Annotated in this window: 91 protein-coding genes, 2 tRNA genes and 1 rRNA gene; 59 read left to right on the top strand and 35 right to left on the bottom strand. The window is 63.8% G+C overall.

Annotated elements, in window-relative coordinates:
- The coding region (locus BLQ76_RS19085; protein ID WP_090676632.1) for a right-handed parallel beta-helix repeat-containing protein at positions 1-975 on the bottom strand (975 nt) is incomplete at its 3' end.
- Between the two features lie 423 nt (positions 976-1,398).
- Positions 1,399-1,474: transfer RNA gene (locus tag BLQ76_RS19090), tRNA-Val, on the bottom strand.
- 377 nt (positions 1,475-1,851) lie between these two features.
- On the opposite strand from BLQ76_RS19090, the gene BLQ76_RS19095 reads away from it, so the two are divergent.
- The 22 genes from BLQ76_RS19095 to bla all read left to right on the top strand — a co-directional run bounded on the left by BLQ76_RS19095 (position 1,852) and on the right by bla (position 25,236).
- A tRNA-Asp gene (locus BLQ76_RS19095) sits at positions 1,852-1,928 on the top strand.
- A gap of 341 nt (positions 1,929-2,269) precedes the next feature.
- On the top strand, positions 2,270-2,635 hold the full coding sequence (locus tag BLQ76_RS19100) for an NADH-quinone oxidoreductase subunit A (protein ID WP_090676633.1): 366 nt from the start codon (positions 2,270-2,272) through the stop codon (positions 2,633-2,635).
- Positions 2,626-3,186: a NuoB/complex I 20 kDa subunit family protein gene (locus BLQ76_RS19105; RefSeq protein WP_425285179.1), complete on the top strand. Its 561-nt coding sequence runs from the start codon at positions 2,626-2,628 to the stop codon at positions 3,184-3,186. Before BLQ76_RS19100 ends, BLQ76_RS19105 begins: the two co-directional genes overlap by 10 nt.
- The gene (locus BLQ76_RS19110; protein ID WP_425285180.1) at positions 3,183-3,788 is read left to right on the top strand and encodes an NADH-quinone oxidoreductase subunit C; all 606 of its coding nucleotides are present in this window, start codon (positions 3,183-3,185) and stop codon (positions 3,786-3,788) included. Before BLQ76_RS19105 ends, BLQ76_RS19110 begins: the two co-directional genes overlap by 4 nt.
- 103 nt (positions 3,789-3,891) lie before the next feature.
- Positions 3,892-5,085, top strand: coding sequence for an NADH-quinone oxidoreductase subunit D (locus BLQ76_RS19115; protein ID WP_090676637.1), 1,194 nt, complete (start codon positions 3,892-3,894; stop codon positions 5,083-5,085).
- 178 nt (positions 5,086-5,263) lie between these two features.
- Positions 5,264-6,475 carry an NADH-quinone oxidoreductase subunit NuoE gene (gene nuoE, locus BLQ76_RS19120; protein ID WP_090676639.1) on the top strand — a complete coding sequence of 404 codons (1,212 nt, stop codon included), beginning with the start codon at positions 5,264-5,266 and terminating at the stop codon, positions 6,473-6,475.
- Positions 6,476-6,486: 11 nt separating this feature from the next.
- Positions 6,487-7,794, top strand: a complete 1,308-nt coding sequence (gene nuoF / locus BLQ76_RS19125; protein ID WP_090676640.1) for an NADH-quinone oxidoreductase subunit NuoF — start codon at positions 6,487-6,489, stop codon at positions 7,792-7,794.
- Positions 7,795-7,869: 75 nt separating this feature from the next.
- Positions 7,870-9,945, top strand: a complete 2,076-nt coding sequence (gene nuoG / locus BLQ76_RS19130) for an NADH-quinone oxidoreductase subunit NuoG (RefSeq protein ID WP_090676642.1) — start codon at positions 7,870-7,872, stop codon at positions 9,943-9,945.
- Positions 9,946-9,956: 11 nt separating this feature from the next.
- Positions 9,957-11,012, top strand: a complete 1,056-nt coding sequence (gene nuoH, locus BLQ76_RS19135) for an NADH-quinone oxidoreductase subunit NuoH (RefSeq protein ID WP_090676643.1) — start codon at positions 9,957-9,959, stop codon at positions 11,010-11,012.
- 125 nt (positions 11,013-11,137) lie between these two features.
- A complete protein-coding gene (gene nuoI / locus BLQ76_RS19140) occupies positions 11,138-11,629 on the top strand; it encodes an NADH-quinone oxidoreductase subunit NuoI (RefSeq protein WP_062016009.1) in 492 nt (163 codons plus the stop codon).
- Between the two features lie 126 nt (positions 11,630-11,755).
- Positions 11,756-12,373 (top strand): NADH-quinone oxidoreductase subunit J, encoded by a 618-nt coding sequence (locus BLQ76_RS19145; RefSeq protein WP_090676645.1) that lies wholly within the window; start codon positions 11,756-11,758, stop codon positions 12,371-12,373.
- A 25-nt stretch (positions 12,374-12,398) separates the two neighbouring features.
- Positions 12,399-12,707, top strand: coding sequence for an NADH-quinone oxidoreductase subunit NuoK (nuoK, locus tag BLQ76_RS19150; protein WP_090676647.1), 309 nt, complete (start codon positions 12,399-12,401; stop codon positions 12,705-12,707).
- Positions 12,708-12,715: 8 nt separating this feature from the next.
- A complete protein-coding gene (gene nuoL, locus BLQ76_RS19155; protein ID WP_090676648.1) occupies positions 12,716-14,704 on the top strand; it encodes an NADH-quinone oxidoreductase subunit L in 1,989 nt (662 codons plus the stop codon).
- Positions 14,704-16,212, top strand: a complete 1,509-nt coding sequence (locus BLQ76_RS19160; RefSeq protein WP_090676651.1) for an NADH-quinone oxidoreductase subunit M — start codon at positions 14,704-14,706, stop codon at positions 16,210-16,212. The genes nuoL and BLQ76_RS19160 overlap by 1 nt, the downstream gene beginning before the upstream one ends.
- Positions 16,213-16,230: 18 nt before the next feature.
- On the top strand, positions 16,231-17,676 hold the full coding sequence (nuoN, locus tag BLQ76_RS19165) for an NADH-quinone oxidoreductase subunit NuoN (RefSeq protein ID WP_090676653.1): 1,446 nt from the start codon (positions 16,231-16,233) through the stop codon (positions 17,674-17,676).
- Between the two features lie 23 nt (positions 17,677-17,699).
- Complete coding sequence (locus tag BLQ76_RS19170) at positions 17,700-18,470, top strand: biotin--[acetyl-CoA-carboxylase] ligase (protein ID WP_280140083.1); 771 nt, start codon at positions 17,700-17,702, stop codon at positions 18,468-18,470.
- A gap of 112 nt (positions 18,471-18,582) precedes the next feature.
- On the top strand, positions 18,583-20,193 hold the full coding sequence (locus BLQ76_RS19175) for a ribonuclease J (RefSeq protein ID WP_090676757.1): 1,611 nt from the start codon (positions 18,583-18,585) through the stop codon (positions 20,191-20,193).
- A gap of 83 nt (positions 20,194-20,276) precedes the next feature.
- A complete protein-coding gene (locus BLQ76_RS19180; RefSeq protein ID WP_090676655.1) occupies positions 20,277-20,543 on the top strand; it encodes a DUF1467 family protein in 267 nt (88 codons plus the stop codon).
- 421 nt (positions 20,544-20,964) lie between these two features.
- Positions 20,965-22,290, top strand: coding sequence for a proline--tRNA ligase (gene proS, locus BLQ76_RS19185; RefSeq protein ID WP_090676657.1), 1,326 nt, complete (start codon positions 20,965-20,967; stop codon positions 22,288-22,290).
- Positions 22,287-23,597 carry a lipoprotein-releasing ABC transporter permease subunit gene (locus tag BLQ76_RS19190; protein ID WP_090676658.1) on the top strand — a complete coding sequence of 437 codons (1,311 nt, stop codon included), beginning with the start codon at positions 22,287-22,289 and terminating at the stop codon, positions 23,595-23,597. Before proS ends, BLQ76_RS19190 begins: the two co-directional genes overlap by 4 nt.
- The gene (locus BLQ76_RS19195; protein ID WP_090676660.1) at positions 23,594-24,307 is read left to right on the top strand and encodes an ABC transporter ATP-binding protein; all 714 of its coding nucleotides are present in this window, start codon (positions 23,594-23,596) and stop codon (positions 24,305-24,307) included. Before BLQ76_RS19190 ends, BLQ76_RS19195 begins: the two co-directional genes overlap by 4 nt.
- 53 nt (positions 24,308-24,360) lie before the next feature.
- A complete protein-coding gene (gene bla, locus BLQ76_RS19200; RefSeq protein WP_090676661.1) occupies positions 24,361-25,236 on the top strand; it encodes a class A beta-lactamase in 876 nt (291 codons plus the stop codon).
- Between the two features lie 102 nt (positions 25,237-25,338).
- On the opposite strand, the gene BLQ76_RS19205 is transcribed toward bla, so the two are convergent.
- Positions 25,339-25,767 carry an organic hydroperoxide resistance protein gene (locus BLQ76_RS19205; RefSeq protein ID WP_090676663.1) on the bottom strand — a complete coding sequence of 143 codons (429 nt, stop codon included), beginning with the start codon at positions 25,765-25,767 and terminating at the stop codon, positions 25,339-25,341.
- Between the two features lie 506 nt (positions 25,768-26,273).
- Here BLQ76_RS19205 and dnaE point away from each other — a divergent pair.
- A complete protein-coding gene (dnaE, locus tag BLQ76_RS19210; RefSeq protein WP_170842677.1) occupies positions 26,274-29,738 on the top strand; it encodes a DNA polymerase III subunit alpha in 3,465 nt (1,154 codons plus the stop codon).
- A 154-nt stretch (positions 29,739-29,892) separates the two neighbouring features.
- On the opposite strand, the gene BLQ76_RS19215 is transcribed toward dnaE, so the two are convergent.
- Complete coding sequence (locus BLQ76_RS19215; RefSeq protein ID WP_090676665.1) at positions 29,893-30,579, bottom strand: hypothetical protein; 687 nt, start codon at positions 30,577-30,579, stop codon at positions 29,893-29,895.
- Positions 30,576-30,887, bottom strand: a complete 312-nt coding sequence (locus tag BLQ76_RS22275; RefSeq protein WP_170842678.1) for a DUF3572 domain-containing protein — start codon at positions 30,885-30,887, stop codon at positions 30,576-30,578. The genes BLQ76_RS19215 and BLQ76_RS22275 overlap by 4 nt, the downstream gene beginning before the upstream one ends.
- A 117-nt stretch (positions 30,888-31,004) precedes the next feature.
- Between BLQ76_RS22275 and BLQ76_RS19225 the strand changes: the two genes are divergently transcribed.
- Both BLQ76_RS19225 and BLQ76_RS19230 read left to right on the top strand, forming a co-directional pair.
- The gene (locus tag BLQ76_RS19225; protein ID WP_090676666.1) at positions 31,005-31,376 is read left to right on the top strand and encodes a response regulator; all 372 of its coding nucleotides are present in this window, start codon (positions 31,005-31,007) and stop codon (positions 31,374-31,376) included.
- Between the two features lie 6 nt (positions 31,377-31,382).
- Positions 31,383-32,741, top strand: a complete 1,359-nt coding sequence (locus tag BLQ76_RS19230; RefSeq protein WP_090676668.1) for a PleD family two-component system response regulator — start codon at positions 31,383-31,385, stop codon at positions 32,739-32,741.
- A 340-nt stretch (positions 32,742-33,081) separates the two neighbouring features.
- Here BLQ76_RS19230 and rpmG read toward each other — a convergent pair whose 3' ends face one another.
- The 8 genes from rpmG to BLQ76_RS19270 all read right to left on the bottom strand — a co-directional run bounded on the left by rpmG (position 33,082) and on the right by BLQ76_RS19270 (position 42,978).
- Complete coding sequence (rpmG, locus tag BLQ76_RS19235; protein WP_015915679.1) at positions 33,082-33,249, bottom strand: 50S ribosomal protein L33; 168 nt, start codon at positions 33,247-33,249, stop codon at positions 33,082-33,084.
- Between the two features lie 203 nt (positions 33,250-33,452).
- Complete coding sequence (locus tag BLQ76_RS19240) at positions 33,453-33,890, bottom strand: DUF983 domain-containing protein (protein ID WP_090676763.1); 438 nt, start codon at positions 33,888-33,890, stop codon at positions 33,453-33,455.
- Positions 33,891-33,892: 2 nt separating this feature from the next.
- Entirely contained in the window at positions 33,893-36,154 is a 2,262-nt protein-coding gene (rnr, locus tag BLQ76_RS19245) for a ribonuclease R (RefSeq protein WP_090676669.1), read from the bottom strand.
- 2 nt (positions 36,155-36,156) lie between these two features.
- Positions 36,157-38,880, bottom strand: a complete 2,724-nt coding sequence (gene topA, locus BLQ76_RS19250; RefSeq protein ID WP_090676671.1) for a type I DNA topoisomerase — start codon at positions 38,878-38,880, stop codon at positions 36,157-36,159.
- Positions 38,881-38,991: 111 nt separating this feature from the next.
- Positions 38,992-40,104: a DNA-processing protein DprA gene (gene dprA / locus BLQ76_RS19255; protein WP_090676672.1), complete on the bottom strand. Its 1,113-nt coding sequence runs from the start codon at positions 40,102-40,104 to the stop codon at positions 38,992-38,994.
- Positions 40,101-40,715: a glycerol-3-phosphate 1-O-acyltransferase PlsY gene (gene plsY / locus BLQ76_RS19260; protein ID WP_090676674.1), complete on the bottom strand. Its 615-nt coding sequence runs from the start codon at positions 40,713-40,715 to the stop codon at positions 40,101-40,103. The genes dprA and plsY overlap by 4 nt, the downstream gene beginning before the upstream one ends.
- Complete coding sequence (locus tag BLQ76_RS19265) at positions 40,712-42,013, bottom strand: dihydroorotase (protein ID WP_244519738.1); 1,302 nt, start codon at positions 42,011-42,013, stop codon at positions 40,712-40,714. Before BLQ76_RS19265 ends, plsY begins: the two co-directional genes overlap by 4 nt.
- Positions 42,014-42,018: 5 nt before the next feature.
- On the bottom strand, positions 42,019-42,978 hold the full coding sequence (locus tag BLQ76_RS19270; RefSeq protein WP_090676676.1) for an aspartate carbamoyltransferase catalytic subunit: 960 nt from the start codon (positions 42,976-42,978) through the stop codon (positions 42,019-42,021).
- Positions 42,979-43,135: 157 nt separating this feature from the next.
- On the opposite strand from BLQ76_RS19270, the gene BLQ76_RS19275 reads away from it, so the two are divergent.
- Both BLQ76_RS19275 and BLQ76_RS19280 read left to right on the top strand, forming a co-directional pair.
- Positions 43,136-43,657, top strand: a complete 522-nt coding sequence (locus BLQ76_RS19275) for a hypothetical protein (RefSeq protein WP_090676678.1) — start codon at positions 43,136-43,138, stop codon at positions 43,655-43,657.
- Positions 43,657-43,980, top strand: coding sequence for a DUF6105 family protein (locus BLQ76_RS19280; protein WP_090676679.1), 324 nt, complete (start codon positions 43,657-43,659; stop codon positions 43,978-43,980). The genes BLQ76_RS19275 and BLQ76_RS19280 overlap by 1 nt, the downstream gene beginning before the upstream one ends.
- On the opposite strand, the gene ruvX is transcribed toward BLQ76_RS19280, so the two are convergent.
- Positions 43,929-44,411, bottom strand: a complete 483-nt coding sequence (ruvX, locus tag BLQ76_RS19285) for a Holliday junction resolvase RuvX (protein WP_244519739.1) — start codon at positions 44,409-44,411, stop codon at positions 43,929-43,931. The genes BLQ76_RS19280 and ruvX overlap by 52 nt on opposite strands.
- 97 nt (positions 44,412-44,508) lie before the next feature.
- Between ruvX and BLQ76_RS19290 the strand changes: the two genes are divergently transcribed.
- The 9 genes from BLQ76_RS19290 to BLQ76_RS19330 all read left to right on the top strand — a co-directional run bounded on the left by BLQ76_RS19290 (position 44,509) and on the right by BLQ76_RS19330 (position 50,730).
- Positions 44,509-45,210, top strand: coding sequence for a metal-dependent hydrolase (locus BLQ76_RS19290; protein WP_090676682.1), 702 nt, complete (start codon positions 44,509-44,511; stop codon positions 45,208-45,210).
- 99 nt (positions 45,211-45,309) lie between these two features.
- Positions 45,310-45,597 carry an Asp-tRNA(Asn)/Glu-tRNA(Gln) amidotransferase subunit GatC gene (gatC, locus tag BLQ76_RS19295; protein WP_090676684.1) on the top strand — a complete coding sequence of 96 codons (288 nt, stop codon included), beginning with the start codon at positions 45,310-45,312 and terminating at the stop codon, positions 45,595-45,597.
- 1 nt (position 45,598) lies between these two features.
- On the top strand, positions 45,599-46,075 hold the full coding sequence (locus BLQ76_RS19300; protein ID WP_090676685.1) for a GNAT family N-acetyltransferase: 477 nt from the start codon (positions 45,599-45,601) through the stop codon (positions 46,073-46,075).
- Positions 46,072-47,553: an Asp-tRNA(Asn)/Glu-tRNA(Gln) amidotransferase subunit GatA gene (gatA, locus tag BLQ76_RS19305; RefSeq protein WP_090676687.1), complete on the top strand. Its 1,482-nt coding sequence runs from the start codon at positions 46,072-46,074 to the stop codon at positions 47,551-47,553. The genes BLQ76_RS19300 and gatA overlap by 4 nt, the downstream gene beginning before the upstream one ends.
- Complete coding sequence (locus BLQ76_RS19310) at positions 47,550-47,789, top strand: hypothetical protein (RefSeq protein ID WP_210184195.1); 240 nt, start codon at positions 47,550-47,552, stop codon at positions 47,787-47,789. The genes gatA and BLQ76_RS19310 overlap by 4 nt, the downstream gene beginning before the upstream one ends.
- Positions 47,790-47,877: 88 nt before the next feature.
- Complete coding sequence (gene gatB / locus BLQ76_RS19315; protein WP_090676692.1) at positions 47,878-49,374, top strand: Asp-tRNA(Asn)/Glu-tRNA(Gln) amidotransferase subunit GatB; 1,497 nt, start codon at positions 47,878-47,880, stop codon at positions 49,372-49,374.
- Positions 49,371-49,868: a GNAT family N-acetyltransferase gene (locus BLQ76_RS19320; RefSeq protein WP_244519733.1), complete on the top strand. Its 498-nt coding sequence runs from the start codon at positions 49,371-49,373 to the stop codon at positions 49,866-49,868. The genes gatB and BLQ76_RS19320 overlap by 4 nt, the downstream gene beginning before the upstream one ends.
- An 86-nt stretch (positions 49,869-49,954) precedes the next feature.
- A complete protein-coding gene (locus BLQ76_RS19325; protein WP_090676764.1) occupies positions 49,955-50,332 on the top strand; it encodes an NADH:ubiquinone oxidoreductase subunit NDUFA12 in 378 nt (125 codons plus the stop codon).
- Between the two features lie 2 nt (positions 50,333-50,334).
- Positions 50,335-50,730, top strand: coding sequence for a DUF2155 domain-containing protein (locus BLQ76_RS19330; RefSeq protein WP_170842682.1), 396 nt, complete (start codon positions 50,335-50,337; stop codon positions 50,728-50,730).
- On the opposite strand, the gene aat is transcribed toward BLQ76_RS19330, so the two are convergent.
- The 5 genes from aat to BLQ76_RS19355 form a co-directional block, all read right to left on the bottom strand.
- Positions 50,670-51,335: a leucyl/phenylalanyl-tRNA--protein transferase gene (gene aat / locus BLQ76_RS19335; RefSeq protein WP_090676695.1), complete on the bottom strand. Its 666-nt coding sequence runs from the start codon at positions 51,333-51,335 to the stop codon at positions 50,670-50,672. The two genes, BLQ76_RS19330 and aat, sit on opposite strands and share 61 nt — an antisense overlap.
- A gap of 2 nt (positions 51,336-51,337) precedes the next feature.
- Positions 51,338-52,690, bottom strand: coding sequence for an acetyl-CoA carboxylase biotin carboxylase subunit (gene accC, locus BLQ76_RS19340; RefSeq protein WP_090676767.1), 1,353 nt, complete (start codon positions 52,688-52,690; stop codon positions 51,338-51,340).
- Between the two features lie 57 nt (positions 52,691-52,747).
- Positions 52,748-53,230, bottom strand: a complete 483-nt coding sequence (gene accB, locus BLQ76_RS19345; RefSeq protein WP_090676697.1) for an acetyl-CoA carboxylase biotin carboxyl carrier protein — start codon at positions 53,228-53,230, stop codon at positions 52,748-52,750.
- Positions 53,231-53,405: 175 nt separating this feature from the next.
- Complete coding sequence (locus BLQ76_RS19350) at positions 53,406-54,152, bottom strand: DsbA family protein (RefSeq protein ID WP_090676698.1); 747 nt, start codon at positions 54,150-54,152, stop codon at positions 53,406-53,408.
- Entirely contained in the window at positions 54,149-55,540 is a 1,392-nt protein-coding gene (locus BLQ76_RS19355) for a M48 family metalloprotease (protein WP_090676700.1), read from the bottom strand. The genes BLQ76_RS19350 and BLQ76_RS19355 overlap by 4 nt, the downstream gene beginning before the upstream one ends.
- Positions 55,541-55,708: 168 nt before the next feature.
- Between BLQ76_RS19355 and BLQ76_RS19360 the strand changes: the two genes are divergently transcribed.
- Positions 55,709-56,812: a pyridoxal phosphate-dependent aminotransferase gene (locus BLQ76_RS19360; protein WP_244519734.1), complete on the top strand. Its 1,104-nt coding sequence runs from the start codon at positions 55,709-55,711 to the stop codon at positions 56,810-56,812.
- A 38-nt stretch (positions 56,813-56,850) separates the two neighbouring features.
- On the opposite strand, the gene BLQ76_RS19365 is transcribed toward BLQ76_RS19360, so the two are convergent.
- Positions 56,851-59,823, bottom strand: coding sequence for an Rne/Rng family ribonuclease (locus tag BLQ76_RS19365; protein ID WP_090676703.1), 2,973 nt, complete (start codon positions 59,821-59,823; stop codon positions 56,851-56,853).
- A 68-nt stretch (positions 59,824-59,891) separates the two neighbouring features.
- On the opposite strand from BLQ76_RS19365, the gene BLQ76_RS19370 reads away from it, so the two are divergent.
- The 3 genes from BLQ76_RS19370 to prfB all read left to right on the top strand — a co-directional run bounded on the left by BLQ76_RS19370 (position 59,892) and on the right by prfB (position 65,325).
- Positions 59,892-61,493 (top strand): N-acetylmuramoyl-L-alanine amidase, encoded by a 1,602-nt coding sequence (locus BLQ76_RS19370; protein ID WP_244519735.1) that lies wholly within the window; start codon positions 59,892-59,894, stop codon positions 61,491-61,493.
- Positions 61,494-61,659: 166 nt separating this feature from the next.
- On the top strand, positions 61,660-64,095 hold the full coding sequence (locus BLQ76_RS19375; protein ID WP_090676706.1) for a penicillin-binding protein 1A: 2,436 nt from the start codon (positions 61,660-61,662) through the stop codon (positions 64,093-64,095).
- 101 nt (positions 64,096-64,196) lie between these two features.
- Positions 64,197-65,325, top strand: a protein-coding gene (gene prfB, locus BLQ76_RS19385; protein WP_139184071.1) for a peptide chain release factor 2 whose coding sequence is annotated in 2 segments (ribosomal slippage) — positions 64,197-64,265 and positions 64,267-65,325 — 1,128 coding nt in all. Because the reading frame shifts where the segments join, the coding sequence is not laid out codon by codon here.
- Positions 65,326-65,355: 30 nt separating this feature from the next.
- Here the strand turns inward: prfB and BLQ76_RS19390 are convergent.
- The 4 genes from BLQ76_RS19390 to BLQ76_RS22280 all read right to left on the bottom strand — a co-directional run bounded on the left by BLQ76_RS19390 (position 65,356) and on the right by BLQ76_RS22280 (position 68,859).
- Positions 65,356-66,576, bottom strand: coding sequence for a M23 family metallopeptidase (locus BLQ76_RS19390; protein WP_090676710.1), 1,221 nt, complete (start codon positions 66,574-66,576; stop codon positions 65,356-65,358).
- 95 nt (positions 66,577-66,671) lie between these two features.
- Positions 66,672-67,493, bottom strand: a complete 822-nt coding sequence (locus BLQ76_RS19395) for a ferritin-like domain-containing protein (protein WP_090676712.1) — start codon at positions 67,491-67,493, stop codon at positions 66,672-66,674.
- Positions 67,486-67,968 carry a peroxiredoxin gene (locus BLQ76_RS19400; RefSeq protein WP_090676713.1) on the bottom strand — a complete coding sequence of 161 codons (483 nt, stop codon included), beginning with the start codon at positions 67,966-67,968 and terminating at the stop codon, positions 67,486-67,488. Before BLQ76_RS19400 ends, BLQ76_RS19395 begins: the two co-directional genes overlap by 8 nt.
- A gap of 681 nt (positions 67,969-68,649) precedes the next feature.
- Complete coding sequence (locus BLQ76_RS22280) at positions 68,650-68,859, bottom strand: hypothetical protein (protein ID WP_170842679.1); 210 nt, start codon at positions 68,857-68,859, stop codon at positions 68,650-68,652.
- Between the two features lie 780 nt (positions 68,860-69,639).
- On the opposite strand from BLQ76_RS22280, the gene BLQ76_RS22285 reads away from it, so the two are divergent.
- Positions 69,640-71,490 carry an AsmA-like C-terminal region-containing protein gene (locus BLQ76_RS22285; protein WP_170842680.1) on the top strand — a complete coding sequence of 617 codons (1,851 nt, stop codon included), beginning with the start codon at positions 69,640-69,642 and terminating at the stop codon, positions 71,488-71,490.
- A gap of 25 nt (positions 71,491-71,515) precedes the next feature.
- Here the strand turns inward: BLQ76_RS22285 and tyrS are convergent, their stop codons facing one another.
- Together tyrS and BLQ76_RS19415 are read right to left on the bottom strand one after the other, a co-directional pair.
- Positions 71,516-72,766, bottom strand: a complete 1,251-nt coding sequence (tyrS, locus tag BLQ76_RS19410) for a tyrosine--tRNA ligase (RefSeq protein WP_090676716.1) — start codon at positions 72,764-72,766, stop codon at positions 71,516-71,518.
- 46 nt (positions 72,767-72,812) lie between these two features.
- Positions 72,813-73,487: an alpha/beta hydrolase gene (locus BLQ76_RS19415; RefSeq protein WP_090676718.1), complete on the bottom strand. Its 675-nt coding sequence runs from the start codon at positions 73,485-73,487 to the stop codon at positions 72,813-72,815.
- 198 nt (positions 73,488-73,685) lie between these two features.
- Between BLQ76_RS19415 and BLQ76_RS19420 the strand changes: the two genes are divergently transcribed.
- The 8 genes from BLQ76_RS19420 (at position 73,686) to BLQ76_RS19455 (ending at position 81,199) form a co-directional block, all read left to right on the top strand.
- On the top strand, positions 73,686-74,858 hold the full coding sequence (locus BLQ76_RS19420; RefSeq protein WP_090676719.1) for a cysteine desulfurase family protein: 1,173 nt from the start codon (positions 73,686-73,688) through the stop codon (positions 74,856-74,858).
- 143 nt (positions 74,859-75,001) lie between these two features.
- Positions 75,002-76,540, top strand: a complete 1,539-nt coding sequence (sufB, locus tag BLQ76_RS19425; RefSeq protein ID WP_090676721.1) for a Fe-S cluster assembly protein SufB — start codon at positions 75,002-75,004, stop codon at positions 76,538-76,540.
- A gap of 50 nt (positions 76,541-76,590) precedes the next feature.
- Entirely contained in the window at positions 76,591-77,346 is a 756-nt protein-coding gene (gene sufC / locus BLQ76_RS19430; protein ID WP_090676723.1) for a Fe-S cluster assembly ATPase SufC, read from the top strand.
- Positions 77,346-78,590 (top strand): Fe-S cluster assembly protein SufD, encoded by a 1,245-nt coding sequence (sufD, locus tag BLQ76_RS19435; protein ID WP_090676724.1) that lies wholly within the window; start codon positions 77,346-77,348, stop codon positions 78,588-78,590. The genes sufC and sufD overlap by 1 nt, the downstream gene beginning before the upstream one ends.
- 111 nt (positions 78,591-78,701) lie before the next feature.
- A complete protein-coding gene (locus BLQ76_RS19440; RefSeq protein ID WP_090676726.1) occupies positions 78,702-79,949 on the top strand; it encodes a cysteine desulfurase in 1,248 nt (415 codons plus the stop codon).
- Between the two features lie 92 nt (positions 79,950-80,041).
- The gene (locus tag BLQ76_RS19445) at positions 80,042-80,395 is read left to right on the top strand and encodes an SUF system Fe-S cluster assembly protein (protein WP_090676769.1); all 354 of its coding nucleotides are present in this window, start codon (positions 80,042-80,044) and stop codon (positions 80,393-80,395) included.
- 63 nt (positions 80,396-80,458) lie between these two features.
- Complete coding sequence (sufA, locus tag BLQ76_RS19450) at positions 80,459-80,839, top strand: Fe-S cluster assembly scaffold SufA (RefSeq protein ID WP_090676728.1); 381 nt, start codon at positions 80,459-80,461, stop codon at positions 80,837-80,839.
- 6 nt (positions 80,840-80,845) lie between these two features.
- Complete coding sequence (locus BLQ76_RS19455) at positions 80,846-81,199, top strand: TfoX/Sxy family protein (protein ID WP_090676729.1); 354 nt, start codon at positions 80,846-80,848, stop codon at positions 81,197-81,199.
- Here the strand turns inward: BLQ76_RS19455 and BLQ76_RS19460 are convergent.
- From BLQ76_RS19460 to parE, 3 genes are all read right to left on the bottom strand, one after another.
- Positions 81,174-82,649 carry a DEAD/DEAH box helicase gene (locus BLQ76_RS19460; protein WP_090676731.1) on the bottom strand — a complete coding sequence of 492 codons (1,476 nt, stop codon included), beginning with the start codon at positions 82,647-82,649 and terminating at the stop codon, positions 81,174-81,176. The two genes, BLQ76_RS19455 and BLQ76_RS19460, sit on opposite strands and share 26 nt — an antisense overlap.
- A gap of 199 nt (positions 82,650-82,848) precedes the next feature.
- Positions 82,849-83,421: a hypothetical protein gene (locus tag BLQ76_RS19465; protein ID WP_139184073.1), complete on the bottom strand. Its 573-nt coding sequence runs from the start codon at positions 83,419-83,421 to the stop codon at positions 82,849-82,851.
- Positions 83,422-83,494: 73 nt separating this feature from the next.
- A complete protein-coding gene (parE, locus tag BLQ76_RS19470; RefSeq protein ID WP_090676734.1) occupies positions 83,495-85,531 on the bottom strand; it encodes a DNA topoisomerase IV subunit B in 2,037 nt (678 codons plus the stop codon).
- 211 nt (positions 85,532-85,742) lie between these two features.
- On the opposite strand from parE, the gene BLQ76_RS19475 reads away from it, so the two are divergent.
- Positions 85,743-86,627: an alpha/beta hydrolase family protein gene (locus BLQ76_RS19475; RefSeq protein WP_170842681.1), complete on the top strand. Its 885-nt coding sequence runs from the start codon at positions 85,743-85,745 to the stop codon at positions 86,625-86,627.
- A 57-nt stretch (positions 86,628-86,684) separates the two neighbouring features.
- Here BLQ76_RS19475 and glnA read toward each other — a convergent pair whose 3' ends face one another.
- Both glnA and BLQ76_RS19485 read right to left on the bottom strand, forming a co-directional pair.
- Positions 86,685-88,094: a type I glutamate--ammonia ligase gene (gene glnA, locus BLQ76_RS19480; protein WP_090676737.1), complete on the bottom strand. Its 1,410-nt coding sequence runs from the start codon at positions 88,092-88,094 to the stop codon at positions 86,685-86,687.
- A 47-nt stretch (positions 88,095-88,141) separates the two neighbouring features.
- On the bottom strand, positions 88,142-88,480 hold the full coding sequence (locus BLQ76_RS19485; protein ID WP_062015898.1) for a P-II family nitrogen regulator: 339 nt from the start codon (positions 88,478-88,480) through the stop codon (positions 88,142-88,144).
- 187 nt (positions 88,481-88,667) lie between these two features.
- Here BLQ76_RS19485 and BLQ76_RS19490 point away from each other — a divergent pair, with 187 nt between their 5' ends.
- Positions 88,668-90,131, top strand: coding sequence for an NAD(P)H-hydrate dehydratase (locus tag BLQ76_RS19490; RefSeq protein WP_090676738.1), 1,464 nt, complete (start codon positions 88,668-88,670; stop codon positions 90,129-90,131).
- Positions 90,132-90,166: 35 nt separating this feature from the next.
- Here the strand turns inward: BLQ76_RS19490 and uvrA are convergent, their stop codons facing one another.
- Positions 90,167-93,079 (bottom strand): excinuclease ABC subunit UvrA, encoded by a 2,913-nt coding sequence (uvrA, locus tag BLQ76_RS19495; RefSeq protein WP_425285181.1) that lies wholly within the window; start codon positions 93,077-93,079, stop codon positions 90,167-90,169.
- Between the two features lie 206 nt (positions 93,080-93,285).
- Here uvrA and ssb point away from each other — a divergent pair, with 206 nt between their 5' ends.
- On the top strand, positions 93,286-93,828 hold the full coding sequence (gene ssb / locus BLQ76_RS19500) for a single-stranded DNA-binding protein (RefSeq protein WP_090676741.1): 543 nt from the start codon (positions 93,286-93,288) through the stop codon (positions 93,826-93,828).
- On the opposite strand, the gene BLQ76_RS19505 is transcribed toward ssb, so the two are convergent.
- A complete protein-coding gene (locus BLQ76_RS19505; protein WP_090676743.1) occupies positions 93,825-94,496 on the bottom strand; it encodes a MarC family protein in 672 nt (223 codons plus the stop codon). The two genes, ssb and BLQ76_RS19505, sit on opposite strands and share 4 nt — an antisense overlap.
- Positions 94,497-94,717: 221 nt before the next feature.
- On the opposite strand from BLQ76_RS19505, the gene gyrA reads away from it, so the two are divergent.
- Positions 94,718-97,480: a DNA gyrase subunit A gene (gene gyrA, locus BLQ76_RS19510; protein ID WP_090676744.1), complete on the top strand. Its 2,763-nt coding sequence runs from the start codon at positions 94,718-94,720 to the stop codon at positions 97,478-97,480.
- A 54-nt stretch (positions 97,481-97,534) separates the two neighbouring features.
- Here the strand turns inward: gyrA and BLQ76_RS22710 are convergent, their stop codons facing one another.
- Complete coding sequence (locus tag BLQ76_RS22710) at positions 97,535-97,663, bottom strand: hypothetical protein (protein ID WP_280140084.1); 129 nt, start codon at positions 97,661-97,663, stop codon at positions 97,535-97,537.
- 158 nt (positions 97,664-97,821) lie between these two features.
- Between BLQ76_RS22710 and coaD the strand changes: the two genes are divergently transcribed.
- The 5 genes from coaD (at position 97,822) to tgt (ending at position 101,681) form a co-directional block, all read left to right on the top strand.
- Positions 97,822-98,301 carry a pantetheine-phosphate adenylyltransferase gene (gene coaD, locus BLQ76_RS19515; protein ID WP_090676746.1) on the top strand — a complete coding sequence of 160 codons (480 nt, stop codon included), beginning with the start codon at positions 97,822-97,824 and terminating at the stop codon, positions 98,299-98,301.
- A gap of 19 nt (positions 98,302-98,320) precedes the next feature.
- Positions 98,321-98,872 (top strand): peptidylprolyl isomerase, encoded by a 552-nt coding sequence (locus BLQ76_RS19520; RefSeq protein ID WP_090676747.1) that lies wholly within the window; start codon positions 98,321-98,323, stop codon positions 98,870-98,872.
- A gap of 116 nt (positions 98,873-98,988) precedes the next feature.
- On the top strand, positions 98,989-99,459 hold the full coding sequence (locus BLQ76_RS19525) for a peptidylprolyl isomerase (protein ID WP_090676749.1): 471 nt from the start codon (positions 98,989-98,991) through the stop codon (positions 99,457-99,459).
- A gap of 18 nt (positions 99,460-99,477) precedes the next feature.
- A complete protein-coding gene (gene queA, locus BLQ76_RS19530) occupies positions 99,478-100,536 on the top strand; it encodes a tRNA preQ1(34) S-adenosylmethionine ribosyltransferase-isomerase QueA (RefSeq protein WP_090676770.1) in 1,059 nt (352 codons plus the stop codon).
- Positions 100,533-101,681 (top strand): tRNA guanosine(34) transglycosylase Tgt, encoded by a 1,149-nt coding sequence (gene tgt, locus BLQ76_RS19535; protein ID WP_090676750.1) that lies wholly within the window; start codon positions 100,533-100,535, stop codon positions 101,679-101,681. The genes queA and tgt overlap by 4 nt, the downstream gene beginning before the upstream one ends.
- Positions 101,682-101,694: 13 nt before the next feature.
- Here the strand turns inward: tgt and BLQ76_RS19540 are convergent, their stop codons facing one another.
- Positions 101,695-102,090, bottom strand: a complete 396-nt coding sequence (locus tag BLQ76_RS19540; RefSeq protein ID WP_244519736.1) for a DUF4864 domain-containing protein — start codon at positions 102,088-102,090, stop codon at positions 101,695-101,697.
- Positions 102,091-102,795: 705 nt separating this feature from the next.
- Here BLQ76_RS19540 and BLQ76_RS19545 point away from each other — a divergent pair.
- Positions 102,796-102,861 (top strand): 16S ribosomal RNA (locus tag BLQ76_RS19545); the annotation flags it as partial.

The raw sequence follows: 102,861 nt of genomic DNA on the forward strand, positions 1-102,861 counted from the left end.
GGGGGACTCGACCAGGATGCGCTCGGCCACGTTGCCGCTGACCGAGACGTTGGCCGAGCCGGGCTTGACCATGATGTAGATGCCGTCGTTGCGCACCTCGCCCATCGCGGTCTCGGTGTTGCGCAGCACCGTGTTGTTGCGGATCGTCAGCCCCTCGGCCTTGTCCACCGTGATGCCGTGGAAGGTGTTGTTGTAGACGGTGTTGTTCTCGATCAGGACGTTCTTGTAGCGCATGGCGTTGCTCGCGCCCGCGTTCACCGCCTCGTTGCCGAAGAAGATGGCCTGGGTCCAGTGGCCCTGTCCGCTGTCCAGGACGTTGTTGCGCACCACCACGTTCTGCGAGGGCGAGGTGGTGCCGCTGGTGAAGAACTGGATCATGTCGTTGTGGTTGATCGACCAGGCCGATCCCAGGAAGTCGTGCAGGTGGTTGCCGTCCACCACGACGTCGTCGACGTCCGAGAACTGCATGCCGTCGGCCTGCATGTGGTGCAGGTCGTTGTTCTGGATGCTGACGCGGTCCGAACCCGTCACCTGGATGCCGAAGTTGTAGTGCGACACCTCGTTGTTCGTGAACGTGAAACCATCCGTCCCCTTGATCCGGACCGCATTGTCGCCAAGCTTGACGTGCCCGTTATTGAACGAGGCGGCGTCGCCGGTGAGTGTCGAGTTGGACACGACGATGTTGCGCGAATCTTCGACGAAGACATCGCTCCGCCATGGCAGCCTCGACGTGCTGTGGATCGTCACGTCGTCGACCCTGAGGTTTGCGACCCCGTCGAGCTTCACCGACGACAGGACGGCTTGGTCCTGCGAGTCGAGGGAGCGGATCGTGACGGTCGACGCAAAGGTCTTGTCCGCAAGCGAAACGGAGTAGCGAGCATCGCCCTTCAGGAGGATCGTCTCGCCGCCGGAGGCCTCTCGCAGCGCGGTTGCCAACTCCTGTGAACTGGAGACGACGATTGTCTCGTTTGACATGTCTGTTTCCAATCCTGCGAGGCGCACAGTGCACGCTGATGGGAGCCTAGACAGGTAAGGCTGCCCCAAACTGACCTATGGGGAAGTTATGCGACGCAGGTATGTCGGGTGGTCGAAGAAGAGCCAAGTGAATGATCGAGGACGCGCATATTAAAATTCGGTAAAATCTGCGCGTCCAGCGTTTATCTCGCCATCTGATGCGGGGCGCCGGCCAATCGAAGCCGGCGGAGCGCAGCCGATGTGCGCAGAATGCGCAGTTTTACATCGTAATGCTCATGAACCGAGCGGCGGACCCGGGTCCATGTCAACGCTGTAGGCGCGCGATAGGGAAACCGCGCCTATTCGTCCCAGTATCTCTTCCGAATACGGGGACATGCGTCGCCATTCGTTGCGGCGACATCCCTACGGTTGGCCGGAACGGGATGGTGGGCGATGACGGACTCGAACCGCCGACATCCTCGGTGTAAACGAGGCGCTCTACCAACTGAGCTAATCGCCCCTCAGTCTTGTGGAGGTTTCGGATATAACCTCTGCGAGATGCTCGCAAGGTGTTTGTCCGGCGACTGGTTTCGTATCGGCTATGTCCATCCGGAAACGGAGCGTGCGCCGTGGTCGGAGGCCTATTCCCTCGATTCGCTTCGGAGGCCGCCAAGAACCCGATCCTAACCGCTCGTCCTACAACGAGACAGTCGGACGATGTTGTAGCAGTCGGCTGCAAACGACGTAGCTCCGGACGGTCATCGCGGCGGTCTCCGATGGCATTCGAAAGAATCTGCGCGACGAGGGGCATGAACCGACGAAGCCCTGTTGACAGGGCAGGGCGGCTTCCGTAAACCGCCGCTCATGCCGCTGACGAACACGCCAGCGGCACCAAGCGCGGGTGTAGCTCAGTCGGTTAGAGTGCCGGCCTGTCACGCCGGAGGTCGCGGGTTCGAGCCCCGTCACTCGCGCCATTTTGTCTCGTTCATACCCCGAATGACGAGGACGATCCAGCTGGGATCGTCGGCTCGAGGTTGGCTTTCCGCTTGCAGTAGCCTTCGCGGTCTTCCGCGACTTGCAACTCTCCTTTTCAGGCTCTGAAATTCGGTCAGGGCATCGCGTCGCGCTGCCTTGCGCCTAGTTTGGGAAGGGTCTAAGCGTCGCTGCAGATGCGAAGGGTCGGCCGTGGCCGTTGGACGCATTGTGGCAGCCCTTCCGATGCTTACCTGACTTGTACGATCCGAATGCGTGTCGCACCGGGTCGTCCGGGTGCAGGCGAACGCCGTTTGGGCGAGTCGAACGAGGTCTGCGAGCGGTGAATCAGCTTCTGGGATCGTATCTTCCGATCGTAATATTCGTGAGCGTTGCGCTCTTCATAGGGCTCGCGTTGCTCGTCTCGCCGTTCCTTCTGGCCTTCAAGGCGCCGGACGACGAGAAGCTGTCGGCCTACGAATGTGGCTTCGACGCGTTTGACGACTCCCGCATGAAGTTCGACGTCCGCTTCTATCTCGTGTCGATCCTGTTCATCATCTTCGATCTCGAGGTCGCCTTCCTCTTCCCCTGGGCAGCTTCGTTCGGCGAGCTGGGCTGGGCCGGTCTCTGGTCGATGATGGTGTTTCTGGGCGTGCTCACGGTCGGCTTCGTCTATGAATGGAAGAAAGGTGCCCTCGAATGGGATTGAACCCCGCTTCCGCGCCGTTCGCCGCGCGTTCCGACCTGCAAAAGGTGTCGCCTGCGGCTGATCCGTTTGTCGCCGATGTCGACAACGAGCTCGCCGACAAGGGCTTTATCGTCACCTCGACCGAGGACCTGATCCAGTGGGCGCGTACGGGCTCGCTGATGTGGATGACGTTCGGCCTCGCGTGCTGCGCAGTCGAGATGATGCAGATGTCGATGCCGCGGTATGATGCCGAGCGCTTCGGGTTCGCGCCGCGCGCGAGTCCGCGCCAGTCCGACGTCATGATCGTTGCCGGCACGTTGACCAACAAGATGGCGCCCGCCTTACGCAAGGTCTACGACCAGATGCCTGAGCCGCGCTACGTCATCTCCATGGGCTCCTGCGCCAACGGCGGCGGCTACTATCACTACAGCTACTCCGTGGTCCGGGGCTGCGACCGTGTGGTTCCGGTCGACATCTACGTCCCGGGATGCCCGCCGACGGCGGAGGCTCTGCTCTACGGCGTTCTGCTTCTTCAGAAGAAGATTCGTCGCATCGGAACGATCGAGCGTTGATGATGGCCCTCGCTGAACTCTCCGACCATCTTGCCGTGCGCTTCGGCGACAAGCTCCTGGCCCGTGAGATCGCCTTCGGCGACCTTACGGTCACGGTTGCGCCGAGCGATCTTCCCGAGATTGTCACCTTCCTGCGCGACGATGCGCGCTGCCTTTTCACATGCTTCATCGATCTGTGCGGCGTCGACTATCCCAATCGCTTGGAGCGCTTCGAGGTGGTGACCCACCTTCTGTCGCCGCGTCACAACACCCGCATTCGAGTGAAGGTGTCGACCGAAGAGGATGAGCCGGTTCCCTCGATCACCGCCATCTACGCGGGCGCGGACTGGTTCGAGCGCGAAGCCTACGACCTCTACGGCATCCTCTTCACCGGTCATCCGGATCTGCGTCGCATCCTCACCGATTATGGCTTCGAGGGGCATCCGCTGCGCAAGGACTTCCCGATGACGGGCTTCGTCGAGGTTCACTACGACGAACATCTGAAGCAGGTCGTCTACGAACCGGTCGAACTGCGTCAGGAAATGCGCTCATTCGACTTCCTCTCTCCCTGGGAAGGCACGGACTACGTGCTGCCGGGCGACGAGAAGGCGAAGGCGAATTGACAAGAAAAGGGCGCGGCGCACGACGCGCCCGCCGTTGCTTGAGACTGCCGATGTTGGCGCGGATGGCCGCGACGATATCCGCGCTCTGACCAGAGGTGCCGCCATGGCCGAGATGATCGACGTCCGGAACTTCAACATCAACTTCGGACCGCAACACCCCGCGGCCCATGGCGTTCTGCGTCTCGTTCTCGAGCTGGACGGGGAGAACGTCGAGCGCGTCGACCCGCATATTGGTCTGCTGCACCGTGGTACCGAAAAGCTGATCGAGCAGAAGACCTATCTTCAGGCGATTCCGTACTTCGACCGGCTCGACTACGTGTCGCCGATGAATCAAGAGCATGCGTTCTGCCTCGCAGTCGAGCGCTTGGCGGGCGTCGAGGTGCCGATCAAGGCGCAGCTCATTCGAGTGCTGTATTGCGAGATCGGGCGTATCCTCTCGCATCTTCTCAACGTCACGACGCAGGCGATGGACGTTGGCGCCCTGACCCCGCCGCTGTGGGGTTTCGAGGAGCGCGAGAAGCTGATGGGCTTTTACGAGCGCGCGAGCGGCGCGCGCCTCCACGCAGCCTATTTCCGGCCAGGTGGCGTCCATCAGGATCTCGACCCCAAGCTCGTCGAGGACATCGGCGAGTGGTGCGATCCGTTCTTGAAGGCGGTCGCCGATATCGACGAACTGCTGACCGGCAACCGCATCTTCAAGCAGCGCAACGTCGACATCGGTGTCGTGTCGCTCGACGATGCGTTCGCGCTTGGCTTTTCCGGCGTCATGGTTCGCGGCTCTGGCGCCGCATGGGACCTGCGTAAGTCGCAGCCCTACGAGTGCTACGATCAGATGGAATTCGATATCCCGATCGGGAAGAACGGTGACTGCTACGACCGCTACCTCATCCGCATGGAGGAGATGCGCCAGTCGACCTACATCATGAAGCAGTGCATCGAGCGTTTGGCAGGCCGTGATCGCGCTGGTCCGATCGCGTCGACCGAAGGCAAGGTCGTGCCGCCCAAGCGGTCGACGATGAAGCGGTCGATGGAAGCGCTGATTCACCACTTCAAGCTCTATACCGAAGGCTTCCACGTGCCGGAAGGTGAGATCTACGCGGCGGTCGAGGCGCCGAAGGGCGAGTTCGGCGTCTATCTCGTGGCGGACGGCACCAACAAGCCCTACCGCTGCAAGATCCGGGCCCCGGGCTTCGCCCATCTCCAGGCCATGGACTTCCTGTGCCGTGACCACATGCTCGCGGACGTGTCCGCGATTCTCGGGTCGTGCGACATCGTCTTCGGCGAGGTTGACCGCTGAACTTGCATGGTTGAGCGTTCGAGAGGCGGCGCGCTGTCGTAGCGCTGCCGCAGAGCTCTGCGCGACAGGCCGTCGCGATCCAGCTGCCGGGGCTCCGGCGGCTGGCCTTTTGTTGATACTGTGTTAGAACGCGCCGCACACTGAGCGTGTCTTGGAACCGTTCTGAAATCGAGGTCCAATGTCCGTCCGACGTCTTGCGGAAGAGGCCGCACAACCCCAGACCTTCGCCTTCTCCAGCGACAACGAGGCCTGGGTCGAGACGCTGATCCGCCGCTATCCGGAGGGACGCCAGCAGTCCGCCGTGATCCCCATGCTGATGCGGGCCCAGGATCAGGACGGTTGGGTGACGAAGGCGGCGATCGAGCATGTAGCCGATAGGCTGAGCATGCCGATGATCCGCGTTCTCGAGGTCGCTACCTTTTATACGCAGTTCCAGCTCAAGCCGGTCGGCACACGCGCCCACGTGCAGGTCTGCGGAACGACGCCGTGCATGTTGCGCGGATCCGACGATTTGAAGCGGGTATGCCGCGAGAAGATTCATCCCGAGCCGCTTCATCCGAACGCGTCCGGCACCCTGTCCTGGGAAGAGGTCGAGTGCCTGGGCGCCTGCGTGAATGCGCCCATGGTCATGATCTTCAAGGACACCTACGAGGATCTGACCGGCGAACGACTGGCTGAGATCATCGACGAGTTTGAAGCTGGGCGCGGCGAGAGCGTCCGCAAGGGACCGCAGATCGATCGCCACCTTTCGGTGCCGGTGGGTGGGCTGACGACGCTGACGTCGTTCCGTGACGAGGACGAGGGCGCCTCTGTCTCGGCCCAGCGTCCGTCTGCTGCCAACGATGCGCCTCCGCAGGGTCCGGGCGCCGGATATGCCGTGTCCGACGAGTCTCAAGCGGCGCGTGCCGACACCCACGCTGCGGAGACCGACAGCTCGATGAAGGGACCGAGCCCCGAAGCGGCTGCGGCAGCGGACAACCGCGCCGACGATGTAGCGAGCATCGATCCGTCGAAGGGCGCGCAAAACCCGGGAACAGGTCGCGAGGCCGGAACACGCCAGGGACCGACCGGACAGGTCGAACGCGATGCCGCAGAGTTCGGCGAGACCGCGGGCAACAGCGATGGGGAACCCCGTGCCGACGGTCCGCTGAAGGCCAAGGGTGCGGCAGCGGAGGATCGCCTCGTCCAGGACTTCAAGCGTGTTCCCGGCGATGCCCCTCGCGCATCGAGTGCGACCGAGGATCTCGGCAACAAGGATGCCAGCGCGTCCGGCGTCTTCGAGGAGCAGCGGCGGAATACGAGCGATACGCAGGGCAATCCCGCTGCCGTGTCGCCATCGGGTGCCGAGAACCGCTCTCAACCCAAGACCGACCGCGATACGAAGGACTGAGGAGGCGAGCGATGCTGCAGGATCAGGACCGTATCTTCACGAATATCTACGGCCTTCGCGACAAGAGCCTGAAGGGCGCGATGAAGCGCGGGCACTTCGACGGCACCGCCGATATCATCGGCAAGGGTCGCGACTGGATCATCAACGAGATGAAGGCCTCCGGCCTGCGCGGACGAGGCGGAGCAGGCTTCCCGACCGGTCTGAAGTGGTCCTTCATGCCGAAGGAGGTCGGTGAGCGGCCTCATTATCTCGTGGTCAACGCGGACGAGTCCGAACCCGGCACCTGCAAGGACCGGGAAATCATGCGCAACGACCCTTTCACGCTGGTGGAGGGGTGCGTCATCGCCGGTTTTGCGATGGGCGCACATGCCGCCTACATCTATGTCCGTGGCGAGTACATTCGCGAGCGCGAAGCGCTGCAGCGCGCGATCGACGAATGCTACGAGGATGGTCTCCTGGGTCGCGACAACAAGTGCGGCTGGGACATGGACATCTTCGTCCATCATGGCGCCGGAGCCTACATCTGCGGTGAAGAGACGGCGCTCCTCGAAAGTCTCGAGGGCAAGAAGGGCCAGCCGCGTCTGAAGCCGCCGTTCCCGGCCAACATGGGCCTCTACGGCTGCCCGACGACGGTCAACAACGTCGAGTCGATCGCGGTCGCGCCGACCATCTTGCGACGTGGCGGTGCTTGGTTCGCCGGTATCGGCCGTCCCAACAACACGGGTACCAAGCTGTTCTCGATCTCGGGTCACGTCAACAAGCCGTGCACCGTCGAGGAGGCTATGGGCATTCCGTTCCGTGAGCTCATCGACAAGCACTGCGGTGGCGTGCGCGGCGGCTACGACAACCTCCTCGCCGTCATTCCCGGCGGTTCGTCCTGCCCGCTCGTTCCGGGCGAGCAGATCCTCGACGCACCAATGGACTTTGACGGCATGCGCGAGGTGAAGTCCTCGTTCGGTACGGCTGCGGTGATCGTCATGGACAAGTCCACCGACATCGTGCGCTCGATCGCTCGGCTTGCCTACTTCTACAAGCACGAGAGCTGCGGCCAGTGCACGCCCTGCCGCGAGGGCACCGGCTGGATGTGGCGCGTCATGGAGCGGATGGTCGTCGGCAACGCCCAAAAGCGCGAGATCGACATGCTTCTCGACGTGACCAAGCAGGTCGAGGGTCACACGATCTGCGCCCTTGGTGACGCGGCAGCCTGGCCGATCCAGGGTCTCGTCCGCCACTTCCGGGCTGAGATCGAGCGTCGCATCGACGAGTTCTCGCGCAACGCAGACCATGATCGTCGTCCTGTTCTTCAGGCGGCTGAGTAGGTTTTTCTCGCACGCGCACATCTCGTCTCGACGGGATGAGCGGTTCGCTGGTGCGCCCAGACTGAGACGAAGAAGATGGCAAAGATCAAAGTCGACGGCCGCGAGATCGAGGTTCCCGATCACTACACGCTGCTGCAGGCCGCGGAGGAGGCGGGTGCCGAAATCCCGCGCTTCTGCTTCCACGAGCGTTTGTCCGTTGCGGGTAACTGCCGCATGTGCCTCGTTGAAGTGAAGGGTGGACCGCCCAAGCCCGCTGCGTCCTGCGCGATGGGCGTTCGCGACTTGCGTCCGGGCCCGAACGGCGAGGCGCCCGAGATCTTCACCAACACGCCGATGGTGAAGAAGGCCCGCGAGGGGGTGATGGAGTTTCTCCTCATCAACCACCCGCTGGATTGCCCGATCTGCGACCAGGGCGGCGAGTGCGATCTGCAGGACCAGGCCATGGCCTTCGGCGTCGACTCCTCGCGCTATACCGAGAACAAGCGCGCGGTCGAGGACAAGTACATCGGTCCGCTCGTGAAGACGATCATGACGCGCTGCATCCATTGCACGCGCTGCGTTCGCTTCACGACCGAAGTCGCCGGCATCTCCGAGCTCGGTCTGGTCGGCCGTGGTGAGGACGCCGAGATCACGACCTACCTCGAGCAGGCGATGACGTCGGAGCTCCAGGGCAACGTCATCGACCTCTGCCCGGTCGGTGCGCTGACGTCGCGCCCCTATGCCTTCCAAGCGCGGTCCTGGGAGCTTACCAAGACCGAGTCCGTCGACGTCATGGACGCCGTCGGATCGTCGATCCGCGTCGACACGCGTGGCCGTGAGGTCATGCGCATTCTGCCGCGCACCAACGACCTTGTGAACGAGGAGTGGATCTCCGACAAGACTCGCTTCGTCTGGGATGGGCTGCGCACGCAGCGTCTCGACCGGCCGTATCTGCGGCGCGATGGGCGCCTGCAGCCGGTTTCGTGGCCGGAAGCGTTCGAAGCCATCCGGCAGAAGCTTCAGGGCGTTCCTGGCGAACGCATCGGCGCGATCGCAGGCGATCTGTCGGCGGTCGAGGACATGTGGGCCGCCAAGGGGCTCCTGTCCGCGCTCGGCTCATCCAATATCGACTGCCGCCAGGACGGTGCAAAGCTCGATCCCGCCGACGGCCGCGCCTCCTACCTCTTCAACACGACGATCGCAGGGATCGAGGATGCGGACGCGCTTCTGATCATCGGCGCGAACCCGCGCTTCGAGGCTCCGGTTCTGAATGCCCGTATCCGTAAGCGCTGGCGTCGCGGTGGCTTCCCGGTCGCCATGATCGGCGAGAACGTCGATCTGCGCTATGCCTACACCTATCTCGGTGCGGGTCCTCAGACGCTGGCCGACATCGAGGGCGCCAACCGCGAGTTCTTCGACGCGCTTCGCGGCGCAGCCAAGCCGATGATCATTTTGGGGCAGGGGCCTTTGGCCGGCGCCAATGGCGGCGACATCCTGGCGGCCGTCGCGGCGCTCGCACGCGAGGTCGGCGCGGTCAAGGATGGCTGGAACGGGTTCAACGTCCTGCACACGGCGGCGAGCCGCGTCGGTGGTCTCGACATCGGCTTCGTGCCGGGCGAGGGCGGCAAGACGGCGCACGAGATGGCAGCCGGCGGTGTCGACGTCCTGTTCAATCTCGGCGCGGACGAGATCGAGATCGCGCCGGGACCGTTCGTCGTCTATCTCGGCACGCACGGCGACCGGGGTGCGCACCGCGCCGACGTCATCTTGCCCGGCGCCGCCTATACCGAGAAGTCGGGTACCTGGGTGAACACCGAGGGCCGCGTCCAGGTTGGCAGCCGAGCGGCATTCCCGCCGGGCGAGGCGCGAGAGGAGTGGGCGATCTTCCGAGCCCTTTCCGCCGTTCTCGGACGCCAGCTTCCCTACGACTCGCTCGGCGCATTGCGCCGCGAACTGGTCGGAGCGGTTGCTGCTATCCGTCCCGGCGATCCGGTCGCCTCCGATGCCGGCGTCATCACGACTCTGGCGGATCGCGCCGGCACGCCGACGGGCGACGTTTTTGCCTCGCGGATCGGCGACTTCTACCTGACCAACCCGATCGCCCGCGCCTCGAAGGTGATGGCGGAATGCTCGCGCCTGGCGCGAGCCGAGCATCTCGAAGCCGCTGAGTAGGACCGACGTTCATGGAAGCCTTCTCGACCTACGTCTGGCCGGCGCTGGTAATCATCGGCCAGAGCCTGCTCTTCCTTGTCGTCCTTCTCGTGCTGATCGCCTACATCCTTCTGGCGGACCGCAAGATCTGGGCCGCCGTGCAGATGCGGCGCGGCCCGAACGTCGTCGGGCCCTTCGGGCTGTTCCAGTCCTTTGCGGATCTCCTGAAGTTCGTCCTGAAGGAGCCGATGATCCCCGCCTCGGCCGACAAGCCGGTCTTCCTGCTGGCGCCGCTCGTCGCCGTGACCCTGGCGCTCGCGACCTTCGCGGTCGTGCCGGTAGCCGATGGCTGGGTGATCGCCGACATCAACATCGGCATCTTGTACATCTTCGCCATCTCCTCGCTCGAGGTCTATGGCGTGATCATGGGCGGCTGGGCGTCGAACTCGAAGTACGCCTTCCTCGGTGCGCTCCGTTCGGCGGCGCAGATGGTGTCCTACGAGGTCTCGATCGGCTTCGTGATCGTGACAGTTCTCCTCTGCGTCGGCTCGCTCAACCTGACCGACATCGTCATGGCACAGATGACGGGTCCCGGCACCATGGTCGGCCTGCCGGCGAGCTTCCTCGACTGGCACTGGCTCGCGCTCTTCCCGATGTTCGTGATCTTCTTCATCTCGGCCTTGGCCGAGACGAACCGGCCGCCTTTCGATCTTCCGGAAGCCGAGTCCGAACTCGTCGCGGGTTTCATGGTCGAGTACGGCTCGACCCCGTACATGATGTTCATGCTCGGTGAGTACGCGGCGATTACGCTGATGTGCTGCCTGATGACGATCCTGTTCCTCGGAGGTTGGCTGCCGCCGTTCGGTTTCGCACCGTTCACCTGGGTTCCCGGTGTGATCTGGTTCCTTGCGAAGGTGGCGTTCTGCTTCTTCCTGTTCGCGATGGTGAAGGCCTTCGTGCCGCGCTACCGCTACGACCAGTTGATGCGCCTGGGCTGGAAGGTGTTCCTTCCGATCTCGCTTGCGATGGTCGTAATCGTCGCCTTCGTGCTGCAGATCATGGGTTGGGGAGCGGCCGCCGCTTCCTGACGCCGCGAGGCCTGACCTGTCGTTCGGCTGCCGGTCGAACGAACCGATTGAAGATTGATCGGGCGCGCTGCCTACACCGCGCCCACCCTGTTCTGGCTCTGGAAACGGAGACGAGAGGCCACCCGATGACCGCGCTGACGCAGACCATCCGTTCCCTGTTCTTGATTGAATTCGTGAAAGCCTTCGGGCTCTCGATGCGCTACTTCTTCGCGCCCAAGGCAACGGTAAACTACCCGTTCGAGAAGAACCCCGTCAGTCCGCGCTTCCGCGGAGAGCATGCGTTGCGCCGCTATCCGAACGGCCAGGAGCGCTGCATCGCCTGCAAGCTCTGCGAGGCGGTCTGCCCGGCGCAGGCGATCACCATCGAGGCCGGCCCGCGTCGCAACGACGGCACGCGCCGTACGGTGCGCTACGACATCGATATGGTGAAGTGCATCTACTGCGGCTTCTGCCAGGAGGCCTGCCCGGTCGATGCGATCGTCGAGGGGCCGAACTTCGAGTTCTCCACCGAGACCCGTGAGGAACTCTACTACGATAAGGAAAAGCTCCTCGCGAACGGCGATCGCTGGGAGCGGGAGATCGCGCGCAACATTGCGCTCGACGCGCCTTACCGCTAATCGGTCGCCCTTGGGGGCCGGGCCGCATGAGTCCCGACCCAGTCTCGATCGCATCGATACGCGCGGCCACCGACCTCGAGGGGAGTTCGGTGGCTCGACGTTGAACCCAGATCAGGGGAGCCCGGCATGTTGGGGCTGCAGGCCTTTTTCTTCTACCTTTTCGCGCTGGTCGCGGTTGGCTCCGGCCTGATGGTCGTCCTGGCCCGCAATCCGGTCCACTCGGTGCTCTTCCTGATCCTGACCTTCGTGGCCTCCGCCGGGTTGTTCCTCCTGACCGGCGCCGAGTTTCTCGCGTTGATCCTGATCGTCGTCTATGTCGGCGCGGTGGCGATCCTCTTCCTGTTCGTCGTCATGATGCTGGACCTCGACTTCGGTCGCATCAAGCAAGGGGCACTCCAATACGCTCCCTACGGCGCGATCGTCGGCGTGATCCTGCTCGCGCAGCTCGTGATTGCGTTCTCGGGCAACACGTTCCAGCCGAGCATTCCCGGCGGGACCGTCATGCCCATTCCGCCGCTGGAGCAGATGTCGAACATCGAAGCGCTCGGTATGGTGCTCTACACGCGCTACGTCTTCTTCTTCCAGATGGCTGGCCTCATTCTGTTTGTTGCCATGGTCGGTGCGATCGTCCTGACCCTGCGCCGCAGCCATAACCCGAAGCGCCAGTCCATTCCCGCCCAGGTCGCACGCGATCCCGCCACCGCCATCGAGATCCGCAAGGTCGAGACCGGCAAGGGCATCTGAGGAAACGGTTCAAGGAACGAAAGCCATGGCCGTCGGCCTCGGACATTATCTCACGGTTGCCGCCATCCTGTTCGTCACAGGCGTGTTCGGCATCTTCATGAACCGCAAGAACATCATCACCATCCTGATGTCGGTGGAGTTGATCCTGCTCTCGGTGAACCTCAACCTCGTCTCGTTCTCCCATTTCCTGAACGACCTCGCGGGCCAGGTCTTTGCGTTGTTCATCCTGACCGTTGCGGCGGCGGAAGCCGCGATTGGTCTCGCGATTTTGGTGGTCTTCTTCCGCAACCGCGGGTCCATTGCGGTTGACGACGTCAACACGATGAAAGGCTGAGCGCGGCGATGTACACGCTGATCGTCCTTCTCCCGCTCATTGGCTTCCTGGTTGCCGGCCTTTTCGGCAACGCGATCGGCGCCAAGAATTCGGAATACGTCACCTCCGGCCTCCTGATCGTCGCCGCTGTTCTGTCCTGGATCGCCTTCCTGATCGGCGTCGACGGCGTCGAGAGCATCAAGGTCCTTCAGTGGATCAAGGCCGGTACCCTGGATGTCTCTTGGTCGCTTCGGATCGACCGGCTAACGCTCGTTATGCTGGTGGTGGTCAACACGGTCTCGGCACTCGTCCACGTGTACTCGATCGGGTACATGCACCACGACGACTCGCGTCCGCGCTTCTTCGCGTATCTCTCGCTCTTCACCTTCGCGATGCTCACGCTGGTGACGGCGGACAACCTCGTCCAGATGTTCTTCGGCTGGGAAGGCGTTGGCCTCGCGTCCTATCTTCTGATTGGATTCTGGTACCAGAAGCCCTCGGCTAACGCGGCGGCGATGAAGGCCTTCGTCGTCAACCGGGTTGGCGACTTTGGCTTCGCTCTTGGCATCTTTGGCCTTTTCGTCGTCTTCGGTTCGGTGAACCTCACCGACATCTTCGCAGGCGCCGGCCAGATGGTTGCGCAGCTCGGTGGCGAACATGGGGCGGCGGCAGGCGAAGCCGCTCACACGGCGCAGCCCATCCTCCAGTTCGCGGGCTACTCGCTTTCGGCGAGCGGCGCGATGACGGCGATCTGTCTCCTTCTCTTCATGGGTGCTATGGGCAAGTCAGCCCAGATCGGTCTCCATACCTGGCTTCCCGATGCCATGGAGGGCCCCACGCCCGTCTCGGCGCTGATCCATGCGGCGACGATGGTCACCGCTGGCGTCTTTATGCTGGCACGCATGTCGCCTGTCTTCGAGCTGAGCCATTCCGCGTTGACGTTCGTGACCTTCATCGGTGCCACGACCGCCTTCTTCGCGGCGACGGTCGGGCTCGTGCAGAACGACATCAAGCGCGTCATCGCCTATTCCACCTGCTCGCAGCTCGGCTACATGTTCGTGGCGCTCGGCGTCGGTGCCTACGGGGCGGCTGTGTTCCACCTCTTCACGCACGCCTTCTTCAAGGCACTTCTGTTCCTCGGTGCTGGCTCGGTCATTCACGCCGTGGACGGCGAGCAGGACATGCGGCACATGGGTGGCCTTCGGAAGCACATCCCGGTCACCTACTGGACGATGATGATCGGCACGCTGGCGCTGACAGGCTTCCCCTTTACGGCCGGCTACTATTCGAAGGACGCCATCATCGAAAGTGCGTTCGCCGGCGAGAACGCTTTCGCAATGTACGGCTACATCATGACCGTGATCGCGGCCGCGCTGACCAGCTTCTACTCCTGGCGCCTCGTGTTCCTGACGTTCCACGGCAAGCCGCGTGCGAGCCACGAGGTCATGCACCACGTCCACGAGTCGCCCCAGGTCATGCTCGTGCCGCTCTATATCTTGTCGGCGGGTGCGCTTCTGGCCGGCATCGTCTTCTACCCGTTCTTCCTGGGTGGCTCCTACGATACGTTCTGGAACGGGGCGCTGTTCTCGGGACCGCAAAACCACATCCTGCATGAGTCGCACGAGGTGCCGGGACTGGTCGTCTGGTCACCGACGATCGCGATGGCTCTTGGCTTTATCGTCGCGTACATCTTCTACGTCCGCTCGCCTGAGAAACCCGCTCAACTTGCAGCGCGCAACTCGGGACTGTACCAGTTCCTGCTCAACAAGTGGTACTTCGACGAGTTGTACGACTTCTTGTTCGTGCGCTCCGCGAAGTGGCTCGGACGCTTCCTCTGGAAGAAGGGCGATGGCGCGGTCATCGACCGGCTTGGCCCGGACGGCGTGTCCGCGCGCGTTCTCGACGTGACCAATCGCGTCGTGCAACTGCAGACCGGCTATCTCTACCACTATGCCTTCGTCATGCTGATCGGCGTCGCGGCGCTCGTCACCTTCATGATGTTCGGGGGAATGCGCTGATGTCCGGCTGGCCGATCCTATCGACCATCACCTTCCTTCCGCTGGTCGGCGCGATCCTGATCCTCTTCGCGAACGAAGAGGCGCCCGGTGGTCGGGACAATATCCGTCGCATTGCGCTCTGGACGTCGGGCTTCACCTTCGTCCTGTCGCTTTTCATCTGGATCGGGTTCGACGAGGGCGTCGCCGGCTTCCAGTTCGTCGAGGAAGTGGAGTGGCTCTCGGGCGGCATCGCCTATCGGATGGGCGTCGACGGCATCTCGATGCTCTTCGTCATCCTGACGACCTTCCTTCTGCCGATCTGCATCCTCGCAAGCCGCGAGGCGATCCAGACGCGCGTGAAGTCCTACATGATCGCCTTCCTCGTGCTGGAGACGCTGGTCGTCGGCGTCTTCTGCGCGCTCGACATCGTGCTTTTCTACGTCTTCTTCGAAGGCTCCCTGATCCCGATGTTCCTGATCATCGGCGTCTGGGGTGGCAAGCGGCGCATCTACGCCTCCTACAAGTTCTTCCTCTACACCTTCCTCGGCTCGGTGCTGATGCTGGTGGCCATCATGTCGATGTACGCGGTTGCGGGCACGACCTCGATCCCGGAGCTTCTGCGCTACCAGTTCCCGGCGTCGATGCAGACCTGGCTGTGGCTCGCGTTCTTCGCGTCCTTCGCCGTCAAGATGCCGATGTGGCCTGTTCATACCTGGCTGCCGGACGCGCACGTCGAAGCCCCGACTGCCGGATCCGTCATTCTGGCCGGTATCCTCCTGAAGCTCGGCGGCTACGGTTTCATCCGGTTCTCGTTGCCGATGTTCCCGTTGGCATCGGCCGAGTTCGCGCCGTTCGTGTTCACGCTTTCCGTTGTCGCGATCATCTATACGTCGCTGGTCGCGTTGATGCAGGAGGACATCAAGAAGCTCATCGCCTACTCGTCGGTGGCGCATATGGGCTTCGTGACAATGGGTATCTTCGCAGCCAACGAGCAGGGACTTCAGGGCGCGATCTTCCAGATGCTGAGCCACGGCCTGATCTCGGGAGCGCTCTTCCTATGCGTCGGTGTCGTCTATGACCGGATGCACACGCGCGACATCGCCGCCTATGGCGGTCTCGTGAACCGCATGCCGGCCTATGCCGCGATGATGCTCCTGTTCACGATGGGCAACGTCGGCCTGCCCGGGACGTCGGGTTTCGTGGGCGAGTTCCTCACGCTGATGGGAGCGTTTCGCGCCAACTCCTGGGTCGCCATCTTTGCGACAACCGGCATCATCCTGTCGGCGGCCTACGCTCTGTGGCTCTTCCGCCGCGTCATTCTGGGAGCGCTGACCAAGGAGAACCTGCGGACCATTCTCGACCTTTCGCCACGCGAGAAACTCCTGCTCTATCCGCTGGCCGTCCTCACCGTGTTCTTCGGGGTCTACCCGATGCCCGTCTTCGACGTCACGACCGCGTCGGTGGACAACATCCTGAGCAGCTACACGGCCGCTCTCGAAGCGGCCAGCAGCGTCGCTTCCGCTCAATAAGAACGGCAGGAGATACCCATGTTCTCGCAATTCGTCGCGGACAGCCTGCCGATCGTCGGGCCCGAACTTATCATGGCCGTCGGCGCGATGGGCCTTCTGATGGTGGGGACGTTCCTGGGTGAGCGCTCCGGGCGCACGGTCCTGTCGCTTGCAGTCGGTTTGATCCTGTTCGCTGCGGTCTGGCTCATGTTCGTCGCGCCGACCGGTGTCGCCTTCGGCGGATCGGTCATTCTCGACCCCTTCGCCCGTTTTATGAAGACGCTCGTTCTGATCGGCTCGGCGGCCGCGCTGCTGATGTCGGTCAATATCGCAAGCGCACAGCACTTCGACCGCTTCGAGTTCCCGGTGCTGGTCGTCCTGTCGACGATCGGCATGATGTTGATGGTGTCGGCCGGGGATCTGATCGCTCTCTACATGGGCCTCGAACTCCAGTCGCTGGCGATCTACGTTATCGCGGCGATCGCGCGCGACCACGTGAAATCGACCGAGGCGGGCCTGAAGTACTTCGTGCTCGGGGCGCTGTCGTCCGGCATGCTGCTGTACGGTGCATCGCTCGTGTACGGGTTCACCGGTCAGATCGAATTCTCGGCCATCGCGACACACGTCGCGCAGGAGGGCGCGCGTTCCACCGGACTGCTGATCGGTCTGGTTTTCGTGCTGGCTGGCCTTGCGTTCAAGATGTCGGCGGTGCCCTTCCATATGTGGACGCCCGACGTCTATGAGGGGGCGCCGACTCCGGTGACGGCGCTGCTGGCAGGTGCACCCAAGGTCGCGGCCATCGCTCTTCTCACGCGCTTCACGGTGCAGGGCTTCGGACCGTTGACGCCTGACTGGCAGCAGGTTCTCGTTTTCATCTCGATCGCATCGATGGTCTTCGGGTCCTTCGCGGCGATCGGACAACGAAACCTCAAGCGTCTGATGGCCTATTCCTCTATCGGCCACATGGGCTACGTGCTGGTCGGTCTCGCGGCCGGAACGGAGCAGGGGGTTCAAGGCGTCCTGATCTATATGGTGACCTATGTCGCCATGACGCTGGGGACGTTTGCGGTCATTCTCGCGATGCGCCGCACGGATGGCATGGTCGAAGAGGTCTCCGACCTTTCCGGTCTATCCCGCACCCATCCGATCCTCGCGATCGCGCTGTCGGCCCTCATGCTTTCGCTGGCAGGGCTGCCGCCGTTGCTCGGCTTCTGGGGCAAGTATTACGTCTTCGTCGCCGCGGTTCAGGCAGGCCTGGTGCCGCTGGCGGTGATCGGCGTCATCGCGTCGACGATCGGCCTGTTCTACTATCTGCGCATCGTGAAGGTGATGTGGTTCGACGAACCGGTCGCCGGCTTCGAACCTATGGGCGCGGAACTGAAGGTGGTGATGGGGGCGGCGACCTTGTTCGTCTTCCCGGCCTACATCGTCCTGGCCGGTCCCATCTTCGCCGCAGCGGCTTCGGCAGCGCAGTCGTTCTTCTGAACCGTCCGTCGGCCCGATCTGCCTTGGCGGTTCGCCGTCTGTCGCTCGACGAGGTCGGGTCGACGAACAGTGTCGCCATGGAGGCGGCTCGGTCCGGCGATCCTGGCCCCCTCTGGGTCACGGCCGAATGCCAATCGGCCGGTCGTGGTCGTCGCGGCCGGCAATGGGTGTCGGAGCGGGGCAATCTGTACGCGACCCTCCTGTTGATTGACCCTGCGCCGGTCGCGGCGCTCGGGAACCTGCCGCTCGTCGCGGCGCTCGGCATTCGGGACGCCTTGGCCAGTTTACCGGGGCTTGTCTCCCGGGACGTCGAGATCAAGTGGCCTAACGACGTTCTCGTGCGGGGTGCCAAAGCGGTCGGAATCCTCCTCGAGAGTGAGCGCCTGTCCAACGGTCGCCAAGCCGTCGTGATAGGCTGCGGCGTCAACGTCGCTTACGCGCCGGAAGGCGTGCCCTACGAGGTCACGACGCTGCGCGCCTGCGGCGTCGATGCCTCGTTGGATGTGGTGTTCGAAGTGCTCGCTGCCGCGACGGCGCAGGCTCTAGACATTTGGGACCGTGGACGCCACTTCGCAGCCATCCGCGAACGCTGGCTCGCCCATGCCCGTGGGGTTGGTGGTCCGTGTCGCGTCAACCTGCCGGACGGATCGACCGTCGACGGTCGCTTCCGCGATCTGGACGCCGCCGGCCGATTGCTTCTGGAATTGCCGAACGGCGAATTGCGCTCGTTTTCCGCGGGCGACCTTTTCCTACTGCCTGGCGCGCCGCAAGGCCGCGACGGCTCATCGAGATGACACGGGGCTATGGCCCAAACGAAATTGGACGAGCCCGGACGGGCGAAGCAGAAGAGAGACAAGAGTGAACGAATTGGTATTTGTGCCGCTCGGCGGCATCGGCGAGATCGGTATGAACCTCGCCCTTTACGGCTATGGTCCGGCCGACAAGCGGGAGTGGATTGCCGTTGATTGCGGCGTCTCCTTCGCCGGGCCTGAGTTTCCGGGTGTCGACCTGGTTCTTCCGGATATCTCCTTTCTGGAGGCGCGCAAGGGCCAACTGAAGGGCCTCGTCATCACGCATGCTCACGAGGATCACTACGGCGCGGTCCTCGACCTGTGGCCGCGCCTCAAGGTTCCCGTCTACGCGACCGCCTTCACGGCCGCGCTTCTCGCAGCGAAGCGGGAGGGCGAACCGGGCGCAGCGAAGGTGCCCGTCACGCTGTTCAAGGCCGGTGATCGCTTCGATCTCGGACCGTTTTCCATCGAAGCGGTCAACGTGACCCACTCCATTCCGGAACCCGTCGCGCTTGCCATTCGCACGCCGGCCGGAACCGTGCTCCACACGGGGGACTGGAAGATCGACCCAACTCCGGCGCTTGGCGATCCGACCGACGAAGCACGGTTGCGGCAGATCGGCGACGAGGGTGTGCTGGCGATCGTATGCGACTCCACCAACGCGATGCGGGAGGGCGTGTCGCCCTCCGAGCGCGACGTCAATCAGTCGTTGACCGAGATCATCCGCGAGGCGGAAGGCCGGGTCGCGATCACGACCTTCTCATCCAACGTCGGCCGTATCCGATCGATCGCCGAGGCCGCGCGCGATGCGGACCGTCAGGTTCTTCTAATGGGCCGTTCCATGAAGCGCGTCGCCGATGTCGCGAACGAGCTCGGCTATCTCGACGGTATCCCACCCTTCTTGAGTGAACAGGACTTCGGTTACATCCCGCGGGAGAAGGCCGTCATTATCCTGACCGGCAGCCAGGGTGAGCCGCGCGCGGCGCTGGCTCGCCTGTCGCGGGACGAGCATCCGTCCGTCGCGCTGTCACGCGGCGATACCGTCATCTTCTCGTCCCGGTCGATCCCAGGCAACGAGAAGGCCATTCTCGAGATCAAGAACGACCTGATCGAACGCGGGATCAAGGTCGTCGAAGACCATGATCGATTGGTACACGTGTCAGGACATCCACGTCGCTCCGAGCTGCGGCAGATGTACGAGTGGATCCGCCCGAAGATCGCGGTGCCGGCGCACGGCGAGGCACAGCACCTTCGCGCGCATGCGGAATTGGCACGCGAGCTTGGCGTCGGCGAGATCGTGTCGTTGCGTGACGGTAAGATGGTTCGCCTCGCGCCAGGACCGGCCGAGATCATCGACGAGGTTCCCTTCGGTCGCTGGTACAAGGACGGCTATCTGATCGGTACGGCCGAACAGATGGGAATTGGCGAGCGTCGCCGCTTGGCTCTGGCGGGGCATGTCTCGGTTCTGGTCGAGGTGGATCAGAAGTTGGAGCTCGTCGACGACCCGCAGGTCGTTGCCATGGGACTGCCGGAAAAGGACGAGGAAGGCGAAAGCATCGTCGAAGCTCTGATCGATGCGGCCGGCGGCGCGGTGGAGTCGATTCCCCGCGGTCGTCGCAAGGATCTCGAGACGGTTCGCGAGGCGGTTCGTCGCGCCGTGCGGGCGGAAGCCAACGATGCCTGGGGCAAGAAGCCGGCGGTGACGGTCTTCGTGTCTCGCTCCTGAGGCGCCCCGTTTCCGTCGGATTACGCCGCTAGCACCTTGCCAGAAGCTCGCGCACGCGTTGCGCGAGCCCGGAGGAAGCCCGCATGGGTATCGTCACGCTGCTCGCCCTGTATTTCGTGATCTGGTGGACGGTGCTGTTCGCGATCCTACCCATCGGAATGCGCTCGCAGATCGACGAGGACGACGTCATTCTCGGCACGGCGCACAGCGCGCCGGCCCGCTTCTCGTTCGCTCGGAAGGCGTTGTGGACGACGCTCGTGTCGGCGATCGTGCTGGGCTTGTTCTACCTCGTGACCGAGGTCTGGGGCGTCGGTCCGGGCAGCTTCCCGCATATCATACCGGGGACTTGAACTTCGCCGAGCGGGCGTCAGGGCAAAAAAAATGCGAGGCTTTCGCCTCGCATTCAGAATGGCCGGTCTGGATCTTCTGCCGGCGACGTTGGCCGGGGCAGCATGTCCATGCGCCGAAGATCGCGTCCTCCCAAACGAGACCGGCGGTGGTGGTGCGTCTTTGCGACGCTGCCTTTCACAAAACCAACATACTCCGCGTCTGATCGCTCTGTCGATATGGTCTGACGCAAGTTTCGGCATTTTTTGCACCAGCTCGCGCAAGTTTTGCGCACAGCCGTCTCCGTTCTCGCGAAAGCTTGGGACGATAGCCCTTTCGAAGGACTGTGGCTCGCGCTTTGCCAAGGGGAAGGCGAGCCGGTAGAACGCCGCTGCGGCCAGGCACGCTGGCTCATACCAACACCGTTTCCTCCCGCGAGTCGTCATGCGTCTGTCCCGCTATTTCCTGCCCATCCTCAAGGAGACGCCGAAGGAGGCCGAGATCGTCTCGCATCGCCTGATGTTGCGGGCGGGCATGGTCCGGCAACAGGCTGCCGGCATCTATGCCTGGCTTCCGCTCGGCAAGCGCGTCTTGGACAAGGTTTGCGACGTCATCCGCGAGGAGCAGAATCGCTCCGGCGCGATCGAGATGATGATGCCCACGATCCAGTCGGCGGACCTATGGCGCGAGTCCGGACGGTACGACGACTACGGCAAGGAGATGCTGCGCATTCAAGATCGCCACGAGCGCGATCTGCTGTTCGGGCCGACCAACGAGGAGATGATCACGGACATCTTCCGCTCGTATGTCCGATCCTACAAGGATCTGCCTCTCAACCTCTATCACATCCAGTGGAAGTTCCGCGACGAGGTGCGTCCGCGTTTCGGCGTCATGCGCTCGCGTGAGTTCCTGATGAAGGATGCCTACTCCTTCGATCTCGACTACGAGGCGGCGAAGGTCGCCTATGACCGCATGTTCGTCGCCTACCTCCGGACCTTCCAGCGGCTCGGTCTGAAGGCGATCCCGATGCGCGCCGATACGGGGCCGATCGGGGGGGAGTTGAGCCACGAGTTCATCATCCTCGCTTCGACGGGCGAGAGCGAAGTGTTCTGCCACCGCGATTTCCTGGACATGACCGTGCCCGGCGAAGGCGTCGATTTCGGCGACGGTGCGGGTCTTGCGGATATCGTGCGGGCCTGGACCACACCCTATGCGGCTACCGAAGAGATGCATGATACCGCGGCCTTCGACGCAATACCGGAAGGCGACCGGGTCGCGGCGCGCGGCATCGAGGTTGGTCACATCTTCCACTTCGGCACGAAGTACTCGGAACCCATGGGCGCTTCGGTGACCGGACCGGATGGACGTGAGACGCCGGTCTTCATGGGGTCCTACGGTATCGGGCCGAGCCGTCTGATCGCCGCGATCATCGAGGCGAGCCATGACGAGAACGGCATCCGCTGGCCGGCCTCGATCGCGCCGTTCCGCGTCGGCCTCGTCAACATGAAGCCGGGCGATGCCGACTGCGATGCGGTTTGCGAGCGGCTCTACGCTGAACTCGAGGCGGCTGGCCTCGATACGCTCTATGACGACGAGGACACGAGAGCCGGCGCGAAGTTCGCGACCATGGACCTGATCGGTCTGCCGACGCAGGTGATCATCGGTCCGCGTGGGGCCAAGAGCGGTGAGGCAGAGATCAAGGACCGCATGACCGGCGAACGGCAGACCATGCCGATCGATGATGTCGTACGTCTGTTGAGCGCCGCATGACCACCGTCGCCGACCTGGGCGCTCACAGCGCGTCGGCGCGCGCGACCGGCGGGACGCGGCCGTTCTCGCGGTTCGAGTGGATGATCGCGGGTCGTTACCTGCGGTCCCGCCGCCGCGATGCCGGCGTCTCGGTCATCGCGGGGTTCTCGTTCGTCGGCATCATGCTGGGTGTGGCAGCGCTCATCATCGTCATGTCGGTGATGAACGGTTTCCGTGCGGAACTGCTGACGCGCATTCTGGGCGTCAATGGTCACGTCATTCTCCAGCCGATGGATCGGCCGCTCACGGATTTCGAGGACGTCGCCGCGAAGATCGAGACCGTACCCGGCGTCGCTTACACGATGCCGCTGGTGCAGGGGCAGGTGCTCGCCAGCGGAGCGAATGGGACCAGCACCGGCGCTCTCGTCAAGGGTGTCCGCGGCGACGACTTGGCAAAGCTTGCGCCAATCGCGTCCAACGTCCGCCAGGGTACGCTCGCGAACTTCGACACGAGCCAGGGCGTTGCAATCGGCCAGCGGCTCGCCGACAATCTCGGTCTGCGGTTGGGCGACTCGATCACGCTTGTATCGCCCGACGGCGATGTCACGCCACTCGGCACGACGCCCCGCGTCAAAGCCTATCCGATCGTTGCGATCTACGAGATCGGACTGTCGGAGTATGACGCAGCTTACGTCTACATGCCGCTCGTCGAAGCGCAGCTGTTCTTCAATGCCGAGAACCAGGCGCAATCGATCGAGATCTTCGTCCAGGACCCGGACAGGGTCATGGATCTTCAGGGTGCTATCGAGCAGGCGGCGGGCCGTCCGGCCTACACGGTGACCTGGCAGACGCAAAACCAGAGCTTCTTCTCTGCGCTCGAGGTCGAGCGGAACGTCATGTTCATCATCCTGACGTTGATCGTCCTAGTGGCCGCGCTGAATATCATCTCGGGCCTGTTCATGCTTGTGAAGGACAAGGGCCGCGATATCGCCATCATGCGCACGATGGGCGCGACCAGCGGCTCGATCATGCGAGTGTTTCTGATCACGGGGGCATCGATTGGCGTGGCGGGAACCATCGCAGGCTTCGTCCTTGGCACGCTGTTCTGCCTGAATATCGAGAACCTCCGGCAGTTCTTCTCATGGGTCTCAGGGACCACGCTGTTCAATCCGGAGTTCTATTTCCTGAGCCGGTTGCCCGCTGAAATCGATCCGAGCGAAGTCGTCACCGTGGTTCTCATGGCCGTTGGCCTGTCGTTTTTGGCGACGCTCTTCCCGTCGTGGCGAGCGTCGAAGCTCGATCCGGTCGAGGCGCTTCGCTACGAATGACCCAGTCCTCCGCAACGACCGACCCTCATCCGGCCCTCCGGCTCGATCGAGTCGAACGCCGCTTCCATCAGGGCGAGACGGCGCTGACCATCCTCGACGGAGCCGACATGGTTCTGCGGGCAGGGGAGATGGTGGCTCTCGTGGCGCCATCGGGGGCCGGCAAGTCGACGCTCCTTCATATCGCCGGACTCCTGGAGCGACCGGACGGCGGCGACGTGGTGGTGAACGGCGTATCCTGCGGGCAGATGGACGACGCTGCGCGCACGCAGATGCGCCGAGGCACGATCGGCTTCGTCTACCAGTTCCATCATCTGCTGCCGGAGTTCTCCGCGCTCGAAAACGTCATGTTGCCCCAGATGATCCGCGGTCTGTCGCGCGGCATGGCGGCGGAACGGTCCAAGGAGCTTCTCGACTATATGCGGCTAGGCGCCAGGGCCAGCCATCGTCCCGCCGAGCTGTCGGGCGGCGAGCAACAGCGGGTTGCCATCGCGCGGGCTGTCGCCAACAACCCCTACGTTCTCCTGGCCGACGAGCCGACGGGCAATCTCGATCCGGTCACCTCGACCTATGTCTTCGACGCCTTGACGGCACTTGTACGCCAGGCAGGCGTCGCGGCCCTGATCGCCACGCACAATCACGATCTAGCGCGCCGCATGGATCGGGCGGTTACCCTGAGGGATGGTCATATCGTGGACCTCGTTCTCGATTAGATCGACGGCCCGGCCGTTGATCGGTCCCGTCGAATCGATTCGGAATACGCATTATGCTGATACTTGACCGCCGCCGCTTCGCGACGCTTGCCGGCGGCTTCGCCCTCTTGGCTTCCCGCTCCGCGCGGGCCGACGATCGTCTCGATGACGTTATCCGCCGTGAGGAGTCGGCGATCGGTGCGCGGCTTGGCGTCGCAATCCATGATACGCATGACGACGTGTGGTGGCGGCATCGCGCCGACGAGCGCTTTCCGATGTGTTCGACGTTCAAGGTACTGGCCGGCGCTGCAACGCTTAAGCGCGTCGAGCGAGGCGAGGAAGATCTGACGCGTCGCATCTCGATCGCGCCGGACGACATCGTGACCTACTCACCTGTCACGGAAAAGCGCGTCGGCGAGAACACGATGATCATGGCCGAAGTGTTGCAGGCGGCCCTTACCATGAGCGACAATACCGCCGCCAACATCCTGATCGATACGCTCGGTGGCCCTCAGAGTGTGACCGCCTTCATCCGCGCCATTGGCGACAACACGACCCGGCTCGACCGCCGCGAGACGGAGCTCAATGAGGCGACGCCGGGTGATCCGCGCGACACGACGACGCCGGAAGCGATGACCCGATCGCTCGAAAGCCTGTTGTTGGGTAACGCGCTTCAACCGACGACCCGACTGATGCTCGAGGGGTGGATGGTTGCCAACACGACGGGAGGCGCCAAGCTTCGTGCGGGCTTGCCTGCGTCGTGGCGCGTCGGCGACCGCACAGGTGGCGGCGCGTATGGAACGATGGGCGACGTCGCCGTGATCTGGCCGATCGATCGCAAGCCAGTCGTAGCAAGCGTCTACATCACGGAAACGGAAGCGAGTTTCGATCGCCGCAATGAAGCCATCGCGGCGATCGGAAAAGCGCTGGCCGGTGAACTCGGCCGCTAGGAGCGCGTCCGGAAGATCGGTGTGATTGACACGGGCGTCATGTCCGCATGCGGCCTGGCAACGCCTTCCGGCGGTCCCGTCGCCGCCGGACATGACACGCCATCAAACGATGATCAGGCCGACGTCCAGGTTGTTGCGCGTCGCGTTGGAGTAGGGGCAGATCTCGTGCGCGGCGGCCACGAGCTTCTCGGCCTCCGCACGGTCGAGCCCCGGCAGGTCGATCGTCAGATCCGCGGTGATGCCGTAGCCACCCTCGGAACGGGGCCCGAAGCCGATTTCGGCCTGAACCGTCGTGCCGTCAGGCACCTTGACTCCAACCTTTGGCGAAATGCCACGCAGGGCGCCCAGGAAACACGCTGAGTAGCCAGCAGCGAACAGCTTCTCGGGGTTTGCACCCTCTCCCCCGGGACCGCCCATCTCCTTGGGAACGACGAGGTTCACGTCGACCGAGCCATCGTCCGAGCGAGCGTGGCCGTTTCGGCCACCGCCAGTCGCTTGGGCGGTGGTCTTGTAGATAACATTCACGGCCATCACAGCCTCCAGGATCGTGCTCGTCGCAGACAAGACAACTTTTGATGCTAAGATAATTTTTGTCGCGATAAAGATATAGGACGGACGGACGGTCTTGTCTAGGGTCGTCTCCGAAATCGTATCCGCCCAGCTTCGTTCTCCATGTGTTCACGATACGTACTGTTTTCGATTGACGGTTCGCTCGATTTCGAACAAAAAGGGAACACAGAAGGAGGGCATCATGGTTGTCATGCGCGAACTGGCTTCGTTGAGTGCGGTCACATTGTTCGTCGCAGCGGCGGCCATGTTGGCACACCTGATGTGATCGCATGCGAATGAACGGTGGATGACGGGTTGGCTCCCCCGGAAGCACCAAATCTCAGGATGGACTCCTGGTCGTGGATTGGAACACTGCGGAATCTTCCGCCGATGGGTTGGACTTCGATTCGCCGACAGGCGACGACGAGGCGAACCTGCGGCTTCATCCCGGCATCGATGATGCGTGGGACGAAAGCGAGGATTTCGTCTTGGTCGACGCTCCAGCGGGTCCTGCCCCGGATCTCAAGTTCATCCATCTGCGCGTCCACAGCGCCTACTCGCTTCTCGAAGGCGCGCTCCGCGTCGAGCAGATCGTCAAGTTCGCAAAAAGCGAGGGCGTGCCGGCTATCGGCATAGCGGATACGAACAATCTCTTCGGAGCGCTGGAGTTCTCCGAAAAGGCCGCCAAGACCGGCGTTCAGCCGATCATCGGATGTCAGCTGGAAGTCGACTTTCGCGATGTGGAGGTCAATCCGCGCGACCGTTCGGGTTTTGGGCCGGCCGCGCCTCTGGTCTTCATCGCGGCGACCGACAAGGGCTACGAGAACCTCGTAGAGCTTGTGTCGCTGTCTTACCTTGCGCATGACGGCAACCAGCGGCCGCATATTCTGGCCGATTGGCTGGAGGGACGCACGGACGGTGTGATCCTTCTGACGGGCGGTCCCCTCGGGCCGATTGGAACCGCAATCGCCGTCGGTCAGGGCTCGCTGGCCAAATCGCGTCTCGAGCGCCTCAAGGCCCTGTTCGGTGATCGCTGCTACGTCGAGTTGCAGCGCCACGAGAACCGGGGCCGTCGCACGGAATTCGAAACGCTGGCGCTCGCCTACGAGCTGGAGCTGCCGCTCGTTGCGACGAACGAGCCGTTCTTCTTTTGCGACGAGGACTTCGATGCGCACGACGCGCTGATCGCCGTCGCTTCGAACCGTCTTGTCAGCCACGAGGATCGCCGGCGCCTTACGCGCGACCACTGCCTCAAGTCGCAGGACGCGATGGCGGAACTTTTCGCCGATCTGCCCGAAGCTCTGGAGAACACGATCGAGATCGCACGGCGATGCTCGACGCGCGTGCGCACGCGCAAGCCGATTCTTCCGCGCTTCGCCGGTGCCGATGCCGTGGCGGAGGAAGCCGAGCGAGCGGAAGCCGGCGAGCTGCGCCGACAGGCGGAGGAGGGGCTCGAGCGGCGTCTGGCCGCGCATGGTCCCGCGCCGGGCCAGACGGTCGAGATCTATCGCGAACGGCTGGAGTTCGAGCTTTCCGTCATCGAGCGGATGAAGTTCCCCGGCTACTTCCTGATCGTGTCGGACTTCATCAAGTGGGCGAAGGCCAATGGAATCCCCGTCGGGCCCGGCCGCGGGTCTGGCGCTGGATCGCTCGTCGCCTACTCGTTGACCGTCACCGACCTCGATCCCCTGCGCTTCGCCCTTCTGTTCGAGCGCTTCCTCAACCCCGACCGCGTGTCGATGCCGGACTTCGACATCGACTTCTGTCAGGACCGGCGCGAGGAGGTGATCCGTTACGTCCAGCAGAAGTACGGACGCGAGCAGGTCGCGCAGATCATCACCTTCGGGTCGATGCAGGCGCGCGCCGTTCTGCGCGACGTCGGCCGCGTTCTCGAAATGAGCTACGGCCATGTCGACAAGCTTTGCAAGATGGTGCCGGCCAACCCAGCCAATCCTGTAACACTGGCGCAGGCGCTCGAGGGTGAGCCGCGGCTACAGGAAGCGCGCGAGAAGGAAGAGGTCGTGGATCGCCTCCTCACGATCTCGCTCAAGCTCGAGGGTCTCTACCGCCACGCCTCGACGCATGCCGCCGGCATCGTGATCGGCGACCGGCCGCTGTCGCGCCTCGTCCCAATGTATCGCGATCCGCGCTCCGACATGCCGGTCACCCAGTTCAACATGAAGTGGGTCGAGCAGGCGGGACTGGTGAAGTTCGACTTCCTCGGGCTGAAGACGCTGACAACGCTGAAGACCGCCGTCGATCTGATCGCGCGTCGCGGCATCAGTATCGACCTCGGGGCCCTGCCGCTCGACGACAGGCCGACCTACGATCTTCTGACACGCGGCGAGACCGTTGGCGTGTTCCAGGTGGAGTCGGTCGGCATGCGCAAGGCGCTGATCGGCATGCGTCCGGATTGCTTCGAGGACATCATCGCCCTCGTCGCCCTCTATCGCCCCGGCCCGATGGAGAACATCCCGGTCTACAACGCGCGTAAGCACGGCGAGGAAGAGGTCGAGATCATCCACGACAAGATCGAGCCCATCCTGCGCGAGACGCAGGGCGTGATCGTCTATCAGGAGCAGGTGATGCAGATCGCCCAGGTCCTGTCGGGCTACACGCTGGGTGAGGCCGATCTTCTGCGCCGTGCGATGGGCAAGAAGATCCGTGCCGAGATGGACGTCCAGCGCGTCCGCTTCGTGGAAGGCTGCGAGCGCGGCGGTATCAAGAAGGCGCAAGCCAACACGATCTTCGACCTTCTGGCGAAGTTCGCGGACTACGGCTTCAACAAGAGCCATGCGGCCGCCTACGCGCTCGTTTCCTACCAGACCGCCTATCTGAAGGCGAACTATCCGGTCGAGTTCCTGGCGGGGTCGATGACCCTCGATATGGGCAACACCGACAAGCTGAACGACTTCCGCCTCGACGCCCGGCGCCTCGGCATCGAGGTCGTGCCGCCCTCGGTTAATGTCTCGCATCGCGCCTTCGAGGTTGAGGACGGCAAGATTCTCTACGCGCTGGCGGCGATCAAGGGCGTCGGCCAGCAGGCCGTAGACCACATCGTCGAGCAGCGCGTTTCGGGAGGTCTCTTCAAGAGCCTCGAGGATTTCTGCGCCCGCATTGATCCGAAGATCGTGAACAAGCGGACGCTGGAACACTTGATCTCCGCAGGCGCGCTCGATGGTTTCGGCCATGACCGCGCACGACTCGTCGGGAACCTCGATAAGCTGGCTGCCTACGCGGCACTTGCCGCAGGGGGGCGCACCTCGGGACAACACGACATGTTCGGCGGGGGCTCCGAACCCGAGCCCTTGCGTTTGGCCGTCGTGGACGGATGGACCACGGCTGATAAGCTGCTGCGAGAATTCCAGGCGATCGGCTTCTATCTCTCCGCCCATCCCCTCGACGAATATGCGGCGACGCTCAAGCGCATGAAGGTCCAGTCCTACGCGGACGTCGTGGCGGGCGTGCGCAAGGGACAGTCAGCCGGGCGTCTGGCCGGCACCGTCACCTCGCGGCAGGAACGTAAGACACGAACCGGCGGAAAGATCGGCATCGTGCAACTGTCCGACCCCACGGGACAGTACGAAGTCGTTCTCTTTACCGAGACCCTGGTCGCCTTCCGTGACATGCTGGAACCTGGCGCGTCGGTGATCGTGACGGTGGCTGCCGAAGATCGTCCGGAAGGCATCTCTCTTCGGGCCGCTTCCGTTCAGTCGCTGGAAAGCGAGGCCGAACGCATGCAGCGCGGACTGCGCATCTTTCTTCGCGATGCCAAGCCCTTCGAGCGGGTGCGAACGCAGTTGCGCGACGGCGGAGAAAGCGAAGTCTCTCTGATCCTGCTGCGCGACGAGGGCGAAGTGGAGATCGCGCTGCCGGGCAAGTTCCGCGTTTCCCCGCAGATGGCGAGTGCGATCCGGGCGGCGCCGGGTGTTGTCGATGTCGAGCTCGTTTAGCGATTGAGGTCACGCCAAGAGACGCGACGATGGGGAGCCGGACGGCGGTCGGCTTCCCATACGGTCTGTTCTCGAACGTCGATGCCGATCGTGGCGGGGAGGGCGATCCGCGCACCATTGTGGAAGCGCTATCTTCCCACCGTCGTACGTGCGGTCAAACGTCCGCCGTGCGTGTCTCCCTCAGGGTGATGATGTCCCTCAGAATGCGTTCGGCCTCGACCCAGTCCGAGGCCTCGGATGTGTTCGTTGGCAACGGCGGAAGGTGTGGTCGAAAGTTCTGATCGGCCATGAGGTGGAGAAGGTGCACGTCCGGAACCGACCGTCGTACGCCATCCAGATTGGATGGGAGATCGTCCACGAACGCGATCGGTCCGCTCCATCGCTGTCTCATCTCCGCAATCAGGGCGCCTTTGGAACGGAGCGTCGCGATCATCGGGCGGTCCGCAAGACCCTCTCGGTCCAGCAACCGACGTCGTGGCTCGTAGTGCTGCGGCGGCATCGCCGTCAGGAAGACCACGTCGCAGATCGTGCTTAACCGGTGAATGGCATCGCGGGCGCCGGCCACCAGCGTTTGGCGCCGTTCCTGTTCGCGGAAGAGCTGCTCGGTCGAGCGATCGAGCTCATGGCCGGTAAGGGCCGCACCCGTCGACTGCGAACGCACATTGCCAGTCATCTTGAAGCTGTCGAAGTGAAGGCGGGCGCCGAAACTCGCGAGCAGTTCCTGGAAGGGCGCGATGAAATGCAGGACCACCTCATCCACGTCGAGAACGACGAGCGCGTCACGGGCCTGGGGAAGCTCCGCTATCGCGGGACCTGCCGTCGTATCCGAAGACGCGTTCAAGATCCGTCTCCCATGGCGAGCGTCGTTCCGAGCTGTTGGCGTGCTTCGGTAATGCGAACCGCGGGCTGGCCGGATTCATCCGCAAAGGTGACGACAAGCCGCTCGTCGGACAGGATGAAGTCGAGCACGCTAGCCAGAAACGCCGGTTCTCCAGCCGCGGTCCGCAGATTCTCGAGCTCCAGTCCGGTCAGGCGTAGGAATCGGTTGAAGATCACCGGATCGCCGGCGACGAAGGACAAGGCCTCGATCGCCAGCTCCGCCGCACTCCCGTTTGCTTCGTCCTCCATGCGGCCGTTTTTCGTGTTCATGGACGAGCCCGCTCCCGATCGTGTCAATTCCCAATTTCTTAAATCAAATCGGCTTAAGTCTGGAGGGCAGGTGCCGGAAATCCGGCCGACGTGGCGTCTGGCAATGAGGTATCGCGTATGACCAAGACCGTCATGATCGTCGAAGACAACGAGCTCAACATGAAGCTCTTCCGGGATCTGATCGAAGCGCATGGTTACCGGACGGTTCAAACGCGCAGCGGCCTCACCGCCGTCGAGTTGGCGCGCGAGAGCCGTCCGAACCTGATCCTGATGGACATCCAGCTCCCTGAGATCTCGGGCCTGGAGGTCACGCGCCGCCTGAAGGACGATCCCGAACTCAAACCCATTCCCGTGATCGCGGTCACGGCCTTCGCCATGAAGGGCGACGAGGAGCGCATTCGGCAGGGCGGATGCGAGGCCTATATCTCGAAGCCGATCTCGGTCGTACGCTTCATCGAGACCATCAAATCCTTTCTCGGGGATCGCTGAGTCGCCATGACTGCCAAGGTACTCGTCGTCGACGACGTGCAGATCAATCTGCGCCTCATGGAAATCCGTCTCCAGGAGGAATACTACGAGGTCCGGACCGCCAGCAGCGGAAGCGAGGCCATTGAGATCTGCCAGGCCGAGGCGATCGACATCGTTCTCCTGGACGTCATGATGCCGGAGATCGATGGATACGAGACCTGTCGCCGGCTGAAATCCGACCCCGCGACACAGCATATCCCGGTTGTTCTCGTGACGGCTCTCGATGGAGCCGCCGATCGGGTAACCGGGCTGGAAGCCGGCGCCGACGACTTCCTGGTCAAGCCGGTCCGCGATCTGCCGTTGTTCTCGCGCATTCGCTCGCTGACGCGGCTGAAGATGCTGACCGATGAACTGCGCGTACGCGCGCAGACGACGTTGGCGATCCTGAGCGAGGACGGCTTCGTCTCGGACGTCGTCGGCACGGACGGGGCCGTCGTTCTGATCGAGGAGAACCCGCTGGAAAGCGACAGGCTCTCGCGCATGCTCCGCGGGGAACAGCGTGTCACGACGGTCAAGTCGCTCGAGGAGCTCGCGGCAATGTTGGCGTCGCAGTCGCAGCCCGATCTTGTGATCGCCGATCTGGCGAGCCGGCGACACGATGCGCTGCGCCTGTGCTCTCGTCTGCGGTCCGACGAGGCGACACGGCAACTGCCGATCCTGGTGATCGCACCGACCGATGAGGAAAAGCGGGTCGCGCGAGCGCTCGAGCTGGGCGTCAACGATTATCTCGTGCGCCCGATCGATCGGAACGAGTTGCTCGCCCGCGTCCGCACGCAGATCAAGCGTCGTCGCTACAGCGAAAATCTTCGCCGCAGCCTGCAGGAAACGATCGAGCTCGCGACGATTGATCCGCTGACCGGTCTCCATAATCGCCGGTTCCTGGAGGGGCATCTTCCCAAGGCCGTCGAGCGCTCGGCTCAAGACGGCAGGGCGCTGTCGCTCCTCGTCGTCGACATCGACCACTTCAAGCATATCAACGACCGTTTCGGCCACGATGTCGGAGACGAGGTCCTGCGCGAGTTCGCCGGGCGGTTGCGCGAGAGCCTGCGAGCGAGCGATCTGGCATGCCGGCTTGGTGGCGAGGAGTTCGTTCTCGTTCTACCGGATACGGATCCTGCGTCCGCCAACGTGATCGCCGAGCGATTGCGTCTTCTCGTTTCGACGACACCGATTGCCGTAGCCGGGGGGATCCGTCTGACGATCAGTGCCGGCTGCGCGACCCTCGGTCCGTACGATACAGACGCAACGCTTCTGAAGAGGGCCGACATGGCGGTGTATTCCGCCAAGCACAACGGTCGTAATCGCGTCGTCACCTTGGCGGCGTAGCTTTTGGCGCTTGGGGTTAACCAAGCGTGAACCCGCATGTTATAAAAGATCGCGAACCGGTTGATTGCGAATCGATTCTCGGCAAGTCTTTCGGCGTGAGGGATTGCGACGGCAGGATCTAGGTCTGTCGTCCCGAGGTCCCCATGGAGTGCTCAGGTCCGCCGCATCTCCTGGGTCCCGTGGGGCGGTCGGCCGGCATGCGGTCATACGCGGTGTCCTCGTACCGCGACCGTAGCGCCGGCCGGCCACATCTCACGCCGCAGACGCTTCGCTCATAGACCTCAAGAAACGAAAACGCCGCCCGGTGGGCGGCGCATTGTCGGGCCGAAGGGCTCCGGACTTACTTGATTTTGGTTTCCTTGAACTCAACGTGCTTGCGCGCGATCGGGTCGTACTTCGTCTTGGTCATCTTGTCCGTCATCGTACGGCTGTTCTTTGTCGTCACGTAGAAGAAGCCGGTGTCGGCGGTCGAGAGGAGCTTGATCTTGATCGTGGTCGCCTTGGCCATCGGTCGTGCTCGTATCTAGATTTCGTCGGGCGTCACCGCTGCAAGAGCGGGCACCACCGGCGAATGGGTTTCAAAGGGGACGGGCATCGAACCGGCGAGCGGACCAAAGGCCCCGAGCGGCCCGGTTTTGCCGGTCCGTTCATGGCGCGGACACTACTCACAGCGCATGCGAAGTCAAGAGGTTCGCCGTCAGGCCGAGTCCATCAATGATCGTGGGACGGCTCACTTCCGCCAAAACCGTGCATCCGCAGAGCCCATTGCAGACCGATCGTTCCGCCCTTGAGCGGTCTGAGGAGAGCGAGCGAGAGAAGAAGGGTCGCTGGTACCCAGATCGCCAGATGGGCCCAGAGTGGAAGTGATGTCACCTCCTCGACACCCATGAAGAGCGCCACGACAAGGTGCCCGACGATGAAGACAGTTAGATAAGGGGGAAGGTCGTCGGCTCGGTGATGCTGCATGACCTCACCACACACCGCGCAGCTATCGACGCTCCGCAGAAATCCGGCGAACAGTTTGCCTTCGCCACATTTCGGGCAGCGCATCAGCAGGCCCCGTCCGATGGACCGCCAGAGGGGGCGGATCGCGATGTCCCGCAGACTCGTCTCGTCGGAGGCTTCGAATGCGAGGCCTTTGGGTTGCATCGTCATCGTCTCTTCCTGACCCGTCCGGCCACGTTCTTCGGCGGTCCGCGACGATGTCCACGGCGCAGGTTGCTTTTGTGGAACGACGCGTTGCCGCCGGGTAGCTTGCGTGGTTCAGTCAGCATCTCGAAGCGCATCGAGCCCGCCAAGGGTTGCGCTTCTACGAGCCGCACACGAACCGTATCGCCCAAACGGAAGCCGAGACCCGAGCGTTCCCCGACCAATGCGTGGCCGGCTTCGTCGAAGCGAAAGTAGTCCGACCCAAGCGTCGAGACCGGAACGAATCCGTCGGCGCCGAAGGCCGGCAGCTGGACGAACAGTCCGGATTTCGTGACACCTTGGATCTTGCCGTCGAACTCCGCTCCGATCTGATCCGCCAGGTGATGGGCGATCAGGCGGTCGACCGTGTCGCGCTCTGCCGCCATGGCGCGCCGTTCGGCTCGGCTGATCTCCTCGGCGGTCTCGTCGAGCACCGCTTCTTCCTCGCGCGTCAGTCCGCCGGGACCGAGTTCGAGAGCCAGAACCAGCGCCCGATGTACGACCAGGTCCGCATAGCGACGGATCGGCGAGGTGAAGTGGGCGTAACGCTGCAGGTTCAGCCCGAAATGCCCGATATTGTCGGGTGAATAAACCGCCTGACTCTGCGAGCGGAGAACCACTTCGTTGACGAGGCTCTCGTGCTCTGTTCCCTTCACGGTGTGCAGAAGGCCGTTGAAATGGCTGGGCTTGAGCGCGCCGCTCTTGGCAAGGGGCAGTTCCAGCGTACGCAGGAAATCGCGAAGTGCCTCGAGCCGAGCGAGTGACGGGGCGTCATGGGCGCGATAGATCAGCGCTTGCCGATGCCGCTCCAGCTCCTCGGCTGCCGCAACGTTGGCCTGGATCATGAACTCTTCGATCAGGCGATGAGCATCCAGACGGTCGGGAACGACGACCCGGTCGACCCGTCCCGCCTCGTTCAGGATGATCTTGCGCTCAGGCAGGTCGAGATCGAGTGGCTGCCGACGCTCCCGGGCGGCGGAGAGCTTGGCATACGCCGACCATAAAGGACGAAGCACCGTCTCGATGAGACTCGGATCGACTTCGTTCGGAAGCCCGTCGATAGCGGCCTGTGCCTGCTCGTAGGCGAGCTTGGCATGGCTGCGCATCATGATGCGATGGAAGGAATGACGGCGCTTGTCGCCCCTGACATCGAAGACGAGGCGGACGGCCAGCGCGGGACGGTCCACCTCGGGCCGAAGCGAGCAAAGATCGTTGGAGATCCTCTCGGGCAGCATGGGGACGACGCGGTCCGGAAAATACACCGAGTTTCCGCGCAGCTTCGCCTCGCGGTCCAGCGCCGTGCCCGGTCTGACGTACCAGGATACATCGGCGATCGCGACGGTCGCGACGATGCCGCCCGGATTGGCCGGATCGTCGTCGAGCCGCGCGTGAACGGCATCGTCGTGATCCTTCGCATCGCGCGGATCGATCGTGACGAGTGAGAGATCCCGCCAGTCCTCCCGGTCGTCCATCGTCGCCGCGCCGGCGGCTTCGGCTTCCGTCAGAACCGATTTCGGAAATACATGGGGGATGGAATGGGCGTGCAGAGCGATCGTGGTGATCGCCCGCTCGGTTCGCATGGAACCGATGACGGCGACAACCGAGCCCGTGGGCAGGCCGGCCCGAAAGCGGGTGCTCGGTTCGATCTCGACGAGATCGCCATCCTGGGCGTCCATCGTGTCGCCTGGCCCGACCGCGTATTCCAGCTGTCGTCGCTCGACGGGGTCGACCCGGCCGCCTCCGCCCGGCTGGTTGCGGAAGACGCCGATCACCCGCGCGCGCTGACGCTCGAGCACCCGGATCACGGTTGCAACCGGACCCACTTCCGCCTCGTAGTCGAGCTTCGCTAGAACGCGCTCGCCCACGCCTGCCGTTCGACCGGTCTCCTGTCGCACCCTGAAGCGCGGGCGTTCGACGATCTCGCTCTCCCATGCGACCGGATCGGCAAGAAGACCGCCCTCGTCGTCGCGTGCACGGATCTCGAGGACCGCGACACTCGGCAGGAGGTCGGGCTGCGAATAGCGCTTACGGCCTCCAGCCAGAACACCCTCCGCCTGGAGTTCCGCGAGAATATCCTTGAGGAGCAGTCGGGCGTCGCCCTTTACACCGAACGCCTTGGCCAGGTCACGCTTGGTCGCCCGGTCCGGGTGATCGGCAATGAAACGAAGGACCGCTTCGCGGCTGAGCGTATCGACGCCGTCACGGGTTGTCCCTCGTTTCGACATGGCTACGATGCCTTTGCCTTGGCGCGGGGACCTTTGACCAGTTCGGTCTTGGGAGCCGCGCGGGGAGGCGGTGCCGCCTCTGCCTTTGGTGTCTTGGCCGTCGCCCGCTTGGCGGGCGGCTTCTTGTCCGGCGCCGCCGTCTTCGACGCAGATGCCTTCTTGGCAGGCTTCTTCGGTGCCTTGCCGGTCTTCTCCGCACGCTCGTTCAGAAGCTGGATCGCCTCCTCCAGGGTCACGGAGGTCGGGTCCTTGGATTTGGGGAGCGTTGCGTTGACCTTGCCGGCATTGACGTAGGGACCGAAACGCCCTTCGCGAACGGTGATCGGTCCGCCGATATCGGGATGATCGCCGAGCGTCGCGATGGCAGCCGGCGTCGATCGCGAGCGCCCGCCGCGCTCCTTCTTCTCGGCGATCACCGTGACCGCGCGGTTGAGACCGATTGTTAGAACGTCTTCGATCGTTTCCAGATTGGCGTAGGCTCCGTCGTGCTGGAGGAACGGTCCGTAGCGCCCCAAGCCGGCCAGGATCGGCTTGCCGGACTCGGGGTGGATGCCGACTTCGCGCGGGAGCGACAGAAGCTGCACCGCCTTCTCCAGATCGATATCCGCGACGAGCCAGCCCTTGGGCAACGAGGAACGCTTGGCCTCCTTGCCCTCGCCACGCTGTACGTAGGGACCGAAGCGACCCGCACGCAGCGTGACGCTCTCGCCGGTCGCCTCGTCGACGCCGAGTTCGCGCGGTTCGTTGAGACCGCCGTCGCCCTCCGTTCCTTCGGCCTGGAGATTGGTGCCGAGCTGCCGCGTGTAGCCGCACTCGGGGTAGTTCGAACACCCAACGAAGGCGCCGAACTTGCCGAGCTTGAGGCTCAGGCGTCCCTGGTTGCAACGCGGACAGACGCGAGGATCCGATCCGTCGCCACGGTCCGGGAAGGCGAGGGGAGCCAGTTCCTCGTTCAACGCGTCGAGTACGTCGGTGACGCGCAGCTCCTTCGTTGAGTCGATCTGAGCCGAGAAGTCGCGCCAGAAGTCGCGCAGAACGTCCTTCCAGGCGAGCTCGCCGGCCGAGATGCCGTCGAGCTTGCCTTCGAGATCTGCCGTGAAATCGTACTCGACGTAGCGTTCGAAGAAGTTGTGGAGGAACGCCGTCACCAGCCGACCCTTGGAGTCGGGCAGGAGCTTACGGTTCTCCTGCACGATGTACTGCCGATCCTGAAGCGTCTGCACCGTCGCCGTATAGGTAGACGGACGTCCGATACCGAGCTCCTCCATCTTCTTGATCAGCGAGGCTTCCGAGTAGCGCGGCGGCGGCTCGGTGAAATGCTGGGTCGTCGTGACAGCCTTGCGATCCAAGCGTTCGTCGCGCCGGATTTCGGGCAGACGCGCCGAGTCTTCGTCTTCCTCCGCCTGATCGGCCTGCGTCTTGGAGTCGTCGCGATGATCCTGATACGCCGCGATGAAACCGTCGAAGCGCACGACAGAACCCGTCGCGCGCAGCTGAGCGGTCCGCCCTGCGTTCTCGGCGCGGATCTCCGCGGTTGTCCGCTCGAACTCGGCGGACGCCATCTGGCTCGCGATCGCGCGCTTCCAGATCAGATCGTAGAGCCGAGCCTGATCGCGATCGAGGAAGCGCTCCATGTCTTTCGGATGCCGATCGAAGCTCGTCGGTCGAATCGCTTCGTGCGCTTCCTGGGCGTTCTTCGCCTTCGTGGAATAGAAGCGCGCCTTTTCAGGGACATAACGCGCGCCAAAGGTGCCGCCGATGGTCACGCGGGCGGCGTCGATCGCCTCACCGGCCATCTGGACGCCGTCGGTTCGCATATAGGTGATGAGACCGACCGTCTCGCCGCCGACATCCATGCCTTCGTAGAGGCGCTGCGCGATCTGCATCGTCCGCGCCGCACCGAAGCCGAGCTTCGCCGAGGCCGCTTGCTGAAGCGTCGAGGTCGTGAAAGGCGGGCTCGGATTGCGCTTGGCAGGCTTGGCCTCGACGCTTTGGACCGTGAAGGCGGCACCGTTCAGCATGTCGCGCATGGCAAAGGCACGCGCCTCGTTGCCGATCGACAGGCGCTGGAGCTTCTCGCCGTCGAACGCCGTCAGGCGTGCGTCGAACTGGTCGCCTCGTGGCGTCGCCAGACGCGCGACGATTTGCCAGTACTCGTCCGTCTGGAAGCGCTCGATCTCCGCCTCGCGGTCGCAGACGAGACGCAAGGCGACCGATTGCACGCGCCCCGCCGAACGAGCGCCCGGCAGCTTGCGCCAGAGGACCGGCGAGAGGTTGAAGCCGACGAGGTAGTCGAGCGCACGACGGGCGAGGTAGGCGTCAACGAGCGGTGCGTCGATCTCGCGCGGATTGGCGATCGCCTCGAGGATCGCCTTCTTGGTGATGGCGTTGAAGGCCACACGGCGGACCGGCTTGTCCTTGATCACCTTCTTCTGGCGCAACACGTCCAGAACGTGCCAGGAAATTGCCTCGCCCTCGCGATCGGGGTCGGTCGCGAGGATCAGCGCATCGGCGCTCTTCATGGCTTGCGCGATCTCGGACAAGCGTTTCGACGAGGGACCGTCCACCGCCCAGTCCATCGCGAAGTCGTCGTCGGGACGCACGGAGCCGTCCTTGGCCGGCAGGTCGCGCACGTGACCGAAGGAGGCCAGCACCTTGTAGTTGCTGCCGAGATACTTGTTGATCGTCTTCGCTTTGGCAGGCGACTCGACGATGACGAGTTCCATGTGAGCCTGGATCCTGGGAGAAGGGGATCGTGGGGGCGGTCCCCTCGAATGTCGTTCGTTCACATGGACAGTGGCGGGACGCCGGTCAACCCCGAGCGGAATGGCCGGTGCTCAACGAGAGAGCGAGACGTTGCCGCCGGGATGCCGTTCCAGGCGACCTGCCAGTTCCAGTTCGATGAGAACGAGCTGAAGCGTCGCGGTGTCGACCTCCGCATGCGCGAGAATGTCGTCGGGCGCGGCAGGTGCGACGCCAAGCGCCTGCACGATCCGGTCCCGGTCCGACTGCGGGGCGTCGAACACAGGCGATGCCGCCGGCTCCGGTTCGGCCATCCGCAGCGGCGTGCGCATCAACGGCGCCAACTCGTCGAGAAGGTCCTGGGGCTCCAAGGCGAAACTCGCGCCATCCTTCAAAAGCGCGTTGGTACCTGCGGCTCGCGGTTCGAGCGGGGAACCTGGCACCGCGAAAACGAGACGCCCCATCTCGCCGGCGAGCCGCGCGGAGATCAACGACCCCGATCGTTTCGCCGCTTCGACCACGAGCACGGCGAGCGACAAGCCGACGACAATACGATTGCGCCGGGGGAAGTCGACGGCGCGCGGCTCCCACCCGAAGGGCATCTCTGTCACGAGGCAACCGCCATGGTCGACGACGGCCCGCATGAGCGGCCGATTCTCGTCGGGGTAGGGTTTGTCCAAGCCGCCAGCAAAGACACCCACCGTTCCCGTATCGAGGCTGGCGCGATGGGCGGACGTATCGATCCCTCGCGCCAAGCCGGAAACGATCGTGCAACCGGACGCGCCGAGGGACGCCGCAAAGGTTTCGGCCAGGCGTGCACCCGCGGCCGACGATTTGCGCGATCCGACGATTGCGACCGGTGTGCGAGCGGTGATCGCAGGCTCACCCATCACCGCCAGAAGGGGCGGCGCCGCATCGGCGGCGCGCAACGTTTGGGGGTAGAGCGGATCGTCGAGGTCCAGAAACCAGGCGCCCATTCGCTCGGCGACACGAAGCTCCGCTTCCGCAGCGTCGGATGGATAGGGAACGATCGGTCGTCTCGCACCGCCCCGCATCGCCAGATCCGGTAACGCCTGCAACGCGGCGCTCGGATCCCCGAAGCGGGAAACCAGATGCCGGAACGTGATCGGCCCGACGTTTTCCGAGCGGATCAGGCGGATCCAGTCCAGCAGCACTTTATTGCCAAGCCGCGATCGCCCTGGGCTCAACCCTTGGCTCCGATCCGTCCTTCGGTACCGGCCCGCAGTCGCCGAATGTTGGGCGCATGCTTCCAGTACACGAGGATCGTGAGGAGGGCCGAGAGTTCTGCTGCCCGGAGATCGCCCATCATGAGATAGCCGAAGGGGACGACGACGGTCGCAAGAAGCGCGGCCAGCGACGAATAGCGCCAGATCTTCGCCGCGCCGAGCCACACCAGGGCAAAGACGAGGACACCCCACGGCGCGAAGCCTAAGAGAACGCCGATATAGGTCGCAACCCCTTTGCCGCCGCGAAAACCCAACCACACAGGGAACAGGTGACCGAGGAACGCGCCCAGCCCCGCCGCGGCGGCGGCAAGCGCGCCGAACCGCCAGAAGAGGACCACCGGGACCGTGGCCTTCAGAAGATCGCCGAGAAGCGTCAGGGCCGCGACCTTCTTGTTGCCCGTACGCAGAACGTTGGTCGCCCCGATATTACCCGAGCCAATCGAACGCAGGTCGCCGAGGCCGAAGAGCTTTGTCAGGATCAAACCGAAGGCGATCGTACCGCAGAGGTAGCCGACACCGAGCGCGAGAAGAACCGTACCGACCGGCGTGCCAGTCCAGTCGAACTGCATCATGCCATGACGCTCCGCGTATCGCGATCGAACACGGTCTGGCCAGCCACGATGGTCCGGACGACCTCACCCTGGAAGCGAGCATTCTCGAAGGCCGTGTTCTTCGAGCGCGACGCGATGCGATCCTTCGTGAAGACGAAGGGTGCGTCGAGGTCGACCAGCGTCAGATCGGCGGGCCGGCCGGGCTGGAGCGTGCCGCGGTCGAGCCGCAACAGATCGGCCGGCGCCGAGGTCACCGACTCCACCAGCCGCAGGAGCGGTACACGTTCCGTGTGATACAGGCGCAGGAGCGCTGGCAGAAGCGTCTCGAGGCCGATCGCACCGCTCTCCGCCTCGCTGAACGGACGGCGCTTTCCGTCCGCATCCTGGGGATCGTGCGAGGAGCAGACGATATCGATCGTGCCATCCGCCAACGCTTCGATCATGGCCTGCCGGTCATCCTCGCTGCGCAACGGTGGCGATAGGCGGAAGAAGGTTCGATACTCGCCGATATCGTTCTCGTTCAGCGAGAGATGCGCGGCGGACACGCCGGCTGTCGCTCGAACGCGGTCGCGCTTGGCCCGGCGCATCACATCGGCCGCCAGCGCCGTCGAGATCTGCGCCGCATGGTAACGCGCTCCCGTCAGCGCCGCGAGACGCAGGTCCCGCTCGAGCGGAATCACCTCCGCCTCGCGTGGTACCGCAGGCAATCCCAGCCACGAGGCGAGGAGACCTTCCGTGACCACGCCGGACCCTGCCAAATCCAGATCCTGCGTCTCATGCATGACGAGCGCATCGAAATCGGCCGCATACGTCATGATGCGACGGATCAGGCCGCTGTTGCCGAGCGTGTGCCGTCCATCCGTGAAGGCTCGGACGCCGGCTTGGGAGAGAAGACCGATCTCCGTCATCTCCGCGCCACGCAGTCCGCGCGTCAACGCGGCGGCAGGGAAGACATTCACCGCCGCTGTCTCGCGCGCCGTGCGCACGACGAACTCGGCAAGGGCGACGTCATCGATGACGGGATCGGTATCCGGCATCACGAGGATCGAGGTGACACCGCCCGCGGCGGCAGCTTGTCCTGCCGAGCGGAGCGTCTCCCGATGCTCGCCACCCGGCTCGCCTACGAAGACGCGCGCATCCACCAGCCCAGGAAGGCAGGCGAGCCCCGAGCCGTCGATCGTCTCGGCGCCATCCAGGGAAGAGGCGTCGCCGGCGCATGCATCGAGAATCTGGCCGTCGCGCACAAGGACCGTACCCACGACGTCGAGCCGGCGCGAGGGGTCGAGGATGCGGACGTTCCGGATGGCGAGCGGACGGATCGAACTCACCGGCCCGGTCCCGCAGCGTTCGTGTCCATCATCCATTCCATCACGGCCATACGGACGGCGACGCCCATCTCGACCTGCTCCTCAATGACGCTTTGCGGCCCATCCGCAATCTCGGAAGCGATCTCGACGCCACGGTTCATCGGGCCCGGGTGCATAACCAGCGCGTCGGTCTTCGCCCGCGCCAGCTTCTGCGCGTCCAGGCCGAAGAAGCGGAAATATTCACGCACCGACGGGACGAAGGAGCCCTGCATCCGCTCGCGTTGCAGCCGCAGCATCATCACGACGTCAGCTCCCGACAGGCCGTCTTCCATGTGCCGGAACACCCGAACGCCCATGTTCTCGATGCCGGATGGCAGGAGCGTCGAGGGTGCGACGACGCGCACTTCGGCACCGAGTGCATTCAGGAGCAGGATGTTGGATCTTGCGACGCGGCTGTGCAGCACATCTCCGCAGATCGTCACGACGAGGCGGGCAACGCGCCCCTTGCGCCGCCGGATCGTCAGCGCGTCGAGCAGCGCCTGCGTGGGATGCTCGTGAGCACCGTCGCCGGCATTGACGACGGAGCAGGCGACCTTCTGCGCCAGAAGCGCGACGGCTCCAGCCGCATGGTGACGCACGACGAGGATGTCGGGGCGCATCGCGTTCAGCGTCATAGCCGTATCGATTAGCGTCTCGCCCTTCTTCACGGACGAGTTGGCGACCGACATGTTCATGACGTCGGCGCCGAGCCGCTTGCCGGCAAGTTCGAACGACGCCTGCGTTCGCGTCGAGGCCTCGAAAAAGAGGTTGATCTGGGTTCGACCGCGAAGTGCCGTCTTCTTCTTGTCGAGACCCAGACTGACCGATACGGCCGCGTCGGCACGATCCATCAGCTCGTGAATATCGGGGAGCGACAGGCCGGCGATGCCGAGCAGGTGTCGGCGCGGGGCGGTTCCGGGGCGTGCGGGGTCAGTCATCCTGAAGCCGGGCTATAGGCGATGCCTCCTGCATCTACAAGGCGACAGTCACGGCGCACGCCGCCCGTTAACCCTAACGATTGGTATCGTTTGCTTACAGGGAGCGCTTTCGTGAGGTTGGCATTAACGACTTGTTAACGCTGCCAGGAGAGGTTTTGTGATTCGCCTTCCCAGCTCCTTCGCGCTGGCCGCTTGGTCCGGCTTTCACGCCGTCACGGCCTTGACCCAGATCGCAGCGTCGTCAGGACGCGAGATGCTCTATGGTGTGCCGCTCGATCCGCCCGCTGCAACCGGACCCGAGCAAGGTCTGCTCATCACGCTGTCGATGGTCGCCGCTACGATCCCGGCGGCCGCTCTCGTCTTCATTCACTCCAAACGCGAGGAGACGGTGCGTCGCGGCGAGGGGCTCGCCTATGTCGGCCTTGGCCTGTCGTTCGCATTTGTCATGGCGGCGCTTCTGTTCGGAGCGCCATTCAGCAGCATCGTCTCGCGGCCCGATCTGGCCTTCTGGTCGCTTGGTCTCACCGCACTCGCCCTGGCGTTCGACGGGTGCATGTTCGGCATCGACGAGCCTGAAGACGAGATGGAGCTGCGCAAGGCGCTCGTCGCGATCAACGCTTCGATCCCGCGGCAACCTCGCGGTGACGACCTGTCGAGATCCACGGATGAGGTGCGTTGATGCGCTGGTTCCTGCTGATGTGGTTCGCGCCGATGTCGTTCCTGGCGCTCTGGCTCGGGCTGGCTTCCAACGACATCAACTTCGGGATGCTGTTCTTCTCGCGAGCGCTCTACGACCACGTGTTCGGCCTCTACGCCGCCGCGCTTGGCGTAGCGCCTGAGACGTTGCCGCCCCTTGTCGTGCGAGCCCTGGTTCTCGACTCGCTGATCGTGCTGTCGATCTTCGCGTTCCGACGTCGGCGAGCGATAGCGGCTTGGTTCGTCGCGCAGCGTCAGCGCGGATCCGGTCCGGCCAAGACGGCCAGCCTGTCGAGCGCGCCCTGAAGAATGAAGCTGGCCGCAGCGGAGTCGATCCGCTCGGCGCGACGGCGGCGGGACATATCCATCTCGATCATGCCGCGCTCGGCGGCAACCGTGGACAGGCGCTCATCCCATAGGACGATCGGTCGTGGATCGAGGCGGCCGTAGTTTCGGGCGAACGCTCGACTCGACTGCGCGCGAGGTCCCTCCGAGCCGTCCATGTTCAGCGGCAGGCCAAGAACCAACGCGCCGGCACGCGCCTGGTCGAGCACGTCCCGAAGCGTTTCGGCGTCCTGCGTGAACTTCCGACGGGCAATGGTCTGTCGCGGCGTGGCGAAGCTCAATCCCAGATCCGACACCGCTACGCCGATCGTCTTGGTCCCCAGGTCCAGACCCGCGAGGGTCGTGTGCGCGGGCAGGCACGCGAGCAACTCGCTGATATCGATGATTCCCAAAGCCGCCTCGTCTTGATCGGTAGCCCGTGATCCTAGCTTACCCGGTCGCAGGCTGCGACAGGGCGGTCTGCCCTCACGCTTGGAGACGGATCCGTCCATGAAGATGATCTACTTCGGCCATTCGGCCTTTCGAATCGAAAGCGGCTCGGCCGTCATCCTGATCGATCCGTTTCTGACCGGTAATCCCCACTTCGAGGGCGATGTCGCGGACGCGACGCAGGGGGCGACCCACGTCGTCCTGACGCACGGACACTTCGACCACGTCGGAGACACGGTCGACATCGCCAAGCGTACGGGTGCCAGCGTCGTCGGGACGTTCGAGCTCGTGCAGTGGTTGTCCAAGAAGGGCGTCGAGAAGATCGAGCCGGCCAATACGGGTGGAACGGTCAAGTTCGACGACTTCTCCGTCACGTTGACCCAGGCGTTTCACTCCTCGGGTTCGGTCGAAGAGAACGGTACGGTCACCTATCTGGGCATGCCCAACGGCGTCGTCCTGCATTTTGCCGAGGGCGGAAGCGTCTATCATATGGGCGATACCGACATCTTCGGCGACATGGCGATCATCGAGGAGCTTCATCATCCCAAGATCGGCCTCGTCCCCGTAGGCGACCGCCTCACCATGGGCGCAGCGGTCGCCGCGCTCGCCTGCCGTCGCTACTTCAACTTCGAGACGATCATCCCGCTCCACTACGGTACGCTTCCGATCCTCGATCCCAATCCGGACAAGTTCAAGGATGCCATGGAGGACGAGGCCAACCGCATCCTCATCCCCGAGGTCGGGAAACCGTTCGACATCTGACGGCCTCGAAGCGAGGGGCCGGTCGCCGCCCACGGCGTTGCGCGGGTCCGGACCCCTCGGTATAGCGTCGGCCATCATCGCCGACGCCGAAGGAACCGCATGTCCGTCGATCCAGCCACAGTCCGCCGCGTCGCACGTCTGGCCCGTATCGCGGTGTCGGATGAGGATGTCGTGACGATGCAAGCCGAACTCAATGCCATTTTGGGCTTCGTCGAGCAGCTCGGCGAGGTCGATGTGTCGGGCGTCGAGCCGATGACGTCCGTCATTCCGATGGAGATGAAAAAGCGGCAGGACGTCGTCACCGACGGCCACAAGGCCGATGATATCGTCGCCAATGCCCCGGAGACCGAGGACCATTTCTTCCTGGTTCCCAAGGTCGTCGAATAACATGGCGGACGCAGTCTCGATCAGCGCGGAGACGCCGTTACAGGACGACGTGCGCGACATGGTGACGGCGCTCAACGACACGATGCGTCCCTTGTCGCCGCCCGAGTTTCAGTTTCAGCTGACTGTCGAGCAGATGGCCGAGCCGAGCGTCACCGTGTTCGTGATGCGCGATCAAGCGGGCGCCCCTCTCGGCATGGCATCCCTCAAGATTCACGACGACGAATTGGGCGAGGTGAAACGGATGTTCACCTATCCAGCGCTTCGGGGACAACGGATCGGCACGCAACTGCTTCGGCGAGTGGAAACCTTGGCGCGCGAGCGAGGTGTGCGACGTCTCGTGCTCGAGACGGGAGAGGCCCCCGGTTTTGAAGCCGCATGGCGTCTCTACGAGCGCTGCGGCTTCCATGTCTGCGGCGCCGTTCTCGATTATCCTGATTCCGGCTTCTCGCGCTTCTATGAAAAGACACTGACGCCATGACCGATCTGACCGCACTGACGATTGCCGACGCCCGGGACAAGCTTAAGGCGAAGGAGTTCACCGCGCGGGAGCTGACCGACGGCTACCTCTCGGCGATCGACGCCGCGAACGAGACCTTCAACGCCTACGTCGCCGTGACCGGCGACAAGGCCAGAGAGATGGCAACGGCGTCGGACGCCAGGTTGGCTGCTGGACAGGCCGGTCCGCTGGAAGGCATCCCGCTCGGCATCAAGGATCTTTTCGCGACTGAAGGCGTCCACACGCAGGCCTGCTCGCACATTCTCGACAAGTTCGAGCCCCGCTACGAGTCGACGGTGACCGCCAATCTTTGGGCCGACGGCGCGGTGATGCTCGGCAAGCTCAACATGGACGAGTTCGCCATGGGCTCGTCCAACGAGACGAGCTTCTACGGCCCGGTCGTGAACCCGTGGCGCCGGACGAACTCCAACATGAAGCTCGTGCCGGGCGGATCGTCGGGCGGCTCGGCCGCGGCGGTGGCCGCACGCCTGTGTGCCGGCGCGACCGCAACCGATACGGGCGGCTCGATTCGTCAGCCGGCGGCCTTCACCGGCACGGTCGGCATCAAGCCCACCTACGGCCGTTGTTCGCGCTGGGGCACGGTGGCTTTCGCATCGTCGCTCGATCAAGCCGGGCCGATCGCGCGCGACGTTCGCGACGCCGCGATCCTTCTGAAGTCCATGGCATCGATGGACGCCAAGGATACGACTTCGGTCGACCGGCCCGTTCCGGACTACGAGGCCGCCATCGGACGGTCCGTGAAGGGCCTTCGCATCGGCATCCCGCGCGAATATCGCGTCGAGGGAATGGCTCCCGAAATCGAGACCTTCTGGCAGCGCGGCATCGCCATGCTGCGCGACGCCGGCGCTGAAATCGTCGACGTCTCGCTGCCCCACACGAAGTATGCTCTGCCGGCCTACTATATCGTTGCTCCCGCCGAAGCGTCGTCTAACCTCGCTCGCTACGATGGTGTGCGTTATGGCCTGCGCGTCGAGGGGCGTAACGTCGAGCAGATGTACGAGAACACGCGCGCGAGCGGCTTCGGCCGCGAGGTGAAGCGGCGCATCATGATCGGCACCTACGTGCTGTCGGCGGGCTACTACGACGCTTACTATCTGCAGGCGCAGAAGGTGCGCACGCTGATCAAGCGGGATTTCGAGACGGCGTTCGCCGATGGGGTCGATGCGTTCCTAACGCCCGCGACGCCGTCTGCTGCCTTCGGTATCGGGGATGAGGATCTGGCCGCCGATCCGGTGGCGATGTACCTGAACGACATCTTCACCGTCACCGTGAACATGGCGGGTCTGCCGGGTATCGCCGTGCCGGCCGGCTTGTCGGTCGAGGGAACGCCATTGGGTCTGCAACTGATCGGCCGACCCTTCGATGAGGAAACGTTGTTCTCGACCGCAAGCGTCATCGAACAGGCGGCCGGCCGCTTCGAGCCGGAGCGTTGGTGGTGAGCGCTGCGCAGCAAGCCCTAAATCTCATTGCAGCTGGTGACTGGGACGGCGCTCATGCGCTCGTTCAGGACGACACGTCCGCCGACGCCGCATGGGTCCATGCACTGCTTCATCGCATCGAGGGTGACGAGAGTAACGCCGCCTACTGGTATCGTCGTGCCGGGCGTCCCGTTGGAGCTGGAGATACGGATGCGGAGCGCCGGGCCATCGCAGCGGCGCTCGGCGAGACCCACTGACGACGCAGACGTGGCTGATGGCACGCCCTTGAACGCCGTCAGTCTTTGATCTAGCCCTCGTCCCAACCCTTGGAACGCCGGACCACTCATGCCGCTCGTCGATACCCGTACGCCCGACCCGAAGAAGCTCATCCCCGGCGCGACAGGCGACTGGGAGATTGTGATCGGCATGGAGGTCCACGCCCAGGTCCTATCGGAAGCCAAGCTCTTCTCCGGCGCTTCCACACGCTTCGGCTCGGAGCCGAACGACAATGTCAGCCTGGTCGATGCCGCCATGCCGGGCATGCTGCCTGTGATCAACGAAGAGTGCGTGCGGCAGGCCGTCCGAACGGGTCTCGGGCTGAAGGCGCAGATCAATAAGCGTTCTGTCTTCGACCGGAAGAATTACTTCTATCCGGACCTGCCGCAGGGATATCAGATCTCCCAGTTCGCCCATCCCATCGTGGGCGAGGGGACCGTTATCGTCTCGGTCGGACCGGATCAGAAAGGTGGCTTCGAGGACATCGAGGTCGGTATCGAGCGTCTGCATCTCGAACAGGACGCCGGCAAGTCCATGCACGACCAGCATGCGACGATGAGCTTTGTCGATCTGAACCGATCCGGCGTCGCGCTGATGGAGATCGTTTCGAAACCCGACATGCGTTCGGCCGACGAGGCCCGCGCCTATCTCACCAAGTTGCGCACGATCCTGCGCTATCTCGGCACCTGCGACGGCAATATGGACGAAGGATCCATGCGGGCCGACGTGAACGTGTCGGTGCGCCGGCCGGGCGGCGACTTCGGCACGCGATGCGAGATCAAGAACGTCAACTCGATCCGTTTCGTCGGACAGGCCATCGAGTCGGAGGCTCGCCGGCAGATCGCCATCCTCGAGGACGGCGGCGCGATCGATCAGGAAACCCGTTTGTTTGATCCGGCCAAGGGTGAAACGCGAGCGATGCGGTCCAAGGAGGATGCGCACGACTATCGCTATTTCCCGGACCCCGATCTCCTGCCGCTCGAGTTCGACGACGCGTTCGTCGCTGAACTCTCGGCGGACCTGCCCGAACTGCCGGACGACAAGCGGCAAAGGCTGATCGCGTCCGGCCTGTCGCCCTACGACGCGTCGATCCTCGTTTCGGAAAAGGCGATCGCGGATTTCTTCGAGGGGGTCGCCGCCGGTCGCGATGCCAAGCAGGCGGCCAACTGGGTCATCAATGACCTTCTGGGCGCACTCAACAAGTCCAGCAAGGGTATCGAAGAAACACCGATCTCAGGTGCCCAGCTCGGTACGCTTCTCGACCTCGTGCGTGAGGAAACGATCTCCGGCAAGATCGCCAAGGACGTCTTCGAGATCCTCTGGACCGAGGGTGGCGATGCACGTCAGATCGTTGAGAGTCGTGGTCTGCGCCAGGTCACGGACACGGGTGCCATCGAGAAGGCGGTCGATGAAGTGATCGCCGCCAACCCCGATAAGGTGGCCCAGGCCCAAGCCAAGCCGACGCTCGCAGGATGGTTCGTCGGACAGGTCATGAAGGCGACCGGCGGCAAGGCCAATCCGCAGAGTGTCAACGAGCTGGTGAAGAGCAAGCTGAACCTGCCGTGACACCCGTCTTCTTGCGTACGGCGGGTAAAGGCGATCTTGCGAAGGTCAGCGACCTCCTTGCCCGCACGTGGCACGCCACCTACGACGCGATCTACGGCGCCGACCGCGTCGCCGAGATCACGCGCTCGTGGCACTCCCCCACGCGATTGGCGGCTCACCTCACACGTCCCTCGAGCGAGTTTGTTGTCGCGGATGACGGCAAGCAACTTCTTGGAATGGCCTATGCCGCGACCGCGGCGTCCGACGGTAAGCTGATATCGCTGCATCAACTCTACGTCCTGCCGGACGCCGAGGGGCGGGGCATCGGGCAGGAACTCCTTCGCGAGGTCCAGAACGCCTTTCCCGATGCCGAGCGTGTTCGACTGGAGATCGAACTCGCGAACGCCCGTGCCCTCCGCTTCTTTGAGCGGAACGGTTTCGCGGTGACCGGTCCCGCAGCTTCCGCGGCCGAGACCGCCGGCATCGATCTGGTCGTCATGGAGAAGCGGCTGTAGAACCGCCGCACCCGCATGCCATGGACATTTGCCGGACACGGCCCGATAAAGCGCCCACGAGACGGAGCGGCATTCGCATGACACTCATGAACTGGCTGACGGAAGTGTTCACCTGGTGGAACGGCCAGACGATCGGGACGCGCTTCTATACTTGGCGCTTTGGGAAGCCGGTCGGCGAGGATGAGCGCGGCAACCGATACTACCAGACGGCCGACGGCAAGCGACGTTGGGTGATCTACAATGGTCCGGCCGAGGCCAGTGCGATCGGTGCTGGCTGGCACGGCTGGATGCATCATCGCACCGACACGCCGCCGCCGAAGGACGGCTACACGCCGCATCCGTGGGAGCAGCCCCATTCGCCGAACCTCACCGGGACGGGTCTTGCCTATCGGCCGAAGGGCTCGCTGCTGAACACCGCAGAACGTCCCCGCGTAACCGGCGACTACGACGCTTGGCAGCCATAAGCATGCTTCGCCTGCCGGCAATCGCCGTTGCCGCGATGATTCTGGCCTGCGCGCCGGCCTCGGCCGAACGTGTCGCCAACCGCGTGGCGGTCTTCTCTGGCCTCGACAAGATCACCGGCAAGATCACGACATTCGACGTACAGGTCGACGAAACGGTTCAGTTCGGCGCCCTCCAGGTGACCCCGCGTGCCTGTTATACGCGAACGCAGGACGAGGCACCCAAGACCGATACGTTCGTGGAAGTCGACGAGATCACGCTGCAGCGTGAGATCCGGCGCATCTTCACGGGCTGGATGTTTGCGGACTCGCCCGGCCTCAACGCCGTCGAGCACTCGGTCTACGATGTCTGGCTCAAGGACTGCAAAACCGACGCGACGGTCCCGGCGCCGGCCGGGTAGAAATCGGCCGGTATCTCAATCGCGCGTGCCAATCGCTCGCGGTAGTCGGCACGGCGAATCTCAATAGCGCCGAAGCGTGCGAGATGATCGTTCTTGAACTGCGTGTCGAGAAGCGTGTAGCCGCCTCGTACGAGCCGGTCCCAAAGGAAGACAAGCGCGACTTTCGAAGCGTCCGTCGCGCGCGAGAACATGCTTTCGCCAAAGAAGGCGCCACCCAGACTGACACCGTAAAGGCCGCCCTCGAGGCGATCGCCGTTCCAGGCCTCCACGCTGTGTGCATGCCCGATCGCGTAAAGTCCGAGATAGAGACGCCGGATCTCGGCGTTGATCCACGTCTGCTCCCGCCCGGGAGCCGGTTCGGCGCAGGCGTCGACGACCGCCGCAAAAGCCCGATCGACGTGAACCTCGTAGCGGCCTTGCCGGATCGTCTTGACGAGCGAGCGAGGGACGTGAAGTCCGTCGAGAGGCAGGATGCCGCGCCGCTGCGGGTCCATCCAATGGATGAACGGGTCATGCGCGTTCTCGGCCATCGGGAAGATGCCGGCCGCGTAGGCGCGCAGGAGAAGCTGCGGCGTGATCTCGATCTCGCCGCCGCGCTTCGACATGGTCAGGCCGCCTTGGCGGCTGCCGCGAGGTACTGTTCCAGCCAGTGGATGTCGTAGTCGCCGCGCTGCATGTCCGGATTGTCGACGAGGTCCTGGAACAGGGGCAGGGTTGTCTTGACGCCGTCGACGATGATCTCGTCGAGGGCACGCCGCAGCCGCATCAGGCACTCGTTGCGGCTGCGACCATGGACGATGAGCTTGCCGATCAGGGAATCGTAGAATGGCGGGATCGTGTATCCCTGATAGACGCCGGAGTCGACGCGCACACCGAGGCCACCCGGGGCATGGTAGTAGCTGATCTGACCGGGCGAGGGCGCGAACGTACGCGGATCCTCCGCGTTGATGCGGCACTCGATCGCGTGACCCGAGAACTGCACATCGGATTGGGTGACGGAGAGGCCGAGTCCCGCCGCGACGCGGATCTGCTCGTGAACGAGGTCGAGGCCCGTGATCGCCTCGGTCACGGGATGCTCGACCTGCAGGCGCGTGTTCATTTCAATGAAATAGAACTCGCCGTTTTCGTACAGGAACTCGATCGTTCCGGCTCCGCGATAGCGAAGTTCCGCCATCGCATTGGCGCAGATCTCGCCGATGCGGCGCCGCTGCTCGTCGTCGAGGGCGGGTGAGCGAGCCTCCTCCCAGACCTTCTGGTGCCGACGCTGCAGTGAGCAGTCGCGCTCGCCGAGATGGACCGCCTTGCCCATGCCGTCGCCGAACACCTGCACCTCGATATGGCGAGGCTTGCCCAGATACTTCTCGAGGTAGACTGCATCGTCACCGAAGGCGGCACCAGCTTCCGAGCGCGCCGTGGCGAGGGCCAGCGAGAGGTCGGCCGCGGTGTGAGCGACCTTCATGCCTCGACCGCCACCACCTGCGGACGCCTTCACGAGGACCGGGAAGCCGATGTCGCGCGCGATCCGCATCGCCTCGTCGTCATCGGTGACGGCACCGGGCGATCCGGGAACGACCGGAATTCCGAGGCGCTGCGCGGTGCGCTTCGCCTCGATCTTGTCGCCCATGATGCGGATGTGATCGGCAGTCGGCCCGATGAAGGTGATGTTGTGCGCGTCGAGAATGTCGGCGAAGCGCGCGTTCTCGGACAGGAAGCCGTAGCCCGGATGGACGGCGTCCGCACCCGAGATCTCGCAGGCCGCGAGGATCGAAGGAATGTTGAGATAGCTGTCGCGGGCCGGTGGCGGACCGATGCAGACGCTCTCGTCGGCAAGGCGCACATGCATCGCGGCATTGTCGGCCGTGGAATGCACGGCGACCGTCGCGATCCCCAGCTCCTTGCAGGCGCGCAGGACGCGCAGCGCGATCTCGCCGCGGTTGGCGATCAGGACCTTGTTGAACATGGGCATCCTCGTATCGAAAAACGTCTCGGGTCAGGCGTTCGGCATCCGCCCTCGCCGTTAGCCGATGACGACGAGCGCCTCGCCGTACTCGACCGGCTGGCCGTTATCGACACAGATCCGCTTCACGGTTCCCGAGCGGGGAGCCGGGATCTGGTTCATAGTCTTCATCGCTTCGATGATCAGCAACGTTTCGCCCTCGGAAACAGTCTGCCCGACCTCGATGAACGGCTTCGCCCCCGGTGCAGATGCCAGATACACCGTACCGACCATGGGCGAGGGGACGGAGCCGACTTCCGGTCCAGCGCTCACCGGCGCCGGCGCTGCGGCCGGCTGCGCCGCGGCAGGCGCCTGGGGCGCCATCTGATGGGGAGCCGGCATGGTCATCGCGTAGCCGCCGGCCGCCACGTATTCCTTCTGCCGGGAGACGCGGATACGCAGGTCGCCCTGCTCGATCTCGATCTCCGTCAGGTCCGTATCGTTGAGGATGTCGGCCAGCTCTCGAACGAGCGAGCGGTCAACGGACGTATCCTTTTGCGACATGGTGTTCCTTCGGAAGATGTGTGGCGCGGGGGCCCGACGACGTGGGAGCGGTCTGGTATCACCAAAGGCGACATCTCAAACCTCGTTCGCGCGGGAAACGGCGCCCGCCCGCACTTGTTGCCCTATAGACCGCGTCGCCCTGCCCGAAAAGTCCCCGAGACGCAAGAGTTGCGTCTCAGCAGGTCGCCTTTCCGCATTGACGGACGTTGGCGATCCGCTTGGCGAGCGCGTCCGCACCGACAGCACCGGACACGAGTTCGCCCCCGACGACGTAGGTCGGCGTACCACTGATGCCGAGCGTGTCCAGAAGCTGAGCCGACTCCGCCAGAACGCTTGTGACCGCATCGCTCTGAAGCAGCGGCATCAACTGTTCGCGGGACACGTCGAACTCGGCGGCCACAGTCAGCGCGCGCTCCTGATCGACACGCTCCCGCGAGGCGAGCAACATCTTTTGATAGGCGGGATAGCGGTCGGGCGCGAGCGAGCGGAAGGCGAGGCTGACGCGCGTCGCCGCCTCCGAGTCCGGTCCGAGAACCGGAACTTCCTTCAAGACGACACGCAGCTGGGGATCCGTCGCGAGCAGAACCTCCATGTCGGCTGCAGCGCGTTTGCAGTAGCCGCAGTTGTAGTCGAAGAACTCGGTGATCGTGACGTCGCCTGCAGGATTGCCGACCGCAGTGCCCGCCGGTGTCGCCGTCAGCAGCTGCGAAACGGATGCGATGGCCGCACCGCGCGTTGCCTGAGCTTCGGCGGTGCGTTTGGCTTCCAGCGCATCGATGGCTTCCAGCAGCACCTCGGGGTGAGCCACGAGGTACTCGCGGACGATCTTCTCGATATCCCGCGTCTGCGCGTCGTCGAACGCCGCGGCGGGAAGCGTCGCGCTCGTGAGCGCTGCGGCAACAAGGGCGATAGTCGGTCTCATTTCCTAGCGATCTTCGTTGTGAGAATGTCCTGCGCCTGCAGCCATTGCGGCGAGTTCGGACGGAACTTACCCTGTGCGCGCGCGGCGAAGATCTTTGCCTGGCGGAAGTTGCCGGCCTGCCAATATCCCTCCGCGGTCGCCAGCTCCGCCGCACCGATCTCGCCCATCTTGCCGTAGGCCATGGCGAGGAATTCGTAGGCCGTGGAGTTGTTCGGGTCCGTTTGTAGGCCGCGTTCGATCTGCGCGACCGCTTCCGGCATGCGTTTTGGATTGCCGCCCGTCACGATGGCCTGGCCGACCGAGGCCTTCAGGAGGCCGGAGTTGGACCTGTCGAGCTTTTCGGCACGTGAGAAGGCCGCCGCCGCCTCCTCGGATCGTCCGGACGCCATGAGGACTTCGCCCCGAACCTCCTGAAACCAGGGATTGGCCCCGTCCTCGGCTATCAACCTGTCGATCTTGTCCAACGCCATGCGCGGCGAGCCGGCCAGATGCGTCGCGATCGCGTCGCCGTAGCGGGACGCCATTCCGAGCTGGTCGCGTGGGAACGCCCGGCGGACCTGCGTAGCGCCGCCATTGTAGGCAGCGATCTTCGCGCGAGCGAGATCGTGTCGCAGCTGAAGGGCGGGCGCGTCCTTCTTGCCGTAATAGGGGCTGGCCTTCGCCGCTTCCTGAAGCCGGCCCAGGCGCTCCTGCGGGGCGGGATGCGACGACAGATAGATGTTCGGCGTGACACCGCTCAGCATGTTCTGACGCATCAAGCCCTCGAAGCTGTCGAGGAGCCCCTTGGGCGACTGCTGCGTCTTCTCGAGATAAACGAGCGCGGAGCGATCTGCCGTGACCTCTTCGGTGCGCTGGTAGGCGAAGAGGCTGCGCTGCGCGATGCCGCCACCGCTCGTCATCAAACCGCCGCCCACGCCCGCGAGCGAACCCGATCCCGATGCCGCTCCTGCCGCCGCGACACCGGCTCCAAGCAGGCCGGCGACGACGGCGATGATCTGCGCGCGGGCGATCTGATCGCGCAACCGCTCCTGATGGCCTCCTGCTAAGTGACCGACCTCATGGGCGATGACGCCGATCGTCTCGTTCGGCGTTTCGGAGTTCAGGATCGTGCCCGTATTGATAAAGATCCGACGACCCGCCACGAAGGCGTTGAAGGCGAGGTCGTTGACGAGAACGATGTCGACACGACTTGGGGACAGGCCTGCCGCGCGCAGGATCGGGGTCGAATAATCCCGGATCAGGCTCTCGATCTCGGCATCGCGAACGATCGGCAGCCGCGTACGCCCAGCAGACTGCGCGCTGACAGGTACCGCCGTCGTCAGAGCGACTACGATGCCCAGCGTGGCGCTGAAGGCGCGTCGCGCCAATTCCCGCCATCCGATCGCCATTCCGGTCTTCCCCTCGCAGTCCACCCGATCCTATGTACCGCGATCGGCGCGCCGGTACGACCCGCTTGCCGCATTCCAATCCGGCGTTTGTGAGGCCCAATGGATCTGCCGTCTTCCGTTCGCGCATCGCGTCGTTCGAACGTCGATCCGTTCCGAGCGATGGATGTCATGGCCGAGGCGAACCGGATGCGAGCGGCCGGCCTCCCGGTCATATCATTGGCCGTCGGACAGCCCTCCGCATCGGTCCCGGAACGGGCCCTCGAAGCGACGCGCGCGTTCATGGATGCGGGCAAGATCGGCTACACGGACGCGTTGGGGCGCTCCTCCCTGCGGGAGCGCGTCGCGCGGCAGGCGCATGAAGCTTATGGCGTATCGCTTGCGGCCGACCGAATCATGATCACGACCGGGTCGTCAGCCGGCTTCAATCTGGCCTTTCTCGCCGCCTTCGATGCCGCCGACCGTGTGGCGATCGCGACACCGGGTTATCCGGCCTATCGCAATATCCTGCGTGCCCTCGGACTGAGACCGGTCGAGATTCCTGTCGATGCGTCCGATGGCTACCTGCTGACGGCGGAGAGGCTACTCAAAGAGCATCGGCGAGAACCCCTGCAGGGTGTTCTCATCGCCAGTCCCGCGAACCCGACCGGTACGGTAACGCCGCGGGCGGAGTTCGAACGCCTGATACGAGTCGCGGAACGAGAGCAGATCACATTCATCTCGGACGAGATCTACCACGGACTGGTGTTCGGCGAGCCGGCCGCGAGCGCACTCGAGTTCACCGACCGCGCCATCGTCGTCAACTCGTTCTCGAAGTACTATTGTATGACGGGATGGCGTGTCGGGTGGCTCGCGCTGCCGCCCGAACTCGTGCGCGTCGCCGAGCGTCTGGCGCAGAGCCTCTACATCTCACCGCCGGAACTGAGCCAGGTTGCGGCAGAGGCGGTGATGGACGCAACGGCGGAGCTCGACGCCATTCGCGACGTCTACGACTCCAATCGACGTCTGCTCGAGGCGGCACTGCCGCAGATCGGCTTCCGTGACATGGCTCCTGTCGATGGAGCCTTCTACGCGTATGCAGGGGTTCCGGACGGCGAGGGGGAAGCAACGGCCTTTGCCCGGCGCATCCTCGCCGAAACGCACGTGGCGATCACGCCCGGCACGGATTTCGATCCGGCTCGCGGCGAGGGTTTCGTGCGACTGTCCTACGCGGGTCACCCTACCGAGATCGCGACCGCCGTGGAGCGGTTGCGCCGCCATCTCGCCCGAGCCTGAATGCGAACGGGGCGCCCAGGGGCGCCCCGTTATTGATCTCAGAAGAAGGAGCGCTTGGCCCACCAACCGGTCCGCTTCGGCCGATCGGCTTCAGGCTCCGGCTCCTCACCGTTCGAGGTGATGCGCGGCCCTCGCGTGACGGAGTCGGCTTGGTCGTATGCGGCTTCGATCTCGCTCTCGACGATCTCGTTCGGAACGCTGGTTGCGTCCTCGACATCCGGATAGACCTCGTCGAGGGGGGGATTGCCGTCGACCAGGGCACCGGCTTCGGCGGTATCGGCGATCACCTCGTTCTCGTCCGGCGGAACGACCCGACTTGCGTCTTCCAGGTCCGATGCGCGAGCGCCGTCGAGATCCACGCCTTCGATAGCGTCAACGGCATCGGTCATCTCAGGCTCCGCCGATCGCTCGGCAACATCGCCGACCTCGACGGGGGCCACCGCCTCCGAGCCATCGTCCTCCGCAATCGCGTCATCGACGACGACTGGCAGGTCTTCGTCCGCCCCGGCACCACCTGCGATGTCCATGACCGGTGCGTCGTGGGCGCCATCCTCGCGGCTCCGCCGCCCACCACGGCGTCCCCGGCGCCGCCGTTTGCGATCGCGGCCCTCGGCGTCTTCGCCGCCAGCCTCGTCCGCTTCGCCGTCAACCTCGACGCTCGCGTCCGTCGCTTCCGCGGCGGCTTCGGTTTCCACACCTTCGCTTGCCGTGTCGGTATCGCCGTCGCCGTTGCGGCGACCGCCGCGCCGCCGCCGCCGGCGCCGGCGTCCGTTGCCCTCGTCGCGTCCGTTGGCTTCCAGCGTACCGGTCGCCTCGGGCGCCTCGTCGGCACTCTCTTCGTCGACGCCGGCCTCTTCGACGTCTTCGACCTCGTCCGCGACCACGGTGATCGGCTGGACAGGCTCGGGACGGGGACGTTTGACCGCCTCGGCGCCGTGCTCGATCGCGATATGCTGATGGCCGACACCTTCCACCGCCTGGAGGATGATGCGCACGCCATGGTGGCTCTCGAGGTCGTCGATCGTCGCGCGCTTCTCGTTCAGGACGTAGAGAGCGGTCGAGGTCGGAACCTTCACGATGACGTCGTGCGTGCCGTGCTTCTGGAGGTGCTCCTCAAGCGTGCGCAGCAGGTGCAGCGCCAGCGAAGACTCCGACCGGATGTAGCCGTTGCCCGCGCAAACAGGGCAGGGCTGCATCGTGGACTCAAGGACGCTGGCGCGGATGCGCTGACGGCTCATCTCCAGAAGGCCGAAATGCGAAATGCGACCGATCTGGATGCGCGCCCGGTCGTCCTTGAGGCACTCCTTCAAGCGCTTCTCGACGTTCCGGTTGTTGCGCTTCTCCTCCATGTCGATGAAGTCGATCACGATCAGACCCGCGAGATCGCGCAGGCGAAGCTGACGCGCCACTTCCTCGGCTGCCTCCAGATTGGTCTGGTAGGCCGTGTCTTCCACGGAATGCTCGCGCGTCGATCGTCCGGAGTTGACGTCGATGGCGACCAGCGCCTCGGTCTGATTGATGATGATGTAACCGCCCGACTTCAGCGTCACGCTCGGCTGGACCATCTTGTCGAGTTGCGCCTCGATGCCCGAGCGCGCGAAGATCGGAACGAGCTCGCGGTATGGCTGGACGACCTTTGCCTGACTCGGCATCAGCATCCGCATGAAGTCCTTGGCCTCGCGGTAGCCGCCATCACCGGCAACCAGGACCTGATCGATATCCTTGTTGTAGAGGTCGCGGATGGAGCGCTTGATGAGCGAGCCTTCCTCGTAGACGAGCGCAGGTGCCGAGGACTGGAGCGTCAGCGTGCGCACCGTCTCCCACAGACGCATCAGATACTCGTAGTCGCGCTTGATCTCGGGCTTCGTGCGGTTGGCGCCGGCCGTACGCAGGATGATGCCCATGCCGCGCGGCACTTCGAGGTCGCGCACGAGATCCTTGAGACGCTTGCGGTCCGCCGCGTTCGTGATCTTGCGCGAGATGCCGCCGCCACGGGCCGTGTTCGGCATAAGGACGGAATAGCGACCCGCCAGCGACAGGTAGGTGGTGAGTGCTGCACCCTTGTTGCCGCGCTCCTCCTTCACGACCTGCACGAGCAGGATCTGGCGGCGCTTGATGACCTCCTGGATCTTGTACTGCTTGCGCGGCGGACGGCTCGGACGGGTCGGAACCTCTTCCATCGCGTCCTCGGAGCCGATCTCGTCGACCTGCTCGGCGTCGTCACCCGACGTCGCCTCCGCTTCGGACGTCTCGCCGCGACGCCCGCCCCGACGACGACGGCCGGACGAGCGGCGTGTCGAACGGGCTTCCGTTTCGGGCGTCTCGTCACCCTCAGCCGACACCGCTTCGACCGCAGCCTCGCCCTCGTCGGCGGCAACCTCTTCGTCGGCCGCTGCGGCTACGATCTCCGCGACACTCTCACCGGCCACAGCAGGATCCGTGGCGTCGGGCGTCGTCGTCGTTGGCGCGGCCGGCTCGTCATCGCCGTCGTCGGCCAGGTCACCCGGACCTGCGCCGCCCAGTTCCTCGACATCGTCGTCCTCGACGATCTCCTGCGCACCGCCGTCCTCGGAGTCGGCATCGTCGACGATCTCGGAAACCGAGTCGTCCTCGGGCGTGTCCGTTGCGGCCTTCGCCTCGCTACCCCGATTGCGACGGCCTCCGCGACCGCGACCGGCAGAGCGTGCGGGCTTGGGTTCGTCGTCTTCTTCCTCCTCTCGCGCCCGTGCGAGCTCATCTTCGAGAAGGGCCTGCCGATCGGCCACCGGGATCTGGTAGTAGTCCGGATGGATCTCGCTGAAGGCCAGGAAACCGTGGCGGTTGCCACCGTATTCGACGAACGCCGCCTGCAGCGACGGCTCGACGCGGATCACCTTGGCGAGATAGATATTCCCCTTGAGCTGCTTCTTGTGCTCGGACTCGAAGTCGAACTCCTCGACCCGGTTACCCTTGACGACGACGACCCGGGTTTCCTCCGGATGCGACGCATCGATCAGCATCTTGTTTGCCATGACATCTCAACTCCGGGACCCTGGCCGCTCCGGAACGTCCGACCATGACGGTCGGCTGAAAGGTCTGGATGGACGGGTCCGCAGGGGTGGCCCGGCTGCAAACGTCGTCGGCTTCCCTCAACGCAAGCTGCAATCCGGTCGGATGTGGCAGTCTTGACGAAGGGAAAGGGTATGCCGATGACACGCGCGGGCGACCTGCAACACATGATGGTCGCTTCAAACGACCGATGGAATCGCGCGGGTCGTTCACGAAGCGAGCGATCGCGCGAGCGTTCCGTCCGGGCGCTCGGAGGCCCGGTCGAAGTGGAATCTGCCGAGGTTTCCTGCGATCTAGGATGCCACGTTACGAAACCGGCGGAACCTGTCGGATCGGATGCTTTCGCATCCCGCCCGGGGATCGCCAGAACGCGTCGCGACGACGCAAGTGCCTCGATTCCGCTTTTATGATGTGCAAGCCCGCTAAACAAGTGCAACGCTTCGACATGAGGCAGATCATCGGTCCGGTTGTTTTTCGAACAGCCGCCCGTCTCGCTGCCATGTTCGTGCTATTTTTCGTCCTCGTCGCAGCGACGAACGCGCAGGAGACGACCCCGACCGTCGTGACCGCTGTCCGCTTGAACGGCGACGGTGGGCAAGCGATCCTCGAGGTCGATACTCGCGGGCCGGCGCGTCCGCATCTGACCCTCCTGCGAAAGCCATACCGGATCGCTCTGGATCTGGCGGACACCGTCTCGGCTGCAAAGCTGCCCGAGCCAACCGGCCGCATCGTCAACTCGCTACGGCAGGGTCTGGCCGGTGCCGATCGCTACCGCCTGCTTCTTTCGCTCTCGGACTCGGTGCGGCCGCGGATGGAGGTGCAGCGCGACGGCGACCGCGCTACCGTAAAGCTTGAGCTTGCGCCTGCACCGGAGAGCGCCTTCGTGTGGAGCGATGGCGGAAAGGCTCCGACGGTGCAGGCCGCGGTCCCGCCCCTCGTGGCGCCACGTCGCTTCACGGTTGTCATCGATGCAGGTCATGGGGGTGTCGATCGGGGCGCGACCGGCGAAGGGGGGACGGAGGAGAAGGCCATCAATCTCGCATTCGCGATGGCGTTGCGCGAGGTGCTCGGCGCCGAAAAGGACGTCACGACCATTCTCACCCGAACCGACGATACGTTCATTCCCCTCAACGAGCGCAGCGCTATCGCTCGTCGCGCGCATGCGGACCTTTTCATCTCGCTCCATGCGGACTCGATTCGGTACAAGGACCTGCGCGGGGCGACCGTCTACACCCTGTCGGATCGGGCATCCGACGCGCTTTCGAGCGAGATTGCGGAATCCGAGAACGCGGCCGACCGCTTCGCCGGATCCGAATGGGATCAGGACGCTCCGGAAATTCACGACATTCTCGTCGACCTCGTGCGGCGCGAAACGGAGAATCTGACCGAACGCTTCGCGACCCATCTCGTGGACGACATGCGCAAAGCCGGTGTGCGCCTGATTAACAACCCGAAGCGGTCCGCGGGCTTCCGTGTGCTGCGTGCACCGGACGTGCCGTCGGTTCTGCTCGAGATCGGCTACCTGTCGAACAAGGATGAGGAGAAACTACTCCTCTCCTCGGACTGGCAGCGTCGCTTCGCCGAGATCCTGGCTAAGGCCGTGACGGACTCGTTGCGCGAGCGTCGCGGCTGACCGATCGGGGAAGCGTGGCTTCGTTGCAACAAACGCGCGTCGCTTCAGCCTCGCAACATGTGTCCGCCTCATTTAGAAAGCATGGCAAGCAGGTGCTCGAGAGCGCCTTTCGATCCGGCTCCTCGTTCGCCCAGGGCGCAAGAACGTGTGCCGCTACGGAGACGTCATGATCAGATTCCTCGGATACCTCTTCGGAATCGGAACGGTGTTCGCGCTGATCGCGGCGGGCGGCGTCGCTTGGTACGTGGCCAGCATGAGCCAGGATCTTCCCGACTATCAGGTCCTTGCCAACTACGAGCCGCCGGTCACGACGCGCATTCACGCGTCCGATGGCTCGCTGATGGCCGAATACGCTAAGGAGCGGCGGCTCTATCTGCCGATCCAAGCGATACCCCAGCGCATCAAGGACGCTTTCCTCTCCGCCGAAGACAAGAATTTCTACAACCACCCTGGCGTCGACGTCGAAGGCGTTGCCCGTGCAGCACTTCTTTATGCGCGTGGCGGGCCCATGCAGGGTGGCTCGACGATCACGCAACAGGTCGCCAAGAACTTCCTCCTGACGAACGAGCGCTCGATGGAGCGTAAGATCAAGGAAGCGATCCTGTCGCTGCGCATCGAGCAGGCGTACTCCAAGGATCATATCCTCGAACTTTACCTGAACGAGATCTACCTCGGGCTTGGTTCCTACGGAGTGGCAGCCGCCTCGCTCGCCTACTTCGACAAGTCCGTGAACGAACTGACGATCGACGAGGCCGCGTATCTCGCCGCGCTTCCCAAGGCGCCGGAGAACTACAACCCGTTCCGTGATCCGGACGAGGCCATTGGCCGGCGGAACTGGGTTATCCAACGGATGGCCGAGAACGGTGTGATCTCGAACGACGATGCCGCGGAGGCTCAGGCGCGTCCGCTTGGCGTCAATCCGCGGCCGAGCGGCACGTATATCGCGTCCGCCGAGTACTTCACCGAGGAAGTGCGTCGCGACATCATCAACCGTTATGGCGTGAAGGAACTCTACGAGGGCGGTCTGTCGATCCGCACGACGCTGGATCCGAAGATGCAGCTCGAGGCGCGCTCCTCGCTGCAGCACGCGCTGGTCAGCTACGATCAGAACCAGGGATATCGCGGACCTGTCGCCACGGTCGATCCGGGCAGCGACTGGGGCAAGGCGGTTGGCGAGGTTGCGCCGCTGTCGGACGTGCCGGAATGGCGGCTGGCGATCGTTCTGTCGGCGGACAGCGGTTCTGCGAGTATCGGCCTCCAGCCACGCCGCGAGGCTTCGGGCCGGCTCGGTGCCGATCGCGATATCAGCGCGATCGATCTCGCGGACATGAAATGGGCCCTGCGACAGGCTCGTGCCGGTCGATCGGGTTCGGCGCGGGGCGTCGATGGCGTCCTGGAGCGCGGCGACGTCGTCTATGTCGAAAAGAAGACCGACGGTTCGGGGTATCGCCTACGACAGCCGCCGAAGGTGCAGGGTGCGCTGGTCGCCATGGATCCGCATACGGGCCGCGTCATGGCGCTGGTCGGCGGCTTTTCCTACGCACAGTCGGAATTCAACCGGGCGACGCAGGCGTATCGCCAGCCGGGGTCATCCTTCAAGCCGATCGTCTATGCGGCGGCACTCGACAACGGCTACACGCCGGCCTCCGTGATCATGGACGCGCCGATCTCGATTCCGGACGGCACCGGTGGCGTTTGGGAGCCGAAGAACTACGGCGGAGAGGTCGCCGGACCGTCGACGCTTCGTCTCGGCATCGAGAAGAGCCGTAACCTCATGACCGTGCGCCTCGCCAAGGACATGGGCATGGATCTCGTCGCGCAGTATGCCGAGCGCTTCGGCGTCTACGACAAGCTGGCACCTTACCTGCCGATGTCGCTCGGCTCGGGCGAGACGACGGTCATGCGCATGGTCTCGGCGTACTCGGTGATGGCCAACGGCGGTCGCTCGATCGAGCCTTCCCTGATCGATCGTATCCAGGATCGCTACGGTCGGACGGTCTACAAGCACGACAACCGGGCCTGCGAGACCTGCAACGTGACGGGCTGGTCGAACCAGGACGAGCCGACGCTGGTCGACGAGCGCCAGCAAGTTCTCGACCCGATGACCGCATACCAGATCACGTCCATGATGGAGGGTGTCGTGCAACGCGGCACGGCTACCATCGTCAAGGAGCTTGGCGTGCCGACCGCCGGCAAGACCGGCACGACGAACGATGAAAAGGACGCCTGGTTCATCGGCTACACGCCCGATCTCGTGACCGGCGTATACCTGGGATACGACAACCCGCAGCCGCTCGGCCACGGCCGGACCGGCGGTGGCTTCGCGGCACCGGTCTTCGTCGAGTTCATGCAGCAGGCGATCGCCGGCAAGCCCGTCGCGGACTTCCGCATCCCGGAGGGCATGACGCAGATCTCGGTCGATCGGAAGACCGGCATGGCCAGCAAGGGCAACGGGTCGATCCTCGAAGCGTTCAAGCCGGGTACGGGTCCGTCCGATACCTACGAGGTCATCGGCGACGACAGCTATGGCGGTGCGACCGCCCAGGCGATCTCGCCGGAAGCCAACGAGGCTATCGTTTCCGGAGCGGGCGGACTCTTCTGAACGTCCTTCGGGCTGCCGCGCCCGCTTTACAGCGCGGCGGCCCCTCCCTATGGTCCGCCGCATCTTCCCGACCCTTCGTGATACCGAGCGAGGCCGACGGCATGCGCGCCGAAATTGAATCCATCGTCGACGAGATCCAGCAGGCCGTAAGCCTGCTGAGGAGGCATCTTTGACTGGGATCAGTCCGTCCGTGAACTCGATCGGCTGAACTCGGCCGCTGAAGATCCCTCGATCTGGAACGATCCGGCCGAAGCGCAGAAGCTCATGAAGGAGCGGCAGCGCCTCGAATCCGCGATCGGAGGCATCCGCGATCTAGAGACCCAACTCGCTGACAACGTCGAACTCATCGCGATGGGCGAAGAGGAAGGCGACCAGTCGATCGTCGATGACGCCGAGCGTGCGGTTCGCGGACTGAAGGCGCAGGTCGCTGAACGACAGGTCGAGGCTCTCCTGTCCGGAGAGGCCGATGGCAACGACACCTACCTCGAAATTCACTCGGGCGCCGGTGGGACCGAAAGCCAGGATTGGGCGTCGATGCTCATGCGCATGTACATGCGTTGGGGCGAGCGCTCGAAGATGAAGGTCGAGGTGCTGGAGCAGCATTCCGGCGAAGAGGCCGGCATCAAGTCCGCGACGATCCTCATCAAAGGGCACAACGCCTACGGCAAGCTCAAGGTCGAGTCCGGCGTTCACCGGCTTGTCCGCATCTCGCCCTACGACAGCGCGGCGCGGCGGCACACCTCGTTCGCTTCGATCTGGGTCTATCCGGTCGTCGACGACTCGATCGACATTCAGGTCAACGAGTCCGATTGCCGTATCGATACGTATCGTGCGTCGGGCGCAGGTGGCCAGCACGTCAACACGACCGACTCGGCGGTGCGAATCACGCACATCCCGACCGGCATCGTGGTGGCCTGTCAGCAGGAGCGTTCGCAGCACAAAAACCGTGCGACAGCGTGGAATATGCTACGCGCGCGGCTCTACGAGGCTGAGCTCGAGCGACGCGAGGCGGCGGCAAACGCCGAGGCCGCGTCCAAGTCCGACATCGGCTGGGGCCACCAGATCCGGTCCTACGTTCTGCAGCCGTATCAGATGGTGAAGGACCTTCGCACCGGCATGCAGGAGACGACCCCGAGCGACGTGCTCGACGGCAAGATCGATCCGTTCATCGAGGCGGCGCTGGCCCAGCGTGTGTTCGGTGGCGCGGTCGAGGTCGCCGATATCGATTGACGGAGCGTGTCCGCCGGCTGGCCTGCCCGACTAGAGAGCCGCCAGCCGGCGACCCGCCTTGATCCAGCGATCCGGATTGACCGGTTCCTCGTGTGAGCGGACTTCGTAGTGGAGGTGAGCACCGGTGCTGCGGCCGGTCGAGCCGACGGCGCCGATAGTGCTCGTGGTCGTCACCTGATCGCCGACGGCGACGGCGATCCTCGACATGTGCCCATAGCGCGTGGACAAGCCATCGCCGTGGTCCACCTCGACCATCAGGCCGTAACCGCCCGCGTAGCCGGCTGAAACAACGCGCCCGGGTGCGGTCGGACGGATCGCCGTGCCGGTCTGCGCTGCGAAGTCGATTCCGGTATGATAGGCCGGCTCGCGCAGGAACGGGTCCGTTCGAGAACCGAAGCCAGACGTCATCCGCGCGCCCGGCAAGGGATCCGCCAACGGAAGGCGATCGGTGCGTCGCCGCAACCTGTCCAAGAGATCGAGCGACTGCTGCAGCTCCTCGAGGCTTTGGGAGAAGGTGTCCTCGACGCTCGACCCGACGAACGGCCCACCGCTTGCCTCGGACGGCTCGGGCGCATCGACGCCGATCGAACCGAGGAGGTCCGAGATGCGGTCGGCCTTCGTGTCGGCCTCGCGCGTCAGACTGGCGATCTGGGTCTCCTGCTGTTCCGCGAAATAGTCGACCGACTGCCGTATGGTCGGAAGAAGCTCGTCCGAAAGATGTGTCATCGCCGTCGGATCATCGCGCGAGACATTCAGGGAGAAGGGTTGGCTCAGGTCCTGGAGCTTCGTGGACCTCTCCGGCTGCGGAACTGCCTCGTCGCGATGCATAGCCGAAGGAACCAGGCCGGCGTCCCGTGCCTGTTGCAGGAGCGGACCAAGACGCTCGAAGCGCGCTGTGATCTCCGCCTGCTGTTTCAGCAGAGCGTCCACCCGCTCAGCGACCGCAGTCCGGTCGACAGCTTGCCGCGTGGTCAGGCGATCGAGCTGCCGCCTGAGTTCGGCAATCCGCTCCTCATAGGCCGAGGCCGTATGGGCATCCCGTGTCTGCACGGCCTCCAGGACCGGTCCGCCCATCAGAAGAATCGATCCGACTCCGGCAGCACCGACGAGTGTGGCCAAGGCGGTGGTTCCCAGGCTCAGGGCGACCCAGGGGCGGACGGTCCAATGCCGGACCTTCTCGCCGCGTGCGATGACGATCGTATGGGGCAGGGAACGCTGCCCGAACATCTCCTGCCGAGACACCTTGGCCATCTCCAACCATCCGGTGGCGCCGAAGGATCGGTCCTATCGACCGGATGATTCATGCCTGATCAAGGTTAATGCCGTGTTGCCAACCCGAAGTCGCGTCAGGATGAAACCGGTGACAAGGACCGGTAGAAGGTCGGTGTCAGACCGGCCTCCGCTCGTGCTCGGTCGTTGAAGGGCGGTTTGATCTCGCCGCGAAAACACTGTCGCACCAGTTCCTGGAAGCGGCGTGCGGGATCGATTCGATCGCGGGCGCACAGGAAGCGAAACCATTTCGCCCCGATCGCGACATGCTTCTTCTCGTCCTCGTAGATGATCTCGAGGATCGCCGCCGTATCGCCATCGCCAACATCCCGCAGCTTCACGAGAAGCGATGGCGTGACGTCCAGCCCTCGGGCTTCCAGAATGAGCGGCACGACTGCGAGTCTCGCCGTCAGGTCATCCGCCGTGACGCCGACAGCCTGCCAAAGGCCATCGTGGGCCGGCATGGCGCCATAGCTCGAACCCAGCGCTTCCAGACGTCGGCTCAAGAGGCCGAAATGCTTCGCTTCTTCCATCGCGACCGTCATCCAGCCGTCGAAGAACGTGCGGGGGACAGTTTGCGTGGCGAAGCGCGCAACGATGTCGAGCGCGAGGTCGATCGCGTTCAACTCGATATGTGCAAGCGCATGGATCATCGCGATACGACCATCCAGTGTGTGCACCGAACGCTTCGGCACGAGCCTCGGCGCAACCAGCACGGGTCGATCGGGTCGCCCTGGGCGATCCGGCAGAACGGGGTCGGACGGGCTGGATAAGCCGAGCGTCCTGGCAAACCAGCGTTCACCGGCGCGAAGCGTCAAATCGCGCTTTAAGGCGAGGTCCGGCGTGGCAAGCGCGGCGATCGCCTGTCCACGCAGCGTGGTGGGCGTCAGCTCAGCCATCGTGGCCCAGATGTCGGCGGGACACGTCGAGAACCTCGGCGGCATGCCCGTTGGCCTTCACCTTCGGCCACAGGTGGGCAATCCGCCCTTCGGCATCCACGAGAGCAGTCGTGCGCTCGACGCCCATGTACGTGCGGCCGTACATGCTCTTCTCGACCCAGACCCCGAAGTCCTGAAGCAACGTCTTGTCCACATCCGACAGCAACCGGACCTTCAGTCCGTGCTTGTCTCGAAACTTGCAATGCTGCCGGCCGTCGTCGGGAGACACGCCGAACACCGGAACGCCGAGCGTTGCGAACTCCCGATCGAGTGCGGTGAACTCGATGGCTTCCAGCGTGCAGCCGGACGTGTCGTCCTTCGGATAGAAATACAGAACGTAGGGCCGGCCACGCAGGCTGTCGCTGCTGACGCGGACGCCATCGGCATCGGGCAGGTCGAAGCGGGGACAGGGTTCGCCGACGCTTGGGGTTGCCATGGAGCCATCCTTTCGGCCAATTGCTCGAGCAGAGACACCGCGTCCGGCGGACGCGACGACCGGCGACCCCATAACACGCATCGACACGCGCGCGTCATCCCGTTCGAGCGGCGATGCGAGCCTGCCGACCCGACGAACGAGGTCAAGCATGAAGCTGGGGCGCCGCCGCGGAATGGAACGTCCTTGTTGACGCGTCTTGCTCGCATCGTCGGCGGTATTGTCAGCTTTTTGTTTCTTGGCCTCGTGCTGATCGCTGGCGGCGTCGCCCTGCTTTTTGGCACGAGCACCGGCCAGGACTTCGTTCGCGAACAGACGATCAGTGCGCTCGGTCGTCTGCTGGGGCCTGCTTACGAGGCCTCTCTCGGCGAGCAAAGCTTCGAGTTTCGCGAGGATGGGACGCTGGCGATCAGTTGGTCGGGCGTCCGTCTGCAGCGGCGCGACGAGGTCAACCGGGCCGGCGACGTCCGGCGCGTCTCAGTCGGCCTCCGACTTCTGCCCCTTGCTGGAGGGCGACTGGAGTTCGGTCGCCTCGAGATCGACGGCGCGCGGATCGATCTCACCGCGTTCGGTGAACCGCCGGCACGTTCGTCCGAGCGGGCCAGCGATGCGGTGTCCACTGCCGCCGCCCATTCGGTCGTGGGACGCAGTGCGGAAAGCGTGATCCGAACATTCGAGAGGCAGCTACAAGCCCTCCAGGCCTTCCATTTCGATACGGTGGAGTTCCGCGATATCGTCGTCGAGGGTGTCTCCGGTCTCCCTGGTGACTTGCGCTTGCGGTCGGCCGAACTGCACCGTGATATCGACGGTTCGCTGCAACTGGCCACGGATCTGCAGGTGGGCGCTCTGCCCGTGCATCTGGCCGGCAGTGCCTTGTTCGGCACAGACGATCAACGGCTGCGGGCCATGTCCCTACGCTCGAGCCCGATCGCCGTGGGAGATTTCGCGCCGCCGGCATCCGAGGACGACGTCTTCGACGAGCGTCCTTTCGGAAGCGATGCCGCGGTTTGGATGGACGTATCGCTACGTCGCGACACGCGTTCCGACGTCCCGGTTCTTTCCGCCGGTTTCCACTCCGGGCCGGGCGCCATTCAGGTCGGCCTAAATCATACGCGCGTCGAGTCGGCCGATTTGATGATGGAGTATCGCGGCGGCGAGGATCGGCTGACGATTGTCCGAAGCCCGATGCGGTTCCGCGACGTGAGCTTCGATCTGCAGGGTGAAGTCGCACCGGTTCGCGAAGCGGATGGCCAAACCGACCCCGACCGGCTCGGGGTACGGATCGGTTCGGACGAAATCCTGTCGAAGGTCGGCGGAAGCGGAGAGGCGCGCCGGGCCAGCCTCTGGATCGCGGGCGAAGCGACGCCGTCGACGGGTGCGGCGACGGCCAACGAGATGGTGTTGCGGACAGGATCAGGCATGCTGGCCGGATCTGCGTCGCGCGCAACCGGGGGTCCCGACGCGCTCAACGTGCTGAAGCTGGCGGGAACGTCCCTTTCCGCGCGTGACGTCAAGGCCTTTTGGCCGTTTCTGATCTCGGGGCGTGCACGCGATTGGGTTCTGCGACACGTCGGCGACGATGGTACGGTCCCCGATGCATCGATATCGCTCGAGGTTCGGGAGGATCGGCTCGGGGTCGCCTTCAAGCCCGAGAACCAGCCGACCGACCGTGAGTTGAGCGTCGACGTCTCGTTAGAGAGCGTCGACAGCGCGACGACCGGAAGCCTGCCGCGGATCGTGGGAGCGCAGGGCAGTCTTCAAGTCCGTGGTTCGACGACGACGGTCGATGTCAGCGAAGCCGACGTCGAAGGTTTCAACGACGTACGGATCGCGCCTTCCCGGGTGACCATGAGTAAACCGACCGAAGGCGACAAGCGCGATCTGATGGTCGCGCTTGAACTCGATGCATCCGGGCCACTGAACCAGCTTTTGACGATCGCCAACGCCGAACCCATCCACGCGCTGCGCTCGGTCGAGTTCGACGCGACGAAAGCGACCGGGTCGGGCCGTGGCCAAGTCGGTGCCAATCTGCGTCTTGGCCGCTACGTCGCGCGGAAGGATCAGGTACTCGACTGGACGGTATCGGCCGAGTTGCAGGACGCGAGTCCCGGTCAGCCGATCCAAGGGCAACGCATCGAACATCTTACCGGGCCGGTCGACATCAAACCTGGACAGCTCGATGCGAAGTTGCAGGGTGACGTTGCGGGTCTGCCCGCCGACCTCGTGGTTCATCTGCCCTTCGGCGACCAGCCTGTCGGTGATCGCAAGGTCGCTCTCGATCTTGCCGTGCCGGCAAAGCGCGTTGCGGACCTCGTACCGGCGCTGTCAGACGTCCTGGAAGGTGATCTCAGGGCCGCCGTCGATGTCGGCCAGAACGGGATTGTCGCCGACATCGATCTTCGGCGCGCAGGGATCGATCTGCCATCCATCGCGTGGAAGAAAGGACCCGGTGTTCCGGCAAGTCTCAGGCTTTCGGTCGCTCAAGACGGGGACCAGACGCGATTGCGGAACATCGCCTTGACGGGTGAAGGGTTTTCCGCGACCGGGGAGGCGGTCGTCGACGCCGATGGCTTGCGTTCGGCGAAGCTCAAGGACGTCGCCCTCAATCCCGGCGACGACGTGTCGGTCGATGTCGAGCGTCAGCGCGGCGGCCTTGCGGTACGGGTCGCGGGCGATCGGTTCGATGCTCGACCGATCCTGGCCGAGTTGCGCAACAGTATCGGAGGCGACGATACGAAGCGGCCAGGCGGCGGCACGTTCGACGTGGCGGCGGACGTCGAAACGCTGACCGGCTTCAACGGTCGCTCGATCTCGAACTTCACGCTGAACTATGCGAGCGCGAAAGGCCGGATGGCGGCTTTGGCATTCACGGGCGAGACGAATGGCGGCGGTACGCTGCGTGGCGACCTTTCGCCTCGACCTAGCGGTCGCTCGATGCGCATCAGCTCGAACGACACGGGTGCGATGCTCGCCTTCTCCGGCCTCTATGGGCACATGGAAGGCGGCCAGGCCGTGTTGGAGCTCGTTGGCGATCCCGATGCCGGCTATCAAGGCGCCTTGCAGATCCGCAACTTCACCTTGGTCGACGAGCCCCGGTTGTCGCGTATCGTCGGGTCATCGCCTCAGCCCGGAACGCAAAGTCTTTCCGAGGCTGTCGGGCAGGAGTTGCGGACCGAACGCGCCTTCTTCGATCAGGCTTCGGCTCGAATGGCTTATGGCAACAAGACGCTGCAAGTCGCAGACGGGATCGTTCGCGGCCCCGTCTTCGGATCGAGCTTTGCGGGCACGCTCTACGACCCGCGCGGTCGCATCGACATCACGGGGTCGTTCATGCCGGCCTACGGGATCAACCGCATCTTCGGTGCGATTCCCCTCATCGGCCAGATTCTCGGCAACGGCAACGAAGGCGGCTTGATCGGCATCACCTATCGCCTGAGCGGGGCCTTTGCTTCTCCCACGCTCGTCGTGAATCCCATCTCCGCAATCGCGCCAGGAATCTTTCGCTCGATCTTCGCCTTCCAGTAGGGCGGCCGTCGCGCCGGGAGCGCGGTCAGTCTCCCGCTCGGAGGAGGACGTGGCGCTTCTTGCCGAGCGAGAGTTTGGCAACGCCGTCGCTGAGCGCATCGGAATCCACGAGAGCCCGGTCGTCGGTTACCGGTCGGTCGTTGACCCGCACAGCCCCGCCGGCAACGTGTCGGCGCGCTTCGCCGTTCGAAGACGCCAGGCCGGCCCGCACCAGTAGCGACAGGATACCGACGCCCGACTGGAGGTCACCGTGCGAGATCTCGATGGTCGGAAGACTTTGGGCGAGCGCACCATCCTCGAACGTCGTGCGCGCCGTCTCGGCTGCCGCGTCCGCCGCTGTGCGACCGTGAACGATGGCCGTCGCTTCGGTGGCGAGGATCTTCTTCGCCTCGTTGATCTCGGAGCCGCCAAGAGCCGCAAGCTTGGCGATCTCATCCAAGGGCAGTCGGGTAAAGATCTTCAGGAAGCGCCCGACGTCGGCGTCCTCCGTGTTCCGCCAGTACTGCCAGAAATCGTAGGGCGAGAAGAGATCGCCATTCAGCCAGACCGCGCCTGACGCGGACTTGCCCATCTTCTCGCCACTCGATTTGGTGAGCAGCGGAGTGGTCAGTGCATAGAGTTGCGGACCGCCCATCCGGTGGCTGAGATCGACTCCGTTGATGATGTTGCCCCATTGGTCGGAGCCGCCCATCTGGAGGACCGTCCCGTAGCGACGGTTCAGCTCGGTGAAGTCGTAGCCCTGCATGATCATGTAGTTGAATTCGAGGAACGAGAGCGACTGCTCCCGGTCCAGTCGCAGCTTCACAGAGTCAAAGCTGAGCATGCGGTTGACCGAGAAATGCCGGCCGACGTCGCGCAGGAATTCGACGTAGTTCAGCTTCAGAAGCCAGTCGGCATTGTTCACCATGATGGCCGGGTTTGGGCCATCGTAGCGCAGGATGTTGCCGAAGACGCGCTGGATGCCGTCGATGTTGGTCTGGATCTGCCCGCGCGTCAGCATCCCACGCTGCGAGTCTCGGAACGAGGGGTCGCCCACCATCGACGTGCCGCCGCCCATCAGACTGATCGCCTGATGACCCGTTTCCTGAAGCCAATAGAGCATGGTGACGGTGATGAGGTTGCCGATGTGGATCGACGTCGCCGTTGCGTCGTAACCCACATAGCCGGTGATCGGACCTTTGCACGCCAGCGCATCGAGGCCCTCCGGATCGGAGACCTGATGGATGAAGCCGCGCTCGTCGAGCACGCGCAGGAAGTCGGACTTGAATCGGCTCATGGGGCGTTTCGCTGCTGTTCGGTCGGCGGCAGGATGCTGACGATGGCTACTTCAGACGCTTGGGGCGGGCGTCCGTCAGCTCGCCAGCGAGGCGGCGATCGAGATACTCGGCACATTCCGCCAGCAACTCGTCAGTCTGTCCCTGGAAGAAGTGATTGGCCCCTTCGAGGGTCTTCTGTGTGATGAGGATGCCCTTCTGCGTCTTCAGCTTGTCCACGAGACCCTGAACGTCCTTGGGGGGCGCCACGCGATCCTTGTCGCCGTGAATGATCAGACCGGACGACGGGCAGGGCGCCAGGAACGAGAAGTCATAGGAGTTCGGTTGGGGTGCGATCGACAGGAAACCCTCGATCTCCGGTCGGCGCATCAGAAGCTGCATGCCGATCCAGGCGCCGAACGAATAGCCGGCGACCCAGCAGTGCTTGGAATCGGGATGGAGCGCCTGGATCCAGTCGAGCGCGGCGGCTGCGTCCGAGAGCTCGCCTGAGCCGTGATCGAACTCACCCTGACTGCGGCCGATCCCGCGGAAGTTGAAGCGAAGCGTCGTGAAGCCTCGTTCGACGAACATGTAGAAGAGCTGATAGACGATCTGGTTGTTCATCGTTCCGCCGAAGCGGGGATGTGGGTGCAGCACGATCGCGATCGGAGCGTTCTTCTCCTTAGCCGCCTGGTAGCGTCCTTCGAGACGACCAGCGGGTCCGTTGAAGATGACTTCGGGCATGGCTTCACCTCGTCGACAGCCGGCGCGAACCCCGAAGGATGCGCGCCTTGACGGAGCGGGAGCGTCTCCGTAAGGTCCAAATTAGAATGATTAAAAACTACATGTGTCCCGCAAGCGCGCTATGTAGTCCGTGGGTCCCGGCGAATACAACGTTTTTCGCGCTGCCTGCGGCGCACCCCAACGGTTGAAGCTCGAATCATGACGGATCGCGCCTCGCGCATCTATCTCGATCACAATGCTTCCGCACCGCTGCGCGCGTGCGCACGCGATGCCATGTTTGCGGCTGCCGACCTCACCGGAAATCCATCGTCCGTGCATGGCGAGGGGAGGGCGGCGCGAAGCGTGCTCGAATCCTCACGTAAGACGCTGGCCGACAATCTGGATGTGGCGCCCGAGCGCGTGGTGCTGACGAGCGGTGCCACCGAGGGAGCCGCAACGCTCCTGATGCCTCTCTGGATGAAGAGCGCCGGCGAGGTACGCTACGAGCGCTTGGCCGTGCTCGATGTCGATCACCCCGCGTTGCGGGAGGGTGGCCGATTCCACCGTGACCAGTTCGACCGTCTGCCCGTGAGCGCGGACGGGCAGTGCGACCTTGCGTCGTTGGTGGAGTGGTTGTCGGAGGGGCGAGACCGATTGGTCGCGGTCGCCGCCGCGAACGGAGAAACCGGCGTCACGCAGGACGTCGCAGCCGTCGCCGACCAGGTTCATTCGGCAGGCGGGCGACTGATCGTCGACGCATCACAGATCGTCGGTCGTTTGCCTTTGGCGGCGTTTGCGAAGCCGGCGGATGCTCTGATCCTCTCGTCCCATAAAGTGGGCGGTCCTCAGGGTATCGGTGCGATCGTGCTTCCAGAGGACGGTCTGTGTCCCATGCCCTTGATGACGGGCGGGGCTCAGGAAACGCGGCGGCGAGCCGGTACGCCGTCGCCAATGTTGGCGGCAGGTTTTGCCGCTGCGTTCAAAGCCGCGGCGGCGGAGGTCTCGTGCGTCGACAGCATGGCCGTGTTGCGCGATGAATTCGAGGCGGCGCTCTTGGCTCGGACATCAGCGTTGATCATTGGACGAAATGCGCCGCGTCTGCCTCAGACGACAGCTTTCCAGCTGCCGGGCCAGCGTGCCGAAACGGTGCAGATCGCTGCGGATCTCGCGGGTATTGCGATTTCATCCGGATCGGCATGCCAATCCGGAAAGGTCGGGCGTAGCGTGGCGGTCGAAGCGATGCGAGCCGGTGGCGCTTCGGTGGATCCGGATCTCGGACTGGTCCGCATGAGCTTCGGTGCGATGACAACCTCTGCGGACTTGTCGCGTCTTATTGAGGTCGTTGCCGGCTTGTATGAGCGCTCTCGAAAACCCATGCACCGCGCTGCTTGAATGCAGCTGCGGTAAACTGGTCCGGGGCCTTCAACTTTTGGCTTCGAGCCCCCATTTCTAGCCGCGCGTCCAGAAGCTATACGCTGGGCCGCAGACTCGGCCGCCGCACCTCGTTGTCAGCCGGCGCGTATGGAGACGAGCTTATGCCCGCAGTTCAGGAGACGATCGACCAGGTTCGCCGAATCGATGTCGACCAGTACAAGTACGGTTTCGAGACGCTGATCGAGATGGATGTCGCCCCGAAGGGGCTCGATACCGACACGATCCGCTTCATCTCGGCCAAGAAGGGCGAGCCCGAATGGATGCTGGAATGGCGGCTGGCCGCCTTCGAGCGCTGGCAGACCATGGAGAGCCCATCCTGGGCGCGCCTCGATTACCCACCGATCGACTTTCAGGACATTCACTACTACGCGGCGCCCAAGTCCATGAGCGGCCCGAAGTCGCTCGACGAGGTCGATCCCGAGATCCTGCGCACGTATGAGAAGCTCGGCATTCCGCTCAAGGAGCAGGAGATCCTAGCCGGCGTACGCAAGCCCGACGAACCGTCCGAGTTCGGTTCGGATGACGATTCCGGTGTCCCGGGCTCCGAAGGGTCCTACGGCGGTCGCGTCGCGGTGGACGCCGTGTTCGATTCCGTTTCTGTTGCGACGACCTTCAAGAAGGAGCTGCAGAAGGCCGGCGTGATCTTCATGCCGATCTCCGAGGCGATCCGTGAGCATCCGGACCTCGTTCGCCAGTATCTTGGCACCGTCGTTCCGGTATCGGACAACTTCTTCGCGACTATGAACTCTGCGGTCTTCACGGACGGGTCCTTCGTCTATGTGCCGCCGGGCGTCCGCTGCCCGATGGAGCTGTCGACCTACTTCCGTATCAACGAGCGTAACACCGGACAGTTCGAGCGCACGCTGATCATCGCCGACAAGGGTTCCTACGTCTCGTATCTCGAGGGCTGCACCGCGCCCCAGCGCGACGAGAACCAGTTGCACGCGGCCGTCGTCGAGCTTGTCGCGTTGGACGATGCGGAGATCAAGTATTCCACAGTCCAGAACTGGTACCCGGGCGACAAGGACGGCAAGGGCGGTATCTACAACTTCGTCACCAAGCGCGGCGACTGTCGGGGTGCGAACTCGCGCATTTCCTGGACGCAGGTCGAGACCGGCTCCGCCATCACATGGAAGTACCCGAGCTGCATCCTGCGCGGCGACGGCTCGCGCGGCGAGTTCTATTCGATCGCGGTATCCAATGGCCGGCAGCAGATCGACTCCGGCACCAAGATGATCCACATCGGCAAGAACACGTCGAGCCGCATCATCTCGAAGGGTATCTCGGCCGGGCATTCGAACAACACCTACCGTGGTCAGGTCACCGCGCAGCGCAAGGCGGCCAACGCGCGCAACTTCACGCAGTGCGACTCCCTGCTGATCGGCGAGGACTGCGGCGCGCACACCGTGCCGTACATCGAGGCCAAGAACGCCTCGGCCCAGTTCGAGCACGAGGCCACGACCTCGAAGATCTCCGAGGACCAGCTGTTCTACTGCATGCAGCGCGGTATCCCGGAGGAGGAAGCCGTCGCGTTGATCGTCAACGGCTTCGTCAAGGACGTCATCCAGCAGCTCCCGATGGAGTTCGCCGTCGAAGCGCAGAAGCTGATCGGCATCTCGCTCGAGGGCAGCGTCGGCTGATCGCCGGCGCCTCATCCCTTTTTCGTTTCGCTCCTCCCAAAAGAAGACAGATGCTCGAGATCAAGAACCTTCACGCCCGCATCGCTGATACCGACACGGAGATCCTGCACGGGCTCGACCTCGTCGTGGAGGACGGCGAGGTGGCGGCGATCATGGGACCGAACGGCTCGGGCAAGTCGACGTTGTCCTACATCATCGCCGGCCGCGAGGACTACGAGGTCACCGAGGGCGACATTCTCTACAACGGCGAGTCGATCTTGGAGATGGACGCTGCCGAGCGTGCGGCATCGGGCGTCTTCCTGGCCTTCCAGTACCCTCTGGAAATCCCGGGCGTCGCGACGATGACGTTCCTCAAGACGGCTCTCAACTCGCAGCGCAAGGCGCGCGGCGAGGGTGAACTGACGACGCCCGACTTCATGCGTCGTGTGAAGGAGGCCGCTGGCGACCTCAAGATCGACGCGGCCATGCTCAAGCGTCCACTCAACGTGGGGTTCTCCGGCGGCGAGAAGAAGCGTGCCGAGATTCTGCAGATGGCGCTTCTAGAGCCGAAGCTGTGCGTGCTCGACGAGACGGATTCCGGCCTCGACATCGACGCGCTGAAGATCGTCGCGGACGGGGTGAATGCGCTGCGCGGGGCCGATCGCTCGTTCCTTGTCATCACCCATTACCAGCGCCTGCTCGACTACATCGTGCCGGACAAGGTGCACGTCCTCTACAAGGGTCGCATCATCAAGACCGGTGACAAGGATCTGGCGCTGCAGCTCGAGAATGAGGGCTACGCACAGATCATCGGCGAGGCTGCCTGATGTCGGTTGCGAACCTTCCCGTCCGCACGCAGGCGGAACTGGCGCTGATCGAGCGGGCGGACCATGCGGGAGCGCTTGCCGACGGGCGCCGGCAGGAGGCGCTTGACTTGCTGCGCCAGAATGGGTTGCCGAGCCGCCGCGTCGAGGCGTGGCATTATACCGACCTGCGCGCGCTGCTCGGCCGCCAGGCGGCACCTTCGGGAGCGCGTACGGACGCGTCGTTCCTGTCGCCCTTCCTGCCGCATAGCGTCGTGGTCGACCTCGGCCGCGGTGCGGCCGGCAACGACGTCGCGCGCGGCGTCTCTGTCACGCAGGGCTACAGTGAACCCTCGCTCGAAGGGACCGCCAACCGCCTCGACCGCGACTTCGACACAGTGCGGGTCCTTAATGCGGCGCTTGGTGCCGGTGCGTCGACCGTAACAGTTGCTGCCGATACGGACGTCGAAACGCCGATCGAACTGCGTTCGCTGCCGCATGCCGGTGGGTCGCAGGGTGCATCCTCGGTCGTGCTGGGCGAGAACAGCAAGGCCGTTATCGTCGAGCGCGCGCCGGCGGAAGGCGCGGGCGCGGTGTCGACTGCAGTGCATACGCTGGAGCTCGGCGCGCGCGCCGACATTCTCTGGATCGTCGTCCAGGAGAAGGGCTTCGACGAGACGCATTTGGCGCAACTCAACGTGCGCTGCGCGACCGACGCCAAGTTTCGAATGTTCGTCCTGAATGCGGGCGGTGCGGTAATCCGGCAGGAGGTCCACGTCGAGACGGCTGGCGAGGGCGCGGCGATCGTGATCCGGGGCGTCAACCTCCTGGCTGACAACCAGCATGTCGATGTTACGACGACGCTTAACCACAACGCCGCCAACACGACATCGACGGAGATCTTCCGCAATGTCGTACTGGGCGGTCACGGCGTCTTCCAGGGCGTCATTCGCGTGGCGAAGGGCGCACAGAAGACCGACGCTCGCCTTGCTTGCAATACGTTGCTCCTCGCCGATGACGGCGACTTCTCGGCCAAGCCGGAGCTCGAGATCTTCGCCGACGACGTCCAGTGCGGCCACGGTGCGACGGCCGGCGAAATCAACGCCGACCATCTGTTCTATCTCATGAGTCGCGGCATTCCGCAGGCTCAGGCCCGCGCCCTTCTTGTGAAGGCGTTCGTCGACGAGGTCGTCGAGGAGATCGAGCACGAGGCTGCAGTGGAGGCGTTGGAGGCGCGGATCGATGAGTGGCTGGCGACGGAGCGCTAACGATTACGGGTCGACCGGCTCCGCTACGAGCCCGGCCCCATAATCTCATGGTCCGTTTTTAGGTCGTCGGTTCATCCCGGCCGTTCGGATTGTTTCAGGAGTTTCAGTCCCATGACTGTAGAGACGCTGGCGCGCGCCGACCACTTCGATGTCGAGGCCATCCGACGGGATTTCCCAATTCTGTCGAAGGAGATCTACGGCAAGCCGCTCGTCTACCTCGACAACGGAGCATCGGCGCAGAAACCCGAGGCGATGCTCGACGCTGTCCGCCGGGCGTATGCCGAGGACTACGCGAACGTGCATCGCGGATTACACTTCTTGTCCAACAAGGCGACCGAGGAGTTCGAGGCCGCCCGTGAAACAGTGCGCAACTTCCTGAACGCCCGTAGTGCCGACGAGATCGTCTTCACGCGGTCCGCAACGGAAGCCATCAACCTCGTCTCGTATGGGTACGGCGCAGAGGCGATCGGCGAGGGCGACGAGATCGTCCTGACGATCATGGAGCACCATTCCAACATCGTCCCGTGGCATTTCCTTCGAGAGCGCAATGGGGCGAAGCTGGTCTTCGTACCCGTCGCCGACGACGGTTCCATCGCGGTCGAGGATTTTGCGCGAGCTATCGGTCCCAAGACCAAACTTGTTGCCTTGACGCATATGTCGAACGTTCTGGGAACCGTTTCGCCCGTCAAGGACGTCGTCGCGCTGGCGCATGCTCATGGCGTTCCAGTGCTGGTCGACGGCAGTCAGGGGGCCGTCCACCTGCCGGTCGACGTCCAAGACCTGGATTGCGACTTCTATGTCCTGACGGGACATAAGATGTACGGACCGACCGGTATCGGCGTCCTGTATGGCAAGATGGATCGTCTCTCGGCCATGCGCCCGTTCAACGGCGGCGGAGAGATGATCGTTGAGGTGTCGGAAGAGGCGATCACCTACAACGCGCCGCCCCACCGCTTCGAGGCGGGAACGCCTCCCATCGTTCAGGCCATCGGTCTCGCTGCGTCTCTGGATTACATGATCCGCATCGGTCGCGAGCGGATCGCTGCTCACGAGGCACGTCTGCGCGATTATGCGCACGAGCGTTTGAGCGCGGTGAACTCCCTCAGGATCTACGGGCACGCACCGGACAAGGGGGCGATCGTCTCGTTCGATCTGGAAGGTATCCACTCGCACGACGTCGCGATGGTCATCGATCGAGAGGGTGTCGCAGTCCGGGCAGGCACGCATTGCGCCCAGCCGCTTCTCAAGCGCTTCGGCGCCACCTCGACATGCCGTGCCTCGTTCGGCATGTACAACACATTGGCCGAAGTCGATCGCCTCGCTGAAGCGCTCGAGAAGGCCCGAAAGTTTTTCGCTTAAGAGGAGTCGGGAAGCCTATGGATACCGACATCAAGACCTTACCGCCCGACGACCAGTCCACCGTTGCCGACACGGCTACGGCCAACGTTGCCATGGCCAATGTCGGTACCGCGCCGGCTTCGGCCATTCCGGCGGAGGAGCTGACCCGGATCACCGACGATATCGTTGCTGCCTTGAAGACGGTCTACGATCCGGAAATCCCCGCCGATATCTACGAGCTGGGTCTCATCTACAAGATCGATATCGACGACGACCGGAATGTCGACATTCAGATGACCCTGACGGCGCCCGGATGCCCCGTCGCCGGCGAGATGCCGGGGTGGGTTGAGAACGCGGTCGGCACCGTAGAGGGCGTCCAGATCGTGCGTGTGGAACTGGTCTTCGATCCGCCCTGGACTCCGGAGCGAATGAGTGAGGAGGCGCAGGTCGCGGTCGGCTGGTACTGATCCGCGATTGCGCCGGTCATGCGCCGCCACCATATTGAAGACACGCTTCGAAAGGTCCCCACCATGAGCCGTTTCTCTGTGATGAGCTTGACCGACGCTGCCGCCGAGCGCGTCAACGAGATCGTCGCGATGCGTGGGGGCGATGCGGCAGGCGTCAGGATCGGCATCAAGAAGGGTGGATGTGCCGGCATGGAGTACACGATCGACCTCGCCGAAGACGGAAGGCCCGGCGAGGACGTCGTGGAGCGCAACGGCGCACGCGTCTTCGTGGCGCCGGAGGCTGTGCTCTTTCTGCTGGGCACGCAGATGGACTATGAGGTGACGCGGCTGCGCTCTGGCTTCACCTTCAACAACCCGAACCAGACGTCAGCCTGCGGCTGCGGCGAATCTGTCGAGCTGAAGAAAGCCGATCTTGCCGCCCTTTCGGCCGCCCAGCATGCCTGATGCATCATGGACGAAGACTTCGTCCGTGAGATCTTCGCTTCGGAGGGACCGGTTCGGATCCGGCGCATGTTCGGCGGACAAGGCGTCTACCTGGATGGCCGGATCGTTGCGCTCGTCTTGAGCGGCGAACTGATGCTCAAGGGAGATGCCGACACCGAACCGGCATTCCTGGCGGCAGGCTCCCGACGCTGGACGTATCAGCGTCCCGGCGGGCGGCTGGTGGCCATGCCCTACTACACCTTCCCGCCGGACGCATACGATGACCCGGACGCGATGGCGATATGGGCTGCCCGTGCGCGCGAGGCTGCCGCACGGGTAGCCGCTGCAAACCCCGTCAGACGCCGGTCGCGATCAGCATAAAGGCGGGGATCTCGTCTCCGAAGCCGACCGGCGATGCCTCGTCGCGACCCTGATCGCGTCCACGCCGATCGCTCGTCCGATCGGGACGCTCCGGTCGCCGCGACGGTGCAGGACGCTCATCCATGATGGGCGCCGACAGGCTCTCCGCGATCGCGGGAACATCAGATGCGACCTCGACGTCAACCTGGGGCGCCGCGCCTCGTCCGCCACGTCGACGGTCCGACTCCCCATTGCGACGACCGGAGCCGCGAGACGAACCACGACGGCCGCCGCGGCTCTCCTCCACGCCGTCGTCCGCCGCTTCCGTCTGGGGCAGGGCGGACAGATCGCCCTGCAGCCACTCGATCTTTTGGTTGATCAAAGTCTCGATCGCGTCGAGATACTTTTTGTCAGCCTTGGAGACGAGCGTGAACGCCTTGCCCGATCGGCCGGCGCGGCCGGTGCGGCCGATGCGGTGAACGTAGTCCTCCGCATGGATTGGCACGTCGAAATTGAAGACGTGGCTCACAAGCGGAATGTCGAGCCCACGTGCCGCGACGTCGGATGCGACAAGAAGGGTGATCTTGTTGTCGCGAAAGGCCTGCAGCGTCGCCATGCGCGCGCGTTGGTCCATGTCGCCATGAAGAGCGCCGACCGAAAAATCGTGCTTCTCGAGCGAACGGGAGAGTGTCGCGACGTCGCGCTTGCGGTTGCAGAAGATGATCGCGTTGGTGAGATCGTCGCCCTGCGCGCGCACGAGGCCTCGCAGCGTCTCTCGCTTCTCGTAGTCTTCCTTGCGGGTCGCGACCAGCCGCTGCTCGACCGTCGTCGCCGTGGACGCGGCCTTCGCAACCTCGACCCGGACCGGGTTCTGCAGGAACTGCTCGGTCAGGCGCGTGATCTCCGGCGGCATGGTGGCCGAGAAGAAAAGCGTTTGGCGCGTGAAGGGGAGAAGCTTGCAGATACGCTCGATATCCGGGATGAAACCCATATCGAGCATGCGGTCGGCCTCGTCGATGACGAGGATCTCGACGCCCGTCAGAAGCAGCTTGCCGCGTTCGAAGTGGTCGAGAAGCCGGCCCGGCGTCGCGATAAGGACGTCGACGCCCCGTTGGAGCTTCTTTTCCTGTTCGTCGAAGGAAACACCACCGATCAGGAGCGCGACGTTGACCTTCTGGGCCGCGCCGTACTTCACGAACGACTCCTCGACCTGAGCGGCGAGTTCGCGCGTCGGCTCGATGATGAGCGTCCGCGGCATCCGCGCACGCGCGCGGCCCTTCTCCAGATGCGTCAGCATCGGCAGCACGAAGGAAGCCGTCTTGCCGGTTCCGGTCTGGGCAATGCCCAGCACGTCACGCTTGGCGAGTGCGTGGGGAATGGCTTGCGCCTGGATGGGAGTCGGCTCGGTATATCCGGCGGCCTCGACCGCGGCGAGGACCTTGGGGCTTAGACCGAGTTCAGAAAATGGCATGGACCAGCAAGTTCTCTCTCAACGGAGGTCGGAGTCGACAACCTGCGGCCGCCATGACGCCACTCGTTCGGGCGATAGGCGCAAGGTCGTGCGAAGTCAACCGCTTAAGCCCACATAAGCATCGGGCATAGCTCGGACAGGGATGTTACCCGACTGTTGTGACGATTACTGACCGTTCATACAACGACAAGGCACCAACTCAGTTTGTCGCAGGGCCGAACCGATAGGGCTCTCCCGGCGACAAGAAGAGTTCGTAGCTTTCCGCGATTTCACCGTCCAAGGGGACGATATCGAAAAAGACGGTCAGGTTGCTTTCCTGACCTGCCGCCGGTGGGTCGGCCCGGTAACCGACGACCGCACCCTCGATCGTTGCGATCTCGGTGATCTCGGTACTGGCGATGACGGTGTTGTTGCCACTCTTCTCCTCGATCTGCTGAACGAAGAAGCGGTTGCCTGTCGTCTCGCCGACGGGCTGCGTCATCACCGAACGCCAAATGCCGTGGCGGTCGTCCTGCGTCCAAGGGCCGAGGATCTGAACGTCGCCGATCATCGGCGCGAGGTTCGCGATGGCCGACAACACCACGCTATCCGTCGGCGCCACAGGGGCCGCCTCAGTGGCGGTCGCAGGCGCGGTGACCTTGGCTGGCGCTGGCTGTGCCTGCGTGTTTGGGGCAGGCGGCTGGTAGGGGGCCGGGGGAGTTGGAGGCGTGACGTCTTGCGCATACGCCGCCGTAGCAAGAAAGACCGACAGAGTGAGGATGGCGGCGCGCATGGGATGTGTCCCTGAAGACCTTCGATGAACCCGATCTATCGCCCCGACCGCCCTTTGCAAACCGACCGTCGCGTCAGACGTCAAGATCTTCCGCGAATGCCGCACGCTCCTGAATGAATCGGAAGCGCGCTTCCGGTTTGTTGCCCATCAGCGCATCCACCGTATCGGCCGTACCCGAACCGGGTGCCTCGTCGGCGTCGACGCGTAGAAGCGTGCGGCGCCGCGGGTCCATCGTCGTTTCCTTGAGCTGCGAGGGTAGCATTTCTCCAAGGCCCTTGAAGCGACTGACCTCGACCTTTCCTTTTCCCTTGAACTCACGCGCGACGATGCGTTCGCGATCGCGGTCGTCGCGTGCGTAGACGGTCTTTCCACCCTGCGTCAGTTTGTAGAGTGGCGGAACCGCAAGGAAGAGGTGCCCTTGGCGGATCAGTTCCGGCATCTCCTGGAAGAAGAAGGTGATCAGCAGCGAGGCGATATGCGCACCGTCCACGTCCGCATCCGTCATGATCACGATGCGCTCGTAGCGCAGATCGCTGTCCCGGTACTTCGTACGGGTGTCGCAACCGAGCGCTTGGATCAGGTCGGCCAACTGCTGGTTAGCGCCCAGCTTCTCGCGACCGGCCGAGGCGACGTTGAGTATCTTGCCGCGCAGAGGGAGAACGGCCTGGCGAGCGCGGTCGCGCGCCTGCTTGGCCGAACCACCGGCCGAGTCACCTTCGACAATGAAGAGCTCGGCGCCTGCGGCACCGTTCTGAGAACAGTCCGCCAGCTTGCCCGGCAGACGGAGCTTGCGGGTCGCGGTCTTGCGGCTGACCTCTTTCTCGGCGCGACGGCGAAGTCGTTCGTCCGCGCGCTCGACCACCCATTCGATCAGCCTTGCCGCGTCCTGCGGTGAGGACGCGAGCCAGATGTCGAAGCTATCGCGCAGTGACGTCTCGACGATGCGCTGGGCCTCTGCCGTCGCCAGTCGATCTTTCGTCTGACCGACGAATTCCGGCTCTCGGATGAAAACCGACAGCATGGCCGAGGCCGTGATCATCACGTCGTCGGCGGTGATGGAGGCGGCTTTCTTGTTTCCGGATATCTCCGCGAACGCCTTCAGGCCGCGAAGAAGAACCGCCCTGAGCCCCGCTTCGTGCGTGCCGCCCTCGGGCGTTGGAATCGTGTTGCAATAGGAACGGACATGACCGTCCGCCGCCGTCCAGCAAATCGCCCACTCGACCGCGCCGTGACCCGAGACCTTCTCTGTGCGTCCGGCGAAAATTTGCGAGGTGACGCGATGCTCGGAGCCGAGTGAGGCATCGAGATAGTCGCGCAATCCGCCGGGGAAGTGGAAAGACGCCCGGTCGGGTGTCTTGCCATCGGCAGCGAGCAACGACGCATCGCAGCTCCAACGGATTTCGACGCCGCCGAACAAGTACGCCTTGGAGCGCGCCATTGCGAACAGGCGTGCCGGATCGAAGCGTGCCTCATCGCCGAAGATCTGTGCGTCCGGCTTGAAGCGAACGCGGGTGCCGCGACGGTTCTGGATGTCACCGACTTCCACAAGCGGTGTCTGCGCGACGCCGCGGGCGTAGGTCTGCCGATAAAGCTTTCGATTACGGGCGACCTCGACCTCAAGTTCGGACGAGAGCGCATTCACGACCGAGACGCCAACACCGTGGAGCCCGCCCGATGTCTCGTAGACCTTCGAGTCGAACTTTCCGCCGGCGTGCAGCGTGGTCATGATGACTTCAAGCGCCGACTTGTCCTTATACTTCGGATGCGGATCGACGGGGATGCCACGACCGTTGTCTGACACGGACAGGGTGCCATCCGCCGCCAACGACACCTCGATGACGCTGGCATGGCCGGCGACCGCCTCGTCCATCGAGTTGTCGATCACCTCGGCAAAGAGATGATGGAGGGCCTTCTCGTCGGTCCCGCCAATGTACATGCCAGGCCGGCGCCGGACGGGCTCAAGGCCTTCCAGCACCTCGATATCGGCCGCGGTGTAGTCCGCTGGTTCGCGTGGCAATTCGACCGGCGCTCGCACGGTTCGTGCAGCGGAGGCGCGGGACGCTGCGGGGCGCGTTCGGACGGCGCCGCTGGCGAAGAGATCGTCGTTCATGCGGCCCTCGTCGGTCCGGGTCCGGGGCTGGGTTCCAAGCTGTCGAGGCATGGGAAAGGAGTATCCATTGCCGCGATGTTCTGCAAGCGTTCTCCTTAATCCTTCGCTAAGGACGGATTCGCCGGACCGAATTTGCCCTCGCATGAGGCGAGGGCGCAACGCTCGCGTTGCACGCTTCACGCTATCCCCATGCGGCGGACTGAAGGAGGCGGTGATCATGTTCGAACGATTTGCGGTTGCGGCGCTCGCCGCAGCGCTGATGGCGACGCCAGCGGCTGCACAGACGAAGATACCACCCTTCAAGGACGAACTGTTCCGCTATCCCGAGTTGACCGCTGCGCGCGACAACGGCGCGTTTCTCGACGTGCCCTACGATGAGGTACGCGACATCGATCGGCGGGACGAGATCCCTGAGCGACGCGTCACGCGTGCCTATGTCGACCTCGCGGTGGGACGTGCCCAAGACGAGGCGCTGTCGACGCCGGACGGCGAGGCGTGGGTGTCGAGCGTCGGGCGTACACGGGATGCCGAACTCATCGTTGTCTTCATGCACGGACGCAATGGCGACCGACGTCTAGGAATGAACGACTGGACCTTCGGGGGGAACTTCAACCGTCTGAAGAACCTCGTGGTGCGGGCGAACGGTCTCTATGTGACGGTCGACGGCGGAGCGCTCGGCCCCTCGGACGCCGAACGATTTGCCGCCGCCGTCACATTCATCGCCGATCGATCGCCGCGAAGCCGGCTGGTGCTCGCCTGTGGCTCGATGGGAGGCCATCTGTGTTGGCAGGCTCTGCTCAGGCCTAGCCTTGCCAAAAGGGTGTCTGGCGTCGTGCTGCTCGGCGCCAATAGCCGCGTCGGTGACCTCGACCCTGTTCTCGCGGCACGCGGCGGAACTCCGCTTCCGCTCCTGCTGGGGCAGGGGGCGCGCGATAAGGTCTACCCGCTTGCAGTGCAGCACGCGTTCTACGACGCAGTACGCCGACGTGCGGCCTATCCCATACGCTTCGTCGCCTTCGACGGCGGCAATCATGGCACGCCAATTCGTATGATCGACTGGCGCGATACGCTCAACTGGCTGCTTCAGCAGCGCTGAAACGAGAAAGGCCCCCGCAACGCGCGGAGGCCCTCGAAGCTGTCGATCGGTGACGGATCAGACGGAGTAGTACATGTCGTACTCGACCGGATGCGGCGTCATTTCGTAACGCAGGGTCTCGGCCATCTTGAGTTCGATAAACGCGTCGATCTGATCGTCGTCGAAGACGCCGCCGGCCTTCAGGTATTCGCGATCGCTGTCGAGTGCCTCGAGCGCTTCGCGCAGCGTACGGCAGACGGTCGGAATCTCCTTCAGCTCTTCCGGCGGCAGGTCATAGAGATCCTTGTCCATGGCTGCGCCCGGGTGGATCTTGTTCTTGATGCCGTCGAGGCCGGCCATGAGCATGGCCGAGAATGCCAGGTACGGATTTGCCGTCGGATCGGGGAAGCGGACCTCGACGCGCTTCGACTTCGGCGACTGGCCGAAGGGGATACGGCAGGAGGCCGAGCGGTTGCGGGCCGAATAGGCGAGCAGCACCGGCGCCTCGTAGCCCGGCACCAAACGCTTGAACGAGTTGGTGGAGGGGTTCGTGAAGGCGTTCAACGACTTGGCATGCTTGATGATGCCGCCGATGTAGAACAGCGCGTTCTCGGAGAGGCCGGCGTACTCGTTGCCGGCGAAGGTCGGCTTGCCGCCCTTCCAGATCGACTGGTGCACGTGCATGCCCGAGCCGTTGTCGCCGAAGATCGGCTTCGGCATGAAGGTCGCCGTCTTGCCGTAGGCGTTGGCGACCTGATGGATCACGTACTTGTAGATCTGCATCTTGTCCGCGTTGCGGACGAGCGTGTCGAACTTGATGCCGAGTTCGTGCTGCGCGGCTGCCACTTCGTGGTGGTGCTTCTCGACCGCGACGCCCATCTCGGCCATGACCGAGAGCATCTCGGAGCGCATGTCCTGGCATGAGTCGATCGGAGGAACCGGGAAATAGCCACCCTTGACGCGCGGACGGTGGCCGAGGTTGCCCGTCTCGTACTCGGAGTCGTCGTTGGACGGCAGCTCGGTCGAGTCGAGCTTGAAGCCCGTGTTGTACGGATCGGCCTTGTAGCGGACGTCATCGAAGATGAAGAACTCGGCTTCGGGACCGAAGAAGGCGGTGTCGCCGATGCCGGACTGCTGCAGGTAGGCTTCGGCCTTCTTGGCCGTGCCGCGCGGGTCGCGGTTGTAGCTCTCACCCGACACCGGATCGAGGATGTCGCAGTAGATGACCATGGTCGACTGCGCGAAGAACGGGTCCATGTGCGCCGTCTCGGGATCCGGCATGAGCGTCATGTCGGACTCGTTGATGGCCTTCCAGCCGGCGATCGACGAACCGTCGAACATCGAGCCTTCCGAGAACATGTCCTCGTCGACGATCGAAACGTCCATCGTGACGTGCTGCAGCTTGCCCTTCGGGTCGGTGAAGCGCAGGTCAACGAACTTGATGTCGTTGTCCTTGATCTGCTTGAGGATGTCGTTGGCCGAGGTCATCGGGGTCCTTCCTGTTGCGGGGTCTGGGAGCGAGGCGGGACGCGCGATCAGATCGCGTCGGAGCCCATCTCGCCGGTTCGAATGCGAACAGCCTCCTCGATCGAGGAGACGAAGATCTTGCCGTCGCCGATGCGTCCGGTCTGTGCGGCCTTGCGGATCGCCTCGACCGCGGCTGGAACAGCCTCGTCCGCGAGCACGATCTCAAGCTTCACTTTGGGCAGAAAGTCGACGACGTATTCGGCGCCGCGATAGAGTTCGGTATGGCCCTTTTGCCGCCCGAAACCCTTCGCTTCGATCACGGTAATACCCTGGAGACCAACGTCCTGAAGCGCTTCCTTCACTTCATCGAGCTTGAACGGCTTGATGATGGCCTCGACCTTTTTCAACGCTCCGTCCCTCCCATCTATCCTCGCCTCGAGTTCCGTTCGGGATCGCCGTAAGAACTGCAAGGCGCCACTTGGGCTTTCCGCCGTTGTGTAGCGTTTGGGGGAAAGCACGACCACTGGCGCCACGTCGGCAAATGCGGAACCATTCAGCAAATCCTGCAAATATTTTCAGCAGAGCGATGAGAAAATGAGCGACACCGACGAAGCTATCGGGACGCTACGCCTCGTTGAGCCGAAGGTAATGTCCGCCGCCGACACATATGCCGTCCGCATGGGCATTGCGTTATCTCAACTGATATCGCGGGCTGCCCAGGCCATCACGCAGCATATTGGCGACCGGACGCATGGTCTTCGGATCGCCATCCTCGCTGGGCCAGGAAACAATGGCGGCGACGGGGTCGCGGTCCAGGAACTGTTGAGTCGCGCCGGTGCCAATGTTCACGGGTTCGCGTTCGGTAGGTCGGATGTCGATTGGGCATCCATCGAATCGTTTCAGCCGGAGTCCTACGACTTTGTTGTCGATGCCCTGTTCGGCGGCGGGTTGACGCGCGATGTCACAGGTGAGGTTGCGGACGCTATTCGTCGGCTGAATGCCTCGTCCTGCCATATCCTGTCCGTCGATCTCCCCAGCGGTATCGATGGCGCGTCCGGGGCCGAGCGAGGCGTTGCCATTCGCGCGGACGAAACACTGACGTTCGTGCGTATGCGTCCGGGCCATCTGTTGATGCCTGGGCGGGAGTGCTGCGGTACCGTCACGGTTTCCGACATCGGTATGCCAGACGCAGCTTTGCTTGAAGCTCTTGCGGATCAGCAGCCGCTCTGGCGCAACACCCCGGACCTCTGGACGCCCGCGCTCCGCATGCCGACGGCGTCGGGACACAAGTTCGATCGTGGGCATGCGATCGTGCTGGGTGGGGGGGCAAGCCATACCGGTGCAGCCCGCATGACGGCCATGGCGGCGCTGCGAGCCGGGGCTGGCTTGGTCACGCTGCTATCCCCTGGGTCTGCGATGATGGTCAACGCCGCTCATCTGACAGCAGTCATGCTCCAGCGCTGCGACGACGCGGAGCAACTTACGATGCTCCTGTCCGATGATCGTTTGAACGCCGCCGCCATCGGTCCGGGGTTCGGAATTGGCGCCGCCGCCCGCGACTGCGCGCTTGCCCTGCTGGGAGCTGAACGCAAAGTGGTTCTGGATGCCGATGCGCTCACCTCTTTCCAAGCGTCGCCGGAGGCTCTGTTCGGCGCGCTAGGAGGAAAGGGCGACTGCGTGCTGACGCCGCACGGGGGGGAGTTCGCGCGCTTGTTTCCGGACATCGCGGCGCGCGAGGCGGCCAAGCCAGCCAAGGCGAGGGCCGCCGCTCAGAGAGCCGGAGCCGTCGTCGTCCTGAAGGGCGCGGATACGGTGATCGCCGCCCCCGACGGGCGTGCCGCCGTCAACGCGACGGGCACGTCCTGGCTGGCAACCGCCGGCTCGGGCGACGTTCTCGGCGGTATCATTCTGGGCCAGCTGGCCTCAGGCGTTCCCGCCTTCGAGGCTGCCTGTGCCGGCGTTTGGATGCATGGGCGAGCGGCGGAACTGTTCGGTCCCGGTCTGATTGCCGAGGATCTGCCCGGTTTGCTCCCCGCCGTGCTTCGCGAACTTGTTTGAGATCGCGAACGGGCCGCGTGGCAGGAACCCGCGCGTTACTCCGCAGCCTCAGCCTTGAGCGGCGCTCTTCGCTCCAGGAGGTCTTTGAGGAAGCGCCCGGTCCAGGAACGTGGGACCTTCACGATCTGCTCCGGCGTGCCTGTTGCGACGATCTCGCCGCCGCCGCTGCCGCCCTCCGGCCCGATGTCGATGACCCAATCCGCCGTCTTGATGACCTCGAGATTGTGCTCGATGATGACGACGGTGTTGCCCTGATCCACGAGCTCGTGCAGCACTTCGAGGAGCTTCGCCACGTCATGGAAGTGCAGACCGGTCGTCGGCTCGTCTAGGATGTAGAGAGTGCGCCCTGTGGCGCGGCGCGACAACTCCTTGGCCAGCTTGACGCGTTGGGCTTCGCCTCCTGAAAGGGTGGTCGCTTGTTGGCCCACCTTGATGTAGCCGAGACCGACCTCCTTTAGCGTCGCGAGCTTGTCGCGCACGGCCGGCACCGCGGAGAAGAAGTCGACGCCTTCCTCGACGGTCATGTCGAGAACGTCCGCGATGGACTTCTCCTTGAACGTCACCTCCAGCGTCTCGCGATTGTAGCGCTTGCCGTGGCAGACGTCGCAGGTGACGTAGACGTCCGGCAGGAAGTGCATCTCGATCTTGATGACGCCGTCGCCCTGACACGCTTCGCAGCGACCGCCCTTCACGTTGAACGAGAAGCGACCCGCCTGATAGCCGCGCGCCTTCGCCTCCGGCAGACCGGCGAACCAGTCGCGAATCGGCGTAAAGGCGCCCGTATAGGTCGCTGGGTTCGAGCGAGGCGTTCGGCCGATCGGCGACTGGTCGATATCGATGACCTTATCGAGAAGTTCGAGACCCTCGACCCGGTCGTGGTCCGCCGGAACGTCGCGTGCGTTGTTGATGCGTCGCGCTGCCGCCTTGAACAGCGTCTCGATCAGGAAGGTCGACTTTCCGCCACCTGAAACGCCCGTGACGCAGGTCATCACGCCCATCGGTACTTCCGCCGTGACGTTCTTGAGGTTGTTCCCCCTCGCGCCGACGACCTTGATGCCCTTGCCCTTTTGCGGCTTGCGCCGCTTGCGCGGCACAGGCACCCCAAGGCTGCCGGATAGGTACTGGCCGGTCAGCGAATCGGGATGGGCCATAATTTCGGCCGGGGTGCCGGACGCAATGACCTGTCCGCCGTGTACGCCCGCTGCCGGACCGATATCGACGACGTAGTCGGCCTGAAGGATCGCATCCTCGTCGTGCTCGACGACGATCACCGTGTTGCCGATGTCGCGCAGGTGCTTGAGCGTGACGAGAAGGCGTTCGTTGTCGCGCTGGTGCAAGCCGATTGACGGCTCGTCGAGAACGTAGAGGACGCCGGTCAGGCCGGAGCCGATCTGCGACGCGAGACGAATGCGCTGCGACTCGCCACCCGACAGCGTGCCCGAGGAACGTGAAAGCGTCAAATATTCGAGGCCGACGTCGTTCAGGAAGCGCAGGCGCTCGCGAATCTCCTTCAGAATGCGGACGGCGATCTCGTTCTGCTTCTGCGACAGCTTCTCCGGCAGTGTCTCGAACCAGCGTCCCGCCTCGCGGATCGAGAGCGCGGTGACCTCGGCGATGTCGCAGGTCGCAACCTTGACCGCGAGCGCCTCCGGCTTGAGGCGCGATCCGTGGCAGGCCGGGCAGGGGGTCGCCGACATGTAGCGCTCGATCTCCTCGCGCGACCAGGCGGAGTCGGTCTCCTTGTAGCGGCGATCCAGGTTCGGAACGATGCCTTCGAAGGTCTTCGTCGTCGTGTAGGAGCGCAGGCCGTCGTTGTAGCGGAACTCGATCTTGGTCTTGCCGGTGCCGTTCAGGATGGCGTTGCGCGCCTCGGCCGACAGAGCGGACCAACGGTCGGTCTGCTTGAAGCCGTAGACCCGGCCAAGCGCTTCCAGTGTCTGGCCGTAGTAGGGAGACGTAGACTTCGCCCAGGGCGCGATCGCCCCGCCCTTCAAGGTGCGCTCCTCGTCCGGGACGATAAGCTTTGGGTCGACCGCCTGCTGCGCGCCCAGTCCGTCGCAGCGCGGGCAGGCGCCGAACGGGTTGTTGAACGAGAACAGACGCGGCTCGATCTCGGGGATCGTGAAGCCGGACACGGGGCAGGCGAACTTTTCGGAGAACAAGAGTTGCTTCGGCTTGCCGTTCTCGTCGAGCCCGTCGGCAAACTCGGCGACGGCGAGACCCTCCGCCAGAGCCAATGCCGTTTCCAGCGAGTCGGCTAGACGCGCCTTGATGTCGCCGCGCACGACGACGCGGTCCACGACCACGTCGATGTCGTGCTTGAACTTCTTGTCGAGTGCGGGCGCGTCGGCGATGTCGTGGAACTCGCCGTCGATGCGGACGCGCTGGAAGCCCTTCTTCTGAAGTTCCTGCAATTCCTTCTTGAACTCGCCCTTACGCCCGCGGACGGTCGGCGCCAGCAGGTAGAGGCGCGTGCCCTCGTCGAGCGCCAGAACGCGATCCACCATCTGGCTCACGGTCTGGGACTCGATCGGAAGGCCCGTGGCAGGCGAGTAGGGTATGCCGACACGGGCATAGAGGAGACGAAGGTAGTCGTAGATTTCGGTGACCGTTCCGACCGTCGAGCGCGGATTCTTGGATGTGGTCTTCTGCTCGATCGAGATGGCGGGCGATAGACCGTCGATCTGGTCGACATCCGGCTTCTGCATCATCTCCAGGAACTGGCGGGCGTAGGCCGAAAGGCTTTCGACGTAACGGCGCTGGCCCTCCGCATAGATCGTGTCGAAGGCAAGCGACGACTTGCCCGAGCCGGAGAGCCCGGTCATCACGATCAGCTTGTCGCGCGGGATGTCGAGATCGACGTTCTTGAGGTTGTGCTCCCGCGCGCCACGGATCGAGATGACGTTCTTCATGGGCCCAATCTCGTGCTGGTCTCTGCCGCTCCCCATATCGGGAGCCGGTCGATGAATTCAAAGCCGAAGAGGGCGGTCGCGTTCCCTCTCGATTGCGTTCCGCGTTTGTTCTAAACTGGCTGACTGCCCGACGCAATGTGCCGCCGGCGCAGCAACTCTTGGGGACAGCGCAAGCCCGACACTATCGGATGCTGGCGGCTCGCCTTACGGTTCCCGCCCGGAAACATATGAGGAGACGCACCATGGCCGGTAGCGTGAACAAGGTCATCCTGGTCGGCAATCTCGGCGCGGACCCCGAAATCAAACGGCTGAACTCCGGCGATGCCGTGGCGAACCTGCGCATCGCGACCTCCGAGACCTGGCGCGACAAGAACTCCGGCGAGCGCAAGGAGCGCACCGAGTGGCACCAGGTCGTGATCTTCAACGACGGGCTCGTAAAGGTCGCCGAGCAGTACCTGAAGAAGGGCGCGAAGGTCTACATCGAAGGACAGCTGCAGACCCGCTCCTGGGACGACCAGTCGGGTCAGAAGCGTTATGCCACGGAGATCGTGCTGCAGCGCTTCCGGGGTGAGCTGCAGATGCTCGACGGCCGCGGCGGCGAGGGCGGATCAGAAGGCGGCTACGGTGGCGGTGAGCGCAGCGGCGGCGGCCGCGCCGGTGGTGGCGGCTACGGTGGTGGCGGTGGCTCGCGCGGCGGCAGCGGTGGCGGCTACGGCGGTGGTGGATCGAGCGATCGCGGCAGCCCGCGCCCGTCGCACGACATGGACGACGAGATCCCCTTCTAAGTCGGCAAGGTCATGGGATACGCTGTGCTCGGCGCGCCGTATCCCGCCTGGCGCGCGAGTTCGGCGACACCGTCCGCCACGAACTGGACGGCCAACGCTGCCAGCAGCACGCCAAGAAGGCGCGTGACGACCGCGCGGCCGGTCTGGCCGATCAAGCGGTCGAAGCGGTTTGCGACGGCGAGCAGCGCGTAGGTGGCTGCGATCACCGCGGCGATCACCATAAGCAGGCTCAACTGCCCGGCCGGCCCGGGCAGGGCGCCCGAAAGCAGGATCACGGCAGATATCGCGCCGGGTCCCGCCATGAGAGGAATCGCGAGCGGGACAGCCGCGATCTCGGACGCCTCGTGCTCCGTCATGGCGACTTCGGCATCGTGCTCCTTGCGCTTGCGACGTTTCTCGAACACCAGTTCGAACGCAATCCAGAACAGAAAGAGACCGCCTGCGACCCGGAACGCGCCAAGCGAGATGCCAAGCGCTTGAAGCACTACGACGCCGACGAGACCGAAGGCTGCGAGGATACCGAAGGCAATCAGACATCCGTTGCGCGCGATGCGGCGACGCTCGGCCATGGGCAGGCCCGGCGTCAGGCCGAGGAAAAGTGGCACCAAACCCACTGGGTCGATGATGACGAACAGCGTGATGAAGCCGTTCAGCAGCGTCTCGATCATGATGGGGTGTCCGGTTGCTTGTTGCGCGGCACTACGGGACGCCTCTTGCGATCGCAAGATACGGAGTACCCGACGCGGGACGGGCGGTATGGCTGCGACGTGCAATTCGCGTCGATCATGATTAAATAACCCGTATAGAGTCATGGCTTAGACCGTCGCACCGTTGCGCGGTCTTGGCAGCGGTCTAGACTACGCTGCCTCGAAATTATCGGGATTGTCCTTTGTCCGACGTCAACGAGAACGCCCCGCCGCCCGAGCGCCCGAGCGGCATCGAGCCCGTTTCCATCATCGAGGAAATGCAGCGCTCCTATCTCGACTACGCGATGAGCGTGATCGTCAGCCGAGCGCTGCCGGACGTGCGTGACGGTCTGAAGCCGGTTCATCGCCGCGTTCTCTACGCGATGCACGAGATGGGGCTCGTCTACAACAAGCCGTTCCGCAAGTCGGCCGGCGTCGTCGGCGAGGTGATGGGTAAGTTCCATCCCCATGGCGACTCCTCGATCTACGACGCGCTCGTCCGCATGGCGCAGGACTTCTCGCTGCGCGCGCCGCTGATCAACGGGCAGGGCAACTTCGGCTCGATCGATGGCGATCCTCCGGCCGCCATGCGCTACACCGAGTGCCGTCTGCAGAAGGTGTCGGAGGCGATCCTCACCGACATCGAGAAGGAGACGGTCGACTTCCAGGAGAACTACGACGGCCGCGAGTTGGAGCCGGTTGTGCTTCCTGCGCGCGTCCCGAACCTCCTACTCAATGGTTCGGGCGGCATCGCCGTCGGCATGGCGACGAATATCCCGCCGCATAACCTCGGTGAGTTGATCGATGGCTGCGTCGCACTCATCGACAACCCGGCCCTGACCCTGCCGGAGCTGATGGAATTCATCCCGGGCCCGGACTTCCCGACCGGCGCCATGGTGCTCGGCCGTGCCGGCATCCTGTCCGCCTACTCGACCGGCCGCGGTTCGATCCTGATGCGCGGCAAGGTTCATATCGAGCAGATGCGCGGCGACCGCGAGCAGATCGTGGTCACGGAAATACCCTACCAGGTCAACAAGGCGTCGATGATCGAGAAGATGGCCGATCTCGTGCGCGAAAAGCGCATTGAGGGCATCTCCGACATCAGGGACGAGAGCGATCGCGAGGGCTATCGCGTGGTCGTCGAGCTGAAGCGTGACGCTTCGGCCGACGTGGTTCTGAACCAGCTCTACCGATTCACGCCGCTACAAACGACGTTCGGCGCCAATATGGTCGCGTTGAATGGCGGCAAGCCCGAGCAAATGGCGCTGCTCGATATGCTGTCCGCTTTCGTTGCCTTCCGCGAGGAGGTGATCCAGCGTCGCACGAAGTACCTCCTGCGCAAGGCGCGAGAGCGTGCCCACGTCTTGGCGGGACTGGCGATCGCGGTCGCCAATATTGACGAGGTCATCAAGCTTATCCGCCATGCGCCCGATCCGACGACGGCCCGTGAACAACTCATGGAGCGGGAATGGGATGCGAAGGATATCGCACCGATGATTCGGCTGATCGATGATCCGCGCCACCGCATCTCGGAAGCGGGCACCTATCGCCTGTCGGAAACGCAGGCCCGTGCGATCCTCGATCTGCGTCTCCAACGCCTGACAGCTCTCGGTCGCGACGAGATCGGCGACGAGCTGACCAAGATCGGGCAGGAGATCCGGGAATATCTCGAGATCCTGTCGTCCCGCGTTCGCGTCCGCGAGATCGCCAAGGAAGAGCTTTTGGCCGTCCGCGAGGAGTTTGCGACACCCCGACGCACAGAACTGACCGAAGGCGCTGCCGATCTTGAGGATGAGGACCTGATCCCGCGCGAGGATATGGTCGTCACCGTCAGCCATGGCGGTTACATCAAGCGCGTGCCTCTCAGCATCTACCGCGCGCAGCGTCGGGGCGGGAAGGGCCGCTCGGGCATGACGCTGAAGGGCGAGGAAGACTCCGTCACCCGCCTCTTCGTAGCCAATACTCACACGCCGGTTCTCTTTTTCTCCTCGCGCGGCATCGTCTACAAGGAGAAGGTGTGGCGCTTGCCGCTCGCCAACCCGCAGTCGCGCGGCAAGGCCCTTGTCAACATGCTCCCGCTTGAGAAGGGCGAGCGTATCACTTCGATCCTGCCTCTGCCCAACGACGAGACCGCGGCCGGCGAGCTGAACGTCATGTTTGCGACAACCAAGGGCACGGTCCGTCGCAACAAGCTGTCCGACTTCATTCAGGTGAACCGGAACGGCAAGATCGCGATGAAGCTCGAGGAGAGCGGCGACGAGATCTTGGCCGTCGCGACCTGTTCGGAGGATGACGACGTTCTCCTGACCGCGGCCAGCGGACAGTGTATCCGCTTCCGCGTGCCGGACGTGCGGGTCTTCGCGGGTCGCAACTCGGTCGGCGTGCGTGGCATGGCGCTTGGCGATAGGGATCGCCTGATCTCGATGGCGATCCTGCGGCACGTCGAGGTGACCCCGGCCGAACGTGCGGCGTATGGCAAGATGCGCCGCGCCGTTGAAGGCGAGGGTGCTGCCGTCGATGCAGCGGACGACGAGGTGGTCGAGGAGGTCTCGCTCAGCCAGGAGCGTTACGCGTTCCTCAGTGCTGCCGAGGAGTTCGTGCTCTCACTCAGTGAGTTCGGTTACGGCAAGCGTTCGTCGAGTTATGACTTCCGCGTCACGGGACGTGGGGGGAAGGGCATCCGGGCGACCGACGTCTCGAAGATGAGCGAGATCGGCTCATTGGTCGCAAACTTCCCGGTCGAGTCGGGCGATCAGATTCTGCTGATATCGGACCGTGGACAGATGATCCGCGTCCCGGTCGAAGGCATCCGTATCGCCGGCCGCGCCACAAAGGGCGTTACGATCTTCAATACGGCCGACGGTGAGCGCGTCGTATCGGTCGAGCGCATCCCGGATCAGGGAGGCGAGGATACCCAGGTGGAAGGGGAATCGATCTCAGGCGTCGAGCCAGACCAACTGTCCTGACCCGGTATTATTATTGAATGGAGCCGCTCCCATTTGAGAGCGGCTTCCCTTCATTCAGCGGAACAGACGATTGCGACGAGCCGTGGCGCGAATGCGAACGCGTTGAGCCTCGTTGTGTGTGGCAATGGCGGTCGCCGTCACGAGAGCCGACACCATGGTGAGGCAAAGGGCAAACAGCAGCATCGGTCGTCTCCGGTTTCGGACACTTAAATGACAAGTCGACGGACTTCGTTCCGTCAGCATTTTCTTCACCAAGATCGGTGCTGTCACGTCGCGGCGCAAGACACGACATGCTGCGACGAGATGGCCGAACGTTGCCGCCCTGCTCGAAGGAGGCATGCATGAAAACCGCGCTCTACACCGGCTCTTTTGATCCGCCGACGCTCGGTCATCTCGGCGTGCTGCAATCGGCGCTGCGCCTCTTCGACCGTGTGGTGGTGGCCATTGGGGTACATCCGGGAAAGACACCGTTCCTCTCCGCAGATGAGCGTGCCCGCCTTCTCAGAGCCTGCTGTGACGACCCGCGCATGACCGTCGTCTTCTTCGATGGACTGGCGATAGATGAAGCACGGCGCCAAGGTGCCGATGCGATGGTTCGGGGGCTGCGCGACGGCACCGATCTCGACTACGAGATGCAAATGAGCGGCATGAACGGGACGATGGCACCCGATATCGAAACGGTGTTCTTGCCGGCTCGGCCTGAGCTGCGGCCCATAACGGCCACATTGGTTCGCCAGATCGCCGCGATGGGCGGGGACGTGTCATCCTTCGTGCATCCCCTCGTCCGGGAAGCCCTTACGTCCGGTATCTCGCGGCGCTGACGCCGCATTGGAGTCAACGATGAAGCTGTTCGCCGCCCTTGGTCTCGCCGCTGGTCTGCTGATCAGCACCGCTCCCGCCTTCGCGCAGGCCGCGGACGCGCAGAACACCCTCGTCATTCAGACAGACAAGGGCGAGATCGACGTCGCGCTACGTCCCGACTTGGCACCCAAGCATGTCGAGCAGATCAAGGCGCTTGCTCGCGAGGGTTTCTACAACGGCGTGGTGTTCCATCGTGTCATCGACGGCTTCATGGCCCAGACCGGCGATCCGACGGGCACGGGCATGGGCGGCTCCGACAAGCCGGACCTGAAGGCCGAGTTCTCGAAGGAGACGTTCGCGCGCGGTACGGTCGGCATGGCGCGCTCGAGCAATCCCAACTCCGCCAACTCGCAGTTCTTCATCATGCTGGCGGACGGCCCGTTCCTCGACGGTCAGTACACCGTCGTCGGCAAGGTGACCAAGGGTATGGATGTCGTCGACAAGATCAAGAAGGGTGACGCAAACGCCAACGGCACGGTGCAGAACCCCGACAAGATGGTGAGCGTGAAGGTCGCATCCGACCCGAAGTAAAGAAGTCGGCCGATCGGAGCGGTGCTTGCCAGCGTCCGCCCGATCGGCCATGCAGGCGCATCGCACGGGCGGCGCAACGCTGCCCGACGACCAGCAATCGTTGCAAAGGAGAGGGCATGGCCTTCGACAACCCCGAAGATACGCTCGTCCTCGAGACCACCAAGGGCCGCGTCGTGATCAAGCTGCGGCCCGACCTCGCGCCGAACCACGTGTCGCGCGTGAAGGAACTGGCGCGCGAAGGTTTCTACGACGGTGTCGTCTTCCACCGCGTGATCGACGGCTTCATGGCGCAAACCGGTGATCCGACGGGTACTGGCTCTGGCGGCTCCGACAAGCCGGACCTGAAGGCCGAGTTTTCTTCGGAGCCGCACAAGCGCGGAACGGTTTCGGCCGCACGCACCGCCAACCCGAATTCCGCGAACTCCCAGTTCTTCATTTGCTTCGAACGGGCACCCTGGCTCGACAAGCAGTATTCGGTTTGGGGCGAGGTGATCGAGGGTATGGACGTCGTCGATCAGATCAAGCGCGGCGAGCCCGTGCGCGATCCCGACTCCATCACGACGATGCGTGTCGCAGCGGACGCCTGAGCGACTCCGGCATTGATCATGCGGGTCGATCTTTTCGACTTCGACCTTCCGGAAGAGCGGATCGCATTGCGGCCCGCTCTTCCGCGCGAGTCGGCCAAGCTTCTTTTCGTTCCCTCAAGCGGTCCGCTTGCCGACTGGCATGTTCGGGACCTGCCGGATTTGTTGCGGCCCGACGATGTGATCGTTCTCAACGATACGCGCGTCATTCCAGCCCAGCTGCACGGAACGCGCCGGCGGGGTGATGCGGTCGCGAAGGTCGATGTCACACTTCACATGCGCACGGCTCCCGACATTTGGCAGGCCTTCGTCCGTCCCGCGAAGAAGCTGGCCATCGGCGAGACCGTCGAGTTCGGCGACGGACAACTCGTGGCCCATGTCGGTTCGAAGGGAGAGGCGGGCGAAGTCGAGCTTCGCTTCGACCGGACCGGTCCCGACCTCGACGCAGCGGTCGCAGTCGTCGGCGTCCTCCCGCTTCCTCCCTACATCGCGTCGCGTCGTCCCGTCGATGCCGCCGATGCGTCCGACTATCAAACCTCGTTCGCACGCGAACCCGGCGCCGTCGCAGCTCCGACCGCCGGCCTCCACATGACGCATGCGTTGCGTGATGAGTTGGCCGGTCGGGGCATCGCCGCGGAATTCGTGACCTTGCACGTCGGCGCGGGCACGTTTCTACCTGTCAAGGCTGACAATACGAGCGAGCATCGGATGCACTCCGAAATCGGGATCGTCGATTCCGACGTCGCTGCTCGTCTGACGGCCTATCGCCGCGCCGGACGTCGCATCGTTGCGATCGGCACGACGTCGCTGCGACTGCTTGAAAGCGCTGCGTCGGAGGATGGCTCGATCCAGGCGTTTTCCGGCGCGACGGACATCTTCATCACACCTGGCTATCGTTTCCGCGCCGTTGATGCACTCCTGACGAACTTCCACCTTCCGCGCTCGACGCTCTTCATGCTGGTCTCCGCTTTCCGTGGGCGGGATCGCATGCAAGCCGCCTATCGTCATGCGATCGGAGCCGAGTATCGTTTCTACTCCTATGGCGACGCCTGCCTTCTGGAGCGCAAGGATCTTCCGTGAACGCCCATACGCCCGACGCGCCTGCTGCGGATTTCTCCTTTCGCCTGATCGCTGAGGATGGGCGCGCGCGTCGCGGTGAGATTCGTATGCCGCGTGGGACCGTGCGCACCCCCGCCTTCATGCCCGTCGGGACTGCGGCGACCGTCAAGGCGATGTATCCGGGGCAGGTGAGGGAACTCGGTGCCGACATAATCCTAGGCAACACCTATCACCTGATGCTGCGGCCGGGTGCCGAACGCGTTGCTCGCCTCGGCGGTCTACACGAGTTTGCTCGCTGGCCGCATCCGATTCTGACAGATAGCGGCGGCTTCCAGGTCATGTCGCTTTCGGCCCTGCGACAGATGAGCGAAAAGGGTGTGACGTTCCGCTCTCACATCGATGGGTCTACCCACGAGATGACGCCGGAGCGCTCGATCGAGATCCAGGGCCTTCTTGGCAGCGACATACAGATGCAACTCGACGAATGCATCCGCTTGCCTGCCGATCGTGAGGAAATCCGACGCGCGATGGAATTGTCGCTGCGGTGGGCGGAGCGTTGCGCGGTTGCATTTGGGACGCAGCCGGGAAAAGCGATGTTCGGTATCGTGCAAGGGGGCGACCAGCCGGACTTGCGCATTCGATCGGCGGAGGCCCTGACCGCTCTTGAACTCAAAGGTTACGCCGTCGGCGGTTTGGCCGTCGGCGAACCGCAATCCGTCATGCTGGCGACGCTCGATGAGACGCTGCCATCGCTTCCGCGCTTGAAGCCACGCTACCTCATGGGGGTCGGTACGCCGGACGACATTATCCAGTCGGTCGCGCGCGGCATCGACATGTTCGACTGCGTGATGCCGACGAGGGCAGGGCGTCACGGACAGGCTTTCACGCCGTACGGGCGGCTCAACTTGCGCAACGCCAAACACGCCGAGGATACCCGTCCCTTGGACGAGACGTCGGACTGTCCGGCAAGCCGCGACTACTCGCGAGCCTACCTCCACCACCTCGTCAAATCCGAGGAGACGTTGGGTTCCATGCTGCTCACCTGGCACAACCTCGCCTACTACCAGACGCTGATGGCTGGCATCCGGGCGGCCATCGACGCCGGGCGCTTCGAGACGTTCAGGGCTGAAACGACGGCGCGCTGGACGGGTGGTGAGGAAGGCTGACGGCGGAACCCGATCAGGTACTGACGTCGGTTCCGCGACGGATCGCACAACTCGTGATCTTCAACGAGCCATCGGGTTGCCGCTCGAGCGTATAGCTCGCGATCCAGCTGCGGCCCTCGCGATCCGTGATGAACACCTCCTGCCGTAATCCCGATCCCTCAGTGCCGATCGGCCCGTAGGTTACGTCGTTCGCTTGATAGACCGGCGCGTAACCGTTCATCACCATGGCGAGAAAGCCTTCGGGTGTTGGGAAGATCGCTCGAATGCCCGGCGCCGCGAAGCTGTAGGCTGCGTCCGCGTTTCCCTGACGAAAAGCCTGCATCTGCGCCGAGATAACCGCTCGCGTGTCGGACGCATCATCCGCCCGCGCCGGAAGCGCGTACATCCCCATCACCATCGCGACGGTCACGACTGCAACTGTCTGTAGCGTCAATCTACCCACGTTCTCGCCCTCATCTCACGCCGCAACGGGCACGACATTGCACAGAGATACGAATGCGAATGGATGACAGTTTCCAGCCCCGCACAGGCGCTTGGGCGGGCACTCGGCGAAGAAAATGAGAAAAATGCATTTTCTTCCCCCGACCCGCTTGACCCGTCTGGGTGGTTCCCCCTATAAACCGCTCATCGACGACGGCGGTGGCGCCGGGGCGGACGGGACGAGGCACTGAGGTGCTGGTTTGGTTCGCCGGAAAGTTGAGCTGCGGGTTGGTTTCGGGAGTTTTCTTCCGGGGTTGGTCTGGCGGCTCGGTTTTGCGCCTTCTGCGTTTGGTGTCGGACGAGATCTGAGTGTTCCTGAGGGATGCTTGAGGGTTGTTGGCGCAAGCTGGTGATCCGGACGACGGGCTTTTTGGGTCTGGCGTGTTCTTTGACAACTGCATAATGTGAGAAGAAAGAGAGACGTGGACGGCGGTGTTGCGCTGAGGACGAGAAGGGCTGGCTTATCCTTTGCTGGCTTGGACGTCCGAGGAACGAGCCGGATCGGACACGTTTCGTGAGAGAAGAAGCTGATGGCTTTGGACCTGGTTGGGAGAGATCCTGTCTGGGTTTTGGGTTCATCAGAGCTTCGTCTTTTGCTTTGAGACAGTGTGACGGTCAGGCAAGCTCTTATATCAAACCTGAGAGTTTGATCCTGGCTCAGAACGAACGCTGGCGGCAGGCTTAACACATGCAAGTCGAA

Source organism: Aureimonas jatrophae (assembly GCF_900104035.1).
Lineage (GTDB): Bacteria > Pseudomonadota > Alphaproteobacteria > Rhizobiales > Rhizobiaceae > Aureimonas > Aureimonas jatrophae.

What these genes read in the sequence shown, in the direction of transcription:
- gatA (WP_090676687.1), top strand. Translation starts at nt 46,072, where the DNA reads ATGACCGATCTGACCGCACTGACGATTGCCGACGCCCGGGACAAGCTT.
- gatB (WP_090676692.1), top strand. Translation starts at nt 47,878, where the DNA reads ATGCCGCTCGTCGATACCCGTACGCCCGACCCGAAGAAGCTCATCCCC.
- sufC (WP_090676723.1), top strand. Translation starts at nt 76,591, where the DNA reads ATGCTCGAGATCAAGAACCTTCACGCCCGCATCGCTGATACCGACACG.
- BLQ76_RS19440 (WP_090676726.1), top strand. Translation starts at nt 78,702, where the DNA reads ATGACTGTAGAGACGCTGGCGCGCGCCGACCACTTCGATGTCGAGGCC.
- BLQ76_RS19465 (WP_139184073.1), bottom strand. Translation starts at nt 83,421, where the DNA reads ATGCGCGCCGCCATCCTCACTCTGTCGGTCTTTCTTGCTACGGCGGCG.
- BLQ76_RS19145 (WP_090676645.1), top strand. Translation starts at nt 11,756, where the DNA reads ATGTTGGGGCTGCAGGCCTTTTTCTTCTACCTTTTCGCGCTGGTCGCG.
- BLQ76_RS19520 (WP_090676747.1), top strand. Translation starts at nt 98,321, where the DNA reads ATGAAGCTGTTCGCCGCCCTTGGTCTCGCCGCTGGTCTGCTGATCAGC.
- BLQ76_RS19160 (WP_090676651.1), top strand. Translation starts at nt 14,704, where the DNA reads ATGTCCGGCTGGCCGATCCTATCGACCATCACCTTCCTTCCGCTGGTC.
- BLQ76_RS19365 (WP_090676703.1), bottom strand. Translation starts at nt 59,823, where the DNA reads ATGGCAAACAAGATGCTGATCGATGCGTCGCATCCGGAGGAAACCCGG.
- nuoL (WP_090676648.1), top strand. Translation starts at nt 12,716, where the DNA reads ATGTACACGCTGATCGTCCTTCTCCCGCTCATTGGCTTCCTGGTTGCC.
- sufB (WP_090676721.1), top strand. Translation starts at nt 75,002, where the DNA reads ATGCCCGCAGTTCAGGAGACGATCGACCAGGTTCGCCGAATCGATGTC.
- parE (WP_090676734.1), bottom strand. Translation starts at nt 85,531, where the DNA reads ATGAACGACGATCTCTTCGCCAGCGGCGCCGTCCGAACGCGCCCCGCA.
- uvrA (WP_425285181.1), bottom strand. Translation starts at nt 93,079, where the DNA reads ATGGGGAGCGGCAGAGACCAGCACGAGATTGGGCCCATGAAGAACGTC.
- BLQ76_RS19370 (WP_244519735.1), top strand. Translation starts at nt 59,892, where the DNA reads ATGGACGGGTCCGCAGGGGTGGCCCGGCTGCAAACGTCGTCGGCTTCC.
- BLQ76_RS19490 (WP_090676738.1), top strand. Translation starts at nt 88,668, where the DNA reads ATGAGCGACACCGACGAAGCTATCGGGACGCTACGCCTCGTTGAGCCG.
- BLQ76_RS19290 (WP_090676682.1), top strand. Translation starts at nt 44,509, where the DNA reads ATGAAGATGATCTACTTCGGCCATTCGGCCTTTCGAATCGAAAGCGGC.
- queA (WP_090676770.1), top strand. Translation starts at nt 99,478, where the DNA reads ATGCGGGTCGATCTTTTCGACTTCGACCTTCCGGAAGAGCGGATCGCA.
- proS (WP_090676657.1), top strand. Translation starts at nt 20,965, where the DNA reads ATGCGTCTGTCCCGCTATTTCCTGCCCATCCTCAAGGAGACGCCGAAG.
- tyrS (WP_090676716.1), bottom strand. Translation starts at nt 72,766, where the DNA reads ATGAGCCGATTCAAGTCCGACTTCCTGCGCGTGCTCGACGAGCGCGGC.
- rpmG (WP_015915679.1), bottom strand. Translation starts at nt 33,249, where the DNA reads ATGGCCAAGGCGACCACGATCAAGATCAAGCTCCTCTCGACCGCCGAC.
- BLQ76_RS19460 (WP_090676731.1), bottom strand. Translation starts at nt 82,649, where the DNA reads ATGCCATTTTCTGAACTCGGTCTAAGCCCCAAGGTCCTCGCCGCGGTC.
- gatC (WP_090676684.1), top strand. Translation starts at nt 45,310, where the DNA reads ATGTCCGTCGATCCAGCCACAGTCCGCCGCGTCGCACGTCTGGCCCGT.
- BLQ76_RS19195 (WP_090676660.1), top strand. Translation starts at nt 23,594, where the DNA reads ATGACCCAGTCCTCCGCAACGACCGACCCTCATCCGGCCCTCCGGCTC.
- BLQ76_RS19505 (WP_090676743.1), bottom strand. Translation starts at nt 94,496, where the DNA reads ATGATCGAGACGCTGCTGAACGGCTTCATCACGCTGTTCGTCATCATC.
- BLQ76_RS19230 (WP_090676668.1), top strand. Translation starts at nt 31,383, where the DNA reads ATGACTGCCAAGGTACTCGTCGTCGACGACGTGCAGATCAATCTGCGC.
- BLQ76_RS19415 (WP_090676718.1), bottom strand. Translation starts at nt 73,487, where the DNA reads ATGCCCGAAGTCATCTTCAACGGACCCGCTGGTCGTCTCGAAGGACGC.
- coaD (WP_090676746.1), top strand. Translation starts at nt 97,822, where the DNA reads ATGAAAACCGCGCTCTACACCGGCTCTTTTGATCCGCCGACGCTCGGT.
- topA (WP_090676671.1), bottom strand. Translation starts at nt 38,880, where the DNA reads ATGGAACTCGTCATCGTCGAGTCGCCTGCCAAAGCGAAGACGATCAAC.
- BLQ76_RS19400 (WP_090676713.1), bottom strand. Translation starts at nt 67,968, where the DNA reads ATGGCAACCCCAAGCGTCGGCGAACCCTGTCCCCGCTTCGACCTGCCC.
- BLQ76_RS19175 (WP_090676757.1), top strand. Translation starts at nt 18,583, where the DNA reads ATGAACCTCGCCCTTTACGGCTATGGTCCGGCCGACAAGCGGGAGTGG.
- nuoF (WP_090676640.1), top strand. Translation starts at nt 6,487, where the DNA reads ATGCTGCAGGATCAGGACCGTATCTTCACGAATATCTACGGCCTTCGC.
- BLQ76_RS22710 (WP_280140084.1), bottom strand. Translation starts at nt 97,663, where the DNA reads ATGCTGCTGTTTGCCCTTTGCCTCACCATGGTGTCGGCTCTCGTGACG.
- sufD (WP_090676724.1), top strand. Translation starts at nt 77,346, where the DNA reads ATGTCGGTTGCGAACCTTCCCGTCCGCACGCAGGCGGAACTGGCGCTG.
- BLQ76_RS19375 (WP_090676706.1), top strand. Translation starts at nt 61,660, where the DNA reads ATGATCAGATTCCTCGGATACCTCTTCGGAATCGGAACGGTGTTCGCG.
- BLQ76_RS19420 (WP_090676719.1), top strand. Translation starts at nt 73,686, where the DNA reads ATGACGGATCGCGCCTCGCGCATCTATCTCGATCACAATGCTTCCGCA.
- BLQ76_RS19280 (WP_090676679.1), top strand. Translation starts at nt 43,657, where the DNA reads ATGCGCTGGTTCCTGCTGATGTGGTTCGCGCCGATGTCGTTCCTGGCG.
- accB (WP_090676697.1), bottom strand. Translation starts at nt 53,230, where the DNA reads ATGTCGCAAAAGGATACGTCCGTTGACCGCTCGCTCGTTCGAGAGCTG.
- plsY (WP_090676674.1), bottom strand. Translation starts at nt 40,715, where the DNA reads ATGATGCAGTTCGACTGGACTGGCACGCCGGTCGGTACGGTTCTTCTC.
- nuoK (WP_090676647.1), top strand. Translation starts at nt 12,399, where the DNA reads ATGGCCGTCGGCCTCGGACATTATCTCACGGTTGCCGCCATCCTGTTC.
- nuoI (WP_062016009.1), top strand. Translation starts at nt 11,138, where the DNA reads ATGACCGCGCTGACGCAGACCATCCGTTCCCTGTTCTTGATTGAATTC.
- BLQ76_RS19355 (WP_090676700.1), bottom strand. Translation starts at nt 55,540, where the DNA reads ATGGCGATCGGATGGCGGGAATTGGCGCGACGCGCCTTCAGCGCCACG.
- accC (WP_090676767.1), bottom strand. Translation starts at nt 52,690, where the DNA reads ATGTTCAACAAGGTCCTGATCGCCAACCGCGGCGAGATCGCGCTGCGC.
- nuoN (WP_090676653.1), top strand. Translation starts at nt 16,231, where the DNA reads ATGTTCTCGCAATTCGTCGCGGACAGCCTGCCGATCGTCGGGCCCGAA.
- BLQ76_RS19105 (WP_425285179.1), top strand. Translation starts at nt 2,626, where the DNA reads ATGGGATTGAACCCCGCTTCCGCGCCGTTCGCCGCGCGTTCCGACCTG.
- BLQ76_RS19445 (WP_090676769.1), top strand. Translation starts at nt 80,042, where the DNA reads ATGGCCAATGTCGGTACCGCGCCGGCTTCGGCCATTCCGGCGGAGGAG.
- nuoH (WP_090676643.1), top strand. Translation starts at nt 9,957, where the DNA reads ATGGAAGCCTTCTCGACCTACGTCTGGCCGGCGCTGGTAATCATCGGC.
- BLQ76_RS22275 (WP_170842678.1), bottom strand. Translation starts at nt 30,887, where the DNA reads ATGAACACGAAAAACGGCCGCATGGAGGACGAAGCAAACGGGAGTGCG.
- nuoE (WP_090676639.1), top strand. Translation starts at nt 5,264, where the DNA reads ATGTCCGTCCGACGTCTTGCGGAAGAGGCCGCACAACCCCAGACCTTC.
- sufA (WP_090676728.1), top strand. Translation starts at nt 80,459, where the DNA reads ATGAGCCGTTTCTCTGTGATGAGCTTGACCGACGCTGCCGCCGAGCGC.
- nuoG (WP_090676642.1), top strand. Translation starts at nt 7,870, where the DNA reads ATGGCAAAGATCAAAGTCGACGGCCGCGAGATCGAGGTTCCCGATCAC.
- BLQ76_RS19270 (WP_090676676.1), bottom strand. Translation starts at nt 42,978, where the DNA reads ATGACTGACCCCGCACGCCCCGGAACCGCCCCGCGCCGACACCTGCTC.
- glnA (WP_090676737.1), bottom strand. Translation starts at nt 88,094, where the DNA reads ATGACCTCGGCCAACGACATCCTCAAGCAGATCAAGGACAACGACATC.
- BLQ76_RS19180 (WP_090676655.1), top strand. Translation starts at nt 20,277, where the DNA reads ATGGGTATCGTCACGCTGCTCGCCCTGTATTTCGTGATCTGGTGGACG.
- BLQ76_RS19395 (WP_090676712.1), bottom strand. Translation starts at nt 67,493, where the DNA reads ATGGCTGAGCTGACGCCCACCACGCTGCGTGGACAGGCGATCGCCGCG.
- BLQ76_RS19205 (WP_090676663.1), bottom strand. Translation starts at nt 25,767, where the DNA reads ATGGCCGTGAATGTTATCTACAAGACCACCGCCCAAGCGACTGGCGGT.
- BLQ76_RS19360 (WP_244519734.1), top strand. Translation starts at nt 55,709, where the DNA reads ATGGCCGAGGCGAACCGGATGCGAGCGGCCGGCCTCCCGGTCATATCA.
- bla (WP_090676661.1), top strand. Translation starts at nt 24,361, where the DNA reads ATGCTGATACTTGACCGCCGCCGCTTCGCGACGCTTGCCGGCGGCTTC.
- BLQ76_RS19455 (WP_090676729.1), top strand. Translation starts at nt 80,846, where the DNA reads ATGGACGAAGACTTCGTCCGTGAGATCTTCGCTTCGGAGGGACCGGTT.
- BLQ76_RS19115 (WP_090676637.1), top strand. Translation starts at nt 3,892, where the DNA reads ATGGCCGAGATGATCGACGTCCGGAACTTCAACATCAACTTCGGACCG.
- rnr (WP_090676669.1), bottom strand. Translation starts at nt 36,154, where the DNA reads ATGTCGAAACGAGGGACAACCCGTGACGGCGTCGATACGCTCAGCCGC.
- BLQ76_RS19525 (WP_090676749.1), top strand. Translation starts at nt 98,989, where the DNA reads ATGGCCTTCGACAACCCCGAAGATACGCTCGTCCTCGAGACCACCAAG.
- BLQ76_RS19225 (WP_090676666.1), top strand. Translation starts at nt 31,005, where the DNA reads ATGACCAAGACCGTCATGATCGTCGAAGACAACGAGCTCAACATGAAG.
- BLQ76_RS19330 (WP_170842682.1), top strand. Translation starts at nt 50,335, where the DNA reads ATGCTTCGCCTGCCGGCAATCGCCGTTGCCGCGATGATTCTGGCCTGC.
- ssb (WP_090676741.1), top strand. Translation starts at nt 93,286, where the DNA reads ATGGCCGGTAGCGTGAACAAGGTCATCCTGGTCGGCAATCTCGGCGCG.
- BLQ76_RS19325 (WP_090676764.1), top strand. Translation starts at nt 49,955, where the DNA reads ATGAACTGGCTGACGGAAGTGTTCACCTGGTGGAACGGCCAGACGATC.
- BLQ76_RS19190 (WP_090676658.1), top strand. Translation starts at nt 22,287, where the DNA reads ATGACCACCGTCGCCGACCTGGGCGCTCACAGCGCGTCGGCGCGCGCG.
- BLQ76_RS19350 (WP_090676698.1), bottom strand. Translation starts at nt 54,152, where the DNA reads ATGAGACCGACTATCGCCCTTGTTGCCGCAGCGCTCACGAGCGCGACG.
- BLQ76_RS19390 (WP_090676710.1), bottom strand. Translation starts at nt 66,576, where the DNA reads ATGGCCAAGGTGTCTCGGCAGGAGATGTTCGGGCAGCGTTCCCTGCCC.
- BLQ76_RS19300 (WP_090676685.1), top strand. Translation starts at nt 45,599, where the DNA reads ATGGCGGACGCAGTCTCGATCAGCGCGGAGACGCCGTTACAGGACGAC.
- BLQ76_RS19240 (WP_090676763.1), bottom strand. Translation starts at nt 33,890, where the DNA reads ATGCAACCCAAAGGCCTCGCATTCGAAGCCTCCGACGAGACGAGTCTG.
- aat (WP_090676695.1), bottom strand. Translation starts at nt 51,335, where the DNA reads ATGTCGAAGCGCGGCGGCGAGATCGAGATCACGCCGCAGCTTCTCCTG.